The sequence below is a fragment of the Nocardioides sp. genome (genome assembly GCF_041913365.1).
GTDB lineage: Bacteria > Actinomycetota > Actinomycetes > Propionibacteriales > Nocardioidaceae > Nocardioides.
On the sequence record NZ_JAYSFM010000008.1, the window covers coordinates 3,621 to 118,203 of the forward strand.

At 72.8% G+C, this 114,583-nt stretch carries 102 protein-coding genes (1 of these 102 running past the window's edge); 63 read left to right on the plus strand and 39 right to left on the minus strand.

All coding sequences use genetic code 11. The features are described from left to right. Window positions 1-259: 259 nt before the first annotated feature. The 6 genes from ACE3QY_RS16680 to ACE3QY_RS16705 all read right to left on the minus strand — a co-directional run bounded on the left by ACE3QY_RS16680 (window position 260) and on the right by ACE3QY_RS16705 (window position 3,915). Complete coding sequence (locus tag ACE3QY_RS16680) at window positions 260-1,252, minus strand: ketopantoate reductase family protein (RefSeq protein WP_374457167.1); 993 nt, start codon at window positions 1,250-1,252, stop codon at window positions 260-262. A gap of 48 nt (window positions 1,253-1,300) precedes the next feature. Further along, window positions 1,301-1,900, minus strand: coding sequence for a dihydrofolate reductase family protein (locus ACE3QY_RS16685; protein WP_374457168.1), 600 nt, complete (start codon window positions 1,898-1,900; stop codon window positions 1,301-1,303). After that, window positions 1,897-2,475: a TIGR03086 family metal-binding protein gene (locus tag ACE3QY_RS16690; protein WP_374457169.1), complete on the minus strand. Its 579-nt coding sequence runs from the start codon at window positions 2,473-2,475 to the stop codon at window positions 1,897-1,899. Before ACE3QY_RS16690 ends, ACE3QY_RS16685 begins: the two co-directional genes overlap by 4 nt. Continuing rightward, a complete protein-coding gene (locus ACE3QY_RS16695; protein ID WP_374457170.1) occupies window positions 2,475-2,993 on the minus strand; it encodes an SRPBCC family protein in 519 nt (172 codons plus the stop codon). Before ACE3QY_RS16695 ends, ACE3QY_RS16690 begins: the two co-directional genes overlap by 1 nt. Then, complete coding sequence (locus tag ACE3QY_RS16700; protein ID WP_374457171.1) at window positions 2,990-3,355, minus strand: ArsR/SmtB family transcription factor; 366 nt, start codon at window positions 3,353-3,355, stop codon at window positions 2,990-2,992. Before ACE3QY_RS16700 ends, ACE3QY_RS16695 begins: the two co-directional genes overlap by 4 nt. 77 nt (window positions 3,356-3,432) lie before the next feature. Continuing rightward, complete coding sequence (locus tag ACE3QY_RS16705; protein WP_374457172.1) at window positions 3,433-3,915, minus strand: hypothetical protein; 483 nt, start codon at window positions 3,913-3,915, stop codon at window positions 3,433-3,435. Between the two features lie 34 nt (window positions 3,916-3,949). Here ACE3QY_RS16705 and truA point away from each other — a divergent pair, with 34 nt between their 5' ends. Both truA and ACE3QY_RS16715 read left to right on the plus strand, forming a co-directional pair. Further along, window positions 3,950-4,786, plus strand: a complete 837-nt coding sequence (gene truA, locus ACE3QY_RS16710; RefSeq protein ID WP_374457173.1) for a tRNA pseudouridine(38-40) synthase TruA — start codon at window positions 3,950-3,952, stop codon at window positions 4,784-4,786. Next, a complete protein-coding gene (locus ACE3QY_RS16715) occupies window positions 4,779-5,378 on the plus strand; it encodes a class I SAM-dependent methyltransferase (RefSeq protein WP_374457174.1) in 600 nt (199 codons plus the stop codon). The genes truA and ACE3QY_RS16715 overlap by 8 nt, the downstream gene beginning before the upstream one ends. Here the strand turns inward: ACE3QY_RS16715 and ACE3QY_RS16720 are convergent. The 3 genes from ACE3QY_RS16720 to ACE3QY_RS16730 are packed head-to-tail and all read right to left on the minus strand — an operon-like array spanning window position 5,375 to window position 8,357. Continuing rightward, window positions 5,375-6,295: a hypothetical protein gene (locus ACE3QY_RS16720; RefSeq protein ID WP_374457175.1), complete on the minus strand. Its 921-nt coding sequence runs from the start codon at window positions 6,293-6,295 to the stop codon at window positions 5,375-5,377. The two genes, ACE3QY_RS16715 and ACE3QY_RS16720, sit on opposite strands and share 4 nt — an antisense overlap. Before the next feature lie 42 nt (window positions 6,296-6,337). Continuing rightward, a complete protein-coding gene (locus tag ACE3QY_RS16725; RefSeq protein ID WP_374457176.1) occupies window positions 6,338-7,066 on the minus strand; it encodes a sortase domain-bontaining protein in 729 nt (242 codons plus the stop codon). 28 nt (window positions 7,067-7,094) lie between these two features. Continuing rightward, window positions 7,095-8,357 carry a cytochrome P450 gene (locus ACE3QY_RS16730; RefSeq protein WP_374457177.1) on the minus strand — a complete coding sequence of 421 codons (1,263 nt, stop codon included), beginning with the start codon at window positions 8,355-8,357 and terminating at the stop codon, window positions 7,095-7,097. A gap of 125 nt (window positions 8,358-8,482) precedes the next feature. On the opposite strand from ACE3QY_RS16730, the gene mgrA reads away from it, so the two are divergent. The 3 genes from mgrA to ACE3QY_RS16745 are packed head-to-tail and all read left to right on the plus strand — an operon-like array spanning window position 8,483 to window position 11,667. Beyond that, window positions 8,483-9,517, plus strand: a complete 1,035-nt coding sequence (gene mgrA, locus ACE3QY_RS16735; protein ID WP_374457178.1) for an L-glyceraldehyde 3-phosphate reductase — start codon at window positions 8,483-8,485, stop codon at window positions 9,515-9,517. After that, the gene (locus ACE3QY_RS16740) at window positions 9,514-10,878 is read left to right on the plus strand and encodes an FAD-dependent oxidoreductase (protein ID WP_374457179.1); all 1,365 of its coding nucleotides are present in this window, start codon (window positions 9,514-9,516) and stop codon (window positions 10,876-10,878) included. The genes mgrA and ACE3QY_RS16740 overlap by 4 nt, the downstream gene beginning before the upstream one ends. Before the next feature lie 51 nt (window positions 10,879-10,929). Next, window positions 10,930-11,667, plus strand: coding sequence for an N-acetyltransferase (locus tag ACE3QY_RS16745; protein WP_374457180.1), 738 nt, complete (start codon window positions 10,930-10,932; stop codon window positions 11,665-11,667). 3 nt (window positions 11,668-11,670) lie between these two features. Here the strand turns inward: ACE3QY_RS16745 and ACE3QY_RS16750 are convergent, their stop codons facing one another. Next, window positions 11,671-12,930, minus strand: coding sequence for an Nramp family divalent metal transporter (locus tag ACE3QY_RS16750; protein WP_374457181.1), 1,260 nt, complete (start codon window positions 12,928-12,930; stop codon window positions 11,671-11,673). A 96-nt stretch (window positions 12,931-13,026) separates the two neighbouring features. Here ACE3QY_RS16750 and ACE3QY_RS16755 point away from each other — a divergent pair, with 96 nt between their 5' ends. The 7 genes from ACE3QY_RS16755 (at window position 13,027) to ACE3QY_RS16785 (ending at window position 20,927) form a co-directional block, all read left to right on the plus strand. Further along, the gene (locus ACE3QY_RS16755) at window positions 13,027-14,706 is read left to right on the plus strand and encodes an ABC-F family ATP-binding cassette domain-containing protein (protein ID WP_374457182.1); all 1,680 of its coding nucleotides are present in this window, start codon (window positions 13,027-13,029) and stop codon (window positions 14,704-14,706) included. After that, entirely contained in the window at window positions 14,703-15,725 is a 1,023-nt protein-coding gene (locus ACE3QY_RS16760) for a GNAT family N-acetyltransferase (RefSeq protein WP_374457183.1), read from the plus strand. Before ACE3QY_RS16755 ends, ACE3QY_RS16760 begins: the two co-directional genes overlap by 4 nt. A gap of 92 nt (window positions 15,726-15,817) precedes the next feature. Next, the gene (locus ACE3QY_RS16765; RefSeq protein ID WP_374457184.1) at window positions 15,818-16,408 is read left to right on the plus strand and encodes a 2-oxoacid:acceptor oxidoreductase family protein; all 591 of its coding nucleotides are present in this window, start codon (window positions 15,818-15,820) and stop codon (window positions 16,406-16,408) included. Next, window positions 16,392-17,654 (plus strand): pyruvate ferredoxin oxidoreductase, encoded by a 1,263-nt coding sequence (gene porA / locus ACE3QY_RS16770; RefSeq protein ID WP_374457185.1) that lies wholly within the window; start codon window positions 16,392-16,394, stop codon window positions 17,652-17,654. Before ACE3QY_RS16765 ends, porA begins: the two co-directional genes overlap by 17 nt. A gap of 10 nt (window positions 17,655-17,664) precedes the next feature. Further along, window positions 17,665-18,666, plus strand: coding sequence for a thiamine pyrophosphate-dependent enzyme (locus tag ACE3QY_RS16775; protein ID WP_374457186.1), 1,002 nt, complete (start codon window positions 17,665-17,667; stop codon window positions 18,664-18,666). Beyond that, a complete protein-coding gene (locus ACE3QY_RS16780; protein WP_374457187.1) occupies window positions 18,666-20,291 on the plus strand; it encodes an NAD(P)-binding protein in 1,626 nt (541 codons plus the stop codon). Before ACE3QY_RS16775 ends, ACE3QY_RS16780 begins: the two co-directional genes overlap by 1 nt. 27 nt (window positions 20,292-20,318) lie before the next feature. Further along, entirely contained in the window at window positions 20,319-20,927 is a 609-nt protein-coding gene (locus ACE3QY_RS16785) for a hypothetical protein (protein ID WP_374457188.1), read from the plus strand. A 6-nt stretch (window positions 20,928-20,933) separates the two neighbouring features. Here the strand turns inward: ACE3QY_RS16785 and ACE3QY_RS16790 are convergent, their stop codons facing one another. From ACE3QY_RS16790 to ACE3QY_RS16825, 8 genes are all read right to left on the minus strand, one after another. Further along, on the minus strand, window positions 20,934-22,085 hold the full coding sequence (locus ACE3QY_RS16790; protein ID WP_374457189.1) for an acyl-CoA dehydrogenase family protein: 1,152 nt from the start codon (window positions 22,083-22,085) through the stop codon (window positions 20,934-20,936). After that, window positions 22,085-23,224, minus strand: a complete 1,140-nt coding sequence (locus tag ACE3QY_RS16795; protein ID WP_374457190.1) for an acyl-CoA dehydrogenase family protein — start codon at window positions 23,222-23,224, stop codon at window positions 22,085-22,087. The genes ACE3QY_RS16790 and ACE3QY_RS16795 overlap by 1 nt, the downstream gene beginning before the upstream one ends. Before the next feature lie 10 nt (window positions 23,225-23,234). Continuing rightward, a complete protein-coding gene (locus tag ACE3QY_RS16800; protein WP_374457191.1) occupies window positions 23,235-24,386 on the minus strand; it encodes an acyl-CoA dehydrogenase family protein in 1,152 nt (383 codons plus the stop codon). 72 nt (window positions 24,387-24,458) lie between these two features. Then, the gene (locus ACE3QY_RS16805; protein ID WP_374457192.1) at window positions 24,459-25,721 is read right to left on the minus strand and encodes a S1C family serine protease; all 1,263 of its coding nucleotides are present in this window, start codon (window positions 25,719-25,721) and stop codon (window positions 24,459-24,461) included. Window positions 25,722-25,819: 98 nt separating this feature from the next. Further along, window positions 25,820-26,338 (minus strand): GNAT family N-acetyltransferase, encoded by a 519-nt coding sequence (locus ACE3QY_RS16810; protein ID WP_374457193.1) that lies wholly within the window; start codon window positions 26,336-26,338, stop codon window positions 25,820-25,822. Between the two features lie 28 nt (window positions 26,339-26,366). Next, window positions 26,367-26,906 (minus strand): SigE family RNA polymerase sigma factor, encoded by a 540-nt coding sequence (locus ACE3QY_RS16815; RefSeq protein ID WP_374457194.1) that lies wholly within the window; start codon window positions 26,904-26,906, stop codon window positions 26,367-26,369. Between the two features lies 1 nt (window position 26,907). Next, entirely contained in the window at window positions 26,908-27,612 is a 705-nt protein-coding gene (locus ACE3QY_RS16820; protein ID WP_374457195.1) for a hypothetical protein, read from the minus strand. Window positions 27,613-27,718: 106 nt separating this feature from the next. Further along, complete coding sequence (locus tag ACE3QY_RS16825; protein ID WP_374457196.1) at window positions 27,719-30,034, minus strand: helix-turn-helix domain-containing protein; 2,316 nt, start codon at window positions 30,032-30,034, stop codon at window positions 27,719-27,721. A 131-nt stretch (window positions 30,035-30,165) separates the two neighbouring features. Between ACE3QY_RS16825 and pulA the strand changes: the two genes are divergently transcribed. After that, window positions 30,166-35,871, plus strand: a complete 5,706-nt coding sequence (gene pulA, locus ACE3QY_RS16830) for a pullulanase-type alpha-1,6-glucosidase (protein ID WP_374457197.1) — start codon at window positions 30,166-30,168, stop codon at window positions 35,869-35,871. 56 nt (window positions 35,872-35,927) lie between these two features. Here pulA and ACE3QY_RS16835 read toward each other — a convergent pair whose 3' ends face one another. Together ACE3QY_RS16835 and ACE3QY_RS16840 are read right to left on the minus strand one after the other, a co-directional pair. After that, window positions 35,928-37,232, minus strand: coding sequence for a citrate synthase (locus ACE3QY_RS16835; RefSeq protein WP_374457198.1), 1,305 nt, complete (start codon window positions 37,230-37,232; stop codon window positions 35,928-35,930). Between the two features lie 111 nt (window positions 37,233-37,343). Beyond that, on the minus strand, window positions 37,344-38,669 hold the full coding sequence (locus ACE3QY_RS16840) for an NAD(P)/FAD-dependent oxidoreductase (protein ID WP_374457199.1): 1,326 nt from the start codon (window positions 38,667-38,669) through the stop codon (window positions 37,344-37,346). 236 nt (window positions 38,670-38,905) lie between these two features. Here ACE3QY_RS16840 and rplM point away from each other — a divergent pair, with 236 nt between their 5' ends. The 3 genes from rplM (at window position 38,906) to glmM (ending at window position 41,320) form a co-directional block, all read left to right on the plus strand. Further along, window positions 38,906-39,349, plus strand: a complete 444-nt coding sequence (rplM, locus tag ACE3QY_RS16845; protein WP_135838891.1) for a 50S ribosomal protein L13 — start codon at window positions 38,906-38,908, stop codon at window positions 39,347-39,349. Window positions 39,350-39,366: 17 nt separating this feature from the next. Next, window positions 39,367-39,867, plus strand: coding sequence for a 30S ribosomal protein S9 (rpsI, locus tag ACE3QY_RS16850; protein ID WP_310246911.1), 501 nt, complete (start codon window positions 39,367-39,369; stop codon window positions 39,865-39,867). 106 nt (window positions 39,868-39,973) lie between these two features. Then, the gene (gene glmM / locus ACE3QY_RS16855; RefSeq protein ID WP_374457200.1) at window positions 39,974-41,320 is read left to right on the plus strand and encodes a phosphoglucosamine mutase; all 1,347 of its coding nucleotides are present in this window, start codon (window positions 39,974-39,976) and stop codon (window positions 41,318-41,320) included. Between the two features lie 7 nt (window positions 41,321-41,327). On the opposite strand, the gene ACE3QY_RS16860 is transcribed toward glmM, so the two are convergent. After that, window positions 41,328-41,672, minus strand: a complete 345-nt coding sequence (locus ACE3QY_RS16860) for a hypothetical protein (RefSeq protein WP_374457201.1) — start codon at window positions 41,670-41,672, stop codon at window positions 41,328-41,330. Window positions 41,673-41,758: 86 nt separating this feature from the next. On the opposite strand from ACE3QY_RS16860, the gene ACE3QY_RS16865 reads away from it, so the two are divergent. Together ACE3QY_RS16865 and ACE3QY_RS16870 are read left to right on the plus strand one after the other, a co-directional pair. Beyond that, window positions 41,759-42,751 (plus strand): hypothetical protein, encoded by a 993-nt coding sequence (locus ACE3QY_RS16865; RefSeq protein WP_374457202.1) that lies wholly within the window; start codon window positions 41,759-41,761, stop codon window positions 42,749-42,751. 228 nt (window positions 42,752-42,979) lie between these two features. After that, window positions 42,980-43,933 carry a hypothetical protein gene (locus ACE3QY_RS16870; protein WP_374457203.1) on the plus strand — a complete coding sequence of 318 codons (954 nt, stop codon included), beginning with the start codon at window positions 42,980-42,982 and terminating at the stop codon, window positions 43,931-43,933. Window positions 43,934-44,086: 153 nt separating this feature from the next. Here ACE3QY_RS16870 and coaA read toward each other — a convergent pair whose 3' ends face one another. Next, window positions 44,087-45,079, minus strand: coding sequence for a type I pantothenate kinase (gene coaA / locus ACE3QY_RS16875; protein ID WP_374457204.1), 993 nt, complete (start codon window positions 45,077-45,079; stop codon window positions 44,087-44,089). 65 nt (window positions 45,080-45,144) lie between these two features. Here coaA and glmS point away from each other — a divergent pair, with 65 nt between their 5' ends. Genes glmS through tsaD form a run of 9 tightly spaced genes read left to right on the plus strand, consistent with a single transcriptional unit; the run spans window position 45,145 to window position 54,025 of the window. Continuing rightward, a complete protein-coding gene (glmS, locus tag ACE3QY_RS16880) occupies window positions 45,145-46,989 on the plus strand; it encodes a glutamine--fructose-6-phosphate transaminase (isomerizing) (protein ID WP_374457205.1) in 1,845 nt (614 codons plus the stop codon). Between the two features lie 26 nt (window positions 46,990-47,015). Beyond that, window positions 47,016-47,369 carry a holo-ACP synthase gene (locus tag ACE3QY_RS16885; RefSeq protein ID WP_374457206.1) on the plus strand — a complete coding sequence of 118 codons (354 nt, stop codon included), beginning with the start codon at window positions 47,016-47,018 and terminating at the stop codon, window positions 47,367-47,369. 58 nt (window positions 47,370-47,427) lie between these two features. Further along, window positions 47,428-48,765: an NAD(P)H-hydrate dehydratase gene (locus tag ACE3QY_RS16890; protein ID WP_374457207.1), complete on the plus strand. Its 1,338-nt coding sequence runs from the start codon at window positions 47,428-47,430 to the stop codon at window positions 48,763-48,765. 8 nt (window positions 48,766-48,773) lie between these two features. Continuing rightward, window positions 48,774-49,937 (plus strand): alanine racemase, encoded by a 1,164-nt coding sequence (gene alr, locus ACE3QY_RS16895; RefSeq protein ID WP_374457208.1) that lies wholly within the window; start codon window positions 48,774-48,776, stop codon window positions 49,935-49,937. Further along, entirely contained in the window at window positions 49,934-50,998 is a 1,065-nt protein-coding gene (locus ACE3QY_RS16900) for an alpha/beta fold hydrolase (RefSeq protein WP_374457209.1), read from the plus strand. Before alr ends, ACE3QY_RS16900 begins: the two co-directional genes overlap by 4 nt. Beyond that, window positions 50,995-51,885, plus strand: coding sequence for a tRNA (adenosine(37)-N6)-threonylcarbamoyltransferase complex ATPase subunit type 1 TsaE (gene tsaE, locus ACE3QY_RS16905; protein ID WP_374457210.1), 891 nt, complete (start codon window positions 50,995-50,997; stop codon window positions 51,883-51,885). The genes ACE3QY_RS16900 and tsaE overlap by 4 nt, the downstream gene beginning before the upstream one ends. 10 nt (window positions 51,886-51,895) lie before the next feature. Then, a complete protein-coding gene (gene tsaB, locus ACE3QY_RS16910; protein ID WP_374457211.1) occupies window positions 51,896-52,534 on the plus strand; it encodes a tRNA (adenosine(37)-N6)-threonylcarbamoyltransferase complex dimerization subunit type 1 TsaB in 639 nt (212 codons plus the stop codon). Beyond that, the gene (locus ACE3QY_RS16915; RefSeq protein ID WP_374457212.1) at window positions 52,531-52,986 is read left to right on the plus strand and encodes a GNAT family N-acetyltransferase; all 456 of its coding nucleotides are present in this window, start codon (window positions 52,531-52,533) and stop codon (window positions 52,984-52,986) included. The genes tsaB and ACE3QY_RS16915 overlap by 4 nt, the downstream gene beginning before the upstream one ends. After that, window positions 52,979-54,025 carry a tRNA (adenosine(37)-N6)-threonylcarbamoyltransferase complex transferase subunit TsaD gene (tsaD, locus tag ACE3QY_RS16920; protein WP_374457213.1) on the plus strand — a complete coding sequence of 349 codons (1,047 nt, stop codon included), beginning with the start codon at window positions 52,979-52,981 and terminating at the stop codon, window positions 54,023-54,025. The genes ACE3QY_RS16915 and tsaD overlap by 8 nt, the downstream gene beginning before the upstream one ends. A gap of 19 nt (window positions 54,026-54,044) precedes the next feature. On the opposite strand, the gene ACE3QY_RS16925 is transcribed toward tsaD, so the two are convergent. Next, the gene (locus tag ACE3QY_RS16925; RefSeq protein ID WP_374457214.1) at window positions 54,045-55,466 is read right to left on the minus strand and encodes a hypothetical protein; all 1,422 of its coding nucleotides are present in this window, start codon (window positions 55,464-55,466) and stop codon (window positions 54,045-54,047) included. Window positions 55,467-55,470: 4 nt separating this feature from the next. Further along, entirely contained in the window at window positions 55,471-55,884 is a 414-nt protein-coding gene (locus ACE3QY_RS16930) for a hypothetical protein (protein ID WP_374457215.1), read from the minus strand. A 103-nt stretch (window positions 55,885-55,987) separates the two neighbouring features. On the opposite strand from ACE3QY_RS16930, the gene ACE3QY_RS16935 reads away from it, so the two are divergent. Beyond that, window positions 55,988-56,611 carry a hypothetical protein gene (locus ACE3QY_RS16935; protein WP_374457216.1) on the plus strand — a complete coding sequence of 208 codons (624 nt, stop codon included), beginning with the start codon at window positions 55,988-55,990 and terminating at the stop codon, window positions 56,609-56,611. Window positions 56,612-56,627: 16 nt separating this feature from the next. On the opposite strand, the gene ACE3QY_RS16940 is transcribed toward ACE3QY_RS16935, so the two are convergent. Beyond that, entirely contained in the window at window positions 56,628-57,842 is a 1,215-nt protein-coding gene (locus tag ACE3QY_RS16940; protein WP_374457217.1) for a hypothetical protein, read from the minus strand. Beyond that, window positions 57,839-58,396, minus strand: a complete 558-nt coding sequence (locus ACE3QY_RS16945; protein ID WP_374457218.1) for a SigE family RNA polymerase sigma factor — start codon at window positions 58,394-58,396, stop codon at window positions 57,839-57,841. The genes ACE3QY_RS16940 and ACE3QY_RS16945 overlap by 4 nt, the downstream gene beginning before the upstream one ends. A 148-nt stretch (window positions 58,397-58,544) precedes the next feature. Between ACE3QY_RS16945 and ACE3QY_RS16950 the strand changes: the two genes are divergently transcribed. Beyond that, entirely contained in the window at window positions 58,545-59,675 is a 1,131-nt protein-coding gene (locus ACE3QY_RS16950) for an S-(hydroxymethyl)mycothiol dehydrogenase (protein WP_374457219.1), read from the plus strand. Next, entirely contained in the window at window positions 59,672-60,292 is a 621-nt protein-coding gene (locus ACE3QY_RS16955) for an MBL fold metallo-hydrolase (protein ID WP_374457220.1), read from the plus strand. The genes ACE3QY_RS16950 and ACE3QY_RS16955 overlap by 4 nt, the downstream gene beginning before the upstream one ends. Window positions 60,293-60,302: 10 nt before the next feature. On the opposite strand, the gene ACE3QY_RS16960 is transcribed toward ACE3QY_RS16955, so the two are convergent. After that, a complete protein-coding gene (locus ACE3QY_RS16960; protein WP_374457221.1) occupies window positions 60,303-60,941 on the minus strand; it encodes a helix-turn-helix domain-containing protein in 639 nt (212 codons plus the stop codon). 296 nt (window positions 60,942-61,237) lie between these two features. Between ACE3QY_RS16960 and ACE3QY_RS16965 the strand changes: the two genes are divergently transcribed. After that, on the plus strand, window positions 61,238-61,696 hold the full coding sequence (locus ACE3QY_RS16965) for a GNAT family N-acetyltransferase (protein WP_374457222.1): 459 nt from the start codon (window positions 61,238-61,240) through the stop codon (window positions 61,694-61,696). A 35-nt stretch (window positions 61,697-61,731) separates the two neighbouring features. Beyond that, entirely contained in the window at window positions 61,732-63,549 is a 1,818-nt protein-coding gene (locus tag ACE3QY_RS16970) for a glycoside hydrolase family 3 protein (protein ID WP_374457223.1), read from the plus strand. Here the strand turns inward: ACE3QY_RS16970 and ACE3QY_RS16975 are convergent. Beyond that, the gene (locus ACE3QY_RS16975; RefSeq protein WP_374457224.1) at window positions 63,543-64,904 is read right to left on the minus strand and encodes a DUF1963 domain-containing protein; all 1,362 of its coding nucleotides are present in this window, start codon (window positions 64,902-64,904) and stop codon (window positions 63,543-63,545) included. The two genes, ACE3QY_RS16970 and ACE3QY_RS16975, sit on opposite strands and share 7 nt — an antisense overlap. A 35-nt stretch (window positions 64,905-64,939) precedes the next feature. Further along, window positions 64,940-66,130: an SAM-dependent methyltransferase gene (locus tag ACE3QY_RS16980; RefSeq protein WP_374457225.1), complete on the minus strand. Its 1,191-nt coding sequence runs from the start codon at window positions 66,128-66,130 to the stop codon at window positions 64,940-64,942. A 199-nt stretch (window positions 66,131-66,329) separates the two neighbouring features. Between ACE3QY_RS16980 and groES the strand changes: the two genes are divergently transcribed. From groES to ACE3QY_RS16995, 3 genes are all read left to right on the plus strand, one after another. Beyond that, on the plus strand, window positions 66,330-66,623 hold the full coding sequence (groES, locus tag ACE3QY_RS16985) for a co-chaperone GroES (RefSeq protein WP_056906676.1): 294 nt from the start codon (window positions 66,330-66,332) through the stop codon (window positions 66,621-66,623). A 100-nt stretch (window positions 66,624-66,723) separates the two neighbouring features. Further along, complete coding sequence (groL, locus tag ACE3QY_RS16990) at window positions 66,724-68,343, plus strand: chaperonin GroEL (protein ID WP_374457226.1); 1,620 nt, start codon at window positions 66,724-66,726, stop codon at window positions 68,341-68,343. A gap of 121 nt (window positions 68,344-68,464) precedes the next feature. Further along, window positions 68,465-69,184: a family 16 glycosylhydrolase gene (locus ACE3QY_RS16995; RefSeq protein WP_374457227.1), complete on the plus strand. Its 720-nt coding sequence runs from the start codon at window positions 68,465-68,467 to the stop codon at window positions 69,182-69,184. A gap of 2 nt (window positions 69,185-69,186) precedes the next feature. On the opposite strand, the gene ACE3QY_RS17000 is transcribed toward ACE3QY_RS16995, so the two are convergent. Next, on the minus strand, window positions 69,187-70,719 hold the full coding sequence (locus ACE3QY_RS17000; RefSeq protein WP_374457228.1) for a hypothetical protein: 1,533 nt from the start codon (window positions 70,717-70,719) through the stop codon (window positions 69,187-69,189). Window positions 70,720-70,796: 77 nt separating this feature from the next. Here ACE3QY_RS17000 and guaB point away from each other — a divergent pair, with 77 nt between their 5' ends. Together guaB and ACE3QY_RS17010 are read left to right on the plus strand one after the other, a co-directional pair. Continuing rightward, a complete protein-coding gene (guaB, locus tag ACE3QY_RS17005) occupies window positions 70,797-72,299 on the plus strand; it encodes an IMP dehydrogenase (RefSeq protein WP_374457229.1) in 1,503 nt (500 codons plus the stop codon). Window positions 72,300-72,437: 138 nt separating this feature from the next. Beyond that, entirely contained in the window at window positions 72,438-74,435 is a 1,998-nt protein-coding gene (locus ACE3QY_RS17010; protein ID WP_374457230.1) for a pre-peptidase C-terminal domain-containing protein, read from the plus strand. Window positions 74,436-74,519: 84 nt separating this feature from the next. Here ACE3QY_RS17010 and ACE3QY_RS17015 read toward each other — a convergent pair whose 3' ends face one another. Both ACE3QY_RS17015 and ACE3QY_RS17020 read right to left on the minus strand, forming a co-directional pair. Next, window positions 74,520-76,277, minus strand: a complete 1,758-nt coding sequence (locus ACE3QY_RS17015) for a CHAP domain-containing protein (RefSeq protein WP_374457231.1) — start codon at window positions 76,275-76,277, stop codon at window positions 74,520-74,522. Window positions 76,278-76,332: 55 nt separating this feature from the next. Then, window positions 76,333-77,562 (minus strand): GAF domain-containing protein, encoded by a 1,230-nt coding sequence (locus ACE3QY_RS17020; RefSeq protein ID WP_374457232.1) that lies wholly within the window; start codon window positions 77,560-77,562, stop codon window positions 76,333-76,335. 112 nt (window positions 77,563-77,674) lie between these two features. Between ACE3QY_RS17020 and ACE3QY_RS17025 the strand changes: the two genes are divergently transcribed. From ACE3QY_RS17025 to ACE3QY_RS17065, 9 genes are all read left to right on the plus strand, one after another. Continuing rightward, entirely contained in the window at window positions 77,675-79,516 is a 1,842-nt protein-coding gene (locus tag ACE3QY_RS17025; RefSeq protein WP_374457233.1) for an NAD(P)-binding domain-containing protein, read from the plus strand. A gap of 76 nt (window positions 79,517-79,592) precedes the next feature. After that, window positions 79,593-80,516, plus strand: coding sequence for an L-lactate dehydrogenase (locus tag ACE3QY_RS17030; RefSeq protein WP_374457234.1), 924 nt, complete (start codon window positions 79,593-79,595; stop codon window positions 80,514-80,516). A gap of 24 nt (window positions 80,517-80,540) precedes the next feature. Then, on the plus strand, window positions 80,541-81,185 hold the full coding sequence (locus ACE3QY_RS17035) for a TetR/AcrR family transcriptional regulator (protein WP_374457235.1): 645 nt from the start codon (window positions 80,541-80,543) through the stop codon (window positions 81,183-81,185). Between the two features lie 138 nt (window positions 81,186-81,323). Continuing rightward, window positions 81,324-82,433 carry a GuaB3 family IMP dehydrogenase-related protein gene (locus ACE3QY_RS17040; RefSeq protein ID WP_374457236.1) on the plus strand — a complete coding sequence of 370 codons (1,110 nt, stop codon included), beginning with the start codon at window positions 81,324-81,326 and terminating at the stop codon, window positions 82,431-82,433. 12 nt (window positions 82,434-82,445) lie between these two features. Further along, complete coding sequence (locus ACE3QY_RS17045; RefSeq protein ID WP_374457237.1) at window positions 82,446-84,176, plus strand: glycerol-3-phosphate dehydrogenase/oxidase; 1,731 nt, start codon at window positions 82,446-82,448, stop codon at window positions 84,174-84,176. 92 nt (window positions 84,177-84,268) lie between these two features. After that, entirely contained in the window at window positions 84,269-85,897 is a 1,629-nt protein-coding gene (locus tag ACE3QY_RS17050) for a succinic semialdehyde dehydrogenase (protein WP_374457238.1), read from the plus strand. Then, window positions 85,897-87,618: a GMC oxidoreductase gene (locus ACE3QY_RS17055; RefSeq protein ID WP_374457239.1), complete on the plus strand. Its 1,722-nt coding sequence runs from the start codon at window positions 85,897-85,899 to the stop codon at window positions 87,616-87,618. The genes ACE3QY_RS17050 and ACE3QY_RS17055 overlap by 1 nt, the downstream gene beginning before the upstream one ends. 255 nt (window positions 87,619-87,873) lie before the next feature. Continuing rightward, on the plus strand, window positions 87,874-89,451 hold the full coding sequence (gene guaA / locus ACE3QY_RS17060; protein ID WP_374457240.1) for a glutamine-hydrolyzing GMP synthase: 1,578 nt from the start codon (window positions 87,874-87,876) through the stop codon (window positions 89,449-89,451). Window positions 89,452-89,611: 160 nt separating this feature from the next. After that, a complete protein-coding gene (locus ACE3QY_RS17065) occupies window positions 89,612-90,085 on the plus strand; it encodes a DUF6326 family protein (protein ID WP_374457241.1) in 474 nt (157 codons plus the stop codon). Here ACE3QY_RS17065 and ACE3QY_RS17070 read toward each other — a convergent pair. After that, a complete protein-coding gene (locus ACE3QY_RS17070; protein ID WP_374457242.1) occupies window positions 90,057-90,875 on the minus strand; it encodes a MerR family transcriptional regulator in 819 nt (272 codons plus the stop codon). The genes ACE3QY_RS17065 and ACE3QY_RS17070 overlap by 29 nt on opposite strands. 95 nt (window positions 90,876-90,970) lie before the next feature. On the opposite strand from ACE3QY_RS17070, the gene ACE3QY_RS17075 reads away from it, so the two are divergent. Both ACE3QY_RS17075 and ACE3QY_RS17080 read left to right on the plus strand, forming a co-directional pair. Continuing rightward, entirely contained in the window at window positions 90,971-91,954 is a 984-nt protein-coding gene (locus tag ACE3QY_RS17075; RefSeq protein WP_374457243.1) for a magnesium transporter CorA family protein, read from the plus strand. Further along, the gene (locus ACE3QY_RS17080; protein WP_374457244.1) at window positions 91,951-92,277 is read left to right on the plus strand and encodes a hypothetical protein; all 327 of its coding nucleotides are present in this window, start codon (window positions 91,951-91,953) and stop codon (window positions 92,275-92,277) included. Before ACE3QY_RS17075 ends, ACE3QY_RS17080 begins: the two co-directional genes overlap by 4 nt. 6 nt (window positions 92,278-92,283) lie before the next feature. Here the strand turns inward: ACE3QY_RS17080 and ACE3QY_RS17085 are convergent, their stop codons facing one another. Further along, window positions 92,284-92,505 (minus strand): hypothetical protein, encoded by a 222-nt coding sequence (locus tag ACE3QY_RS17085; protein ID WP_374457245.1) that lies wholly within the window; start codon window positions 92,503-92,505, stop codon window positions 92,284-92,286. Between the two features lie 68 nt (window positions 92,506-92,573). Further along, window positions 92,574-93,260, minus strand: coding sequence for a GrpB family protein (locus tag ACE3QY_RS17090; protein WP_374457246.1), 687 nt, complete (start codon window positions 93,258-93,260; stop codon window positions 92,574-92,576). Window positions 93,261-93,356: 96 nt separating this feature from the next. Here ACE3QY_RS17090 and ACE3QY_RS17095 point away from each other — a divergent pair, with 96 nt between their 5' ends. Next, the gene (locus ACE3QY_RS17095) at window positions 93,357-93,752 is read left to right on the plus strand and encodes a DUF1801 domain-containing protein (protein WP_374457247.1); all 396 of its coding nucleotides are present in this window, start codon (window positions 93,357-93,359) and stop codon (window positions 93,750-93,752) included. Between the two features lie 51 nt (window positions 93,753-93,803). Here ACE3QY_RS17095 and ACE3QY_RS17100 read toward each other — a convergent pair whose 3' ends face one another. Further along, window positions 93,804-95,270, minus strand: a complete 1,467-nt coding sequence (locus ACE3QY_RS17100; protein ID WP_374457248.1) for an HNH endonuclease signature motif containing protein — start codon at window positions 95,268-95,270, stop codon at window positions 93,804-93,806. 164 nt (window positions 95,271-95,434) lie between these two features. Beyond that, on the minus strand, window positions 95,435-96,052 hold the full coding sequence (locus ACE3QY_RS17105; RefSeq protein ID WP_374457249.1) for a pyridoxamine 5'-phosphate oxidase family protein: 618 nt from the start codon (window positions 96,050-96,052) through the stop codon (window positions 95,435-95,437). A gap of 66 nt (window positions 96,053-96,118) precedes the next feature. On the opposite strand from ACE3QY_RS17105, the gene ACE3QY_RS17110 reads away from it, so the two are divergent. The 12 genes from ACE3QY_RS17110 to ACE3QY_RS17165 all read left to right on the plus strand — a co-directional run bounded on the left by ACE3QY_RS17110 (window position 96,119) and on the right by ACE3QY_RS17165 (window position 109,744). Further along, entirely contained in the window at window positions 96,119-96,502 is a 384-nt protein-coding gene (locus tag ACE3QY_RS17110) for a VOC family protein (RefSeq protein WP_374457250.1), read from the plus strand. Window positions 96,503-96,593: 91 nt separating this feature from the next. Then, window positions 96,594-98,309, plus strand: a complete 1,716-nt coding sequence (locus ACE3QY_RS17115) for a sodium:solute symporter family protein (protein ID WP_374457251.1) — start codon at window positions 96,594-96,596, stop codon at window positions 98,307-98,309. A 22-nt stretch (window positions 98,310-98,331) separates the two neighbouring features. Next, window positions 98,332-98,646: a hypothetical protein gene (locus ACE3QY_RS17120; protein ID WP_374457252.1), complete on the plus strand. Its 315-nt coding sequence runs from the start codon at window positions 98,332-98,334 to the stop codon at window positions 98,644-98,646. 20 nt (window positions 98,647-98,666) lie between these two features. Further along, complete coding sequence (locus ACE3QY_RS17125; RefSeq protein ID WP_374457253.1) at window positions 98,667-99,926, plus strand: aldolase; 1,260 nt, start codon at window positions 98,667-98,669, stop codon at window positions 99,924-99,926. 4 nt (window positions 99,927-99,930) lie between these two features. Beyond that, window positions 99,931-101,301 carry a factor-independent urate hydroxylase gene (gene pucL / locus ACE3QY_RS17130; protein ID WP_374457254.1) on the plus strand — a complete coding sequence of 457 codons (1,371 nt, stop codon included), beginning with the start codon at window positions 99,931-99,933 and terminating at the stop codon, window positions 101,299-101,301. Next, window positions 101,301-101,621: a hydroxyisourate hydrolase gene (uraH, locus tag ACE3QY_RS17135; RefSeq protein ID WP_374457255.1), complete on the plus strand. Its 321-nt coding sequence runs from the start codon at window positions 101,301-101,303 to the stop codon at window positions 101,619-101,621. The genes pucL and uraH overlap by 1 nt, the downstream gene beginning before the upstream one ends. Then, on the plus strand, window positions 101,611-102,939 hold the full coding sequence (gene allB, locus ACE3QY_RS17140) for an allantoinase AllB (RefSeq protein ID WP_374457256.1): 1,329 nt from the start codon (window positions 101,611-101,613) through the stop codon (window positions 102,937-102,939). The genes uraH and allB overlap by 11 nt, the downstream gene beginning before the upstream one ends. Next, window positions 102,936-103,760 (plus strand): bifunctional allantoicase/(S)-ureidoglycine aminohydrolase, encoded by an 825-nt coding sequence (locus tag ACE3QY_RS17145; protein WP_374457257.1) that lies wholly within the window; start codon window positions 102,936-102,938, stop codon window positions 103,758-103,760. The genes allB and ACE3QY_RS17145 overlap by 4 nt, the downstream gene beginning before the upstream one ends. A gap of 111 nt (window positions 103,761-103,871) precedes the next feature. Then, entirely contained in the window at window positions 103,872-105,275 is a 1,404-nt protein-coding gene (locus ACE3QY_RS17150; RefSeq protein ID WP_374457258.1) for a xanthine dehydrogenase small subunit, read from the plus strand. Then, window positions 105,272-107,563: a xanthine dehydrogenase molybdopterin binding subunit gene (gene xdhB, locus ACE3QY_RS17155; protein WP_374457259.1), complete on the plus strand. Its 2,292-nt coding sequence runs from the start codon at window positions 105,272-105,274 to the stop codon at window positions 107,561-107,563. The genes ACE3QY_RS17150 and xdhB overlap by 4 nt, the downstream gene beginning before the upstream one ends. Window position 107,564: 1 nt before the next feature. Further along, window positions 107,565-108,374 (plus strand): xanthine dehydrogenase accessory protein XdhC, encoded by an 810-nt coding sequence (xdhC, locus tag ACE3QY_RS17160; protein WP_374457260.1) that lies wholly within the window; start codon window positions 107,565-107,567, stop codon window positions 108,372-108,374. Then, window positions 108,371-109,744, plus strand: coding sequence for a guanine deaminase (locus ACE3QY_RS17165; RefSeq protein WP_374457261.1), 1,374 nt, complete (start codon window positions 108,371-108,373; stop codon window positions 109,742-109,744). Before xdhC ends, ACE3QY_RS17165 begins: the two co-directional genes overlap by 4 nt. Here ACE3QY_RS17165 and aceB read toward each other — a convergent pair. Further along, window positions 109,701-111,281 (minus strand): malate synthase A, encoded by a 1,581-nt coding sequence (aceB, locus tag ACE3QY_RS17170; RefSeq protein WP_374457262.1) that lies wholly within the window; start codon window positions 111,279-111,281, stop codon window positions 109,701-109,703. The genes ACE3QY_RS17165 and aceB overlap by 44 nt on opposite strands. 24 nt (window positions 111,282-111,305) lie before the next feature. Between aceB and ACE3QY_RS17175 the strand changes: the two genes are divergently transcribed. Next, window positions 111,306-111,998: a hypothetical protein gene (locus ACE3QY_RS17175; protein WP_374457263.1), complete on the plus strand. Its 693-nt coding sequence runs from the start codon at window positions 111,306-111,308 to the stop codon at window positions 111,996-111,998. After that, window positions 111,995-112,771: a type I methionyl aminopeptidase gene (gene map / locus ACE3QY_RS17180; RefSeq protein ID WP_374457264.1), complete on the plus strand. Its 777-nt coding sequence runs from the start codon at window positions 111,995-111,997 to the stop codon at window positions 112,769-112,771. Before ACE3QY_RS17175 ends, map begins: the two co-directional genes overlap by 4 nt. Here the strand turns inward: map and ACE3QY_RS17185 are convergent, their stop codons facing one another. Beyond that, window positions 112,772-114,583: the 3' portion of an MMPL family transporter gene (locus ACE3QY_RS17185; protein ID WP_374457265.1), read on the minus strand. The gene runs 339 nt beyond the window's last position; only the last 1,812 of its 2,151 coding nucleotides appear in the window; its start codon lies off the right edge, out of view; its stop codon occupies window positions 112,772-112,774.

Consider the following 114,583-nt stretch of genomic DNA (forward strand, 5'->3'; position numbering starts at 1 on the left):
TGGCCCAGGCGGATTCCGGGGCCGCTGAATCCCCCTCGACCACCGCTCACGGGCGTGTCGTACGTCGGCGCGCCGGGGGAGCGGTGGCCCACCTGCATTCGGCGGGCGGGAAACGTAGGTGGACCACCGCCGGCGGGCGTGTCGTACGTGGGCGCGCGGGGGGAGCGGTGGCCCAGGCGGATTCCGGGGCCGCTGAATCCCCCTCGACCACCGCTCACGGGCGCGGCGTACGGCGACACGCGGGCGGGCGGTGGCCCACCTACATTCGGCGGGCGGGAAATGTAGGTGGACCACCGCCGAGCGTGCGGAGGACCTCGGCGGGGTCGAGGCTGCGGGGGGTACCACCGGAGGCGGCCAGGCGGCGGGTGGCGGCGACGACGGCGTCGTTGACGGGGGTGGGTACGCCGTGCAGCCGGCCCTGGAGCACGACCTCGCCGCTGAGGTAGTCGATCTCCGAGTCGCCGGTGCCGCGCTGGATGCTCTGCCAGGTCGACCCGCCGCGCCGCTCGAGGTCGGGCCGCCGCTGGAGGATCGAGCCCCGGCGGGCCGAGTCGTCGTCGGCGGAGACCACCGTCAGGCCGGCCGCCGCCAGCACCGCCTCGCCCTCCGCGAGCGCGCGCTCTGCGAGGGCGTCGGCCTCCGGGCCCTGGGTGAAGGAGGCGTCGATGCCGTTGCCGAGGTTGAGCAGCAGCTTGCGGCGCTTCCAGGCGAGGATGTCGTCGCGCTCCTCGGACTCGATGCCGGACGCGCGCAGGTCGGCGCTGACGGCCGCGGTGGTGTCGTCGGTGCCGCCCGGGATCCGGCCGATGTCGAGGATGGCCGGTGTCGGGTGGCACGCGGACACGACCACGCCGGGCTCGAGGTGCGAGGCCGGCAGCATCACGCAGATGGCGTACGTCCGGGCGAACAGCCGCAGCGCGGCCACCTCGGTGGCGATGCCGTTGGTGGCGCAGACGACCGCGGTGCCGGCCGGTGCGTGGCGGCGGAGGTCGTCGAGCGCGGCACCGGCCTGGTGGGACTTCACCGCCAGCACGACCACGGTGTCGTCGGTCCACTCGACCTCAGCCGCGGTGTCGGTCGCCGCTGCCTCGATCGTGTGGCGGCCGTCGCCGGCGTCGAGGACCAGGCCGTGCTCGCGGATGGCGGCCAGGTGCGCGCCGCGGGCGACCAGCGTGACCTTCGCCCCCGACAGCGCGAGGCGTCCTCCGATGACTCCTCCGACGGCGCCCGCGCCGTAGACGACGTACTCCATGCGCTCGACACTACGAGGAAGGCGACACCTCTCAGGTGGCACGTGTGGTCAGCGGCGCACCTTGAAGCGCAGGTGGAGCACGCGGTCGCCCTGGATGATCACGTGGGGGTCCTCGAGCAGGTGCTGGCCGTCGACGGGGCCGAAGAACGGCTTGCCCGTGCCCAGCACGACCGGCGCGACGTCCATCGCCACCTCGTCGACGAGCCCGAGGGCGAGGGCCTGGCCGCCGACGTCGCCGGCCGCGACCGCGACCGTCCGGTCGCCGGCGAGCTCCCGCGCGGTGGCGATCGCGGCGGTCACGTCGTCGACGAAGTGGTACGACGCCTCGGGGTGCCAGCCCTCCGGCTTGGGGCGGTGGGACACCACGACCACGTGGTCACCCGCAGGCGGCTTGCCCTCCCACCCGTTGGTGATGTCGAACAGGTGCCGGCCGATCACCGTGGACCCGATGCTGTCCCACATCGGGCGGACGTAGTCGTAGGAGGTCTGCGAGATCCGCAGCCCACCCGGTTCGGGGTCGGCCATGTCCTGCGCGGACAGCGGACGGTCGCCGTTGAAGTACCAGTCGAACAACGGGCCGGGGTCGTCGTCGAGCTTGGCGACGTACCCGTCGAGCGACACCACGTTGTGCAGCACCACGGTGCTCATGACGTACGTCCGTCCGCGGGGCGCCACGCGGGGTCGCGCCCGATGAAGGCCATCAGCCGGTCGACCACCGGGGCGTCGTCGGTGACGGGGACCGCCGGGCCGTACTGGCCGGACTCGCGGAGCATCGCCTCGATGGGCTGCATGCCGGCCAGCATCATCGCCGCGTGGTCCTCGTCGAGGCCGGGGTCCTGCCCGCCCGCGCGGGCGAGGTCCCAAGAGTGCATGAAGACGTCGGCGGTGTAGAACTGGTCGACCGCGTCTCCGAGCCGGTGGGTGCCGGCACGCGGATGGGTGAACGACTCCTCGCCGCGCTCCTCGACCAGGGCCTGCACGGCGTCGGCCTGGTGCTGCCACGCCGCCAGCGGGTCGTCGGCGACCGACGGCCCGGCGGGCAGCTCGACGCCGCCGCCGGCGAGGAAGCCGGGAAACCAGTCGACGAGGTGGCCGACCACGTCGCGGGCGGTCCACCCGTCGACCGGGGAGGGGGCCGACCAGTCGGGCGTCTGCGCGACCAGCCGGCCGAAGTCCCCGGCGACCGCCGCGTGGCGGTCGGCCGGGGTCTCCGGGAGCGCCATCAGAGCGCGCCCTCCTCGAGGAGGCGGTCGATGGCGGCGTAGCCGTCGTTCACGCCGACCTCCATGCCGCTGCGGAGCCAGGCGTCGCGGTCCTCGAAGGAGTCGCAGAGGCTCACCGCGTGCAGCCGGGTGCGGCCGTCGCCGAGGTCCTCGAAGGTCAGCGTCTCCAGCGAGACGCCGTCGGGCATGCCGTCCCAGGTGAAGGTCTGGACGATGCGGTCCTCCCGCACGGTGTGGAAGCACCCGTGGAACGACGTCTTGAACTCCTCGCGCCCGTCGCTGCCGCGGGCGGTGTAGCTCCAGCTGCCGCCGTCGCGGGCGTCCCAGTGGGTGATGTCGGCACCGACCCCGTCCGGACCGATCCACTGCGCGTAGAGCTCGGGATCTGTGTGGGCCCGGAACAGCTGCGCCGGGGTGGCGCTGAAGTCACGCCAGACGTGGATGGCGGGGACCTTCTCGTCGGGCTCGATGGCGGCCTCGGAGTAGCGGGTCGTGGCGTCGGACTGCACGGTGGTCATGATGCGGTTCCTTCCTGCGGGTGGGTGGAGCTCGGGTCGTCTGCGTCCTGCATCCGCGCGAGCACGGCGTCGAGGCGCGAGAAGCGCTCCTCGGCCTGTCGGCGGTAGCGCTCGATCCATTTCGTCATCAGGTCGAACACCTCGGCTTCCAGGTGCACGGGCCGGCGCTGCGCCTCCCGGGTCCGGGTCACCAGGCCGGCCTCCTCGAGCACCTTGAGGTGCTTGGAGACGGCCTGGAGGCTGACGTCGTACGGCGCTGCGAGGTCGTTGACCGTGTGGTCGGCCTCCGTCAGCCGCGCCACCATGTCGCGCCGGGTCGGGTCGGCGAGGGCGGCGAAGACGCGGGAGAGCTGGTCGGTCACGGGGCACCTTCTTCAACTGATTGGTTGAATAGAAGGTAGGCCGAGGCGCTCTCGTTGTCAACCCACAGGTTGAATAATCACCAGCGCGGGACGCGCACGGTGCGCGAGACGGCTGTGGCGCACTCGGCCACACCGGGGCTGTAGGACGCGGAGACCTTGACGTAGTAGCGGGCGCCGCGGGGCACCCGGAAGCGCTGCCGGCCGCGGGACGAGGCGTCCGAGGCGAGCAGCTTGTCGGGTCCGCCGCGGCGGTCGAGGAAGAGCTTGATGCGGGCGCGGGCCGCGCATGCGTCGACGGGCGAGGTGACCCGGGCCTGCAGCCGTCGCGCGCCGGCGAGCCACCGCAGGGACACCGCGCGGGCTGCGGTGGGGCAGCCCGTCGGGTTGCCGGACGCGACGGCCGGGCAGCCGTCGACGGCGTCGTCGAGGCCGTCGCCGTCGGTGTCGACGCGCGAGGCAGGCGTGGCAGCGGACGCCTCCTCGGGCCCCGACGGAGCGAGGTCGGCGACGCCGAGCAGGAGCATGGCGGTCAGGGTCGCCACGAGGACTCGGTGCAGCACCCGACCAGACTAGGCGTACGCCTAGGATCGGTGCGTGCGCCTGCGGATCGACTGTGCCTACGACGGCGCCGACTTCTCCGGATGGGCCGCCCAGCCCGGCCTGCGCACGGTCCAGGGCACCCTCGAGTCCGCCCTCGCCACGGCCCTCCGCGTGCCGGAGGCGAGGGTCACCGTGGCCGGTCGCACGGACGCCGGCGTGCACGCCCGCGGCCAGGTCGCACACCTGGACGTCGGTGCCGAGGTCGTGGCGGCCTCGGCCGGGCGCTCGACGGACCCGCCGCTCGACGCCCTCGCCCGCCGGGTCGACGGCATCCTGCCGCCCGACCTGCGCGTACGCCGGGTGCGCGAGGCGCCCGAGGGCTTCGACGCCCGCTTCTCGGCGATCTGGCGGCGCTACGCCTACCGGATCGCCGATGCCCAGGAGCTCGCCGACCCCCTCGTGCGCGGCCACGTGCTGACCTGGGGGCGCCGCCTCGACGTGGACGCGATGAACCAGGCGTCGGCGCCGCTGGTGGGGCTGCGGGACTTCGCCGCGTTCTGCAAGCAGCGCGAGGGCGCCACGACCGTGCGCACCCTGCTCGACCTGGCGTGGCGGCGTGACGATGCCGGCCTGGTAGTCGGCGACGTCCGCGCCGACGCCTTCTGCCACAACATGGTGCGTGCCCTGGTCGGCAGCCTGATCGCGGTCGGCGAGGGCCGGAAGCCGGTCGGGTGGCCCGCGGAGGTGATGGCCGGCCGGCGGCGCGACGCCGGTGTCCGGGTGGTGCACGCCCACGGCCTCACGCTGGAGGAGGTCGGCTACCCCGACGACGCCGAGCTGGCCGCGCAGGCCGACCGAGCCCGAGCCCGACGAGAGGCGATCGATGCCTGAGCACTACTTCTCCGCCGACCCCAGCGTGCCCTTCGAGCGCGAGGCCTTCACCGCCGAGCTGTGGGGGCACGAGCTGTCGTTCGACACCGGGTCGGGTGTCTTCAGCCGTGGCCACCTCGACCACGCCACCGCGGTGCTGTTCAAGGAGCTCGAGCCGCCCGTGCAGGGGCAGTTCCTCGACCTCGGGTGCGGCTACGGCGTCATCGGGCTCGCGATCGCGAAGGCGGTCCCGCTGGCCAACGTCACCGGCGTCGACGTCAACGAGCGCGCGCTGCTGCTGGCCAACGACAACGCCCGCACGGCCGGCCTGGACTCGCGCTTCGTCGCCTGCACGCCCGAGCAGGTGCCGGGCAACCAGGTGTTCGACGAGATCTGGTCCAACCCTCCGATCCGCATCGGCAAGGAGGCGCTGCACGAGCTGCTGCTCACCTGGCTGCCGCGCCTCGCGCCGGGCGGGCGGATGGTGATGGTCGTCGGCAAGAACCTCGGCGCCGACTCGCTCCAGCGCTGGCTCACCGACCAGGGCTGGCCGACCGAGCGGCTCGCCAGCAGCAAGGGCTTCCGGGTGCTGGAGACGCGCCGCGCGGACTAGGGCTTGCCGTCCAGGAACATCTTCAGGCGCACGTGGGTGCGCTCCGGGTCCTGCGGCAGCGCCCCGTTGACCGCGCGGCACACCCACCCGAGGCGCATCGCGATCCGGGCGGCCTCGCGGAGCTCGTCGAGGTCGCGGCCGTAGTGGTCGGCGTACGGTCCCAGGTACGCCGCCAGGTGGGGCTCGAGGTCCTCGGAGTCCTCCTCGTCGTCGACGCCCCACGAGATCACGCCCTCGAGGGTGACGGCGAGGGTGAGGAACGGGTGGGAGACGCACGCGTCGCCCCAGTCGAGCACCTGGTGCACGCCGGCGCCGAGGAAGACCTGTCCGTCGTGGAGGTCGTCGTGCTGCACGGTCTCGCGGATCCCGAAGGCGGCCAGCCGGTCGCACAGGTCCTCGATCGCCACCGGTCCCGGGAGGCGCGGGTCGGCGTCGGGCAGCCCCGCCAGCAGGTCGGCGTACGAGCCGGGGAGGGTGTGCAGGCGGCAGTCGGGCAGCCCGAGGGCGAGCAGCGCGTCGACGTCGTCCTCGCAGGCGATCTGGACCCGGGCGTAGGCCGCGAGCACGTCGAGCCACCGCTCCAGGCTGCGCTCCTCCACGATGACGTCCCGCAGCCGCGGACCGGCGTCGGCGAGCAGCATCCAGCCGGTGCGTGGGTCGCGGGCCAACGGCGGTGGCACCCGACCGTCCGAGCGGCGGGCGACCAGCTCGAGGACGGCCGCCTCGTGGACCATCGCCTCCTCGTTGGCCTTGAACCACACCGGCCCGGCCTCGGTCGGCACCCGCATCACGGTCGACCAGTCGGTGACGTGCGGCTGCTCGACCTCGCCCGTGCGGACGCGGCCGAGCGCGTCGAGCCGGTCGTCGATCCACGTGTGCGCCTCGGCCACGAACGCCGGCTCCCGCCACCTCTCCATGCGGCAGATTCCAGCGGGTCCGGCCGTCCGGGGCAACGGATTTCAGGCCGGCCGGGTCGCGACCAGGACGCCGATCTTGTCGATGCGGTGCTCGGGGTTGTCGAACTCGTCGGCCCAGTAGTTGCCGTTGGCGTGGTCCTCCAGGGTGGCGCAGGTCGACAGCGTGATCATCGGCTGCGTCGCGTCCTCGCCCGGCCGGCCCGGCACCTCGGCCCGCTGCGCCCGGAGGGAGGCGGGCTGCCGGAAGGAGGTCCAGCGGGTGCGCCGGACCTCGTAGACGAAGACCGTGTCGCCGGTGCGCACGAGGATCCGGTCGCCGCGTCGCAGCGACGGCGAGTAGCGCAGGGGAGCGGGGCCGGTGAGGCGGTGCCCGGTGACGATGAAGTTGCCGACCTCACCTGGCCCGGTGCCGCCGCGGGAGCCGCGCGGGGAGGCCATCTCGCCGGCGTTCTGGATCTTCGTGCCGGGGGCGTCGTCGGGCGACCCCGGGTAGCGGACGACCGGGAAGTCGCGCAGCCCGATCGCCGGGACGGTCACGTAGGACCGGCGCGGCTCGGGGCGCTCCGGCTCCGGGCTGGGTGTCTCCGAGTCGGGACTGGCGCTCGGGGTGCTGCTGGGGGTGCTGCTGGGTGTGGGCGACTCGCTCGGCTGCGGGGACGCCGACGTCGTACGCCGCTCGGCGGGCGCTGAACGGCGCGGGTCCTCGACGGTGCAGGCGGTGGTGGCCGCGACCGCCGCCGCGGCGAGGAGGACTCCGACCCGGCCTGCCACCCGATCCACGGTACGCAGCGGCTGGTCGTCACCCGAGCCGGACGGGCAGCTTCTCCACGCCGTGCACGATGGCGAGCTCGGTGAAGCGCAGGTCGGTCGGGTCGCACGCCAGCGACAGGCCGGGGAAGCGGCGCGCGAGGGCGACCAGCGCGGTGCGCAGCTCCATCCGGGCCAGCTCGGCGCCGACACAGCGGTGCATGCCGTGGCCGAACGCGAGGGTGCCGGTCGCGGGGGTGGTCGGGTCGAACCGGTCGGGGTCGGCGCGGTGCGCGGGGTCGCGCTCGGCGCCGGTCAGCGAGACGAGCACGATGTCACCGGGCTGGACGACCTGTCCGCCGATCGTCACCTCGTGGCGCGCGACCCGCGGGAACGCCATCTGGACGGGGCAGACGAAGCGCAGCAGCTCCTCGACGACGCGGTCGACCTCGGCCGGCTCCCCGTGCTGCAGCGTGGCCCACGACTCCGGGTGCTGGAGCAGCACCCACGTGCCCAGGGAGAGCATGCTGGCGCTGGTCTCGTAGCCGCCCAGGAACACCCCGTCGGCCAGGCCGCCGAGCTCGACGTCGTCGAAGTCGGCGCCGTGGTCGGCGACCATCCGGGAGACGAGGCCGTCGGGCAGGTGCGGGTCGCGACGCTCGGCGGCCACGAGGTCGATGAGGAACTGTCGGGTGCCTGCTGCGGTGTCGAAGATGCCCGCACCGGCGTCGCGCAGGTCGAAGCGCGCGGCCCCCCGGGCGCGGAACGCCTGCCGGTCGACGTCGGGCATCCCGAGGAGGTCGCAGATGACGCCGAAGGGGACCTGGAAACCGAACCGCTCGACCAGGTCGACCTCGGGACCGTGGGCCTCCATGTCGTCCAGGGCGGCGGCGACGACGCGGTCGATGTCGTCCTGGAGGTCGGCGAGGCGGCGGCGGGTGAAGTACGGCGTCAGCACTCCACGCAGGCGGCCGTGGTCGGGCTGGTCGGTCATCCCGAGGCCGCCGATGCGCTCAGCCGGCGCCCGGTCCTGCCGTCCGATGATGTCGCGCACGTCGTTGGCGTAGGCCCCGGAGTCGGCGAGCACGGCGCGTGCGACGTCGTACCCCGTGACGAGCCAGACGCGCGTGCCGAGCAGGCCGGCGAACCGCACCACCTCACCCCGCTCCCGGGTCGTCGCGAGACGGGCGACCGGGTCGACGCCGTCGCGCTGCAGCGGGAACCGGATGCTCGCGGGCACCCGGCGGACGTAGGGAACCCGGCGTGCGGTGGACAGCGCGAGCTTGAAGGCGGTGCCTCGCCACGAGGAGGTCATGTGCCAAGTCCACCCTGCGCAGCCGGGCGGCGCCATCGGGATTCACCCCGGACATCGCTCAGGTCCGCCTCGGGGTCACCCCCGACCGCGTCCGTCCGGTTGGCGCACCCGGCAGGATGGGGCCCATGGCCTACGCAGCAGCCCCCGAGAGGTACGACGACGCCACCGGCATGCCCTACCGCTTCACCGGCCGGAGCGGCCTGAAGCTCCCCGCGCTCTCGCTCGGGCTGTGGCAGAACTTCGGCACCGACCGGCCCGAGGAGACCCAGCGGGCGATCCTGCGCCGCGCCTTCGACCGGGGCGTGACCCACTTCGACCTCGCCAACAACTACGGACCCCCCTACGGCCGGGCCGAGGAGAACTTCGGGCGCTACCTGAAGGACGACTTCAAGCCCTACCGCGACGAGCTGGTGATCTCCACCAAGGCCGGATGGGACATGTGGCCGGGTCCGTACGGCCAGGGCGGCGGCTCGCGGAAGTACGTCCTGGCCTCGCTCGACCAGTCGCTCGCGCGGCTGGGACTGGACTACGTCGACATCTTCTACAGCCACCGCTTCGACCCGGAGACGCCGGTCGAGGAGACGATGATGGCGCTCGACACCGCGGTGCGCTCCGGGCGCACCCTCTACGCCGGCATCTCGTCGTACTCCGCGGCGAAGACACGGGAGGCGGCCGCCATCGCCCGCGACCTCGGCACGCCGCTGCTGATCCACCAGCCGTCCTACAACCTGCTCAACCGGTGGGTCGAGGGCGGCCTGCTCGACGAGCTCGAGCAGCAGGGGATGGGCTGCATCGTCTTCAGCGCGCTGGGCCAGGGGCTGCTGACCGACCGCTACCTCGACGGCGTGCCGGCCGACTCGCGGGCCGCACGCGACGGCTCGACGCTGACCGGCCTCACCGACGAGGTGCTCGAGCGGGTGCGGGGCCTCAACGGTCTCGCCGAGCGCCGCGGGCAGAAGCTCGCGCAGCTCGCGCTGCAGTGGGTGCTGCGCGACGAGCGGGTCACCAGCGCGGTGATCGGCGCCTCCAGCGTGGAGCAGCTGGACACGAACCTCGACGCGTTGTCCTTCCCGCCGCTGACCGGCGTCGAGCGCGCCGAGATCGACCGCTACGCCGTCGAGTCGGGGATCAACCTCTGGGCGAAGCAGACCGAGGAATGATCCGCGTCCTCGTCGTGGGCGCCGACGCTGCTGGCATGTCGGCGGCGCACCAGGCGCTCCGCACCGCGAAGAGCACCGGGCGAGAGCTCGCGATCACGGTGCTCGACAAGGGCAGCCACACGTCGTACAGCGCGTGCGGCATTCCGTACTGGATGGCCGGCGAGGTGGACTCCGGTGACGACCTCGTGGCCCGTACGGCCGACGAGCACCGCGCGGCAGGGATCGACCTGCGCACGGGAGTCGAGGTGGTCGCCGCCGACCTCGAGGCGCGCACGGTCACCACGGCCGACGGCGAGGTGCTGGAGTACGACGAGCTCGTCGTGGCCTCCGGCGCCCCGGCCGTCGTCCCCGACTGGGCGCTGCGGGCCGACGGCTCGCCCCACGACGGGGTCGGTGTGGTGAAGACCCTGGACGACGGCGCCGCCTGGCTGGAGCGGTTCGCGGCGGCCGGGGACGGCGCGCACGTGGTGGTGGTGGGGGCCGGCTACATCGGTGTCGAGGTCGCCGAGACCGCGCTGCGCCAGGGCTTCGGGGTCACCGTGATCACCCGCGGGCGCGGCATGTCGATGCTCGAGGACGAGATGTCCGAGCGGGTCAACGCAGCCCTCGTCGAGGCGGGCGCCGAGCTGGTGCTGGGCGCCGAGGTGACCGGGCTCGACCTCGACGGCGACACCGTGACCGGCGTTCACTGGGAGGGAGGCAGTCGCGAGGCCGACCTCGTCGTGGTCGCGATCGGCATCCGTCCCGCGACGGATTTCCTCGCGGGCAGCGGCCTGGACCTGGCCGACAACGGTGCGCTGCGACCCGACCCGCACGGTCGCGTCGCCGACCACGTGTGGGCCGCCGGCGACTGCTGCGAGGTGCGCCGGCGCCTCGACGACCAGTGGGTCTTCCGCCCGCTCGGGACATACGCAACCAAGCACGGGCGCGCGCTCGGCGACAGCCTGGCCGGCGGCTCGCTCTCCTTCGACGGGATGACCGACACGGCCATCACCCGCTTCTCCGTCGGCGAGGTCCACCTCGAGATCGCCCGGACCGGCCTGTCGCGCGCCGACGCCGAGGCCGCCGGCCACGACCCGGTCGCGCTGCTCACCGAGGGCACGACCGCCAGCGGCTACATGCCCGAGGCCGAGCCGATCGCGCTCTGGGTCATGGCCGACCGCACCACGCGCCGGCTCCTCGGCGTGCAGGTGGTCGGCGGGCACGGTGCCGGCAAGCGCGTCGACGCCGCTGCCGCGGTGCTCTGGGCCGGTGGCACGGTCGACGACCTGGCGTGGATGGACCTGTCCTACGCGCCGCCCTTCGCGACCGCGTGGGAGGTGCTGCAGGTGGCGGCGCGGCGGGTGGCCGAGCGGCTCTGAGCCTGAGAAGTCGGTGGCGCCGGCGATGGAGCGCCCACGACAATCGCGCCCATGGACCTCGAGATCTTCCCGCTCGCCGAGCGCCCGGGCCTGATGGACGTCTTCTGGGACATGGAGACGTCGTGGCCGGAGTTCATGAAGCACGACCCGATCGGCAACTCCTACTACGCCTGCCTCGAGGAGTACTTCCTGGAGTGCGTGCTGGTGGCCCTCGACGGGACCGGTCGCATCGTCGCGAAGGCGTTCAGCGCGCCGTTCCAGCTGCCCGACGGCGACCTGCCCGACAACGGCTGGGACTTCGCCCTGCGCAGCGCCCTGCTCACCCGGATCTGGGGCGAGAGCGCGAACGCGATCACGGCCGCGGAGATCGCCATCGAGCCCGCGCTGCAGGGCACGGGCCTCTCGAGCGTCATGCTGGCCGCGCTGCGGGACAACGCCGGGCGGCTCGGCTTCTCCGAGCTGCTCGCGCCGGTGCGGCCCAACGGCAAGACGGACGTCCACGAGCCGATGTCGGCGTACGCCTTCCGCACCCGCGACGACGGCCTGCCGGTCGACCCGTGGCTGCGCGTCCACGTCCGGGCCGGCGGGGTGATCGACCGCGTGGCGTCGCGCTCGATGTGCATCCCGGGCACGGTGGAGGAGTGGCGCGAGTGGACCGGCCTGCCGTTCGACACCACGGGCCCCGTGGAGGTGCCGGGCGCGCTGGCGGCGGTGATGTGCGACGCCGAGCACGGCGTCGCGACGTACGTCGAGCCCAACGTGTGGATCCGGCACGCCACCGGCAGGTGAGGCTCAGGCGCCGGCGATCGCCTTGCGCACCTCGTTGACGCAGAGGGCGAGGAACGCGAGGGCGCAGAGCACCATCAGCACGTTGGAGTGGAGCTTGTTGCGCCACTCCCGCGGGGTGCGGTCGGTGTTGAGCAGCCAGAGCAGCGTGATGGCGAGGAACGGCATGAAGAACGCGCCGAGCACGCCGTAGGCGAGGATCAGCCAGACGGGCTTGCCGAGGAACATCATCACCATCGGCGGGAAGGTCAGCCAGAGGATGTAGGCGCGGTACCACTTGCCGCCCGCGCGGGCGTCGGCGTCGTCGCTGTCGCCGCCGGTCACGTTGGTCATGAAGTCGGCGAACATCAGGCTCACGCCGTTCCAGACGCCGACCAGCGACGACATGGCAGCGGCCCAGAAGCCCAGCAGGAACAGCTTGCCGGCCCACTGGCCGTAGCGGTCCTGGAGCACCACGCCGAGGTCGAGCAGGCCGGCGTCGCCCGACTCGATGGCGACGCTGGTGGAGTAGAGCAGCTCGGCGCCCACGACGAGCGTGGCGAGCACGAAGATGCCCGTCACGACGTAGGCGACGGTGTTGTCGATGCGCATCACGCGCATGTAGCGAGGGGTGTCCCAGCCCTTCTCGCGCAGCCAGTAGCCGTACGCCGCGAGGGTGATCGTGCCGCCGACGCCGCCGGCGAGCGCGAGGGTGTTGACCAGGCCACCGTCGGGGATGCGGGGGGCGAGGCCGGTCAAGAGCTCGCCGAGGTTGGGCAGGGTCAGCAGCGCGGCACCGACCATCGTCACGAACATGACGCCGACGAGTCCGGCCAGGACCTTCTCGAAGACGCTGTAGCGGCCGGTCCACACCAGCAGCAGGCCGAGGAGGCCGGACAGGATGCCCCACCACGTCGTCGAGAGCCCGCCGAGCAGGCCCTGCAGGGCCAGCCCGGTGCCGGCCATGGCCGCCGCGCCGTAGACGAAGCCCCAGACGACGATGTAGGGCGCGAAGTACCAGGTCGTCCACGCGCCGAGCGAGCGCCAGCCCTCGAAGATGGTGTTGCCGGTGGACAGGGAGTAGCGGCCCGCGCCCTCGACGAGCACGATCTTCATGACGCAGCCGACGACCACGCACCACAGCAGGGTGTAGCCGAACTTCTGCCCGGCGATGAGGGTGGCCACCAGGTCGGCGGCCCCGACACCGGTCGCCGCCACGACGAGCCCGGGGCCGATGATGCGCCAGCGGGGGACGGCGGACTGCTCGGTCGAGGTGGTTTCAGCCATGAGCAGCACCCTAACGCCGGTCTAGACCGGCGGGGTCCAGCCGAGTGCCGGTTAACCACGCGACGCCGGGCTGGCCGGCTTGCGACAATCCTCCGCGTGGGACATGTGGACGTGGCAGGTGTGACGTACGAGCTGCCGGACGGGCGGGTGCTGCTCCTCGACGTCAGCTTCCGCGTCGGCGACGGGCAGAAGGTCGCGCTGGTGGGCGCCAACGGAGCCGGCAAGACGACGCTGCTGCGCATCGTCACCGGCGACCTGCAGCCGCACGCGGGCGTGGTGACCCGCTCGGGCGGCCTCGGGGTGATGCGGCAGTTCGTCGGCCACGGCGGTGGTGACGAGACCGTCCACGACCTGCTGCTCAGCGTGGCCCCGCCGCGGGTCCGCAGCGCCGCGACCGCGGTCGACGCCGCCGAGCTCCGGTTGATGGACGTCGACGACGAGGCCACCCAGATGGCGTACGCCACCGCGCTGGGGGAGTACGCCGATGCCGGCGGCTACGACATCGAGGTCACCTGGGACGTGTGCACGACGGCGTCGATGGGGCTGCCGTTCGACCGCGCGCGGCACCGCCTGCTCAGCACGCTGTCGGGAGGCGAGCAGAAGCGGCTGGTGCTGGAGTACCTCCTGCGCGGTCCCGACCAGGTCCTGCTGCTCGACGAGCCCGACAACTACCTCGACGTGCCCGGCAAGATCTGGCTCGAGGAGCGGATCCGCGAGTCGCCCAAGACGATCCTGTTCATCAGCCACGACCGCGAGCTGCTCAACAACACCGCCACCCGGATCGTCACCGTCGAGCTCGGCAGCGCCGGCAACCTGGTGTGGACCCACCCGGGCGGCTTCGCGAGCTACCACGAGGCCCGCAGCGACCGCTTCGAGCGGCTCGAGGAGATGCGGCGCCGCTGGGACGAGGAGCACGCCAAGATCAAGGCGCTGGTCCTCCGGCTCAAGATCAAGTCCGAGTACAACGACGGCATGTCCTCGCAGTACCGCGCCGCCCAGACGCGGCTGAAGAAGTTCGAGGACGCGGGGCCGCCGACCGAGCAACCCCGCGAGCAGCAGGTGAAGATGCGCCTCAAGGGCGGCCGCACCGGCAAGCGAGCGGTGGTCTGCACCGACCTCGAGCTGACCAACCTGATGAGGCCGTTCGACCTCGAGGTCTGGTACGGCGAGCGGGTGGCCGTGCTCGGCTCCAACGGCTCCGGCAAGTCGCACTTCCTGCGGCTGCTGGCCGCCGGCGGCAGCGACCCCGACATCGAGCACCAGCCGGTGGGCGACCCGCCCGCCCCGGTGCTGCACACCGGCAACGCCAAGCTCGGCGCGCGCGTGCGGCCGGGGTGGTTCGTGCAGACGCACGAGCACCCCGAGCTGGTCGGGCGGACCCTGCTCGAGATCCTGCACCGCGGCGACGACCACCGCGACGGCATGGGCCGCGAGGCCGCGAGCCGCGTGCTCGACCGCTACGAGCTCGCGCATGCGGGTGAGCAGCGCTTCGAGTCGCTCAGCGGCGGCCAGCAGGCGCGCTTCCAGATCCTCCTGCTCGAGCTGTCCGGCGCGACGCTGCTGCTGCTCGACGAGCCGACCGACAACCTCGACGTGCAGTCCGCCGAGGCGCTCGAGGCCGGCTTGGAGGCCTTCGAGGGGACGGTGCTCGCGGTGACCCACGACCGGTGGTTCGCCCGCGGGTTCGACCGGTTCCTCGTCTACGGCGCCGACGGCGAGGTCTACGAGTCCGACGGGCCGGTGTGGGACGAGGGCCGGGTGAGCCGCGCGCGATGACGCTCGAGATCCGGCCGCTCGACCCCCACGACGACGCGGCGCTCGACGCCTGGCACCACGTCTACCTCGTCTCCGCGCGCCACGAGCTCGGCGAGGTGGCGACGCCGTGGCAGCTGGAGGAGGTGCGGGCGATGCTGCAGGACACCGGCTCGCGCGCCCGCAGCCTCGGCTGGTCGGCCGTCCTCGACGGCGCGACGGTCGGGGCCGGCTGGATGCGCACGCCCCTGCTGGACAACCTCGAGCTGGCCGAGATCGACGTCCACGTCCTGCCGCCCGCCCGGCGACGCGGCGTCGGCACGGCCCTCGTCTCACGGCTCGAGGCCGAGGCCAGGGCGCGCGGGCGGCGGGTGGTGACCGGGCTCGCGTCCTGGCCGTACGACGCCGGCTCGGCCGGGTCCGGCGCCCCGGGCCCCGAGTTCGCCCGGGCGGTGGGCTTCGACCTCGCGCTGTCGGAGGTGCAGCGGGAGCTCGCGATGCCGGTGCCGGCCGCGGTGCTCGCCCGGCTGGCGGACGAGGCTGCCGGCGCCCACGCGGCGTACACGCTGCGGTCGTGGTCGGGACCGGTGCCCGACGAGCTGCTGGAGGGCTGGGCCCGGCTCACCTCCACGCTCGTGACCGAGGCGCCGATGGGCGACCTCGACATGGAGCAGGAGGCCGTGAGCACCGACGCGGTGCGCGAGCAGGAGGCGCTGCTCGAGCGGCAGGGGCGGACGAAGCTCAACACGGTCGCGCTCGACGCCGACGGGGAGGTGGTGGCGTACTCCGACCTCGCCACCACGATCCACGAGCCCGGCCGCGCCTACCAGTGGGGCACCCTCGTCGCCCCTGCCCACCGCGGCCACCGGCTCGGCGTGGCGGTCAAGGTCGCCAACCTCCGGCTGGTCCAGTCCGAGCGCCCCGACGTGGCCCGGGTGACGACGTACAACGCCGAGGTCAACACCCACATGGTCGGCGTCAACGAGGCGCTGGGCTTCCGGCCCGTCGCGCGGCTCGGGGACTTCCAGAAGAGGCTCGGCTAGCGGCCCTGCGCATGGTCCTCGCAGGTCGGGTCCAACGGCCCTGACCGGCGGGCCGGTGCGCGGCCTAACCTCCGGGAGACGGAGGAGGCACCGTGTTTGCCGTACGCATCCATGGCAGGGGCGGCCAAGGGGCCGTGACCGCCGCCGAGCTGCTCTCGGTGGCGGCCTTCGACGAGGGCCGGCACGCGCAGGCGTTCCCGACGTTCGGCTCCGAGCGGACCGGTGCGCCCGTGGTCGCCTTCTGTCGGATCGACACCCGGCCGATCCGGCTGCGTGAGCCGATCACCCACCCCGACGCGCTGGTCGTCCAGGACCCCACGCTGCTCCACCAGGTCGACCTCTTCGCCGGTCTGGGTGCGGACGGCTACCTGGTGCTCAACACGTCGTCCACGCTCGAGTCCCTCGGCCTGGGCGAGCTCGCCGGGCGCCTCGCGCCCGACCACGTGGTCACCGTGCCGGCCACCGAGATCGCGCGGGAGCACGTGGGACGTCCGGTGCCCAACGTGCCGCTGCTCGGGGCCTTCGCCGCGCTCACCGGGCAGGTCTCGCTGGAGGCCGTCGCCGATGCCGTGCGCGAGCGGTTCCCGGGCCTGCTGGGCGAGGGCAACGTCCGGGCGGCCGAGGCCGCCCACGAGCACGTACGCCGGTCCGTGAGGAGGTCCGCAGATGCTCCGTCAGGTTGAGGGGTCCCAGGCCGTGGCGCGCGCGGTGACGCTGTGCCGCCCGCAGGTCATCGCGGCGTACCCGATCTCCCCGCAGACCCACATCGTGGAGTCGCTGTCCGACCGCGTCCGGACCGGCGAGCTCCTGGGCTGCGAGTACCTCATGGTCGAGTCCGAGTTCGGCGCCATGTCGGCCTGCATCGGCGCGGCGGGTGCCGGCGCCCGGACCTACACGGCGACGTCGAGCCAGGGGCTGCTGTTCATGGCGGAGGCGCTGTTCAACGCCTCCGGTCTCGGCCTGCCGATCGTGATGACGGTCGCCAACCGCGCGATCGGCGCGCCGATCAACATCTGGAACGACCACTCCGACGCCATGGCGATGCGCGACTCCGGCTGGATCCAGCTCTACGCCGACTCCAACCAGGAGGCCGTCGACCTGCACCTCCAGGCCTACCGCCTCGCCGAGTCGCTGTCGGTGCCGGTGATGGTGTGCATGGACGGGTTCGTCCTCACGCACGCCTTCGAGGAGGTGGACCTCCCCGACCAGGAGCAGGTCGACGCGTTCCTGCCCCGCTTCGTCCCCCAGCAGGCCCTGGACCCCGAGGACCCGGTGACGATCGGCGCGATGGTCGGGCCCGAGGCCTTCGCGGAGGTGAAGTACCTGATGCACGTCAAGCAGATGGCCGCCCTCGACGAGGTCCCGGCGATCGCCGACGACTTCCGCACGGCCTTCGGCCGGTCGTCCGGCGGCCTGCTGAAGCCCTACCGCGTGGACGACGCGGAGACCGTCGTCGTCGCCCTCGGCTCGGTGCTCGGCACGATCGAGGAGGTCGTCGACACGATGCGCGAGGAGGGCCACCGCATCGGGGCACTGGGGATCACCTGCTTCCGCCCGTGGCCGGTGGCGGAGGTGCGCGCCGCGCTGGCGGGTGCCCGGCGGGTGGTCGTGGTGGAGAAGGCGTTCGCGGTGGGCGCGGGGGGCATCGTGGGCCAGAACGTCCGCGACGCCACCCGCAGCCTGCCCGTCGAGGTGTACGACGTCGTGGCCGGCCTGGGCGGCCGACCGATCACCCGCGCGTCCCTGCGGGGGCTGCTCGACGACGTGCTCGCGGGGCGCGTCGACGCGGGCCGCCTGCACTTCCTCGACCTGGACCACGAGCTCGTGCAGCGCGAGCTCGAGCGAGCCCGCCACGGCGAGCGGCCGGGTCCCCACGCGGAGAACATGCTGCGCGCCCTCGGCACGGTCGCGTCCGGGGCCTACGAGTAGGAGGGGCGTGATGGCGTTCCAGGAGATCAAGCTCTACCAGACGGGCACCTTCGTCGCGGGCAACCGCCTGCTCGACCCCGAGCAGCGCTCGGTGCAGGCCCGCACCGGCCGCTCCAACTCGATCACGTCGGGCCACCGGGCCTGCCGCGGCTGCGGGGAGGCGCTGGGTGCGCGCTACGTGCTCGACGCCGCGATGCGCGCCACTGCGGGGAAGCTCGTCGCGGTGAACTCCACCGGCTGCCTCGAGGTGTTCTCCACGCCGTACCCCGAGTCGTCGTGGCAGCTGCCCTGGCTGCACTCCCTCTTCGGCAACGGCCCGGCGGTCGCGGCAGGCGTCGCCGCGGCGCTGCGCGCCCAGGGGCGAGAGGACATCCGGGTGGTCGGCCAGGCCGGCGACGGCGGCACGGTCGACATCGGCTTCGGCACGCTGTCGGGGATGTTCGAGCGCAATGACGACGTGCTCTTCGTCTGCTACGACAACGAGGGCTACATGAACACCGGCGTGCAGCGCTCGGGCGCCACGCCACCCGCGGCGACCACGGCCACCACCAAGGCACTCGGCGACCACCCGGGCAACGTCTTCGGGCAGGGCAAGAACGTGCCGTTGATCGCGATGGCCCACGAGATCCCCTACGTCGCCACCGCGACCGTCGCCGAGCTGCGGGACCTGGAGTACAAGGTGGAGAAGGCGATGACCTTCCGCGGCGCGCGCTACCTCCACGTCTTCGTGCCCTGCCCGCTCGGCTGGGGCGCGGACTCGGCGGACACGGTCCGGCTCGCGCGGCTCTCGAAGGAGACCGGTCTCTTCCCCGTCTTCGAGGCGGAGGGCGGGACCGTCACCGAGGTGTCCAGGATCCGCGCCCAGGTCCCCGTCGAGGAGTACCTCCGTCCCCAGCGGCGCTTCGCACACCTCTTCGGCGACCCTCCGCGCCCGGACCTCGTGGCGCGCCTGCAGGCGAGGGCCGACCGCAACATCGCCCGGTTCGGCCTGCTCCCGGAAGGGGACGAGTGATGGACAAGCCGTTCGCGATCACCCTCGACGTCGGCACCAGCCGGGCCAACAAGACCGGCTCGTGGCGCACCGAGCGCGCCGTCTACACCAACCGGATGCCGCCCTGCAACGACTCCTGCCCGGCCGGTGAGAACGTCCAGGCCTGGCTCTACGAGGCCGAGGAGGGCGGTGCCGGCTACGAGCGCGCGTGGCGCCGGATCATGGACGACAACCCGTTCCCGGCCGTCATGGGCCGGGTCTGCTACCACCCGTGCGAGACCGCCTGCAACCGCGGGCAGCTCGACGAAGCGGTCGGGATCAACTCGGTGGAGCGGTTCGTCGGGGACGAGGCCATCCGGCAGGGCTGGACCATCTCCGTCGAGGTGCCCCCGACCGGACGGAAGGTCCTGGTCGTCGGCGCCGGACCGTCGGGCCTGTCGGCGGCCTACCACCTGGCGCGCCGCGGGCACGCCGTCACGATCAAGGAGGCCGGCCCGATGGCCGGCGGGATGATGCGGTTCGGCATCCCGCGCTACCGGCTCTCGCGCGACGTCCTCGACGCCGAGGTGCAGCGCATCCTCGACCTCGGCGTCGTCCTGGAGCTGGACGCCAAGGTCACCGACCTGGAGTCGATCCGACAGGACTACGACGCGGTCTTCCTCGCCGTCGGCGCCCAGCTGGGCAAGCGGGCCTACATCCCCGCAGGGTCGGCGGCGCACGTCCTCGACGCCGTCACGATGCTCCGCGACCTCGAGGCGGGGGAGAAGCCGCTGCTCGGCCGTCGCGTGGCCGTCTACGGCGGCGGCAACACCGCCATGGACGCGGCCCGCACGGCCCGGCGGCTGGGCGCCGCCGAGGCGATCGTGGTCTACCGACGCACCCGCGACCGGATGCCGGCCCACGAGTCGGAGCTGCGCGAGGCCGAGGACGAGGGCGTGCTCTTCAAGTGGTTGTCCACCATCACGCAGGTCGGGTCGGGCACGCTCACCGTGGAGCGGATGGAGCTCGACGAGGCCGGCTTCCCCCAGCCCACCGGCGAGCTCGAGGAGCTGGACGCCGACTCGCTGGTCCTCGCGCTGGGGCAGGAGACGGACCTGGGCCTGCTCGACGGGGTGCCCGGGCTGGTCGTCGAGGACGGGGTGGTCTCGGTCGCGGAGGACCTGATGACCGGTTGCCCCGGTGTCTTCGCCGGCGGCGACATGGTGCCGTACGAGCGGTCGGTCACGGTCGCCGTCGGGCATGGCAAGCGGGCGGCCCGCCACATCGACGCCTGGCTGTGCGCCGAGGCGCCGGAGCCCGGCGTACGTCCGGCGCTGGCGACCTTCGACACCCTCAACACCTGGTACTACTCCGACGCGCCCCGTGCCCACCGGCCCGTGCTGGACCGTGCCCGCCGCGAGTCGACCTTCGACGAGGTGGTGCTCGGCCACGACGAGACGACGGCCCTGATGGAGGCCAGGCGCTGCCTGTCGTGCGGCAACTGCTTCGAGTGCGACAACTGCTACGGCGTGTGCCCCGACAACGCGGTGATCAAGCTCGGCCCCGGGGAGAAGTACCTGATCGACCTCGACTACTGCAAGGGGTGCGGGCTCTGCGTCGCCGAGTGCCCGTCGGGAGCGATCCAGATGTTCCCCGAGGACATCTGAGCGGGTCCCGCCGCCATACTGGCGCGCGTGATCCCGACGCCTCCCGACCCCTGGACCTACGTCGTGACGGACGTCGAGCTCGACGGCCCGTGGCCCGGCATCAACTCCATGCGCTCCTTCGCCTCGGTCGCGGTGGCCGCGGACGGCACCGAGCACGGGCGGTTCGAGGCCGTGCTCGAGCCGCTGCCGGGCACGGCCCCGGACGCGAGGACGATGGAGTGGTTCGCCACCCAGCCCGACGCCTGGGCGGCTGCGACCGCCGACCCCGAGCCCGTCGTGCAGGTGATGGAGCGCTACGTCGCGTGGATCCGCGAGCTGCCGTGGCCGCGCATGTTCGCTGCCTTCCCGCTGGCCCTGGACGGCATCTGGATGGACCACTACCTGCGGCGCTTCACCCCCTACGGCATCCGGCAGGGCCACCACGAGGACGACCGGCTGTTCGTCGGCGGCGGCCTGTGCCTCAGGAGCTACGCAGCGGCCGTCACCGGTGCGTCCGCCGGGCTGGTCGACGTCGACACGCTCCCCAGCGAGTGGTTCGGCGACGTCGAGCACACCCACAAGGCGATCGACGACACCGTGGGCTACGCCCACCTGCTGGTCGAGCTGTTCCGGCGGAGCTCGCAGACTTCTCGCTGACGCCGGTCAGGTGAAGGCGCTGACGCCCGTCTCCGCGCGGCCGATGAGCAGCTTCTGGATCTGGGAGGTGCCTTCGTAGAGCGTCATCACGCGGGCGTCGCGGAGGTACTTCGCCACCGGGAAGTCGTCGACGTAGCCGGCGCCGCCGTGCACCTGGACGGCGTTGTTGGCGGCGCGGACCGCGGCCTCCGAGGCGAAGAGCTTGGCCTTGGAAGCGGCCACGCCGTAGGGCTCGCCGCGGTCGATCAGGTCGGCGCACCGCCAGGCGAGCAGGCGGGCGGCGTCGGCGTCGACCGACATGTCGGCGATCAGGTCCTGCACGAGCTGGAAGGACGCGATGGGCTTGCCGAACTGCGTGCGCTGGGTGGCGTACGCCACCGACGCCTCGAGGCAGCCCTGCACGATCCCGACGCAGCCCGAGGCGACCGCCAGCCGGCCCTTGTCGAGCGTGCCCATCGCGATCTTGAAGCCCTGGCCGACCTCGCCGAGCCGCGCGCCATCCGGGACGCGTACGTCGGTGAGGAACAGCTCGGCGGTCGCCTGGCCGCGCAGCCCCAGCTTGCCGCGGACCTCGCGTGCCTCGAAGCCGGGGCTGTCGGTCGGCACCAGGAACGCCGTCACGCCGCGCGGGCCGTCGTCGCTGGTGCGTGCGAAGACGAGCGCGACGTCGGCCCAGGTGCCGTTGGTGATGAAGAGCTTCTGCCCGGTGACCACCCAGTCCGACCCGTCGCGGGTCGCCCGCGAGGTGAGGTTGCCGGCGTCGGAGCCGGTGCCGGGCTCGGTGAGGCCGAAGCAGCCGAGCTTCGTGGCTGCCGCGAGCTGCGGCAGCCACTCCTGCTTCTGCTCCTCGGTGCCGTGGACGAGGATCGACTTGCCGACCAGCCCGCTGCTGACCGAGACGATGCCGCGCAGCGCGGAGTCGGCGCGGCCGAGTTCCTCCATGGCGAGGGAGTAGGTGACGTAGTCGCCGCCGACGCCGCCGTAGTGCTCCGGGATGGTCAGCCCGAAGAAGCCGAGCTCGGCCATCCTCGGCACGATCGCGAGGTCGACGGACTCGTCGTGGTCCCACTGCATCCGGTGCGGGACGGCCTCGCGCTCGAGGAAGTCGCGCGCCAGCGCCCGGAAGGCCTGCTGGTCCTCGGTGAGCGAGAGGTCCATCAGCCCAGCGCCTCCACCAGGTCGTGGTCGTCGACGCGGGCGGCGAGACGGCCGAGGTGGTGTCCGCCGTTGCCGAGCCACTGCTCGAGGACCTCGAGGTGGGCGGTGCCGACGCCGACGGCGTACTCCGCGGTCATGCCGATGCCGCCGTGCAGCTGGATCGCCTCCTGGCCGATGTGGCGCCCGGTGCGGCTGATCGTGAGGCCGACCCGGTCGGCGGCGTCGGCCACCGCGTCGGGGTCACCGAGGGCGATCGTCATCGTGGCCCAGTCGACCATGCTCTGTGCCATCTCCAGCGAGACGTACATGTCGGCCGCCCGGAAGTTGAGGGCCTGGAAGGTGTTGAGCGTGACGCCGAACTGCTTGCGGCTCTTCAGGTAGTCGGTCGTCGCCCGCACCTGGCTCTGCATCACGCCGAGCGCCTGGTTGGCGCCCATGATGCGGGTCAGGTCGCTGATGGTCGCGATGCTCGCACCGAGGTCGCGGCCGGGCTCGCCCAGCGGGGTCGCGGTCGTGCCCTCGAGGCGGACGGTGGCCGCGCGGGTCAGGTCGGCCGTGACGTAGTCGGTGCGCTCGACGTCGTCGCCAGAGACGAGGAAGACGCCGGTGCCGCCGTCGGGGAGCGCCGCCGTGACCACGAGGTGGTCGGCGCGGGTGCCGCCGACGACGGGGTCGGCCACGCCGTCGAGTGTCCACGCGTCGCCGGCGGCCGAGGCGCGCACGCCCTCGGTGCCGGACGCCCAGCGCGCGCCGGGGGAGGTGTCGGCCGCGGCGAGGACGAGCTCACCGGCACTGAGCCTGCCCAGCAGGTCGGCCTTCTGCGACGCGGTGCCGACCGCGGCCACCAGCCCACCGGCGTGCACGACGCTGGCGAGGTAGGGCTCCGGCGCCAGCACCCGCCCCAGCTCCTGGCACACGATGCCGATCTCGACCGGACCGGCGCCCACGCCGCCGTCGTCCTCGCTGAACGGCAGGCCCAGCACGCCCATCTCGGCCAGCCGGCCCCACAAGGCCTCGTCGAAGCCGGGGTCGGCGGCGACGGTGCGGCGCCGCGCCTCGTGGTCGGCGTACGTCGTCGCGAGCAGGCCGCGGACCGCCTCGCGGAGTGCCTGCTGCTCGTCGTCGTGCGTGAAGTCCATCGTCGGCTCCTCAGAGTCCCAGGATCGTGCGGCTGATGATCTGGCGCTGGATCTCGTTGGACCCGCCGTAGATCGAGGCCTTGCGGAGGTTGAGGTAGGTCGGTGCGGCGCGTCGAGCCCAGCCGGCCTGGGGCGAGTCGTCGCCGGCACGAGCGGCCAGCGAAGCCGGGCCGGCGAGGTCGAGGGCGAGCTCGCTCACCGCCTGCTGGAGCTCGGTGCCACGCAGCTTGAGCACCGACGAGGCCGGGTGCGGGGCGCCGTCGGAGGAGTGCGCGACCACGCGCAGCGCGGTGAGCTCGAGCGCGAGCAGGTCGTTCTCCAGCTCGGCGATGCGTGCGCGGACCAGCGGGTCGTCGAGCAGCGGCCCGGCGTTGGCCTTGAGCGCCGACAGCGCCCGCTTGGTGGCCCCGACCGGAGCCACGCCGACCCGCTCGTTGCCGAGGAGGAACTTGGCGATGGTCCACCCGCCGTTGAGCTCGCCGACCAGCAGGTCGCCGGGCACGCGCACGTCGGTGAACCACACCTCGTTGACCTCGTGGCCGCCGTCGATGAGCTCGATCGGACGCACCTCGACGCCGGGCGTGGTCATGTCGATGAGGAGCAGCGAGATGCCGGCCTGCTTCTTCACCTCCGGGTCGGTGCGCACGAGGGTGAAGATCCAGTCGCCGTGCTGTCCGAGGGTGGTCCACGTCTTCTGCCCGTTGACGACCCAGTCGTCGCCGTCGCGGACCGCGCTGGTCCGCAGGCCGGCGAGGTCGGACCCGGCGTCGGGCTCCGAGAAGCCCTGCGACCACCAGATGTCGAGGTTGGCCGTGGCCGGGAGGAAGCGCTCCTTCTGCTCCTGCGTGCCGAAGTGCGCAAGCACCGGGCCGATCATCGAGGCGTTGAACGCCAACGGGATCGGCACCCCGGCGCGCTGCATCTCCTCGTGCCACAGGTGTCGCTGGAGCTCCGTCCAGTCCTGCCCGCCCCACTCGACCGGCCAGTGCGGGACCGCGAGCCCCTCGGCGTTGAGGGTGCGCTGCGCCTCGACGATCTGGTCCCGGGTGAGGTGCCGCCCATCCAGCACGGTCTCGCGGATCTCCTGGGGGACCTTGGTGGTGAAGAACTCCCGCATCCGGTCACGGAACTCCGCGTCCTCGGGACTGAGCTCGAGCTGCATGTGACTCCTCGGTAGGAAAGGGCCGGCCGCACCATCATGGCGCGGCCGGCCGAATCCGGGCGACGGGGTCGGTCAGCTGGTGCTGCTGGTGGCGTCGCTGTCGAGCACGAGGTCAGCGCTCTGCTCCTCGCCGTTGCTGGTCCAGGTGACGGTCACCGAGTCGCCGGGGCGGTAGGAGCGGATGGTCGCGACGAGCGAGTCGGCGTCGGTGATGCGCTGGTCGTCGATCTTGGTGATGACGCTGCCCGAGGCCAGTCCGGCCTTGTCGGCGGTCGACCCGGAGGTCACCTCCCGCACGACGGCGCCGGCGTCGTCACCCGACTGCGGGTTGCCGACCGTGATGCCGAGGCGGGCGTGGGTGGGCGTCTCGCCCTGGGCCATCTGGTCGACGATCGGCATCACCTCGTCGATCGGGATGGCGAAGCCGAGGCCGATCGAGCCGGACTCGCTCGAGGAGCCGTACGGCGACTGCGACGCGGCGGTGCGGATCGAGGAGTTGATGCCGATCACGGCGCCGGTCATGTCGACCAGCGGGCCGCCGGAGTTGCCGGGGTTGATCGCCGCGTCGGTCTGGATGGCGGGGTACGTCGTGGAGTTGCCCTGGTCGTCGGAGCCGACGTTGACCGGGCGGTTGAGCGCGCTGACGATGCCGCTGGTCACGGTCGCGTCGAGGCCGAACGGGGAGCCGATGGCGACGACGCCCTCGCCCACGCCCAGGTTGGCGGACTTGCCGATGGTCGCGGGCGTGAGGTCCGAGACGTCCTGGGCCTTGATCACGGCGGTGTCGGTGAGCGGGTCGGTCCCGAGGATCTCGGCGTCGGCGCTGGAGCCGTCGTCGAAGGAGACCTTCAGCGAGCCGCCGTCCTCGGCCATCTCGACCACGTGGTTGTTGGTGAGGATGGTGCCGTCGGCGGTCAGGATGATCCCGGATCCGGACGCGCTGCCCTGGCTGCCGGTGACGTCGATCTTCACGACGCTGGGCAGCACCTTCTGGGCCACCGACTCGACCGAGCCGTCCGCGGCGGGTGCCTGCGTCTGGCTGACGGTGGAGGTCGTCGGTCCCTGGGTGCTCGCGCTGCTCGCGGGGTCCTCGTGGGTGGCGTCCCAGAGGGCCGCCCCTCCCAGCCCGGCGCCGCCACCCACGAGGAGGGACGTGGCGACGACCGCCGCCGCGAGGCCCGTACGCCGTCGGCGCGGCGCCGGCCGCTCCTCGGTCCCGGTGCCCCCGCCGGACCCGCCACCGGGCCACGCGGTGGTGGCGTGCTGGTAGGGGTCCGGGCTGCCCGGCTGGGGCGCCTGGCTGCCGCCGTGCTGGGGGAACTGTGCGTCGCTCATGCCTCCGAGCGTGCTCCGCGACCCTGTGGATGCCCTGAGAACCGGCTGGGAAGGTGCAGAGACCTCCCCGGACCTCGGCCGGGGGATGCCGGCGAGGATCACCGGGCCGGCCTCGGGAGGTCGGGGAGCGCCAGCCACTCCGCCCAGGACAGGTCGCGGCCGACGTAGCGGGGCCGGGCGAGCGGCCACGACTCGGCGATCCACCGCGGGACCAGCTCGTCCAGCGCCTGCTCGAGCTCGGTGCCCACGCACTCGTCCACGACCCACCAGGAGATCTCGGCGTCGGCGCCCGGCTTCTCGGGCGGGTCGATGTAGACGCAGCCGAGCAGCGCGGTCTCGTCGGTGTCGAACAGGGCGTAGTTGTAGGACTCGCGCGTCTCCATCTCCGCGGCGTGGCGGGCCAGGTCGGCCCGGTCGGCGTCGTGGGTCATGTCGGCGGGCGGCCACCCCCACGCCTCGCCGTAGATGCTCCACAGCCGGTCGCGGGACCCCATCACGGCGACCATGTCGAGATCGGTGTCGTCGGGGCTGATCGGGCGCAGGTGGTGGCCGAAGGGCACCTCGACGCGCGCCGGGTGGCGGAAGTCGTCGGGCAGCCAGGTCGTGGGGGTGGTCATGGGGTTCCTCTCGAGAACGGATCCGGGGTCAGCCGGCCAGCGCGACGTCGGTGGCGCGGCGGCGGAGCGCGGCGAGGCCGCGGCTGGTGTTGGACTTGACGGTGCCGGTGGAGCAGCCGAGGACCGCGGCGGTCTCGGCAACGCTGAGGCCTTCGTAGAACCGCAGCGCGACCGTGGCCCGCTGCTGGGCCGGCAGGCCGAGGACGAGGCCCCACAGCCCGTCCTCGGCGTGCGGCTCGTCGCGGTGCGTGACGGGCTCGGGCAGCACCTCGGTCGGCCGCTCGTCGCGCCGCCACGGCTGCCGCTGCCAGCTGACGTGCTGACGGGTGATGGTGCGGCGCACGTAGGCGTCGGCCGCCGCCTGCTCGCGCAGGCCCTCCCAGTGGGGGAGGACCCGCACGAGCGAGGCCTGCAGGAGGTCCTCGGCGGTGTGCGGGTCGCCGGCCACCGCCCGGGCCCAGCGCAGCAGCGCGGGTCGTCGCGCGGCGACGTACGACGTGAAGCCGGCATCGCGGTCGCCGTCCGTGCCGGGGACGACCCGCAGGCCCTGGTGGCCCTCGGCGGTCATCTCAGGCCTCGCGCGCGGGGCGCAGCAGGCCGAGCGAGACGACGACCAGCCACACCGGGCCGGTCATGCCCGCCATGTACTGCAGCGGGCTGACGAGGAACAGCGCGGTCACGCCGCCCAGCACCAGGCTGGTGATGCCCAGCCACCGGGCGTACGCGCCCTGCTTGGCTGCCCGCGCCAGGGCCAGCCCGGCGAGTCCGGCGCCACCCCAGAGCCACGGGATCGTGCCGATCCAGTGGTTGAAGAACGCCGCGCTCTCCGGCAGCACCAGCCCGGGGTCCTCGGCCAGCGCGAACGCGAACTCGGTCGTGAGGCCGGCGCCGAGCAGCTGGGCGACGGCGACCAGCCCGAGGCCGGCCGCGGCCACGCCGGGCAGCAGGCTGTCGGGGCCGGTGAGGCGCCGGAGCTGGCGGTGCAGGCCGGCCGCGAAGAGCACGAGCAGGACGCAGGACACCATGGTGGCGGTGTGGAAGACGAGGATCTCGGGCAGCTTGTCGGCGAGGCGGTCGGTGATGGCCGCGGGGTCGCCCGACACGTCGGGGTCGTAGACCGCGTCGACCATCCCGCTGGAGATGCCGCCGACCAGGCCGAGGACGCCGGCGGCGGTGCCGGCCAGCACCCAGCCCCGTCCGGTGGGCCTGGTCGGGGCGCTGCGCTCGGCGCTGCTCCCGGCGCCGGTCGTGGTCGGGTCGTAGGTCGTGCTCATGGCGGCTCCTCGGTCGGGGCGGCACGGTCGTGTGCCGTGGCACCACCCTCGGATCGCACGGGTCCGCACACCACGGACAGGAGCAGGTGTACGGGTGGTGTGCGAGTCAGGCGTCCGCGGGCGTCGCCCGCAGGAGGGCGGCCGCCTCGTCGGCGCGGAACCCGCGGCCGGTGTCGAGGGCGTCGTCGTAGCGGTCCTGCCCGAGGTGGGTGCGCGCGTCGGTCGCGGCGTCCTCGATCGCGTGCGGATCGGGTCGGTAGTAGCCGTAGCCACGGGCGCCGAGGGCCTCGCGGATCGCCTGGGCCGCGCCCAGCAGGAGCGGCACCCGGGCGTGCTGCCCGGCGGCCGCCGCGAGCACCGCGCCCGCGTCGAGCAGGTAGGCGAGGTTGGCCTGGTCGCCGGTCTCGAGCGAGAGCCGGGTGCCCTCCTCGAGGTGGCGTCGCGCCGCCGCGTGGTCGCCGCGGCTCATCTCGACCTGGAAGAGGTTGTAGAGCGCGATGTACGACGTCAGGCGGTCCTCGCGACGCCGGGCCGACCCCAGCCCCGCCTCGACCCACCGGACTGCCTCGTCGGCGTCGCCGCCGAGCAGCGCGACGGTGCCGAGCCAGATGTGGGCCAGCGCCCAGGTCCACTCGACCTCGGCGCCCGCCTCCTCCGCGTGCACGATCGCCTCCTCGAACGACGCGCGGGCGGCGGCCAGGTCACCGACCACCAGCGCGACCAGGCCGTTGCCCGCGACCGCGTTGGACAGCGTCACCAGGTCGTCCCCGGCGTGCTCGTGGGCGCGCGCCCACCACCCGCCGGCGGCCGCGACGTCGTCCATCGCGAAGGCCATCGTCGCCGCCGCCAGCGCCGCACGGCCGTGCGCCTGCGCGGGGAGCCGGTCGCTGTGCTGGAGCACGCCCTCGGCGAAGCGCCGACCGTGGTCGTGGTGCCCGCGGAGCCACCAGTAGAGCCACAGCTCCCACGCCATCCACGCCGGCGTCTCGACGTCGTGCTGGGCCAGCGAGCGCTCGGCCGCCGCGGTGAGGTTGGCGTGCTCGAGGTCGATGCGGCCCAGCGCCTCGACCTGCCCGCCGTACTTGTAGCTCGAGCTGTTCTCCGTGGCCACCGCCAGGTAGTGCTGGGCGTGGGCGCGCGCGGCGTCGTCCCACTCGCCCGACTCGCGCAGCAGGCCGCGGGCGTACTGCGCCACCGGCTCGAGCAGGCGGAGCCGGCCCGAGGGCTCTGCGACGACGAGGGAGTGCTCGACCAGCGACTCGAGGCTGGTCACCACATCGGCGGGTCCGGCGCCGGCGCGCGCGGCCACCGACTCGAGGTCGGCGAGGGTGGTGCCGCCGACGAAGACGCCCATCAGCCGCAGCAGCCGTCGCCCGTCCTCGTCGAGCAGCCCGTTGCTCCAGTCCAGCGTGGCGCGGATCGTGCGCTGGCGGGGCGGCAGGTCGCGCGGACCGGCCTGGAGCGCGGTGTCGAGCCGCTCCAGCAGGGCGGCAGGGTCGAGCAGGCGCGAGCGCGCGGCGGCGAGCTCGAGGGCCAGCGGGAGCCCCGCCAGCCGCTCGCAGGTCGCGGCGACGGCCGCCGCCTCGGCCGGGTCGGCGCCCCACCCGGGGGCGACCCGCTGGGCCCGGTCGAGCAGCAGGCGCGCCGCGGGCGAGGGCGACCCGTCCGGGAGGTCGTGCACCTCGAGCGGCTCGACGGCGTACTCGGTCTCGCCGCGGACCTTCAGTGGCGCCCGGCTGGTGGTGAGCACGGTGAGGTCGGGGAGCGCCTCGACGAGTGCGGCCACCTCGGGCGCTGCGTCCAGGACGTGCTCGGCGTTGTCGAGCACGAGCAGCAGGTGCTGCCCGCGCAGCTGCTCGGCGACGTCGTCCGCCACGGAACGGGCCGGGTCGCGAGGGGCGTCGACCGCGTCCGCGATCGCCGGGAGCACCTGGTCCGCCTCGAGCAGCGGCGCGAGCTCCACGAGGCGTACGCCGTCGGCGTAGCGCCGGCGCACCTCCGCGGCCGCGGCCAGGGCCAGCCGGGTCTTGCCCACGCCCCCGAGCCCGCTGAGGGTCACCAGCCGGCTCGCCCGGAGCAGGTCGGCGACGCGCGCGACGTCGTCGTCGCGGCCGACCAGCGGCGTGGCGGGCGTCGGCAGGTCACGCGGGGCGCGGCTGGGCGCCGGGTCGGACGACGGGCGGGCGGACCGCGCGGGCACCGCGGCCAGCAGCCGCGCCCGCTGGTCCTCGTCGAGGTCGAGCGCGCCGGCGAGCGAGCGCAGCGTGTGGGGGTAGGGCCGGGTGCGGGTGCCGCGCTCGAGCGCGCTGATCGCGTGCGGGCTCAACCCCGCGCGCTCGGCCAGCTCCTCCTGCGAGAGGCCCGCCGACTCGCGGAGGGCGCGCAGCAGCGTCCCGAGCGTGCTCGCCCCGTCGGTCCCCACCGCACCTCCCCTGTCCCGGGCCGGAGTGTAGTGAAGCCGCGTTGAAAGTTCTTGCAGCCATTGCAAGCCTTCTCGCACGGCCCTTACTGTGATCGACGCCACATTCCTCGGCCCACCTCTCGGGAGTCCCTGTGCGCCGCACCCCTCGCCCCGCCCGTCGTCCGCTCCTCGCCCTGACCGGGCTGGTCAGCCTCCTGGCCTCGCTGGCACCCCTCGGCCCCGCGCGCGCCGACCACCGCGAGACCCCACCGGCCAGCGTCACCCTCGTCGGCAGCCTCCAGAGCGAGGTGGGCTGCGCGTCCGACTGGGCGCCCGACTGCCCGCAGTCCGGGCTGGCACGGCAGGACGACGGCACCTGGGCCCTCGTCGCCGACGTCCCCGCGGGGTCGTACGAGCTCAAGGTGACGATCAACGGCTCCTGGGACGAGAACTACGGCGCCGGTGGCACGGCGGGCGGGGCCAACATCCCGCTGGTCCTCCAGCAGCCTGCCCGGCTGCGCTTCTCCTACGACGACACCACCCACCGGGTCGCCGTCGCCCCGGCCGAGCTGCCCTCGCCCCGGCCCACCGCGGCCGACCGGCGGCTGGCCACCACCTCGCTGCGTGCGCCGCTGACGCGCGAGAACTTCTACTTCGTGATGGCCGACCGCTTCGCCAACGGCGACCCGACCAACGACAGCGGCGGCCTCACCGGCGACCGGATGGCCACCGGCCTCGACCCGACCGACAAGGGCTTCTTCCACGGCGGCGACGTCCAGGGCCTCTCCGACCGGCTCGACTACATCGCCGGGCTCGGCACGACCGCCATCTGGCTCACCCCGAGCTTCAAGAACCGTCCCGTCCAGGGCACCGGCGCGGGTGCCAGCGCCGGCTACCACGGTTACTGGGTCACCGACTTCACGCGCATCGACCCGCACTTCGGCACCAACGCCGAGCTCGAGGCGTTCATCGACAAGGCACACCGTCGGGGCATCAAGGTCTTCTTCGACATCATCACCAACCACACCGCCGACGTCATCGGCTACCGGGAGGGTCAGTACACCTACGTCGCCAAGGACGCCGAGCCGTTCCGGGACGCCTCCGGACAGCCCTTCGACGACCGCGACTTCGCCGGCGGCGACACCTTCCCGCAGCTCGACGCGGCGACCTCCTTCCCCTACACCCCGGTCTTCCGCGACGACGCGGACCGCACCGTCAAGGTGCCGGCCTGGCTCAACGACCCGACGAATTACCACAACCGCGGCGACTCGACCTTCGCCGGCGAGTCCTCGACGTACGGCGACTTCTCCGGCCTCGACGACCTCTTCACCGAGCAGCCCGACGTGGTCGACGGGATGACCGACATCTACGAGAGCTGGGTCGACCTCGGCATCGACGGCTTCCGCATCGACACCGCCAAGCACGTCAACCTCGAGTTCTGGCAGCAGTTCGCACCGGCCATCCGCGAGCACGCGGCCTCGATCGGCAACCGCGACTTCTTCGCCTTCGGCGAGGTGTACGACGCCAACCCGGCGTACCTCTCGACGTTCAGCACCGCTGGTCGCCTCGACGCGACGCTCGACTTCGGGTTCCAGGACGTGGGCACCGGCTTCGCCAAGGGCAACGCCACCACGCGGCTGCGCGACTTCTTCGCCGCCGACGACTGGTACACCGACGCCGACTCCAACGCCTACGCCTCGCCGACCTTCCTGGGCAACCACGACATGGGCCGGATCGGCACCTTCCTCAAGGGCACCGACGCGGTGCTCGAGAGAGACCGGCTGGCGCACGCGCTGATGTACCTCACCCGCGGTCAGCCGGTCGTCTACTACGGCGACGAGCAGGGCTTCGTCGGCGACGGCGGCGACAAGGACGCCCGGGAGGACATGTTCCCGAGTCGGGTCGACAGCTACAACGACAACGACCTGATCGGCACCGACGCCACCACCGCCGACGCGAACTACGACACCCGGCACCCGATCTACCGGACGATCCGCGACCTCGCGCGGCTGCGGAAGACCTATCCCGCCCTGGCCGACGGCGCCCAGCTGCACCGCTACGCGTCCAACAGCGCGGGGATCTACGCCTTCAGCCGGATCGATGCGGGGGAGCGGCGTGAGCTCCTCGTCGCCCTCAACAACGCGACCACGGCGAAGACGGTGACCGTCGCGACGGAGGTGCCCCGCAGCTCGTTCACGCGCGTCTGGCCGTCCGGCGGCGCGACCCTGCGCACCGACGAGGAGGCCCGCACCACGATCACCGTGCCGCCCCTGTCGGCGGTGGTGTGGCGCGCGGACCGCCGGATCCCGAGCCGGGGGTCGGCGCCCGCCATCCACCTCGAGAAGCCGTCGGCCGGCGGCACCGTCGGCGGCCGCTCGCCGATCACCGTCGGCGTCCCCGACGGTGGCTTCAACCAGGTCACCGTCGCGTGGCGCCCCGTCGGGGCGACGGAGTGGACCGCGCTCGGCACCGACGACAACGCGCCCTACCGGGTCTTCCACGACGTCAGCGCGCTGCCGAAGGGCACCCTGCTCGAGTACCGCGCGGTGCTCCGCGACACCAGCGGTCACCTGTCGGTCGCGTCGTCGTACGCCACCGTCGGAGACCCGGAGTCGGAGCCGACGCCGGGCGGGGGCGGGGGCGGCGGACCCGTCGACCAGCCGGCCGCGGTGTCGATGCCCGGCAGCCACAACAGCGAGATCGGCTGCCCCGGCGACTGGCAGCCGGGCTGCGCGGAGGCGCAGATGTCGCTGAACGCCGACGACCTGGTCTGGCGCCGGACCGTCCCCCTGCCCGCGGGCAGCTACGCCTACAAGGCGGCGATCAACGGCACGTGGGACGAGAACTACGGCGCCGGCGGAGCGCGCGGAGGCGGCGACATCCCGTTGAACCTGACCGCGGCCCGTGACGTGACCTTCTTCTACGACCACGCCTCGCACTGGATCACCACCGACGCCAACGGGCCGATCGCCACGCTCGCGGGCAGCTTCCAGTCCGAGCTCGGCTGCCCGGCCGACTGGTCGCCGGGCTGCATGCGCAGCTGGCTGAAGGACCTCGACGGCGACGGCACCTACACGTTCGCCACCACGCTGCCGGCCGGGAGCTACGAGACCAAGGTCGCCCACGGCCTCTCGTGGGACGAGAACTACGGCCAGGACGGTGCCCGCGACGGAGCCAACATCCCGTTCGACGTCCCCGCGGGAGGGGTCGAGGTGCTCTTCACTTACGACGTGACCACCCACCGGCTGCAGATCTCGACACGTGCTGCCGGTGCCTCTCCCGACCTCACCAAGGCCAAGGCGCAGTGGCTGCGTCGCGACCTGGTCGCGTGGGACGTGCCCGACCCGGCCTCCCGCCGCTACCGGCTGCACTGGTCCACCGCCGGCGACCTGGCGGTCGACGCCGAGGCGGTCACCGGGGGCTCCTCCGTCCCGCTGACCCACGACCCCGACGGCCTGCCCGCCGACGTGCTCGAGGACTTCCCCCACCTCGCCGGCTACGAGGCCTTCCGGCTCAGCCGGAGTGCGGCCCGGCGCGCGCCGGAGATGCTGACCGGCCAGCTCGCCGTGGCGTCGTACGACACCGGCGGCGCGCTGCACGACGCGACGGGCGTGCAGGTGCCGGGCGTGCTCGACGACGTGTACGCCGACGCCGCCCGCGCCGACCTCGGCGTGACGGGGAGCCGTGGCCGGCCGACGCTCGCGGTCTGGGCCCCCACCGCCCAGTCCGTCGCGGCCCAGGTCGGCGGGCGCCGGGTCCCGATGACGCGGCAGGACGACGGCACGTGGCGGGTCACGGGGCCGGCCTCGTGGAGGGGCGCCGCCTACACCTACGACGTGACGGTCTGGTCGCCGGCGGCCGGAGCGGTCGTCACCAACCGCGTCACGGATCCCTACTCGGTCGCGCTCACCACCAACTCGCGGGCCTCGCTCGTCGTCGACCTCGACGACCCCGCGCTCGCTCCCGCGGGCTGGTCACGCACCCGGCCGCCGGCGATCGCCCAGCCCGAGGACCGCAACGTCTACGAGCTCCACGTGCGCGACTTCTCCATCGCGGACGAGACCGTGCCCGCCGCCGAGCGCGGGACGTACCTCGCCTTCACCCACCCCGAGTCCGCCGGCATGCGGCACCTGCGGCGGCTCGCGGCCGCCGGCCTCAACACGGTGCACCTGCTGCCGGCCTTCGACATCGCCACCATCGAGGAGCGGCGCGCGGCGCAGGCGACGCCCGCCTGCGACCTCGCCTCGCTCCCGCGCGACTCGGAGCAGCAGCAGGCGTGCGTCGACGCGGTGCGCTCGCGCGACGGCTTCAACTGGGGCTACGACCCGCTGCACTACACGACGCCGGAGGGGTCGTACGCCACCGATCCCGAGGGCACCCGGCGCACCGTGGAGTACCGCCGGATGGTGCAGGGCCTCAACGCCGCCGGCCTGCAGGTCGTGATGGACGTGGTCTACAACCACACCGCCGCGTCGGGCCAGGACGACAAGTCGGTGCTCGACAAGGTGGTGCCGGGCTACTACCACCGGCTCTCCGCGACCGGCACGGTCGAGAGCTCCACGTGCTGCTCCAACACTGCGTCCGAGCACCGGATGATGGAGAAGCTGATGATCGACTCCGTGCTCACCTGGGCGCGCGAGTACAAGGTCAACGGCTTCCGCTTCGACCTGATGGGCCACCACTCGCTCGAGAACATGACCCGCCTGCGGGCGGCCCTCGACCGGCTCACCGTCAGGCGCGACGGCGTCGACGGGAGGGGCATCTACCTCTACGGCGAGGGCTGGAACTTCGGCGAGGTCGCCGACGACGCGCGCTTCGTGCAGGCCACGCAGCGCAACCTCGCCGGGTCGGGCATCGGCTCCTTCAGCGACCGGCTGCGCGACGCCGTACGCGGTGGCGGGCCGTTCGACGAGGACCCGCGCGTGCAGGGCTTCGGGTCCGGCCTCTACACCGACCCCAACGGAGCGGAGGTCAACGGCACGACCGAGGAGCAGCTGGCCGACCTGCTGCACGCGCAGGACCTGGTCAAGCTCGGCCTGGCCGGCAACCTGGCCGACTTCTCCTTCCGCGACTCCAGCGGCGAGGTGGTCGTCGGGTCCGACGTCGACTACAACGACCAGCCGGCCGGCTACGCCGCCGACCCGTCGGAGACCGTCACCTACGTCGACGCCCACGACAACGAGACGCTCTACGACTCGCTGGCCTTCAAGCTGCCGCAGGGCACGTCGATGGCCGACCGCGTCCGGATGAACACCGTGTCGCTCTCGACGGTCGCCCTCTCCCAAGGCGTGGTGTTCTGGCACGCCGGCACCGACCTGCTCCGCTCGAAGAGCCTGGACCGCAACTCCTACGACTCCGGCGACTGGTTCAACCGGGTCGACTGGCAGCGCCGCGAGAACACCTTCGGCTCCGGCCTGCCGCTGCGCGGCGACAACGAGGCCAAGTGGTCCTACATGCGGCCCCTGCTGGCCGACCCGGCGCTCGACCCCGATCCCACCGCGATGGACGCGGCCCACGCGCGAGCCCAGGACCTGCTCCGGATCCGGATGTCCTCGCGGCTCTTCCGCCTCGGCTCGCTGGGCGCGATCCAGGACAAGGTGTCGTTCCTCGACGCCGAGCCCGGCGTGATCGCGATGCTCGTCGACGACACCGCCGGCGCTGACGCGGACCCCGACCGCGACGGCATCCTGGTGGTCTTCAACGCCAGCCCGGAGGCCCAGACGGTCGGTGGCACCGGCGGCGGCTGGCAGCTGCACGACGTGCAGGCGTCGGGCACCGACGACGTCGTCAAGGGCAGCACGGTCGCCGCCGACGCGGTGACGGTGCCCGCTCGGACGACGGCGGTCTTCGAGCGCTGACCGACGACGAACGCCCCCGGCCAGCGGCCGGGGGCGTTCGACGTACGACGAAAGGCTTACGCCCAGCGCTCGGAGGCCGGGGTGAAGGTGAGCTCCCGGTCGCCGGTGTAGATCTGCTTCGGGCGGGCGATCTTCTGGTCCTTGTCCTGCACCAGCTCGGCCCACTGCGCCAGCCAGCCCGGCGTGCGGCCGATGGCGAACAGCACGGTGAACATCTCCGGCGGGAACTGGAAGGCCTCGTAGATCAGGCCGGAGTAGAAGTCCACGTTGGGGTAGAGCTTGCGCTTGACGAAGTACTCGTCCTCCAGCGCGATCTTCTCCAGCTCGAGGGCGATGTCGAGGAGCGGGTTGGTGCCGGTGACCTCGAAGACGTCCTCGGCGGACTTCTTGATGATCTTCGCGCGCGGGTCGTAGTTCTTGTAGACCCGGTGGCCGAAGCCCATCAGGCGCTCGTTGCCGTCCTTCACGCCCTTGATGAAGTCGGGGATGTTCTCCGTGGAGCCGATGCGCCGGAGCATCCGCAGGACCGCCTCGTTGGCGCCGCCGTGCAGCGGGCCGTAGAGCGCGCCCACGCCGGCCGAGACGGCCGAGTAGGGGTCGACCTGCGAGGAGCCGACCGAGCGGACCGCGTTGGTCGAGCAGTTCTGCTCGTGGTCGGCGTGGAGGATGAAGAGCACGTCGAGGGCCTTGACCAGGCGCTCGTCGGCCTCGAACTTCGACTCGCTCATCTTGAAGAGCATGGAGAGGAAGTTGGCGGTGTAGCCGAGGTCGTTGTCGGGGTAGACGTAGGGCTTGCCCTGCGCGTGCCGGAACGACCAGGCGCCGAGCGTCGGCATCTTGGCGATCATGCGGACGATCTGCATGTGTCGGTTGTCCGCGTCGCTGATGTTGCGGGCGTCGGGGTAGAACGTCGACAGCGCGCCGACGGAGGCCATCAGCATGCCCATCGGGTGGGCGTCGTAGCGGAAGCCCTGCATGAAGGTCTTCACGTTCTCGTGCACGAACGTGTGGTAGGTGATCTCGTGCACCCACGCGTCGTACTGCTCCTTGGTGGGCAGGTCGCCGTGGATGAGGAGGTAGGCCACCTCGAGGAAGTTGGACTTCTCGGCGAGCTGCTCGATCGGGTACCCGCGGTACTCGAGGATGCCCTTGTCGCCGTCGATGTAGGTCACCGACGAGCGGCACGAGGCGGTGTTGACGAAGCCGGGGTCATAGGTGGCCAGGCCGGGCTCGTCGTCGGTGAGGCGGATCTGCCCCAGGTCCTTGGCGGCGATCGTGTTGTCGGTGATCGCGATGTCGTACGTCTGACCGGTCCGGTTGTCGGTGACAGTCAGGGAATCCTTGGCCGCAACGTCGGTCACGTCGGCTCCTGTTCATACGTCTTTGTACGTCTGTGGGTGTCCCCTCAACTTAGTCCGGCCTCACAGGCGACCGCGAATCAGGTGTCCACCCCTGAGACCCGGACCACGGAATCAGCGGCCCGCCACCCGGTTCGCCACCCGGGCGATGCGGCTGGTGCGAGGCAGCCCTGCGTCCTCGCGCCTGTCCGCCGCCCGGTAGAGCCGGTAGAGGGTGTTCACGCCGGCCCAGCGCAGCGGCTCGGGCTCCCAGCGGCGGACGTGGTGGCCGGTCCACGGCAGCGCCGTCAGGTCGGAGCTCCGACCCAGGACCAGGTCGCGCAGCGTGCGGCCCGCCAGGTTGGTCGCGGTGAGGCCGGACCCGACGTAGCCGCCCGCGTGGCCGAGACCGGTCGCGGCGTCGTACGACACGCTCGCGCTCCAGTCGCGCGGCACGCCCAGCACGCCGCACCAGGCGTGGTCGAGGCCGATCCCGCGCAGCGACGGGAAGAGCGAGGTGAGCGTCGAACGCAGCGACTCGACCGTCCAGCCCTGGGTGCGGCCGTCGACGTCCGTGCGCGACCCGAAGCGGTAGGGCACCCCGCGGCCGCCGAGGGCGATGCGGCCGTCGGCGGTGCGCTGGGCGTAGCAGTAGGCGTGCGCCTCGTCGCCGAGCAGCTCCTGGCCGCTCCACCCGATGTCGTCCCACTGGGCGGCAGTCAGCGGCTCGGTGACCACGATCGCGGAGTTCATCGGCAGCCAGTCGCGGCGGTGGCCCGTGAGTCCGGCGGTGAAGCCCTCGAGGCAGCGCACCACGACGGGGGCGCGGACGGTGCCGTGCTCGGTGACCGCGGCGCCGGGCTCGATGCGGAGGACGCGGGTGCCCTCGTGGAGCCGCACGCCGAGCCCGCGGACGACACCGGCGACCCCGGCCACCAGCTTCGCCGGCTGGACGCGCGCGCAGTCGGGGTCGAGGTGGCCCGAGACCGCGCCGGCGACGCGGATCCGCTCGGCGACCTGCGCCGCGTCGAGCTCGCCCCGCAGCCGCTCCGCCTGCGCCGCCGACCGGGCGACGGTCAGCACGCCGCTGCGCACGATGTCGGCGTCGATGCCCTCGCGCCCGGCGATCGCGATGACCTCGTCGACCGTCGCCCTCAGCGCGGCACGCAGCCGCGCGACGCCGTCCTCGCCCGCCACGCCGGCGTACGTCCTGGCGCTGCCGGCGAGCTCGCTCGACAGCCAGCCGCCGTTGCGGCCCGACGCCCCGAAGCCGGCGAACTCGGCCTCGAGCACCCGGATGTCGAGGGTGGGGTCGGCCTCGTGCAGGTAGTACGCCGTCCAGAGGCCGGTCAGCCCGCCGCCTACGATGGCCACGTCGCACGCGGCGTCGCCGGCCAGCCGGTCGGTGGGGGAGGGCAGGCCCACCTGCTGCCACCAGAAGGACACGCCGCCGTTGCGCACGGGCTCATTGTGGTACTGCGCCGTTTTGACCCCCGCCAGCGCCGCGCCGTAACCTTGCTGGTCGCGACTCCTGCCGCGTCCGCTCCCTCCGGGTGTGGGTGCAGATCCGGACGTCATCCCTTGTCTCCGTGAGCGGAGCCAGGGAGCGAACCGGGCCGTGTTCGTCAGAAGCCGCAGCACGACCAGCCGCCCCTCGCCCGAGGGGCGGGACCAACGAACCAGAACGGGATACCGCCGTGCGCACGTACAGCCCCAAGCCCGCTGACATCCAGCGTGAGTGGCTCGTCATCGACGCCACCGACGTGGTCCTGGGCCGCCTCGCCGTCCAGACCGCCAACCTCCTCCGCGGCAAGCACAAGCCGACCTTCGCTCCTCACATGGACATGGGCGACTTCGTGATCATCGTGAACGCCTCCAAGGTGTCGCTGTCGGGGACCAAGAAGACCACCAAGATGGCCTACCGCCACTCCGGCTACCCGGGCGGCCTCTCGGCCACCCCGTTCGGTGAGCTCCTCGAGAAGGACGCCCGCAAGGCCATCGAGAAGGCCGTGTGGGGCATGCTCCCGAAGAACAAGCTCGGTCGCCAGATGCTGAAGAAGCTCAAGGTCTACGCCGGCCCCGACCACCCGCACGCGGCCCAGAAGGCCACTCCGTTCGAGATCTCCCAGATCTCCCAGTGACGACTGAGGACTCATACATGACTGAGAACACCACCGAGGTCGAGGAGACCTTCGAGACCGACGCCGACGGCGTTGCCTACACGTCCGAGAGCGACGCCTCGGCCGACACCCCCGCCCGCCCGGCCACCATCGCGCCCGCCGGCGCGACCGGCCGCCGCAAGGAGGCCGTCGCCCGCGTCCGCATCGTCCCGGGCACCGGCGAGTGGACCATCAACGGCCGCTCGATGGACAGCTACTTCCCCAACAAGCTGCACCAGCAGATCGCGAACGAGCCGTTCGTGGAGCTGCAGCTCGAGGGTCGCTTCGACGTCATCGCCCGCATCCACGGCGGCGGCATCGCCGGCCAGGCCGGCGCCCTGCGCCTCGGTGTGGCCCGTGCGCTCAACGCCGTCGACGTCGAGGCCAACCGCCCGGCGCTGAAGAAGGCCGGTCTGCTCACCCGCGACGCCCGCGTCGTGGAGCGCAAGAAGGCCGGACTCAAGAAGGCCCGCAAGGCCTCGCAGTTCTCCAAGCGCTGATCTCCAGCCCCACGAGGCCCGCACCGTCTCCGGACGGTGCGGGCCTCGTGCCATGTCCGGCCCTCGGTGCGGTCACCGGCGCCTGCGGCACGTAGGCTCCCGAGCCATGACGCGACTCTTCGGCACCGACGGCGTTCGCGGCCTGGCGAACGCCTCACTCACGGCCGAGCTGGCCCTCGACCTCTCCGTCTGTGCGGCGCACGTCCTCGCCGACCGCGGCGAGTTCGAGGGGCACCGCCCCCTGGCCGTGGTGGGCCGCGACACCCGCATCTCGGGCCAGTTCCTCGAGGCCGCGGTCGTCGCCGGCCTCGCCTCCGCGGGCGTCGACGTGCTCCTGCTGGGCGTGCTGCCGACGCCGGGCGTGGCCTACATGACCGAGCGGCTCGGTGCCGACCTCGGCGTGATGCTCTCCGCCTCGCACAACCCGATGCCCGACAACGGCATCAAGTTCCTCGCCCGCGGCGGGCACAAGCTCGACGACGCGATCGAGATCGCCATCGAGCGCCGCATGGGTGAGCCGTGGGAGCGCCCCACCGGTGGTGACGTCGGCCGGGTGCAGGTCTACGAGTCCGCCGTCGAGGAGTACGCCGCCCACCTCGAGAGCACGATCACCCACCCGCTCGTGGGGCTCAAGGTCGTGCTCGACTGCGCCGAGGGCGCCGCCCACGCGGCCGGCCCGCGCGCCCTCGAGGACGCCGGCGCGACGGTCATCGCGATCCACGCCGACCCCGACGGCCTCAACATCAACGACAACTGCGGCTCGACCCACCTGGAGTCGCTCCAGGCCGCGGTGAAGGAGCACGGCGCCCACGCCGGCTTCGCCCTCGACGGCGACGCCGACCGCTGCCTGGCGGTCGACGCCGACGGCAACGTCGTCGACGGCGACCAGATCCTGGCCATCCTCTCGCTCTCGCTGCTCGAGCAGGGCCGCCTGGCCAAGGACACCGTCGTAGCCACGGTGATGAGCAACCTGGGCTTCGTGCAGGCGATGCGCGCCCACGACGTCGGCGTACGCCAGACGAAGGTGGGCGACCGCTACGTCCTCGAGGCGATGAAGGTCTCCGGCTACTCCCTCGGCGGCGAGCAGTCCGGGCACGTCATCCTCAGCGACCACGCCACCACCGGCGACGGCATCCTCACCACGCTGCACGTCATGGAGCGGATGGCCACCACCGGCAAGTCGCTCGCCGAGCTCGCCGCGGTGATGACCCGCCTGCCCCAGGTCCTCCTCAACGTCTCCGGCGTCGACAAGTCGAGGGCGGACGAGGACGCCGTGCTCGCCGCGGCCGTCGCCGAGGAGGAGGCCGTGCTCGGCGACCGCGGACGGATCCTGCTGCGCCCCTCCGGCACCGAGCCGATCGTGCGCGTCATGGTCGAGGCGCCCACCCACGACGAGGCGCAGGGTGTCGCGTCCCGCCTCGCCGGCGTGGTGAAGAGCCAGCTGGCCCTCTGACGCCCCTTCAGCGGAGGGCCGAGAGCCGCTCGGCGGCCCGGCGCGCGGCATGCGCCCGCTCCGGGACCGAGCACGCGTAGGCCCGGCCGGCCTCCTCCAGCGACGCGATCTCCGCGTCGAGGACGGCGCGCTCGTCGGCGTCGCTCAGCACCCTCCGCTCGGCCTCGGCGGCGCCGACCCCGACCGGCGCGTCCTCGAGCGCGCCCGCGGCGACGTCGGTGGGCACCGCCTCGGCGTTCTCCAGCGCGGCGATCGCGGTGCGCAGGACGGACACGGTCTCGGCGTCGCGCGCCCGGCGGGCGTCGAGCAGCGCCGTGCGCAGCCGGGTGCGCAGCGGGGAGTCGGTGGTCACGGGCACGAGCCTGCCAACTGGCCCCGCGCTCGCGCACCCCGATATCCGCGTGCGGCCGGAGAGCGCCCGCGGCTACGGTCACCGGCGTGGTGGACATCGAGCAGATCAACCCGCGCAACGAGGCCGCGCTGCGGGCCTGGTGGGAGGTCGGCCACGCGGCGACGGCGTACCGCCCGGGCCAGCCGTGGCCGGTCTGGGAGCAGAGCCGGGTCGCCCTGCCCGCGGACAACCCGGAGCGCGGGGTCACCCTCATCGGCGCGATCGACGGCCGGGAGATGGTCGGGGCAGGCCTGCTGACCCGCACGCTGCGCGACAACCTGCACTCGGCGATGGCGTTCGCCTACACCCGCCCCGACCGGGTCCGCGAGGGCATCGGCCGCCGGCTCGTCGAGGAGCTCGAGGTGGTCGCCGCCGGCGACGGGCGGACGACGGTCCAGAGCGAGGCCTACCTCCCGCCCGGCGGCACCGGCGTCCCCGAGGCGTTCGCCACCGCGATGGGGTACGCCGTCGCCAGCCGCGAGTCGATCAAGGAGCTCGCCCTCACCGACTACCTCGCCCGCCGCGACGAGCTCGCCGCCGTGGCACCGGTGCCCGACGGCTACCGGGTCGTCACCTTCGACACCGTCTGTCCCGACGAGCACCTCGAGTCCTTCGGCCGGCTGCTCGGGATGCTCATGTCCGAGGTGCCGCTGGGCGAGCTGGACCTCGAGGCGTCGGAGTGGACCGCCGAGCGGATCCGCGACGCCGAGCAGCGGCAGGTCGCGATCGGCCGGCACGTGCAGACCGCGCTGGCGATCGCGCCCGACGGATCCGTGGCGGGCGTGTCCGACGTACGCGTCGACGACACCGACCCCGCCCACGGCCAGGTCGGGATCACGATCGTCGATCCGGCCCACCGCGGCCGCCGCCTCGGCCTCGCGCTGAAGGTCGCGACCCACGACCTCGCGGTCGCGACGTACCCCGACCTGGTCTCCGTCGACACCTCCAACGCCGAGGTCAACACGTGGATGAATGCCGTCAACGAGGCCCTCGGCTACCGCACCATCGAGACCCTCCTGGAGCTCCAGAAGAAGCTCTGACGGGGACGTCATGAGGGCTGGTCGCCCAGGCGACCACCTGCCATGACGTCGACGGCGTACGTCATGGGCACCGGCAGCGGACGCGACCGCCCGCCACGACGTCCGCGAACGGGCTGGCATCGCCTGGGCGGGCCTCCGATCGTCCACAGGCCGCGGCCGTCGCGGGTCGTCCACAGGGCGTGGCAGCCGGAGCCCCTATGTGTGGCCCGATCCACGGACGCTTCGAGCATGGACGTAAAGACGACGAGGCACAGCCGCGCGCAGCGGCAGCGGATCATCGACGAGCTGGCTGAGGTGGCCGGGCGGCAGGGTGGCGTGATCTCGCGCCGGCAGGCCTATCGCGCCGGTCTCACGCGCGGCGAGCTGCGTGCGCAGGTGCGCGCCAAGCGTTGGCAGCGGGTGTGGACACGATCGATCTGCCTGCACACCGGCGAGGTCTCGCTCGCCGGCCGGCAGTGGGCCGCCGTGTTCGAGGGGGGTGACCGCGCCATGCTCGACGGGGAGTCGTCGCTCATCGCATCGGGTCTGAAGAACTACGAGTCCACGGCCTTGCGCGTGTCCGTGCCGCGCGGGGTAAAGCCGCTGCGGGGGACAGGTCTCGACATCCGTCGGACCCGCAGGTGGTCGGTCGCCGACACGGCCGCTGCTGGCGTCCCCCGGACCCGTGTGCCCGTCGCTGCCGTCCGGGCTGCCATGTGGGCCAAGAGCGACAAACAGGCGTCGTTGCTGCTGACGATGCCGGTGCAGCAGGGCCTCACCACCGCAGAGCTCGTGGGCCGCGCGCTGCTGGCCGTACGTCGCGACGGTCGGCGTGAGCTCATGCATGCCGTCGTGACCGATCTGCTCGGTGGGGTGCGCTCGCTCGGCGAGCTGGAGTTCGCCCGCGAGTGCCGGCGCCGCGGCCTCCCGGAGCCCGATCGCCAAGTCGTCCGACGCGGCAAGGACGGCCGCTACTACCTCGATGTCCACTGGGACGACTTCGAGCTGGTGGTCGAGATCGATGGCATCCACCACAGCTGGGCGACCGCAGTAGTGCCCGACGCGCTCAGGCAGAACGAAGTCGTCCTCGGTGCCGCCAAGGTCCTGCGCCTGCCACTGCTCGGCCTTCGGGTCGCTGCCGACGACTTCTTCGACCAGGTCGAGCGTGGCCTGGTCGCAGGCGGCTGGCGCGCAGCCGCGTAAGGGCTCGGACGTCATGGCGTCGGGTGCTCCGGACGACCGCCTTCCATGACGTCGTACGACAGCGTCATGGGCGCGGGCGCCCCGACAACCACCGCCCATGACGTCCTGCCGACGGGGGTCGTCGCGGGCTCGGGCCGTTGGACCGTCCCAGCCTCAGAGCTTGCGGAGGCGGACGTACTTCACGGAGTGATCGGCGTCCTTGCGGAGGACGAGGGTGGCGCGGGAGCGGGTGGGGGCGACGTTCTGGACCAGGTTGGGCTCGTTGATGGAGTCCCAGATCCGGGTGGCCTGGTCGACGGCCTCGTCGTGGGAGAGGGCGGCGTACTTGCGGAAGTACGACGCGGGGTCGCGGAAGGCGGTCTCGCGCAGCCGCAGGAAGCGGTCGACGTACCACCGCTTGATGTCGGCGAGGGCGGCGTCGACGTACACCGTGAAGTCGAAGAAGTCGCTGACCGCGAGGCCGGTGCGGCCGTCGTCGCGCACCCGCGCCGGCTGCAGGACGTTGAGGCCCTCGACGATGACGATGTCGGGGCGCTTGACGACGACCTTCTCGTCGGGGAGCACGTCGTAGACGAGGTGGGAGTAGATCGGCGCCTCGACCTCGTCTCGACCGGACTTGATGTCGATGACGAACTTGAGCAGCGCCTTGCGGTCGTAGGACTCCGGGAAGCCCTTGCGGTGCAGGATCCCGCGGCGCTCGAGCTCGGCGTTGGGCAGCAGGAAGCCGTCGGTGGTCACCAGCGCGACGTTGGGGTGCTCGGGCCAGTGGGCGAGCATCTGCTGGAGGACGCGGGCGGTGGTCGACTTGCCGACCGCCACGGACCCGGCGAGGCCGATCACGAACGGCGTACGCGGTGGGGTCACGCGGTGCAGGAACTCCTCCTGCTCGCGGTGGAGCCGCGAGTTGGCGGCGACGTAGAGGCTGAGCAGGCGGGAGAGCGGGAGGTAGACCTGCTCGATCTCGCGCAGGTCGAGGGCGTCGCCGAGGCCGCGCAGGCGCACGATCTCCTCGGGGGTCAGGCTGCTCTCGGCGGTGCCGGCGAGCTGCGCCCAGGCGGCCCGCTCGAGCTCGACGTAGGGGGACGCCTCGCTGCCCGAGGACGTGGTCGAGGAGCTGCCGCTGGAGGACGACGGGACCTCGGACATGGGTGCGATTGTGGCACCGCGCCGGGGCACGGCAGTGCAGCGGCCTCCCGATAGACTCCGCGACCATGTGTGGAATCGTCGGATATGTGGGTGCCAAGCCGGCCGAAGGCGTGGTGATCGAGGGCCTGCGACGGCTGGAGTACCGCGGCTACGACTCTGCGGGCATCGCCCTGATCGACGACGGCACGATCGTCAGCGACAAGCGCGCCGGCAAGCTCGCCAACCTCGAGAAGGCGATCGCCGACACGCCGCTGCCGCCCGTCACGACCGGCATCGGCCACACCCGCTGGGCCACCCACGGCGCCCCCACCGACCGCAACGCCCACCCGCACGTGGGCCGCGCCCGCCGGGTCGCGCTGGTCCACAACGGCATCATCGAGAACTTCGCCGAGCTCCGCGCCCGGCTGGAGTCGCAGGGCGTGGAGATGGCCTCCGACACCGACACCGAGGTCGCGGCGCACCTGCTCGAGGAGCAGCTCGAGACCGGCGTCGACCTGACGGTGGCCATGCAGAACGTCTGCCGCGGGCTCGAGGGCGCCTTCACCCTCGTCGCCGTCGACGCGCAGGACCCCGACCGTGTCGTCGCCGCGCGCCGCAACAGCCCGCTGGTCGTGGGCATCGGGGAGGGCGAGAACTTCCTCGGCTCCGACGTGGCCGCCTTCATCGAGCACACCCGCGAGGCGATGGAGCTCGACCAGGACCAGGTCGTCACCATCACCCGCGACGGGGTCAGCGTCTCCGGCTTCGACGGCACCCCGGCCGAGGGCACCCGCTACCACGTCGACTGGGACCTCTCGGCCGCCGAGAAGGACGGCCACGACTGGTTCATGCGCAAGGAGATCTTCGAGCAGCCGCGCGCGGTGGCCGACTCGCTGCTCGGCCGCCGCAGCACCGAGGGGCTCCTGCAGCTCGACGAGATGCGCCTGTCCGACCAGGACCTCCGCGACATCGACAAGATCATCATCATCGCGGCCGGCACGTCGTTCTACGCCGGTATGGTCGCCAAGTACGCCATCGAGCACTGGTGCCGCATCCCCGTCGAGGTCGAGCTCGCCAGCGAGTTCCGCTACCGCGACCCGATCCTCACCTCCTCCACGCTGGTCGTGGCGATCAGCCAGTCCGGCGAGACCGCCGACACCCTGCAGGCCATCCGCCACGCGCGCGTGCAGCGGTCCAAGGTGCTGGCCATCTGCAACACCAACGGCTCGACGATCCCGCGCGAGTCCGACGGCGTCATCTACACCCACGCCGGCCCGGAGATCGGCGTCGCCTCGACCAAGGGCTTCCTCACCCAGCTGGTCGCCTGCTACCTCCTCGCGCTCTACCTCGCCCAGGTCAAGGGCACCCGCTACGGCGACGAGATCGCCGAGGTGATGGACCAGCTCGACCACATGCCGGGCCACATCGAGACGGTGCTCGGCAAGGCGGAGGAGGTCTACGAGCTCGCCCGCGCCCACGTCGACAGCCGCTCGGTGCTCTTCCTCGGCCGCCACGCGGGCTACCCGGTCGCCCTCGAGGGAGCGCTCAAGCTCAAGGAGATCGCCTACCTCCACGCCGAGGGCTTCGCGGCCGGCGAGCTCAAGCACGGCCCGATCGCGCTGGTGGAGGAGGGCCTGCCGATCCTGTGCGTGGTGCCACCCCGCGGCCGCGACCAGCTGCACGACAAGATGCTCAGCGGCATCCAGGAGGTGCGGGCCCGCGGTGCCCGCACGCTCTGCCTGGCCGAGGAGGGCGACACCACCATCGAGCCCTACGCCGACGTGCTGTTCACGCTGCCCAAGGTCCCGGTGCTGCTCCAGCCGCTGGTCGCGGTGGTCCCGCTCCAGCTCTTCGCGTGCGAGCTCGCCTCGCAGCTCGGCCACGACGTGGACCAGCCGCGCAACCTCGCCAAGTCGGTCACGGTCGAGTAGTCCCACCCCAGGGAGAGGAGCCGGTCATGCCGGTCATCGGCGTCGGCATCGACGTGGTCGACATCGACCGCTTCGTGCAGGCCCTCGAGCGCACGCCGTCCCTGCGCGGGCGGCTGTTCACGGAGTCGGAGGCCGCCCGGCAGCCAGCCTCCCTCGCGGCCCGCTTCGCCGCCAAGGAGGCGATGGCCAAGGCCCTCGGCGCGCCGACCGGGATGGCGTGGCACGACGCCGAGATCGTCTCCGAGGAGACCGGCCGGCCGCGCTTCGAGATCCGCGGCACGGTGGCCGCCCGGGCCGAGGCGCTGGGGGTCGCGCACGTCCACGTCTCCCTCTCCCACGACGCGGGCATCGCCTCGGCTGTCGTCGTGCTGGAGGGCTGAGGCCACCGTGCTGCGCGCCCACACCGTCGAGCAGGTACGCCGTGCGGATCAGGCTGCGATGGCGACCGTGCCGGACGGCACGCTGATGCAGCGCGCGGCCGCGGGCCTGGCCGTGGCGGTGGTCGACCTGCTCGGTGGCGCCTACGGGCGGCGGGTGCTGCTGCTCGTCGGCGCGGGCGACAACGGCGGCGACGCCCTGTGGGCCGGTGCCCGGCTGGCTGCCAGGGGCGCCTGCGTGGAGGCGCTGCTGCTCTCCGAGCACGCCCGCGAGGACGGCCTGGCAGCCCTCCGCGCCGCCGGCGGACGGGCGACCCACGACCTCGCCGACCTCGCCGACCCCGACGTCGTCGTGGACGGCATCGTCGGCATCGGCGGCCGGCCGGGGCTGCGGCCCGACGCGGTGGCGGCGCTGGAGCGTTTCGCCGGCGTGCCCGTGGTGGCCGTCGACGTGCCGTCGGGCGTCGACGTGGACACCGGTGAGGTCGACGGGCCGCACGTTCAGGCCGACCTCACCGTCACCTTCGGCACCCACAAGGTCGCCCACCTCGTCGACCCCGCGTCCACTGCCTCGGGTGCCCTGCACCTCGTCGACATCGGCCTCGACCTGCCGGACGCGGCCGTCGAGGCGCTCCAGCCCGCCGACGTGCGCGCCCTGCTGCCGCGGCCCGGCCCGGCGGTCCAGAAGTACACCCGCGGCGTCGTCGGCGTACGTGCCGGCTCGGGCACCTACCCGGGCGCCGCGCTGCTCGCCGTCGCCGGCGCGGGCGCCGGCCTGGTCGGCATGGTGCGCTACGTCGGCCCGGAGGCCGTCGGCGACCGGGTGCGGGCCGCCCACCCCGAGGTCGTGGGGGAGGGCCGCGTGCAGGCGTGGGTCGTGGGACCCGGAGGTGGCGACGACGCCGCCGACATGCTCGCGGCCGCGCGTGCGGACGACGTACCCGTGGTGGTCGACGCCGACGCCCTGCGCCACGTGGAGGGGACCATGCCCGGGTGCGTGCTGACCCCGCACGCCGGCGAGCTGGCCGGCATGCTCGACGTGGCGCGCGGGGAGGTCGAGGCGCGGCCGCTGCAGCACGCCCGCGCCGCGGCCCGACGGTGGGGGTGCGTGGTGCTCCTCAAGGGCCACCACACGCTCGTCGCCGACCCCTCGGGCCGGGTCCGGGTGACGACCACGGGCGTTCCATGGCTGGCCACCGCCGGTGCGGGTGACGTGCTCGCCGGACTCATCGGCTCACTGCTGGCCGCCGGCCTCGAGCCCTTCGACGCCGCGTCGGTCGGGTCGTGGCTCCACGGCGCCGCCGCCACCGAGGCGGCTGACGGCGGGCCGCTCACCGCGAGCCGCGTGGCCGTCCAGATCCCCCGGGTCGTGCGCGAGACGCTGACCGGTTTGGGATGATCGGTCCCATGTCCGATCCCGCGCCGCATCGTGCCGAGATCGTCGTCGACGTCGCTGCCATCCGCCACAACGTGCGGATCCTCAAGGACCTGGTGTCCGTGGACGGGCCGGTCGGGCTGATGACGGTCGTCAAGGCCGACGGCTACGGCCACGGCATGGTCGAGGCGGCGGCCGCCGCCCGCGAGGGCGGTGCGGACTGGCTCGGTGTCGCCACCATCGACGAGGCCCTCGCGCTGCGCGCCGCCGGTGACCGCGGCCCGCTGCTGTGCTGGCTGAGCGCGCCGGGCGACGACTTCGCAGCCGCCGTCGCCGCAGGCGTCGAGGTCACCGCCTACACCGTGGACGAGCTCGACGAGGTCGCTGCGGTGGGCGGGGCGCGCGTCCAGCTCAAGGTCGACACCGGGCTCTCCCGCGGCGGTGCGGCCCGCGCGGACTGGGAGGCGCTGTTCGCCGCCGCGGCCGCCCACGAGGCCGGCGGGCGCGTGCGGGTGACCGGCATCTGGTCGCACTTCGCGGCCAGCGACGAGCCCGCCCACCCCGCCAACGACATGCAGGAGACGGCCTTCCGCGAGGCCCTGCGCCTCGCGGCGGAGGCCGGCCTGGACCCCGAGGTGACGCACCTCGCCAACTCGGCCGCGGCGGTCCTGCGGCCGTCGTCGCACTTCGACCTGGTGCGCTGCGGCATCGCGTCGTACGGCCTGGATCCCGCGCCCGGCGTGAGCCCGAGGCTCGGCCTCCGGCCGGCGATGACCGTCCGCGCGCGGCTGGTGATGAGCAAGGCCGTCCACGCCGGCGACGGCGTCTCCTACGGCCACACCTGGGTGGCCGACCGCGACACGACGGTCGGCGTCGTCCCCGCCGGCTACGGCGAGGGCGTCCCGCGGGCTGCCGGCAACACCGCGTCGGTCCGCGTCGGCGACGACCTGCGACCCATCCGCGGCCGGGTCTGCATGGACCAGTTCGTCGTCGAGCTCCACGGCGAGCTCCCGCCGCCGGGCACCGAGGTCGTCCTCTTCGGGCCGGGCGACGACGGCGAGCCCACCGCGCAGGACTGGGCCGAGGCGGTCGGCACCATCAACTACGAGATCGTCACCCGGATCGGTGGCCGCCTGGCCCGGCGGTACGTCGACAGCGAGGGCACGTCCGACGAGACGGAAGGGACCACCCGTTGAGCATCAAGGGCCGCATCTTCGGCTCCGTCGTGGGCGCAGCCGGCCTGGCTGCGGCCGCCGGCGCGGTCGGTATCGCCCGCCAGAACCGCATCATCGGCAACCGGGCCGCGGGCGAGCACGTCGCCTTCGGCGAGCTGCACAGCGCGCCGCGCGTGGTGGTGGCCGACGACGCGGTGGACCTGCACGTCGAGATCGACGAGCCCGCCGACTTCGGGGGCACGCCCTCGACCGACGACGACCTGACGGTCGTCTTCGTGCACGGCTACTCGCTGAACCTCGACTGCTGGCACTTCCAGCGCGCGGCCTACCGCGGCCAGGTCCGCACCGTCTTCTACGACCAGCGCAGCCACGGTCGCTCCGCCCGGTCCAGCGAGGACCACTGCACGATCGACCAGCTCGGCTCCGACCTGCGGCGCGTCATCGAGGACACCGTCCCGGGGCGCTGCGTCGTGGTCGGGCACTCGATGGGCGGCATGAGCGTCATCTCGCTCGCCGAGCAGCACCCGGAGCTGTTCGGCGACAAGGTCGTCGGTGCGGCACTGATCTCCACCACCGCCGGCGGGCTCGACCCGGGCCGCATCCTGTTCCCGATGCTGCCGCTCGGCCTCGGCGGCCGGTTCGTCGGCCGGGCCGTGCGCACCCTCGACATCGGCCACAAGGTCGTCGACCTCGCCCGCGGCTGGGGCCACGCGGTCGCCGACGTGTTCACGGACCGCTACGCCTTCGGCGACGACGTGCCCGCCAGCATGGTCGAGTTCGTCTACTCGATGCTCAACTCCACCCCGTTCGCCGTGGTCGCGGACTTCTACCCGGCCTTCGCGACGCTCGACAAGTTCGAGCATCTCGAGCCGCTCGGCCGCGTCCCCACCTCGGTCATCTGCGGCACCGAGGACAAGATCACCTCCGTCGGCCACAGCCGCAAGCTGCACAGCCGGATCACGGGCTCGAGCCTGCTGGAGTGCGAGGGCGCCGGGCACATGGTGCTGCTCGAGCGGCACAAGGACGTCACCGCGGAGCTCGACGACCTGCTCTCGCTCGCGCAGGGACGGGCCCCGCTGTGACCCTCGACGTACGCCGGGTCGGTCCCGAGGCGGCCGCCGAGGTGCTGGCCGTGGTGCAGGAGGCCTTCGGCGCCCGCCCGCCGCTCGACCCGCCGGCCGACGCGCTCGGTGAGGACGAGGCCTCCATGGCCCGTCTGCTGGCGGTCCGGGGCGGCCTGGTCGCCACCCTCGACGGCGTGCCCGTCGGCTGCGTCGTGCTGGACGTCCGCGACGACGTGATGGTGCTCCGGCGCTTCGGCGTGGTCCCGTCCGCGCAGGGCCGCGGGGTGGCGACGGCGCTGGTGGAGGCCGCTGTCGACGCCGCGGCCGGCCGGTCGGCGCTGGTCGTGGTCGCCCGCGAGGAGCTGCCGGGCACCGTCGCCTTCTGGGAGCGCCACGACTTCGTCGTCACCGGGCGCACGAGCCCCTACGTCGAGCTCGCGCTGTGGCTCGGGACGACCTTCGACGCCCCCGACGCCGAGACCATGCGTGCGCTGGGCGAGCGCCTGGGCACCAGCCTGGTCGCAGGCGACCTGGTCGTGCTGACCGGCGAGCTGGGGGCCGGCAAGACCACGTTCACCCAGGGGCTGGGGGAGGGCCTGCAGGTGCGGGGTGGGGTCACCTCGCCGACGTTCGTGATCGCCCGCGTCCACCCCTCGCTCGTCGGCGGACCCGACCTGGTGCACGTCGACGCCTACCGGCTCGGCGGCCTCGACGAGCTCGACGACCTCGACCTCGACACCTCGCTCGACTCCGCGGTCACCGTGGTCGAGTGGGGCGCCGGGCTGGCCGAGGGGCTGGCCGACGCGCGCCTCGAGGTCGTGATCGAGCGCACCGTCGGCCACGTGCCGGCCGACGACGACCTCGACCCCCGCCGCGTTTCCCTCCGCTGGATCGTCGGGAAGTAACCTCGTCGCCGTGCTCCTCGCCTTCGACACCGCCACGCCGCTGGTCAGCGTCGCCCTCCACGACGGCGACCGGGTCGTCGTCGAGCACTCCTCCGAACAGCCGATGAAGCACGGCGAGCACCTCGCGCCGCTGATCGCGCGGGCCTTGGAGGACGCCGGCATCGTCCGGCAGGACCTGACCGCGATCGCCGTCGGCGTCGGCCCCGGCCCGTTCACCGGCCTGCGCGTCGGGGTCGTGACCGCCCGGACCCTCGGCTTCGTGCTCGACATCCCGGTCTACGGCGTGTGCTCCCTCGACGCCGTCGCGCTCGAGGCCGTCGGCACCGGAGCCGCCAGTGGCAGCTTCCTGGTGGCGACCGACGCACGACGCAAGGAGGTCTACCTCGCGTCGTACGACGTCGACGGTGCGCGCCTCGAGGGCCCGGTCGTGACCCGGCCCGCCGACGTCGCCACGTCCGCCGAAGTGGCTGGCGCCGGACCCGGCCTCTACCCTGAGGCGTTCCCCCACGCGATCGCCCCCGACCGGCCCAGTGCCGGCTGGATGGCGCACGGCGTCAGCGCCGAGCTGGTGGAGCTGCTCGACCCCGAACCCCTCTACCTCCGGCGCCCCGACGCGGTCGCCGGCGCACCCAGGAAGCCCGTCTCGTGATCCGTCCCGCCACCCTCGCCGACCTCCCGGCCCTCACCGCTCTCGAGCAGGAGCTGTTCGGGATCGACGCGTGGAACGAGGAGCTGGTCCGCCAGGAGATCGAAGGCCCCGGCCGTCGCTTCCTGGTCGCCGAGGACCTGTCGGGCTACGCCGTGACGATGACCGCGGGCGACATCGTCGACCTGCTGCGCATCGCCGTACGCCCGGAGTCGCGGCGCACCGGCATCGCGTCCCGCCTGCTGGAGGAGGCCCTCGTCGACACCGAGGGGGCCTCGCGGATGCTGCTGGAGGTGAGCGTGCGCAACGCCGAGGCGCTCGGGTTCTACGTCGCCCGCCAGTTCAGCGTGATCGACGTCCGCCCGCACTACTACCGCGACGGCTCCGAGGCGCTGGTCATGTGCCGGTGGCTGCCGGGCGCCGCGCGCGCCGAGACCTCGACGGCCCATGACTGACGAGCCGCTCGTCCTCGGGATCGAGACCTCCTGCGACGAGACGGGGGTCGGCATCGTCCGTGGTCACACGCTGCTGGCCGACACGGTCGCCAGCAGCGTCGAGGAGCACGCCCGCTTCGGCGGCGTCGTGCCGGAGGTGGCCAGCCGCGCGCACCTCGAGGCCATGGTGCCCACCATCGAACGGGCCGCCGAGACCGCCGGGATCGCACTGAGCGACGTCGACGCGATCGCGGTCACCAGCGGTCCGGGGCTCGCCGGCGCGCTCCTCGTGGGCGTGGCCAGCGCGAAGGCGCTCGCCCTCGGCTTGGGCAAGCCGATCTACGGCGTCAACCACCTCGCCGCCCACGTCGCCGTCGACCAGCTCGAGCACGGCCCGCTGCCCGAGCCGTGCCTGGCGATGCTCGTCTCCGGCGGGCACTCCAGCCTCCTCGAGGTCACCGACGTGACCGTCGGCGTCGAGCCGATGGGCGCGACCATCGACGACGCGGCGGGGGAGGCCTTCGACAAGGTCGCCCGCCTCCTCGGGCTGCCGTTCCCCGGCGGCCCCCACATCGACAAGGCGGCCCGCAGCGGCAACAGCGTCGCGATCGACTTCCCCCGCGGCCTCACGAGTCGCCGCGACCTCGAGCGGCACCGCTTCGACTTCTCCTTCTCCGGGCTCAAGACGGCCGTCGCGCGGTGGGTGGAGGCCCAGCAGCGCGAGGGGGTCTCGATCGACGTCAACGACGTCGCCGCGTCCTTCCAGGAGGCGGTGTGCGACGTGCTCACCCGCAAGGCCGTCGACGCGGCGTCGAGCCGCGGCATCGAGGACATCCTGATCGGCGGCGGCGTGGCCGCGAACAGCCGGCTGCGGGCCATGGCCGAGGAGCGCGCCGCCGCGCAGGGCATCCGGGTCCGCGTCCCGCGGCCCGGCCTGTGCACCGACAACGGTGCCATGGTGGCCGCGCTGGGCGCCGAGCTGGTCGCGCGCGGACGTACGCCGTCGCTGCTCGACCTGCCGGCCGACTCCTCGCAGCCGATCACCACCGTCGTCGCCTAGCGCGGCGCGGCGGGCCGGTTCAGTCGAGGACGCCGGGGGCGACGTCGTCGTCGCCGAGCCAGTCCTGGTCGTAGACCAGGCTGTCGCGCTCCGCGGCCTGGTCGCGCTCACCCTTGCGTCCGCCGCGACCGCCGGCCGTGCCCTGACCGCCCGCGCGGGCACCGCTGGTGGCGCGGCTGCCGGAGCGGGACCCCGCGGTCGAGCCTGCGGAGCCGCCACGGGCACCGCTGGCGCCGCTGGCGCCGGCACGCCCGCCGGCGGAGCCGCGGCCTGCCGTGCTGCCGGCGGAGGCGCCACGCGCGGGAGCCGAGCCGGCGCTGCGGGACGCCGTGCTGCCGGTGGAGGCGGCGGTTCGGGAGAGCGAACCGGCGCTGCCGGCCCGACCGGTCGAGCCGATCGGCTTGACCGCGCTCGCGCCACGAGTGGGAGAGGTCGGCACGGCGCCCGGGCGTACGGCACCTGCGGCGAGGCCGCCCGCACCACCCGCGGCGCCGAACGCCGCCGCCGAGGTGGCGCCCGCAGATCCGCCCGCGCCGCTCGTGGTCGGCGCGGAGACCTGCGCGCCCGTCGGCTGGTAGGTGGTGCCGTTCTGCGAGGTGCCGGTCACCGTCGTGCTGGGGTGCTCGGTGTGCACGGTCGTCGTGGTGGTCGGCGTGGTCGTCGTGGTGGTGGTCGTCGTGGTCGTGGTGGTCGGCGTCGTGGTGGTGGTCGTCGTGTTGTTGTTGTTGTTCCCGCCGTCGCCGTCGTCGCCGCCGTCCCACTCGGCGACCTGGAAGTCGGTGCGCCCGCCGCCGTTGCCGCCACCACCGGTGGCCGGCGGCGCCTGGGTGCCGGGGAGGTAGGGGCCGCCGGGGCCGGAGGGGACGTTGGGCGGGGGCTCCGTCGGGTCCTTCTGGCCGTGGATCTCCTTCATCGGCGGGATCGCGGCGAGGAAGGCGGCGTCGAGCTCCTTGGTCATGGCCAGGGACTTGGCCTCCTGCTTGTCGTACTGGCCCTGCCACGCACTGCGCTCGTTGGCGCGGGCCTGGGAGGCGTCGGCCTGGGCCTGCAGCTCCTCCGGCGTGGGCTCGACGCCGGTGCCCGGTGGCGCTTGGTAGGGGGCGGGCTTGGTGCCGATGTCGGCGAGCGCGTCGCGCGAGTCGCGCGTGTCGGCGATCTGCTGGCCGACCTGGCGCAGCGCCTCGCCGGCCGCACGGAGCTGGTCGGCCTTGGCCGTCATCGAGGTCGACGACTCCTCCATGCCGGCGCGGAGCGCGGGGCCCGTGAGGGTCTGCTCACCGATGCGCAGCTCGGCCTGTCCGGCCGCCTTCATGAACGCGTCGGCGAGGGTCTGGAGGTCGTCGGCCTTCTTCTTCCAGTCCTGGCCGGCGTTCTTGACCACACCCTCGGTGGCGGTGTCGAGATAGGTGTCGAGACGGAGTCGGTTGGGTCCCTTGGTCACGGCTTCAGTCCTGGCTCTCGGTCGGCAGGGTGCAGGTGTTGCCCGGGTCGAACGTCGGGGCGGCGACGCACTGCGTGGACGCCTCGATCAGGTTCATCGTGGCCGTCGTCTGCTCGGTCGTGCGCTCGATGTCCTTGCCGAAGGCCTCGAACGAGCTAGCCATGCCCCGGATGCCCGCGGCCATCCTCTTCAGCTCCTCGGCGACCGCCTTGTGGGCCATCTCCACGTTGGTGCCGAGGCGGTAGCCGCCGGTGTAGGAGTCGCCGAACGACGTGCTGCTGACGGGCGTGACGGTGTCGGTCTCGATCCCGTCCGCGGCCAGGTCGAAGGACGACATCAGGGACGAGATCGTCTCCGCGTCGATGTTGAGCCCCACCATCGTCTGGGTGAGCAGTTCCCTGTCTTCGAGCGGCAGCATGCTCTGTCCTTTCCCCCGTGTCACAGAACTGAAACCCACTCTAGGCAGTTCATAGGGGAGCAGCAGCATCTTCGGCGCGACCGGCGCCGGATAGGGTCGGGACATGACTTCTCGGGGACCTCGTCATCGCGCGATCGCGTCGGGCCTGGGCATCGCCGCGCTCGTGCTGACCGCCGGGTGCCAGTCCGGCTCCGACGCCGCGAGCGACCCCACCTCCGCCGGCAGCAGCCCGACGGCGTCGGGCTCATCCGTCCCGGAGCCCGAGCCGACCGAGTCCGTCCCGACGTTCGCGGTCGCCGAGAAGAAGGTGATCAAGGTCCCGGGCGCGAGCATGCACCCGCTGGCGACCTACAAGCACCTCGTCGACTACGGCATCGTCCAGGGCTGGAACGACGGGCAGAGCGCCGTCACGTTCGCCCCGGAGGTCAACCGAGCGAAGTCCCTCGAGGCGATGGCGCGCAACTGGATCAAGCGCAACGGCGGCCCGAAGGTCCAGGTGCGCCAGGACGACGCGATCGCGGGCGGGAAGTACAGCGCGTGGCACGTCCTGGACACCACGTCGGACCCCGTCGAGCAGAAGCACACCTTCGGCATCCTCTTCCTCGACTCCGCCTGGCTGATCGAGATCACGATCTACGAGGAGGGCTTCCCGGAGCCGCTGACGGAGGAGGAGGCCGAGGGCGTGATCGCCAGCCTGCTGGCGACGTTCAAGACCGACCTGGACTGAGGCTCCTGCAGGACCGCTAGCTCGGCACTGCCACCGACAGGCCGGACACGCCGGCGCTGGGGATGTCGATGCGCTGCACCGTCCCGTCCAGGCCGAGTCGCATCATGGAGGCGTCCTCGCCGGCCCAGAACCGGACCACGAGCGCGTCGTCAATCTCCCAGGCGACCTGCGTCCAGAACCCGCCGACGGTCCGGCGCGGCAACGCGGCCTCGTAGGTGACGACCTCCTCGCCGGTGGCGGCGTCGAGCACGGTGAGGGTCGGCGAGCCGTTCCCGTCCGCCTCCGGGTCGAAGCCGACGACGTACTGCCCGCCGGGGCTGAACGGGCCGAGCGCGTGGTCGCACGTCTCCCACAGCGTGGTGCCCGTGTCGGCCACGCCCTGGACGACCGCGGAGCAGGTGCGGTCGTCGCCCACGAGGCCGGCCACGACACCGCCCACGGGCGACGCCGAGCGCCCGTCGATCGGCCCGGGCAGTGCCTCGGGAGAGTTCCCGCCGCCGACGAAGGTGGAGACGAGCCCACTGCCGTTGTTCTGGGTGGCGGCGACGTCGACGTCCGACACGAACCCGATCGGTGCGACCTCGTGGTCCTCCGGGCTCGGCGGGAACTCGAGGTAGTCCGAGACAGCGCCGCCCGCGGCGTCGCCCACCTTGACCCGCCACCGCGTGCCGTCGTACTCCGACCACGCGACGCGCGAGCCGTCGGGGCTCACCACGAGCCCCCCGGTCGGGACCGGCCCGTCCTCCACCTCGAGGTCGGACGTGAGGATCTCCAGGGTGTGCCAGGGCACTCCGGGCTCGTCGTTGACGGCGACGCCGATCCAGCCGTCGCCGTAGGGGGTCAGCTCGTCGTAGACCCTCGGCAGGTCGATCGTGCCGTCGGGCGTGATCAGGCTCGGGCCGTCGACGTCCATCAGTGGGACGGTGGTGCTGTCGGTCGTCGCGGCGCTGCGCGCGTCCACGACGACCGTGCCCGACGCGACCGTGGGCGCGGGCGGGCGGGTCGCGGGTGGCACCTCGCTGCGCTGGGCGGGGCCGGCCACCGAGAGGCCGACGGGGATCGCGATGGCGAGCGCGGCGGCCACGGCCGCTCCGGCCGCGGCGCGGCGGTGGAGCTGGATGCGGCCCGCGCGACGGCGTACGTCGGTCACGGTGAGGGGAGCGTGCTGCAGCGGGTCGACCCGGCGGTGCAGGGCGTCGTGGACCCGGTCCTCGAGGGGAGTGTTGTTCATCGTGCCTCGTCTCCGGACTCGTGGGGGTGGAGGGAGTGGGGGGCGCGGGCGCGCAGGCCCGCGAGGGCGCGGCTGGCCTGCGACTTGACCGTCCCGACCGAGATCCCGAGCACGTCGGCGGTCTCGGCCTCGCTGAGCTGCTCGTAGTAGCGCAGCACGATCACCGAGCGCTGCTTGGGCGGCAGGGTCTGGACGAACGACCAGAGCACGCCGCCCAGCCCGTCGTCGTACTCGTCGTGGACGCCGGTGTCGGGCATGGTGTCGGTGGAGTGCTCGCGGCGCTTCCACGCGCGGCGCCACAGCGAGTTGTGCTCGTTGACCATCACCCGGCGGACGTAGCCGTCGAGCGCGCCGTGGTCGCGCACCTTGTCCCAGGACAGGTAGAGCTTGGCGAAGGCGTTCTGCAGGAGGTCCTCGGCGCCGGCGTGGTCGCCGACGAGCAGGTACGCCGTCCGGTACAGGGCGGCCTGGCGCGCGGACATGTACGCGGAGAACTCCGCGTCCTTGCCGGCCCGGCGGTCCTGCGCGCCCATGTCGACGAGTGTCGTGCTCACCCTTCACCCCCGTTCGTCTTTCGTGTGGTGTGTTCGTGTCGAACTGCAGTGAGGACGCAATCGCCGGGGGTGGGGTTGCATCTGTTTGGTGGGGGTTGGAAGGCTCGCCCGGAGGGTTCGTCGGAACCCGTCGACTCAGGAGGCATCGATGCAGCAGGTCAAGGCCGTCGTCGCGCTCGCCAAGGGCGAGCCGGTGCAGCTCACCACCATCAACGTCCCGGACCCCGGGCCGGGCGAGGCGGTCGTGAAGGTGCAGGCCTGCGGGGTCTGCCACACCGACCTGCACTACCGCGAGGGCGGCATCAACGACGACTTCCCCTTCCTGCTCGGCCACGAGGCCGCCGGTGTCGTGGAGGCCGTCGGGCCGGACGTCACCGGCCTCGAGCCGGGCGACTTCGTCGTGCTGAACTGGCGCGCGGTGTGCGGTGACTGCCGGGCGTGCAACCGCGGGGAGCCGTGGTACTGCTTCGCGACCTTCAACGCCACGCAGAAGATGACGCTGGCCGAGGGTGACCTGGCCGGCACCGAGCTGTCGCCGGCGCTGGGCATCGGCGCCTTCGCGGAGAAGACCCTTGTCGCCGCAGGCCAGTGCACGAAGGTCGACCCGTCCGCCCGGGCTGCCGCGGTGGGGCTGCTCGGTTGCGGCGTGATGGCCGGGCTCGGTGCTGCCATCAACACCGGCAGCGTGGGTCGCGGCTCGACCGTCGCCGTCATCGGGTGCGGCGGCGTGGGCGCTGCCGCGATCGCGGGTGCCGCGCTGGCCGGCGCCGCGAAGATCATCGCGGTCGACATCGACGACCGGAAGCTCGAGGCCGCTCGCAAGCTCGGTGCCACGCACACGGTGAACTCGAAGGAGGTCGACGCGGTCGAGGCGATCCGGTCGCTGACGCCGCCCCCGGACGGCACGGGCCACGAGGGTGGTGCCGATGTCGTGATCGACGCGGTCGGACGGCCGGAGACATGGAAGCAGGCCTTCTACGCGCGCGACCTGGCCGGCACGGTCGTGCTGGTCGGCGTGCCCACGCCCGACATGAAGGTGCCGGACATCCCGCTCATCGACGTCTTCGGACGCGGCGGCTCGCTGAAGTCGTCCTGGTACGGCGACTGCCTGCCGTCGCGCGACTTCCCGATGCTCGTCGACCTGTACCAGCAGGGCCGGCTCGACCTCGACGCGTTCGTGACCGAGGAGATCGGCATCGAGGACGTCGAGGCGGCCTTCGAGAAGATGCACGGAGGCCCTGACTCGGAGACGGTGCTCCGCTCGGTGGTGGTCCTGTGAGCGTGCGCGTCGACCACGCCGTCGTCTCGGGCACCTTCAGCCTGGACGGTGAGACCTACGACGTCGACAACAACGTGTGGGTGATCGGCGACGACGAGCAGTGCCTGGTCATCGACGCGCCCCACGACGTCGACGCGATCCTGGAGGTGGTCGGGGATCGGGCCGTGAAGGCGATCGTCTGCACGCACGCCCATGACGACCACGTGCGCGTCGCTCCCGCGCTGCGGGTCGCCACCGGGGCGCCGATCCTGCTGCACCCGGACGACCGGCCGCTGTGGGAGCTCACGCACGGTGGCGACGAGGAGGGGGCCGAGCTCTGGGACGTCGACCTCACCGACGGGCAGTCCCTCACCATCGGTGGTGCCGCGGTGACGGTGATCCACACTCCGGGCCACGCGCCGGGGGCGGTGTGCCTCTACGTCCACGACCTCGGTTGCGTCTTCACCGGCGACACCCTCTTCGAGGGCGGCCCGGGCGCGACCGGGAGGTCCTACAGCGACGCCGACCTCATCAAGGAGTCGATCCGGTCGCGGCTCTTCGACCTTCCGGACGAGACGGTCGTGCACACCGGGCACGGCCCGGACACCACGATCGGGGCCGAGCGGGCCAACGTCTGACAGGCCGTTCTCAGGCGGACATGGTGCCGGGCGGGAGCGGAGCGGTCCGCCGCAGCCGCTCCTCCCGCACCTCGTCGAGGTGGACGGCCTCCGCGACCAGCTGGTGACGCGCCGGGTGGTCGACCGGCGTCCCGCGCACCTCGCGGAAGACCTGCTTCCAGAACGGATGGTGGTAGCGCACCGCGGGGATCCCCCACCTCCTGGACCGTGCCCGCCATCGCATCCCGTCAGCCGTCATCATGGCGTCACGGGGCTCCCACCAGCCGGCGACCTCGAGGTCGACGTGTGCCGGGTAGCGCCGTAGGGCCCGGTCGCGAGCGCCGTCGTCCCGCATCGGCTCGACCAGCTTGCCGGACTCCTCGTGGTGCAGGCCGATGCGGACCTTGGCCAACCGGAGCATCTCCACCAGCACCGCCGTGCGCGGACTCGTACGACGCGTCTCCCACCGGGCCACCTGCGACTGCGAGATCCCCAGGAGCCCCGCCAGCCCGCGCTGCGAGACGTCGAGGATCCGCCGGATGCGGCGCACCAGCCCGGGGATCTCCCCGTCGAACGGGCCCATCAGGTAGTACTCCAGCTCCGCCTCGGTCCAGTCCTTCCTCTCCTGTGGATCGACGTCGGTCTGCGTGATGGTCTGCGTGAACGTCATGCCCTGCTCCCGTCGTGGTCTCGATGTCGTACGTCGATCCCACCCACCACCACCGACAACGGGCAGCGTTCTTCCACAGCCCCGCGGATCCACACCTGCCGGCCGCGCCGCCGCATCCCGTCCCCTCCACCACTGGCACCTGAGTCGCCCAGCGACTCACCTGCCAGTGGGGGCCGGTTGCGGTGGCCTGAACGTCGTCTGGGGACCTGAGTCGCCCAGCGACTCAGGTGCCAGTGCGGCGGTGGGGCCCGGGAAAACGGCGGGCGGGACGGGTAGCGCGGGGCTACGGTCGGGGGATGAGCAGCGAGCCGTTCGTGCCGGAGGACTTCGTGGCGCCGCGGGAGCTGGTGACCGACCGGTTCCGGCTGGAGCCGCTCGGGCCGCAGCACAACGACTCCGACCTCGCCGCGTGGTCGTCGAGCATCGAGCACGTCCGGAGCACGAAGGGCTTCCCCGACGGGAGCTGGCCGCCGGTGGAGGGGATGTCGTCGGAGCGCAACCTGGCCGACCTGATCCGGCACGCGGCCGACTTCGAGGCCGGGAAGGGCTTCACCTTCACCGTGCTCGACCCCGGGAGCGCGGAGGTCATCGGGTGCGTGTACCTCTACCCGACGGACGCACGCGACCACGACGTCGACGTGCAGTCGTGGGTCACCGCGAGCCGCGCTGAGCTCGACGAGCCGCTCGCCGACGCGGTCGCCGACTGGCTGGCGACCGACTGGCCGTGGCAGCGCCCGGACCGGCACGGACGGTGAGACGAGGGCTGAGCAGCGCGTGCCACCATGACCGGATGCGGACGAGGTGGGCGGCAGGCGGGGCTGGCCGGGGTGTCGCCCTGGCGGCGACCCTGGCACTGGTCGCCACGCTCACCGCCTGCGACGGGGGAGGGGACGAGGGCGGCGACGAGCCGTCCGCTGGCAAGGCCGCAGCGAGCGCCACCCCGACCGTCCCGCCCACGCCGTCGGAGCAGCTCGGGCTGACCGAGGGCTGGGGCCCCGACCGGGCCGAGCTCGACGCGGCGACCCGGGCTGTGCAGAAGTTGCGGCTCCCACAGCTCGCCGGGCAGGTCATCGTCGCGGAGTGGACCGGCACGGCGGCGCCGGTCGCCATGGTTCGCGACCTCCACCTCGGCGGGGTCATCGCCTTCGACTCCAACATCGACTCCGCCCGGCAGATCCAGGCCGTCAACACCCGGCTGACCCGCCGGGTCGGGCGGAAGTGGCCGCTGTTCCTCGGTGTCGACCAGGAGGGCGGCGTGGTCGAGCGGCTCCGGGGCGCTGCGACCCGGTTCCCGACCTTCATGAGTGCGGGCGCGGCCGGAGACGTGGCGCTCACGCAGCAGGCCTACGCCGCGAGCGGTGCCGAGCTGCGGGGGCTCGGCTTCACCGTCGACTTCGCACCCGACGCCGACGTCACCTCCGGCCCGGGCGACCCCACGATCGGCTCGCGGGCGGCGTCGTCGTACCCGAGCACCGTGGCCGAGCACGTCGTCGCCGCCGCAACCGGGTTCGCCACGTCGGGGGTGCTCCCGGTGGTGAAGCACTTCCCCGGCCACGGTTCGGTCCCGGCGGACAGCCACCTCACGCTGCCGGTGCAGACCAAGTCGCGCAAGGAGCTCGAGGCGACCGACCTCGTCCCGTTCCGCAGCGCCATCGATGCGGGGCTGCCCGCAGTGATGGTGGGGCACCTCGACGTCCGCGCCGTCGACCCGCGGGTCCCGTCGTCGCTCTCGCGCAAGGTGGTCACGGGGCTGCTGCGCCAGGACCTGGGCTTCGGCGGCCTGGTCGTCACCGACGCCCTCGACATGGCTGGCGTGACCCGGGGTCGCGACACCGGACGTACGGCGGTGCAGGCGCTGCGCGCCGGGTCCGACGTCCTGCTGATGCCCCCGTCGCCGGCGCTCGCCCGCTCGGCCATCGTCCGCGCGGTGCGGACCGGCTCGCTGCCGCGTCGGCGGCTCGAGCAGGCCGCGGCCCGGCAGGTCGCCCTGCTCACGCACCTCGCGGGCGGCACGGGCGCGCAGGTCGGCTCGGCCCGGGGAGCGTCGCGCAGCCTCTCGGCGGCCGCGGTGACCGTGGTCGTGGGGCAGTGCTCCGGCCGGCTCGTCGGCGACCAGGTCCACGCCTACGGCGACCCCGGGGCGGTGTCGGTCTTCGCCGCCGCGGCCGGACGGGCGGGGCTCGGGGTCCTGCTGCGCAAGGCCACGCCGGCCCGGCTCGCCCGCGAGGTGCCGAAGCCGGACCGCCGCAAGGGCGAGAAGCGGAAGGCGTACAAGAAGCGCAAGCGGGCGTGGAAGAAGGCGGAGGCCCGACGCGAGGAGCGGCTCGCCGCGTGGCTCGCGCGCGAGGACGCCCGCCTCGCCGCGGGGACGGCCGTCGGGTTCACCGGCTTCCACGACGCCCCGGTCGACGGGGACGTCGCCGTCGCCACCGACAGCCCGTGGGTCCTCGGTCGGGTCGAGGCGCCCACCCGCATCGCGGCCTACGGCGACACCCCGGCCGCGATGGACGTCCTCGTCGAGGTGCTGCTGGGCCGGGCCCCCGCCCCCGGACGCCTGCCCGTGAAGGTCGCCGGCCTCGAGCGGAGCGGCTGCCCGTCCGGTCAGTAGGCCTCGGCGGTCAGCTCGACGCGGTCGAAGCGTCGCGCGGCCAGGTCCTCCGGCCGGATCCAGAACTGCAGCACGCCCTCGGCGAGGTGGTGGCCGACGGAGGGGTCGTCGGCGACCTCGAGGAGCAGCAGCCACTCGTCCACCCGCTCACTGGCCTCGACCTGGGGGCACGATGGCGGGGCGAGCATGCGCTGCTGCAGGTGCGCGTAGCGGCGCCCGTCGTACATGCTGGCGAGGGAGTGGCGCCTGCCGGCAAGTCGGAGCGCCTCGGGCGGCAGGACGGACATCGGGTCGGGGTGCAGGGCCAGGGTGGCGTCGACCGCGTCCGCAGCGGCACCACGCAACGTGGTCAGCCCCACGAGCCGGTCCTGCGTCAGGGCGTCCCACGCCTCGTCGGCGTCCGCCGCGCCGACCGGCTCGTCCGGTGCGTGCTCGCGCGCGCGTGCCGTCCACGCCGCCACGTCCTGGTGCATCCGTGCGTACGCCTCGTCGCTGGCGCCGGAGCGGCGACCGGCCTGCTCGAGCGCGCGAGCCAGGTGGCCGAAGCTGATGAGGACCGCGCGCCAGTCGTGCGGGAACGCGGCGAACGGACGGTGCGGACCGCCATGGTCGGTGGGGCCGGGCGTCGGGGCCTCAGCCACCGCGCCCGGGATGGTGTTAAGCGCCGCCTCGACGTCGAGCCGCCCCGGCCAGATCCGGGGATCCTCGACCTCGTCAGGCGCGGCCGGAGACGCCGCCAGCACGGGGGTGAAGGTCCACCGGGGCAGCAGACGGGGCCAGTCCGCGTCGTCCTGGGCCCAGGTCCAGACGGCACGGGAGTCGTAGGCCGGGGGCAGCGTCGTCGGCGGCACGGACGGAGCCGCACCGCTGACGTCATCGGCGGTGTAGAGGCAGCGCCACCGCCAGTCGTGGCCCCACGACATCTCCGCGAACACGAACAGCGTCCCCCGGTCGGGGAAGAGGCCGAGCCGTCCCGCTTCGGGGACCTCGTCGCACGCGACCTGGACGAGGAAGGACAGCGCGCGCTCGGTGCCGGTCCGGTCGGTGTACGACGGCCACGCGAGGCCGGCGGGGAGCGTCGGCCGGCCGCCCCAGTAGCTGCGTCCGTCGCGACGCGGCGGCACGTGGCGCTGGAGCAGGACCGCCTGTCCGCCCACGGCGTCGAGCGCGAACCTCGTAGCCGCGGGAGGAGCCGGCGGGGCACCGGCCGTCCCGGTCAGGGGTGCCGCCGTCTCGATGTCGGAGCGTGCCAGCGACGCCGCTGCGCGCCCCTGTCCGGCGAACCGACGCAGCGCGACCGCGAGAGCCGCGAACCCTGCCGCCGTGACGGCGAACTGGAGGAGGTCGGTGCCCATGGGGTCATCCTGAGGGACACGGCCGCCCGCCGTGGTCAGAACGGCTCGACGAGCAGCGCCGTGCCCTGGCCCGCGGCCCGCGTCAGCACGAGCGTGGCCTCGTTGTCGCCCCTGAGGGCGAGCCGCTTGCGCAGCTCTTCGGGCACCACCTGCACGCCGCGCTTCTTGATGGTGAGCCGGCCGATGCCGCGCTCGTGGAGCGCGGCCTTGAGCTGCTTCTCCCGGTAGGGGAGGTGCTCGACCACGCGGTAGCTGCGTGCGAAGGGCGTGCGGAACGACGCGTCGCTGGTGACGTAGGCGATGTGCGGGTCGACCAGCCCGCCGTCGACCCCGGCCGCGACGGCGGTGACCAGGCCGGCCCGGATCACGGCGCCGTCGGGCTCGTAGAGGAACGCCCCCACGGCGCGGACGTCGGCGCCGGGCTCACCGGGCGACGGGGCGTCCTCCTCGGTCAGCGTGGCCAGCCCGCGCTCGCCGATGACCGTGGCGCGCCGGTCGGTGGTGGACAGGTCGGGCGACCAGAGCACGGCCTCCTTGACCTCGCCGCCGTCGCTGACCCACTCGGCCTCGACGCCCGCGGGCACCAGGTCGTGGCCGATGCCGGGGGCCACCTTCACGAGGGAGCGGCGCGACAGCAGGTCGAGCACCCACGGCCACGGCGGGGTCCAGCCCTCGACGTCGAAGACCCGCCCCCGGCCGCCGCGGCGGGCCGGGTCGGCGAAGGCGGCGTCGAAGCCCGAGGGGTCGACGGTGGTGGCGTCGCCCGCCTGGACGGCGCCAGGCAGGGCGAGAGCGGTCAGGTTGGCCTGCGCCATGGCGGCCCGCACGGGGTCCCGCTCGATCCCCGCCGCGATCAGGCCGGCGCGGGCGAAGGCGATCAGGTCGCCACCGATCCCGCAGCCGAGGTCGATCACGCTGCCGCCGGGGACCGCGGCCGCCAGTCGCGCTGCGCGGTGCTCGGCGACGCGCGTCCGGGTGGCCTGCTCGAGCGCGTCCGGGGTGAAGAACATCAGCCGGGCGGCCTCGCCGAGCTTCGCCACCCCCTTCTCCCGCAGCTGCGCCTGGGTCGTCGCGGCGGCCGCCTTCTCGGCGTCGGGCTCGAGACGACGTACGACGCTCGCGACCCGCACCGGGTCGCCGGGGTGGTCGGCCCAGGCCTGCGCGGCGTGGACCAGCAGGCGCCCACCGTCGGTCGTCTGCAGCCACTCCAGCGTCTCGATCTCCACCCCCGCATCCTGTCAGGCGGTCGGGCGTGGGCTGTGCTAGCACTCGGTTGGGGAGAGTGCTAGCGTCTGTTCTGGCACTCTCACCCCGAGAGCGCCAACGCTCGTGAGCCTGGCACGACCCCCGCGACGGCGTGCCGCCCCGGATCGCGAGCCCACGTCCCTGAAGTATCTCTGCAGAGAAAGTGGAGGTTGATCCGAAGTGTCGGTCAACATCAAGCCCCTCGAGGACCGCATCGTCGTCCAGACGCTCGAAGCCGAGCAGACCACCGCCTCCGGCCTGGTCATCCCGGACACCGCCAAGGAGAAGCCCCAGGAGGGCGAGGTCGTGGCGATCGGTCCCGGTCGCGTCGACGACAACGGCAACCGCGTCCCGATCGACGTCGCGGTGGGTGACAAGGTCATCTACAGCAAGTACGGCGGCACCGAGGTCAAGTACGCCGGCCAGGAGTACCTCATCCTGAGCGCGCGCGACGTCCTCGCGGTCGTTTCCTGATCCCCTTCGCCCGGATCGTCATGGTCTGGGGTCGCTCGCGCGACCGCCGGCCATGACGTCCGGGCGAAACCCGTTCACCCGTTCCTAGGAGCACACCCAGATGCCCAAGATCCTGGAGTTCGACGAGAACGCCCGCCGCGCCCTCGAGCGTGGCGTCGACGCCCTCGCCAACGCCGTCAAGGTGACGCTCGGCCCCAAGGGTCGCTACGTCGTCCTCGACAAGAAGTGGGGCGCCCCCACGATCACCAACGACGGTGTGACCGTCGCCCGCGAGGTCGAGCTCGACGACCCGTTCGAGAACCTCGGTGCCCAGCTCACCAAGGAGGTGGCCACCAAGACCAACGACATCGCTGGTGACGGCACCACCACCGCCACGGTGCTGGCCCAGGCCATGGTCCACGAGGGCCTGCGTGCCGTCGCGGCCGGCGCCAACCCGATGGGCCTCAAGCGCGGCATGGACGCGGCGGCCGAGGCTGTCGGCGACGCGCTGCGCGAGGCCGCCCGCGAGGTCGAGTCCCGTGAGGACATGGCCTCCGTGGCCACGATCTCCAGCCGCGACAGCCACATCGGCGACCTGCTCGCCGAGGCCTTCGACAAGGTCGGCAAGGACGGCGTGATCACGGTCGAGGAGTCCAACACCATGGGCACCGAGCTGGAGTTCACCGAGGGCATGCAGTTCGACAAGGGCTACATCTCGGCGTACTTCGTCACCGACCCGGAGTCGATGGAGGCCGTCCTCGACGACGCCTACATCCTGCTCCACCAGGGCAAGATCTCCTCGATCCAGGAGCTGCTCCCGGTGCTGGAGAAGGTCATCGCCACCGGCAAGCCGCTCTTCATCCTCGCCGAGGACGTCGAGGGCGAGGCGCTCTCGACCCTGGTGGTCAACAAGATCCGCGGCACGTTCAACGTCGCCGCGGTGAAGAGCCCCGCCTTCGGTGACCGCCGCAAGGCGATGATGCAGGACATCGCGACCCTGACCGGTGGTCAGGTCGTCGCTCCCGAGGTCGGCCTCAAGCTCGACCAGGTGGGCCTCGAGGTCCTCGGCCAGGCGCGCCGCGTCGTCATCACCAAGGACACGACGACCATCGTCGAGGGCGCGGGCGACGCCACCGCCGTCGAGGGCCGCGTCAACCAGATCAAGGCCGAGATCGAGAACACCGACTCCGACTGGGACCGCGAGAAGCTCCAGGAGCGCCTCGCCAAGCTGGCCGGCGGCGTGTGCGTGATCAAGGTCGGCGCCGCCACCGAGGTGGAGCTGAAGGAGAAGAAGCACCGCATCGAGGACGCCGTCTCCGCGACGCGCGCCGCGATCGAGGAGGGCATCGTGGCCGGTGGCGGCTCCGCGCTCATCCACGCCGTGTCGGTGCTCGACGACAACCTCGGCCTCACCGGCGACGAGGCCGCGGGCGTCCGCGTGGTCCGCAAGGCCGCCGACGAGCCGCTGCGCTGGATCGCCGAGAACGGCGGCGAGAACGGCTACGTCGTGACCGCCAAGGTCCGAGAGCTCGGTGTCGGCAGCGGCTACAACGCCGCGACCGGCGAGTACGGCGACCTGGTGGCCCAGGGCGTCCTCGACCCGGTCAAGGTCACCCGCTCGGCGCTGGTCAACGCGACCTCCATCGCGGCCATGCTGCTCACGACCGAGACCCTGGTCGTGGACAAGCCCGAGGAGGAGGAGCCCGCGGCCGCCGGCCACGGGCACGGCCACGGCCACTGATCCACGGCTGAGGCACACCGCCTGAGACGCACCGCAGGCCCGGCAGAGGAGCTCCTCTGCCGGGCCTGCGGCGTTCTCGAGGTCGTGGTCGCGTCCCGGCGCTCCGCCTAGGGTCGGGGCGATGGACGAGGTCGTGTGGCAGGACGAGTTCGACGGCCCGGAGGGTTCCCCGCCGGACCCGTCCGTGTGGGGCCACGAGCTCGGCGCCGGGGGCTGGGGCAACGACGAGCTGCAGACCTACACCGACTCCCGGGCCAACTCGGCCCTCGACGGTCGCGGCAATCTGGTCCTCACCGCGCGCCGCGAGCCCGACGGCGGATTCACCTCCGCGCGCCTGGTGACCAGCGGCAGGCTCGAGGTGGGGCACGGGCGCGTCGAGGCGCGGATCCAGGTGCCCCACGGCCGGGGCATCTGGCCGGCGTTCTGGATGCTCGGCGGCGACCTCCCCGTCGTGCCGTGGCCGGGCTGCGGCGAGATCGACGTCATGGAGGTCATCGGCCACGAGCCCCACGTCGTGCACGGGACGGTGCACGGCCCGGGCTACGCCGGCGCGTCCGGCATCACCGCGAGCCATGCCCACCCGGGCGGCTCGCTGGCGGAGGGGTTCCACGACTACTCCGTCGACTGGGGCCCGGACCGGATCACCTGGTCCGTCGACGGCACCGCCTACCACCAGGTGACCCGCGACGGCATCGGCGCCGACCGCTGGGTCTTCGACAAGCCGTTCTTCCTCCTGCTCAACCTCGCCGTCGGTGGTGGCTGGCCGGGCCCGCCCGACGACTCGACCGTCTTCCCGCAGCAGATGAGGGTCGCCCACGTCCGGGCGTACGCCGCCGGGTGACCTCAGCGGCCCCAGATCGTCCGGTAGGGGGTGCGGCAGTCGACGTCGATGTGCACCGGGTCCACGGTGTTGAGGTGGTAGATCCGGTAGCGGTCGCACGCGGTGACGACGAACTCGTACTTGCTGATCAGCGAGCGCTCGATCGGCCGGGTGCCGAGCTCGCTCCAGGTGTTGATGTAGGTCGCCTCCACGAACCAGGTCGGCGGGTTGGTGCCGGTGAGCACCGCACGGAGGTCGTCGAGGCCGGGGTCGAGCGTCCGCATCGGGAGCGACCAGAGGTGGGGGTACGGCGAGTCCGCCCGGCTGGACCACTGGATGTCGGCCCGCCCGCCGTAGACCAGCACCCGGTCGCCCGGCCGGGCGGCGGCCGCGATGGCCTCGCCGGTGCGCACCTCGACGGGCACCCGGCCGACGCCCCAGGCCGCGGTCCACGAGACAAGGGACACCACGCTCGAGGCCACCACCAGGACCACGACGGGGGCCGACAGCCGGTAGCGCGAGAGCCGGAGGTGGTCGTGGGCGACGAGCGCGGAGAGGGCGAGCGCGAGCGGCGGGATCAGGACGAAGAGGTAGGGCAGCCAGAAGCTCCCGCTCAGGGCGACCCCGAGGAGGTCGATCCCGACCATCGCGAGGACCGCGACCACGGGCACGGCGTCGTGGCGCACGAGCGTCGGCACGCGGACCAGGAAGCAGACGAGCAGGAGCAGCATCCCGACACCGACGAAGACCGTCACCAGGAGCCCGATCCGGCTCTGGGCTCCCTCCGCGCTCTGCGACGCGATGACACGGCTGGCGTCGGAGCGGAAGGACACCGAGGCGTACCAGAGCGTGTGCAGCCGCGACCCGGAGGCAAGGGTCCACGCCACCACCACCCCCACCGGTAGGACGGCGCCGGCGGCCGCCGCGAGCGCGAATGTCCCGGCCGTGCGCCAGGGGAGCTGCCGGGCGGCGGCGGACCCGACCAGCAGGACCGCCCCGAAGACGATCCCGCCGAAGATGCTCTGCTTGAAGCCCAGCGCGAGGACGGCCAGGCAGCCCGCCCAGAACGCGTCGGCGGTCGTGAGTCGTCGTACGGAACGGAGCGCCAGCCAGCACGACGCCAGCACCAGCGGGATGCCGAAGAGCTCGCCCTTCGCGGCGACCGGGTCGATCTGGGCGTTGCCCACGAGCGCGGCGGTCCCGACGGCGACCCAGGCCGCCAGCCGCCGGAGCGCGACCCGGTCCACGATCCCGGCCCGCAGGCCCATCTCGCGCGCCGCGGCCGCGGCGGCGAGGACCAGCAGGGAGCACGCGACCGCCCCGACGACCCGGTGGGTGTAGGCGCCGCCGACCGTGTCGGTGGCCTGCATCAGCCAGATGATGGGAGGTGGCCGGTCGACCCAGTAGCGGCCGTAGAGCGAGTCGGGCTCGGGGTGCAGGTTCCGTGCGACCAGCAGGAAGCCGGCCTCGTCGGGCCGCAGCGGCCACAGCAGGCCGGGGAAGCGGGCGACGAAGGCGGCCAGCGCGGCCAGCCACACCGCGCGCCCCCACCTCACCGTCGGCTCCCCGCCACGTCCGCCCCCATGCCGAACACCCTCTCAGAGCACCGATCGGCCCCCCGTAGAATGGCGCCGTGGAGATCCCTGAGAAGTTCGCTGCGCTCGGCCTCACCTACGACGACGTGCTGCTGCTGCCGGGGGAGTCCGACCTCGCGCCGAGCGACATCGACACGACCACGCGGCTGACCCGCGAGATCTCGATCCGCGTGCCGCTGATCAGTGCGGCGATGGACACCGTCACCGAGTCGCGGATGGCGATCGCGATGGCCCGCGAGGGCGGCATCGGCGTGCTGCACCGCAACCTCTCGATCGAGGACCAGGCCCGCCAGGTCGACCTGGTCAAGCGCACCCAGACCGGGATCATCTCCAACCCCGTGACGATCGGCCCCGACGCGACGCTGGAGGAGCTCGACCGCCTGTGCGGCGAGTACCGCGTCTCCGGGCTCCCGGTCGTCGACCTCGACAACCACCTCCTCGGCATCATCACCAACCGCGACCTCCGCTTCACCCCGGTCGCGGAGTGGGCCACGACGAAGGTGAACGAGGTGATGACGAGCGAGGGCCTCATCACCGGTGACATCGGCATCTCCCGCGACGAGGCCACCGCGCTGCTCCGCGCCCACAAGCGCGAGCGGCTCCCGCTGGTCGACGGCGAGGGACGCCTCGGCGGCCTCATCACCGTCAAGGACTTCGTGAAGGGCGAGCAGTTCCCCCACGCGTCGTACGACGGCGACGGCCGGCTGCTGGTCGGCGCGGCCATCGGCTACTTCGGCGACGCCTGGGAGCGCGCCACCACGCTGATCGAGGCGGGCGTCGACGTGCTCGTCGCCGACACCGCGCACGGCCACGTCCACCTCCTGCTCGACATGGTGAAGCGGCTCAAGTCCGACCCGGCGACCCGGCACGTCCAGGTGATCGGCGGCAACGTCGCCACCCGTGAGGGCGCCCAGGCGTTCGTCGACGCGGGCGCCGACGCGGTCAAGGTCGGCGTCGGGCCCGGCTCCATCTGCACCACGCGCGTGGTGACCGGTGTCGGCGTGCCGCAGGTGACCGCGGTCTACGAGGCCTCGCTGGCCACCAGGCCCGCTGGCGTGCCGCTGATCGCCGACGGCGGCATGAAGCACTCCGGCGAGATCGCCAAGGCGCTGGTCGCCGGGGCCGACTCGGTGATGGTCGGTTCGATGCTGGCCGGCTGCGAGGAGTCGCCCGGCGACGTGGTCTTCGTCAACGGCAAGCAGTTCAAGTCCTACCGCGGCATGGGCTCCCTCGGCGCGATGAGCAGCCGCGGCAAGAAGTCCTACTCCAAGGACCGCTACTTCCAGGCCGAGGTGGCCAGCGACGACAAGATCGTCCCCGAGGGGATCGAGGGCCAGGTCGCCTACCGCGGCCCGCTGTCCGCCGTCGCCCACCAGCTCGTCGGCGGCCTCAACCAGTCGATGTTCTACGTCGGCGCGCGCACCATCCCCGAGCTCCAGGACAAGGGCCGCTTCGTCCGGATCACCTCGGCCTCGCTCAAGGAGAGCCACCCGCACGGCGTGCAGATGACCGTCGAGGCGCCCAACTACAGCGGCGCCTGAGAGGTTCAACCTTCCGTCTCTTCCGCGACTCGCCAGTAGGTCCTACCTTGACGATTGTCAGGGGATCGGGCCCCGCGACGGTGTGATCCATCGACCACGATGTGCTCGATCCCGATTTCTCTCGGGAGGAGCGCTTCAGTGCGCAGAAACATCCTGGTCGCGTCCGGCTGTGCCGGTCTAATGGCCGTCGTCACCCCAGCCCTGTCCACCGCCGCACCATCCGGTGACGACAGCATCACGCCGTCGCAGCAGACGGCCCTCGACCTGGGCTTCCAGGTCGCGCCCAAGGAGGAGAACGCCGCCTCGCTCACGGCGAAGGTCAACCCCAACCCCTACCTCGCGAACCTGCCGTCGATCACGGACGCCAACTACTTCGCCTGGAACAAGCTCATGCACGCGAAGGCCGAGCAGCGCGCGGCCTCGAAGCGGCTGGCAACCAACCGCCGTGAGGCGCTCGGCTCCGGGCGCACGGGAGTCTCGGCGCGAGCGGTCCTGACGCCGTTCGTCCACGACGAGGAGGAGCCCACCGGCACCGCGGGGTCCAACGACTCGCACCTCGATGCCGAGCCGATCACCCAGTTCGGCACCGGGGCGGCGAAGATGCCGGCGGTCCGGATCCTCGGCAGCCTGGCCGCCCCGCCCGCCAGCACGCCGCGCACCGTCACGACCACCGAGGACCAGGGCGCCATCCCGCTGGCCACGCCGACCGGGATCACCGCCAGCGGCTCCACGGTGACCAACTCGGTGCTGGGCGACGGGCCGCACGGCCCCGCTCCCGCCGGTGACGGCACCAACGACTTCGACTTCTACTCCGTCGACGTCGCCGCGGGGCTCACCCTCACCGCCAACACCGAGGGCAGCGCCACCACCACCGACACCATCCTCGTGGTCTACGCCGCCGACGGCACGCCCGTCGCCGCCGACGACGACAGCGGCACCGGCCTGCTGAGCAGCCTCAGCTACAAGCCCGAGGTCCCCGGCACCTACTACGTCATGGTCGGCGGCTACGCGCTCGACCCGCTGCCGGGTGACCCGTTCGACTCCGGCAGCGGTGCCGGCGGCGCCGACACCGGCAACTACCGCGTCTCGATCGCCAGCGCGAAGCTCGACGCCGACTTCTACTCCGTGCGGCTGCGCCCCGGTGACACCATCGGCTCGACCGGCACGGGCGCCGCGATCGGCCTGACGGTCCGCACGCCGTCCGGCGAGCAGCGGGTCGGCGGCGTCGGCACCGACGCGAGCTTCCTCTACCCGCCGACCTCACCGCTGCCGGGTGGCGGCAACACCGCGATCGCCTACGTCGCCGAGGAGGCCGGCTGGTACTCCGTGCAGGTCACCGGGGGCACCGGCGCCTACGACGTCCTCGTCGAGGGCTACCGGCCGGGCACCCAGGGCGACCGCGGTCGCCGTCAGACCGTGCTGCTCGACTTCGCGCCTGGTCGGGTCAACACCGGCACCTGGGGCGGTCCGGGCCAGCGCGACGTCTCCCCGTTCGCCGCGTTCGTGCCCCAGTGGGGCATCCCGCGCGCCGAGGCCCGCCGGGTCGAGAACCGCATCCTGAACCTGGTGCGGCGCAACATCCAGGCCGAGCTGTCGGGCACCAACCCGGCGGTCAACGTCGACGTGCTCAACGCCCGGACCAACCCGGAGCTGATCGGCCAGGAGAACGTCTCGCGCATCTACATCGCCGGCACGATCGCCGAGACCGGGATCAGCACCATCGGCATCGCGCAGTACATCGACCCGGGCAACTTCGGCCACCAGGACGAGGCCATCGTGCTCCTCGACGTGCTGAGCGCGGCGGCCGGACCGGCGTCCTCGCTGAACACCTACCTGAACGCCACCAGTGACCGGATCGGCTTCGTGTCGGGGGCGGTGGCCAACGTGACCGCCCACGAGATCGGGCACACGATCGGCAACTACCACACCGACAACGCCGACGAGATCCACAACATGATGGACTCCGGCGGCGCCAACTTCGGCCAGAACCTCTACGGCGTCGGCCCGGACAACATCGGTGGCACCGCGGACGACGAGAACATCGAGTTCGTGACCGACACCTACTCGCCCGCCGAGGGCTTCACCGGATTGGAGAACACCGAGAACGTCTCGTCGTGGGCCTACGCGGGCCGCTGACCTGACGCTCACCAGCAACCACGCACGACGCGGTCACCCCCTCGCCGGGGGTGGCCGCGTCGTCGTACGTCGTGGTGCCGGAGGTCAGGGGGTGAAGCCGCCGCGCGTCGGCGAGGTGTCGCCGCTGACCGCCGCCGCCGGCCGGGTGAGCAGGCGGGCCTGCGGTGCCCGCCGGGCGCCGAGCGAGACCACGAAGACGCCACCGTTGCGCCGGGTCACCAGTCCGGGGGACCGGGTCGGGTCGCCGGCGGTCCGCAGGCGCGGAGCCAGGCGGGAGCGCCGGCCCTCGACGGCGGTGCGCAGCCGCAGCGTGCCCCGGCGGTCGACGGCCGCGACCACGAGGCGTCCGGCGACCTCGCCGACGGCGGGGGAGGAGTAGGGCGACCAGTCGCCGTCGAGCGCGGCGGCGCGGCCCCAGCGGCGGCCGCGCAGCGTGCGGACGGTGAGCCGGCCGTCGGCGCCGACCTGGTGCAGGCGGGCGGTGCCGCCGGAGACGGTCAGGGCGGGGGTCGAGGTGGTCGAGGCGGTGGGACCGGCGAGCCGCACGAGGCGGCCCCTCTCCAGCCACCGGGCGTACGTCGCTCCGTTGGCGGTGACGGCCACCAGCCAGGTGCGGCCGGAGCCGTCCGCGCCGAGCACCGGCGCGGTGTGGGTCGCCCACGAGGCGGGTCGGCCGACCCGGTCGGGCCGGCTCCAGCGACGCTGCTCGGTGAACCGGCGGGTGACCAGGGTCCCGCTCGGGGACACCGCCGCCACCACGGGCCGTCCGGTGCGGGAGAGGGTGAGCGCGGGGCTCGAGGTCGGGGCGGCCGCGGCGACCGTGCGGAGGGCGAAGCCGGTGCCGCGCACCGTGCCGGCCAGCACCCTGCCGTCGCGGGTGGTCGCGGCGACCCACGGGCGGCCACGGCGGTCGAGGGTCAGCGCTGCCGCCACGACGGGCGAGAACCCACCGCGCGGACCGACGATGCGGGCGCGGCGACCGGGGTGCGCGACGCGCAGGGTGCCGGCGTCGTCGACGCGGGCGGTCCAGGACTCGCCCAGGCCGTCGGGCACGGACACGACCGGACGGTCCGAGCCGACGAGCGGGGAGGGCGCGACGTCGTCGAGGTGGAGGTAGCGGAAGTCGCCGACCGGGACCGTGCGGGTGCCGTACCCGCCCGGGAGGGAGTGGTTGTACTCCTCGATCGTCACCGTGCCGGCCCCGATCGCGGTGACCCAGGCGACGTGGCCGACGCGCCCGGCGTCGGTCTGCGCGACGGCGCCGATGGCCGGCACGGAGTCGACGCGGTAGCCGAGCGCGCGGGCGGCGTCGTCCCAGTGCTCGGCGTTGCCCCAGTGCTGGCCGCCGAAGGAGTTGCTGAAGCCGGCCATCCGGTTGCGCTCCTGCATGCGCCACGCCACGAAGCTCGTGCAGTTGCGCCACACGAAGCCCCACGGGTCGCCGATCGAGCCGTTGATCGACCACACCCACTTCGCACACGTCGGCTTCGGGCCACGCGGGTCGTAGAGGTGACCGCTGACCGGGTCGAGCACCGGCTCCGGGGGCGGCGGGGTCTCGGCGGCGGGCTCGGGCTTCTCGCCGGCCTTGTCACCTGCCTTGTCACCTGCCTGGCCCCCGGGCTCAGCCGGCTCGGGCGTCGGCGTGGGGGTGGGCGTCGGCTCCTCGATCGGCGCCTGCGGCACGGCCGGGCACTGGCCCTGCCAGGCCCACGGGTAGTCGTCCTCGGCGTGCGCCGCCGGCGCAGCGAGGCTCAGCAGCCCGCCGGCGACACAGACGGACGCGAGCGTGCGCGCGATCGTTCGTTGCGGCCACGTCGCGGGCCGCTTCCCCAGGTTCCCCACGTTTTTACCGTAGGAACGGCGTCAGGACGGCGTGGCGTCTTTGCCAATCTGTAACTCAGATGTTCATCCCGGCGGCCCGCCACCGGCGTACGACCGGGGCGGACGAGCGTGGCAGCGCGCCGATGCGGTCGCCGCGAACCTGCGTGGCCAGGCCGGGCGCCAGCCGGTAGGGGGCGGAGAGGAGCAGGCTGCCCGCGAGCCGGCGCAGCCGCGACATCTCCGCCCGCACCGTCACGGTGCGCCCCGGGTCGTCGAAGAGGTCCTCGGACAGCTGCACCGCCGTCCGTCCCGGGTGGCCCGCCTCGAGGAGCGACAGCAGGATCTCGGCGTGCCGGGGCGAGAGGGTGCGCGACCACGACCCGCTCGGCCCCGAGACGACCACGCGCGGCTCGCCGTCGAGCTCGAGGACCAGCGCGGAGGTCGCGGCGTCGGTGGTCTCGCCGGACTCCAGGCGCAGCAGCCAGCCGCCGTCCAGCGGCTCCGCGGTCGCGTGCCCCAGCGTGGGCAGCCAGACCCGGCCGGCGGCCAGCTGGTCGGGCAGCGCGACCCGCTCGGGGCTGCGGCTGCCGATGGCGGCGGCGAGGTGGCCGGCGTGGTCGATCGCCAGCGCGTCGCCGCTCAGCCCGGCCAGCAGCGGCGCCGCACGGGCGCGGAGCCGGTCGAGCGCCGCCCGGTGCCGGGCCACGATCTCCGCGGACGTCATCTGCGCGGCGAGCTGGACGAGCGCGAGCTCGGCCGGGTGCATGCCGCGGCTCGGTCCGCTCACGTCGAGCACCCCGAGCGTCCGCCCGGTCCACGGGTCGACCAGCGGCGCCGCCGCGCAGCCCCAGCGGGTGTGCGACTCCACGAAGTGCTCCGGCCCCTGCACGTGCACGGCCGTGCCGAGCACCAGGGCGGTGCCGATCGCGTTGGTGCCGACGTTGGCCTCGGTCCACGCCGAGCCGCCCACGAAGCCGAGGTCGTCGGCGAGGCGTCGTACGCCACTGCTGCCGAGGCGCCACAGCACGCGGCCCTCGGCGTCGGCCACGACGACCAGCTGGCCGGCGTCGACGACCGGGGCCAGCGACTCGGCCAGCCGCGGGACCACGTCGGCCAGCCCGCTCGCGGCCCGGCGTCGCTCGAGCTCGGCGCCGTCGATCGGCGGGATCTCGGCGCCCGACCCGGGGTCGAGCCCGGCGGCCGCGACGCGCCGCCAGGAGGCGGCGATCTCGGTGCGGGGGAGCGGCGCCCGGGCGCCACCGGCGAGCGCGGCCTCACGGCTGCGGTGCAGGTCGCGGTCGGTCATGCGATGTCCCTCGGGGTCCTCCGGCCGAGCCGTTGCAACCTCTCGCAACCCTGTCGCCGCCCGATGCCGACGGTGTGTGCTCGGTCACACCAGCGTAGTTGAAGGAGAACCGATGACCCAGACCCTGGATCCCGTGACCGGCACCGACCCGACGACCCCGGACCCGCAGGCACGCGTGGACGCGTGGCTCGCCCGCTTCGAGGCCGCCCTCTCCGCGGGCGACGCGACGGCGGGCGCCGACCTGTTCGCGACGGAGTGCTACTGGCGCGACCTGGTGGCGTTCACCTGGAACATCAAGACCGTCGAGGGACGCGACGGTGTGGCCGACCTCATCGGTGCCGCCGGCGCCCGCTCGGGTACGTCGGGCTTCGCGACGAGCGAGCCGCCCGAGGAGGCGGACGGCGTGGTGACTGCGTGGATCACCTTCGAGACCGGCACCGGTCGCGGCAACGGGCTGCTGCGGCTCACGGAGGAGGACGGCGAGGACCGGGGGTGGACCCTGCTCACGGCCCTCTACGAGCTGAAGGGGCACGAGGAGCCGCGCGGCACGCACCGCCCGATGGGCACCCAGCACGGCGCCTTCAAGGACCGGGTGACGTGGAAGGAGAGGCGCCAGCAGGAGGCCGAGAGCCTCGGCTCGACCACCCAGCCCTACGTCCTGGTGATCGGCGGCGGCCAGGGCGGCATCGCCCTCGGCTCACGCCTGCGCCAGCTCGGCGTGCCGAGCCTGGTGATCGACAAGCACCCGCGCCCCGGCGACCAGTGGCGCAACCGCTACAAGTCGCTCTGCCTGCACGACCCGGTCTGGTACGACCACCTGCCCTACCTGAAGTTCCCCGACAACTGGCCGGTGTTCGCGCCCAAGGACAAGGTCGGCGACTGGCTCGAGTCCTACGTGAAGATCATGGAGGTGCCCTACTGGTCCAGCACGGTGGCGACCAGTGCGACCTGGTCGGAGGACACCCAGGAGTGGACCGTCGAGGTCGAGCGCGAGGGCAAGCCGCTGACGCTGCGCCCCACGCAGCTCGTCTTCGCGACCGGGATGAGCGGCAAGCCGCGGATCCCCGACGTCCCGGGCACGGACGTGTTCAGGGGCGACGTCCACCACTCCTCCGCCCACCCCGGCCCCGACGCGTACGCCGGCAAGAAGGCGGTCGTGATCGGCAGCAACAACTCCTCCTTCGACATCTGCGGCGCGCTCTGGGAGCACGACGCCGACGTGACGATGGTGCAGCGCTCGTCCACGCACATCGTCAAGAGCGACAGCCTGATGGAGATCGGCCTCGGTGATCTGTACTCCGAGCGTGCGGTGGCCGCGGGCGTGACGACGGAGAAGGCCGACCTGATCTTCGCCTCGCTGCCCTACCGGATCCTGCACACCTTCCAGGTCCCGGCCTACGAGGCGATGGCGGAGAAGGACAAGGACTTCTACGAGCGGCTGGAGAGGTCCGGCTTCCGGCACGACTGGGGCGACGACGGGTCCGGCCTGTTCATGAAGTACCTCCGGCGCGGCTCCGGCTACTACATCGACGTCGGCGCCGCCGACCTGGTGGCCAACGGCGACGTCCACCTGGTGCAGGGCCAGATCGACCACCTCACCGAGGACGCCGCCGTCCTCGAGGACGGCACCACGCTCCCGGCCGACGTCGTCGTCTTCGCCACCGGCTACAACTCGATGAACGGCTGGGTCGCCGACCTGATCGACCAGGAGACCGCCGACCGCCTCGGCAAGTGCTGGGGGCTGGGCTCCGAGACGACGAAGGACCCCGGTCCGTGGGAGGGCGAGCAGCGCAACATGTGGAAGCCGACGCAGGTCGACAACCTCTGGATGCACGGCGGCAACCTTCACCAGTCGCGGCACTACTCGCTCTACCTCGCGCTGCAGCTCAAGGCGCGCCACGAGGGGATCGAGACGCCGGTCTACGGCCTGCAGGAGGTGCACCACACCGGGTGAGTCCGGACGGAGCCCGACAGGGAGCCGGCCCCCGACGGCCCCTGTCCTCCGAAGGCGCCGGCTGCCACGATGAGGCGTGACCTCCGCGAAGATCGCCATCGTCGGCGCCGGCGCCGTCGGCTCCACCCTCGCCTACGCCTGCCTGGTGCGCGGCGTCGCCACCACCGTCGCCCTCCACGACGTCGACGCGGCGAAGGTGCGCGCCGAGGAGCTCGACCTCCGCCAGGGCCTGCAGTTCCTGCCCACGGCCCACGTCGAGGGCTCGGCCGACGTGTCGGTGTGCGCGGGCGCGCAGGTGGTCGCGGTGACGGCCGGCGCCAAGCAGCAGCCGGGGCAGACCCGTCTCGACCTCGCGGCCTCGACCACGAGCATGCTCCGCTCCCTGATGCCGGCCCTCGTCGAGGCGGCCCCGGACGCCCGCTTCGTGATGGTGACCAACCCCGTCGACGTGGTGACGTACGCCGCCCAGAAGCTGACCGGCCTCGGCACCGAGCAGCTCTTCGGCTCGGGCACCGTGCTCGACTCGGCGCGGCTGCGCGGGCTGGTCTCGGCTCGCTGCGGCGTCGCGGTGCAGAACGTCCACGCCTACGTCGTCGGCGAGCACGGCGACAGCGAGATCCCGCTCTGGAGCAGCGCGAGCATCGGCGGCGTGCCGGTGACCGACCTGGTGACGGCCGACGAGCGGGACGCGATGGCCGCGGAGGTGGTGGGCGCGGCCTACGAGATCATCAAGGGCAAGGGCGCCACCAACTACGCCATCGGCGTCTCGGGGAGCCGGATCATCGAGGCGGTGCTGCGCGACGAGAAGCGGGTGCTGCCCGTCTCCACGCTGCTCGACGACTACCACGGCATCGGCGACGTCTGCCTCTCCGTCCCCACGGTCGTCGGGTCGGGCGGTGCCGAGCGACGCCTCGAGGTGCCGATGAGCGACGCCGAGCTCGCCGGGCTGCGCGCCAGCGCCGACCGGATCCGCAGCACCGCCCGCGACCTCGGCTTCTGACCCGCTGCCACCTAGGCTCGCGGGGTGGAGGAGAGCGACGCCGCCCCGGCACGCCGCCCGTACGACGCCAGCGGGCGTCGCGCGGCCGCCGAGCGGCGACGGCTCCACGTCGCGGAGGTGGCGGCCCGGCTGTTCGCCGAGCACGGCTGGAACGGCACGACGCTGGCCCTCGTGGCCGAGGAGTCCGGGGTCTCGGTCGAGCTGGTCACCAAGACGTTCGGGGGCAAGGCCGGCCTCTTCATGGCGGCCTTCCGGTCGGCCGGCTTCGGTCGCCGCGGCGGGCTGCAGCAGGCCTTCGCGCAGCTGCGGCTCGAGGACGAGCCCGACCTCGACGTGCGGCTCGACCGGTTCGTCGAGTTCGTCACCGCGACCGTCGTACGCATGGGTCCGCTCGTGGGGGTGCTGGGGCACGGGGCCGAGCAGGACCCGGCCCTCCGTGAGCTCGTGCGCGCCGCGCACCAGGGTCATGCCGTGGTCTGCGCGGAGGTGGCCCACCGGCTCACCGCCGGGCAGGCGGCCCCCGACGCGGTCGACGAGGTCTACCTGCTCACCCGTTCCGAGACCTACTTGACCCTGGCCGAGCAACGCGGCTGGACGCCCGAGCGGTACGCCACCTGGCTGCGCCGGTCGCTGAGGGCGGCCATCGACGGTCCACCTGCCGGACGCTGATCCCGGATCGGGGCGCATGCTCACCCGAATTGGGTACGATGTGACCGGATCCAATTGTGGGGGTTGGATGCCGGGCCCAGAAGGTCCGGTCGGGTGGGGGCCCGGCCGGACCTGCTGCTCGCCGATAGGCTCTCCGCCATGACCGAGATCGAGATCGGCCGCGCCAAGCGCGGCCGTCGGGCGTACTCCTTCGACGACATCGCGATCGTGCCCTCCCGGCGCACCCGCGACCCCGAGGAGGTCAGCACCGCCTGGCAGATCGACGCCTACCGCTTCGACATCCCGGTCGTGGCCGCGCCGATGGACTCGGTCATGTCGCCCTCCACCGCGATCGCGCTCGGCCAGATGGGCGGGCTCGGTGTGCTCAACCTCGAGGGCCTCTGGACGCGCTACGACGACCCGACCGGCCTGCTCGAGGAGGTCGCCGCCCTGACCGGCGCCGAGGCCACCCGCCGGATGCAGCAGATCTACACCGAGCCGATCAAGCCCGAGCTGATCACCGCCCGGCTCAAGGAGATGCGCGCCGCCGGCGTCACCGTCGCCGGCTCCCTGTCGCCGCAGCGCACCAAGGACCATGTCAAGGCCGTGGTCGACGCGGGCGTCGACATGTTCGTCATCCGTGGCACCACGGTGAGCGCCGAGCACGTGAGTAGCCAGTCCGAGCCGCTGAACCTCAAGGAGTTCATCTACGAGCTCGACGTCCCCGTCATCGTCGGCGGCTGCGCGACCTACCAGGCCGCGCTCCACCTGATGCGCACCGGCGCCGCCGGCGTGCTGGTCGGGTTCGGCGGCGGCGCCGCCCACACCACGCGCACCGTCCTCGGCGTCGCGGTCCCGATGGCCAGCGCGGTCGCCGACGTCGCCGCCGCCCGGCGCGACTACCTCGACGAGTCCGGCGGCCGCTACGTCCACGTCATCGCCGACGGCTCGATCGGCAGCTCGGGCGACATCGCCAAGGCGATCGCGTGCGGCGCCGACGCGGTGATGATCGGCTCGCCGCTGGCCCGCGCCACCGAGGCGCCCGGCCGGGGCTTCCACTGGGGCAGCGAGGCCACGCACGCCGACCTGCCGCGCGGCGAGCGTGTGGAGTTCGCGCCCGTGGGCACCCTGCACGAGATCATGTTCGGCCCCTCGAGCGTCGCCGACGGCACGATGAACCTCGTCGGCGCCCTCCGCCGGGCGATGGCGACCACGGGCTACACCGAGGTCAAGGAGTTCCAGCGCATCGAGGTCGTCGTCCAGCACTGACAGACTGGACACATGACGCTTGCCAAGGCCCTCGACGCCGACCAGCGGGCAGACGCCCTCCAGCAGCTCGGCTCGGGTGAGCTCGACGTGCTCGTCGTCGGCGGCGGGATCGTCGGTGCGGGCGCCGCGCTCGACGCGGTGACCCGCGGGCTCAAGGTCGGCCTGGTCGAGCAGCGCGACCTCGCCTCGGGCACGTCCTCCCGCTCCTCCAAGCTGGTCCACGGCGGCCTGCGCTACCTCGAGATGTTCGACTTCGCGCTGGTCAAGGAGGCGCTGGAGGAGCGCGGCCTGCTGCTCACCCGGCTGGCGCCGCACCTGGTCCGCCCGGTGCCGTTCCTCTACCCGCTGCACCACGCGTGGGAGCGCCCCTACGTCGGCGCCGGCGTCGCGCTCTACGACGGCATGGCGATGACCGGCAAGTACGACATGGGCGTGCCGAAGCACAAGCACGTCTTCCGCAAGCAGCTCGCCCGGATGGCGCCGGACATCCGCACCGACGACCTCCACGGCGCGATCCGCTACTACGACTGCCAGGTCGACGACGCCCGCCTCGTGATGACCATCGCGCGGACCGCCGCCAACAACGGCGCGCACGTCGCGACGCGCACCAAGGTGACCGGCTTCCTGCGCGACAGCGACCGCGTCGTCGGGGCCACCGTGCGCGACCTCGAGGACGGGCGCGACCTCGAGATCCGCGCCAAGGTCGTCATCAACGCGGCCGGCGTGTGGACCGACGAGGTGCAGGAGGTCCTCGGCGGGCGTGCCCAGCTCGACGTCGACGCCAGCAAGGGCATCCACCTCGTCGTGCCCAAGGACCGGATCCGCTCCGAGTGCGGCTTCATCACCAAGACCGAGAAGTCCGTGCTCTTCGTGATCCCGTGGGGCCAGTTCTGGATCATCGGGACGACCGACACCCCGTGGGACCTCGACCTGGCGCACCCCGCGGCCAGCAAGGCCGACATCGACTACCTGCTCGGCCACGTCAACCGGCTGCTCAAGGACCCCCTCGACCACCGTGACGTGGTGGGCGTCTACGCCGGCCTGCGGCCGCTGCTGAAGGCGGTGAAGAAGCAGGGGGAGAGCAACGGCGGCGAGACCACCAAGCTCTCCCGCGAGCACACGGTCGCCAGTCCCGTGCCGGGCCTCGTGCTGGTCGCCGGCGGCAAGCTGACGACGTACCGGGTCATGGCGAGGGACGCGGTCGACCACGCGCTGCGCCATGCAGGGGACGGCCCCGACCACGCCCTCCCGTCGATCACCGACCGGGTGCCGCTGATGGGCGCGTGGGGCTTCGAGGCGCGCACCAACCAGCGCGTCGCGCTGAGTCGATCGTCCGGGCTCGACATCGGCGTCATCGACCACCTGCTGGGTCGCTACGGCGGCCTCGTCGACGAGGTGCTGGCGCTCATCCACGAGCGCCCGGAGCTGGGCGAGCCGCTGCCCGGCGCCGAGCACTACCTGCGCGCCGAGGTGCTCTACGCGGTGACCCACGAGGGGGCCCGGCACCTCGACGACGTGCTCGCGCGGCGCACCCGCGTCTCGATCGAGACCTTCGACCGCGGCATCACCGCGGCCCGCCCGGCGGCCGAGCTGATGGCCGAGGCGCTCGGCTGGGACGACGCGCAGCGTGACGACGAGGTCGACCACTACCTGCGGCGCGTCGAGGCAGAGCGGCAGAGCCAGCTGATGCCGACCGACCAGGAGGCCGACGAGGCCCGGGTGAAGGCGCCGGACATCGTCTGACGGCCCGTTGACAAATGGTCGCGAAGTGTCGAATGTTGGGATGAAGTGACCAACCGGTAGCAACGCCGCCGACGGCGACCTACGCTGCGAGGATGAGTGAGCACAGCCACACCTCTCCCGACTCGAGTGGCCCCGTCACCGAAGGCCCCGCCGACCCCGAGCACGACGCCACGGCCACCTACGGCCTCGACCGCTCGTACGTCGCCGCCCTGACGCGACGCGTGGTCAGCTCGACCGGCGAGACCCACGCCGTCGCGTCCCCGATCGGCGGCACCCCGCTCGCGCACGTGCCGCAGTCCAGCAGCGCCGACGTGGCCGAGGCGTTCACCCGGGCCCGGAGGGCGCAGGCGGCCTGGGCCGCGACGTCGGTCGACGACCGGGCCGCGGCGCTGCTCCGCCTGCACGACCTCCTCCTCGACCGCCAGGACGAGCTCATCGACCTCGTCGTCTGGGAGTCCGGCAAGGCGCGCAAGGACGCCTACCTCGAGGTCGCCCACCTCGCGCTGACGGCTCGCTACTACGCCCGCACCGCCCACGAGCACCTCGACACCCGCCGCGTCGGCGGCATGTTCCCGGTGCTCACCCGGGCCGAGGTCAGCCGGGTGCCCAAGGGCGTCGTCGGGATCATCTCGCCCTGGAACTACCCGCTCACCATGGCGTTGTGCGACGGCATCCCGGCCCTGCTCGCCGGCAACGCGGTCGTGGCCAAGCCCGACGCGCAGACGATGCTGACCGCGCTGCTCGCCGCGCAGCTGCTCGACGAGGCCGGCTTCCCGCCGGAGGTGTGGCAGGTGGTCGCCGGTCCCGGGCCGGAGGTCGGCGGCGCGATGATCGCGAAGGCCGACTACATCTGCTTCACCGGCTCGACCGCGACCGGCCGGCTGATCGCGCAGCAGTGCGCCGAGCGGCTGATCGGCTGCTCGCTCGAGCTCGGCGGCAAGAACCCGATGCTGGTCCTGCGCGACGCCGACGTGCACCGCGCGGCGGAGGGTGCCGTACGCGCCGTGTTCTCCAACGCCGGACAGCTCTGCGTCTCGATGGAGCGTCTCTTCGTCGCCGACCAGGTCTACGACCGGTTCGTCGACGCGTTCGTCTCGCGCACGCAGGCGATGACGCTCGGGGCGAGCCACGAGTGGAGCGTCGACATGGGGTCGCTGATCTCGCAGGCGCAGCTCGACACCGTCACCGCCCACGTCGAGGACGCCGTGGCCAAGGGCGCGACCGTGCTCACCGGCGGCCGGCACCGGCCCGACCTCGGCCCGTTCGTCTTCGAGCCCACGATCCTCGAGGGCGTCTCGGCCGACATGGAGTGCTTCGGCAAGGAGACCTTCGGCCCGGTCGTCTCGCTCTACCGCTTCCACAGCGAGGACGAGGCCGTCGAGCGCGCCAACGACGGGCAGTACGGCCTGAACGCCTCGGTCTACACCCGTGACGGCGCGCGCGGCCGAGCCGTCGCCAGGCGCATCAAGTGCGGCACCGTCAACGTGAACGAGGCCTACGGCGCCACCTTCGGCTCGCTCGGCGCCCCGATGGGCGGGATGCGCGAGTCGGGCATGGGCCGGCGGCAGGGCGCAGAGGGCATCCACCGCTACACCGAGTCGCAGTCCGTCGCGACGCAGCGACTGGTGCCGATCGCGCCGATGTTCGGCATGTCGGAGGAGACCAACGCCAAGGTGCTCACCGCCTCGCTGCGGCTGCTCAACAAGTTGGGCCGCGCCTGATGACCGCCCCCGAAGCCAAGCACTACGACGTCCTGGTCATCGGGTCCGGCTTCGGCGGCTCGGTCACCGCGCTGCGCCTGACCGAGAAGGGCTACACGGTCGGCGTGCTCGAGGCGGGCGCGCGGTTCGAGGACGACGACTTCCCGGCGACGTCGTTCGACGCGAAGCGCTTCCTGTTCGCGCCCTCGCTGGGCTTCTACGGCATCCAGCGCATCGACATGGTCAAGGACTGCATGATCCTGGCGGGCGCGGGCGTCGGCGGTGGGTCGCTGGTCTACGCCAACACGCTCTACGAGCCGCTCGACGCCTTCTACCGCGACCCGTCCTGGGCGCACATCACCGACTGGAAGGTCGAGCTCGCGCCCTACTACGACCAGGCCAAGCGGATGCTCGGCGTCGTGGACAACCCCCGCCACACGCCGGCCGACGAGGTGATGAAGCAGGTCGCCGACGACATGGGCGTCGGCGAGACCTTCCACCCGACGCCGGTCGGGGTGTTCTTCGGCGGGCCCGACGCGCAGGGCGGCGAGCGGGTCGAGGACCCGTTCTTCGGCGGCGCCGGCCCGGCGCGCAACGCCTGCCTCAACTGCGGTGAGTGCATGACCGGCTGCCGCCACAACGCCAAGAACACCTTGGTGAAGAACTACCTGCACCTCGCCGAGCAGGCCGGGGCCGTGGTGCACCCGCTGACGACGGTGACGCGCGTACGCCCTCGCGCGGGCGGTGGCTACGAGGTCACCGCCCGGTGGACCAAGGCCAAGCTGTCGCGGCGGACGGCCACCAAGACGTTCACCGCCGACCAGGTGGTCTTCTCCGCTGCCGCGCTCGGCACCCAGAAGCTGCTCCACCAGCTCAAGGGCGAGGGCGACCTTCCCGGCATCAGCGACCGCCTCGGCATGCTGACCCGCACCAACTCCGAGTCGATCCTGGGTGCCCTCGCACCCTCGGGCGACCCGGTCGACTACACCGAGGGTGTCGCGATCACGTCCTCGTGGCATCCCGACGACGTCACCCACATCGAGCCGGTGCGCTACGGCAAGGGCTCCAACGCGATGGCGCTGCTGCAGACGGTGCTCGCCGACGAGACGCCCGGCACGTCACGGGTGCGCACCTGGCTGCGCGAGCTCTGGGCGCAGCGGCGCACGGCCCTCGACCTCTACGACTTCAGGCACTGGTCCGAACGCACCGTGGTCGCGCTGGTGATGCAGACCCTCGACAACTCGATCACCACCAAGGGGGTCAAGGGCCGGTTCGGCTGGCGGATGACCAGCGAGCAGGGCCACGGCCTGCCCAACCCGACGTACATCCCGGTGGCGTACGACGCCGTGCGGCGGATGGCGGACGTCATGGGCGGCACCCCCGGCGGCAACGTGGGCGAGCCCTTCGACCGGCCGCTCACGGCCCACTTCATCGGCGGCTGCACCATCGGCGACACCCCGGAGTCGGGTGTCGTCGACCCGTGGCAGCGGCTCTACGGCCACGAGGGCCTGCACGTGGTCGACGGCTCGGCGATCTCGGCCAACCTCGGTGTCAACCCGTCGCTGACGATCACCGCGCAGGCCGAGCGGGCGATGGCGTTCTGGCCCAACAAGGGCGAGGCCGACCCGCGCCCGGCGCTGGGCTCCGCCTACCGCCAGGTCGTCACGGTGGAGCCGAAGAACCCGGTCGTGCCCGACGCCGCGCCGGGCGCCCTGCGGCTCCCCATCGTGGGCGTCAGCTGACGCCCGAAATACATCCGAAGGGGCCGTAACCACGCCCCACAGGGTTCGTTGGGCCGGGTGAGGGGTCCGGCAGTCATGCTCCCTCCCAAGGGTCGGACTCCTCTTTCTCGGACGCTGTCCTGCAGCGGCTGGGAGCAAAGCACCAGGGCCCGGTCAACCCTCCCTCCCCGACCGGGCCCTGGTGCGTTTCGCAGCCGAAATCCAACCCCTCGGCCGGGCTGATCGATCCGAGCGTTGCGTCGATAGACTCCGCTCGTGACGCAGCCTGCAGAGCACGACCTGGTCCTCGTCGTCGACTTCGGCGCGCAGTACGCCCAGCTGATCGCGCGGCGCGTGCGTGAGGCGCGGGTCTACTCCGAGATCGTCCCGCACACGATGCCGGTGGCGGAGATGCTGGCGCGCAACCCGAAGGCGATCATCCTGTCCGGCGGTCCCTCGAGCGTGTACGCCGAGGGTGCGCCCGGGATCGACGACCACGTGTTCACGGCCGGGGTGCCGGTCTTCGGCATGTGCTACGGCTTCCAGCTGATGGCCAAGGGCCTCGGCGGCGAGGTCGCCCACACCGGCGCGAGGGAGTACGGACGTACGCCCGTGACGGTCTCCGAGCCGGGCACCCTCCTCGAGGGCATCCCGGCCGAGCACCGGGTCTGGATGTCGCACGGCGACTCGGTCGCCAGGGCGCCCGAGGGCTTCACGGTGCTCGCCTCGACCGCTGACACCCCGGTGGCGGCGTTCGAGGACGTCGGCCGCGGGCTCGCCGGCGTCCAGTGGCACCCGGAGGTGCTGCACTCCGAGCACGGCCAGAAGGTGCTGGAGCACTTCCTCCACCACATCGCCGGCGCCCGCCAGACCTGGACGATGCTCAACATCGCCGAGGAGCAGATCGAGCGGGTCCGTGACCAGATCGGCGACGGCGGACTGGCCATCTGCGGGCTCTCGGGCGGCGTCGACTCCGCCGTCGCGGCGGCCATCGTGCAGCGGGCGATCGGCGACCGGCTGCACTGCGTCTTCGTCGACCACGGGCTGCTCCGCGAAGGGGAGGCCGAGCAGGTCGAGCGCGACTTCGTCGCCGCGACCGGGGTCAACCTCCACGTCTACGACGCCCGCGACACCTTCCTCGCCGCGCTCTCCGGGGTCACCGACCCGGAGGAGAAGCGCAAGATCATCGGCCGCGAGTTCATCCGGGCTTTCGAGGCGGCCGAGGTCGAGGTGCTCGGCGAGGCCGCCGACCAGGGCGAGAAGGTCGGCTTCCTGGTGCAGGGCACGCTCTACCCCGACGTCGTCGAGTCGGGCGGCGGTGCCGGCACCTCCAACATCAAGTCCCACCACAACGTCGGCGGCCTGCCCGAGGACCTCGAGTTCGAGCTGGTCGAGCCGCTGCGCACCCTGTTCAAGGACGAGGTGCGCCTCGTCGGCGAGCAGCTCGGCCTGCCCGCCGAGATGGTGTGGCGTCAGCCGTTCCCGGGGCCGGGCCTCGGCATCCGCATCATCGGCGAGGTGACCGCCGACCGGCTCGACATCCTGCGCCGCGCCGACGCGATCGCCCGCCAGGAGCTGACCCGCGCCGGCCTGGACCGCGACATCTGGCAGATGCCGGTCGTCCTGCTCGCCGACGTACGCTCCGTCGGCGTCCAGGGTGACGGTCGGACCTACGGCCACCCCGTCGTGATCCGGCCGGTCACCTCCGAGGACGCGATGACGGCCGACTGGGCGCGCCTTCCCTACGACGTGATGGAGCGGATCTCGACGCGCATCACCAACGAGGTGGCCGAGGTCAACCGGGTCACCCTCGACATCACCTCCAAGCCGCCGGGCACCATCGAGTGGGAGTGAGCCGGGCCCGTGCTCATGGGCGCCTTCGGGCACACCTCGGCCGAAAGGACGAGGCGAGGGTCGTGCCATCGGCCGGTTGATCCGGCCCCGGGGTCGAGGCCTGGAAGCTCGCGCGGCGGGATCGTGGATCTGACCGATCCCCGAGACGACGGAGCCCACGATGAGCACACCCACCAGCACGATCGAAGCCCAGCCGATCCCCGTGCAAGCCAAGCTCGCCGCAGGGTGGACGAGCTTCATGTTCCTCTACGTCTACGTCGACATCCTCGCCTTCTACAAGCCCGGCGTCGTCGACGACATCCTGGTCGGCAAGGTCTGGGAGTTCGACGTCACGCCCACCTGGGCGATCACGGCGCTCTCCCTCCTGGCCGTCCCGATCCTCATGATCACGCTGTCCGTCACGCTCCCCGCCCGGTGGAACCGCGTGGCGAACCTCGCCGTGGCGGCGGTGCAGGGGCCGTTCGCGCTCTTCAACCTGGCGGGCGCGATGGGGGAGTCCTGGCGGTTCTTCTACGTCCTCGGCGTCGTCCTCGAGCTCGCCCTCCTCGCCCTGATCGTGCGCCTCGCGTGGACCTGGCGCCCCACGCCGCAGACCGCTGCCGTTCCTACTCCACGGGTTGCTGGAGCTCGGTGACCCAGGCGTCCGGGTTGTCCTGCGGCTCCTCGAGGTAGACCTCACGGCACCTGCCGACCGAGCGGAGCCCACGGCGCTCGACCTCGGCCTCCAGGGCCTGCCACGTCTCTCCGATGGTGTCCATCGCGCCGTGGTGCACGACGGTGACGGCGCGGTCGACCACGGGCAGCGTGGTCACCTCGACGCCCGCGACTCCCTCGGCCCGGGCGCGTGTGTCCTCGGTGATGGGAACGGCAGCACCGATGCCGGTGCGCTCCCCGCGCCCCTCGTACCACGCGACGTTCGGCCCGGCGGGCTCGATGCCGGCCTCCATCACGCCACCCATCAGGCGGCCGAACATCGGCCCGATGCGTGGTCCGATCTCCTCGACGCTCTCCACCTCGTCGGTGAGCTGGGCGAGCAGCACCGCGGGCAACGGCTTGTCCTCGAACTGCAGGTCTGGCATGGCGATCTCCCTCTCGATGAGCCGGAGCCTCGCCTCGATCCGCCCCAGTCGAGCCCGGTCGGCGGCGATCGCGTCGGACACCTCGGCACGCCGGGCGAGCAGCATCGCGCGCATCTCGTGCGCACCCACCTGCGCGTCCAGCACCGGTCCCATCTGCTCGAGGGTGAACCCGAGGTCCTGGAGGGCCAGCAGCCGGTGCAGCCGTCGGAACTGACCAGCGGTGTAGTGCCGGTAGCCGGTGACGGGGTCGACGGAGGCCGGCGGCAGCAGGCCGAGGGCGTCGTAGTGCCGCAGGCGGCGCACCGACACCCCGGCGAACCGGGCGAACTCTCCGATGGTCAACATGATTTCCCCGTTTCTAGGCCCTGACACGGTGTCAGGGTCAAGGGCAGCGGGCGATTGCCGTCGCGCCGGCCGCGTGCTGGTGCCACTCTGAGCAGATGGACCTGTGGTTCGTGCATCCCGACGGGATCCGATCCTTCGACGCCGCGCAGCTGACGACGCAGCTCGAGCGCACCGACGGCTTCGTCTGGGTCGACGCGCAGGCCGACGACGAGCAGGTCGAGCGGCTCCTCACCGAGGTCGTCCACGCCCATCCGCTCGTGGTGGCGGCGTGCCGGCAGCGCAACCACGTGCCGACCCTGCACGGCTACGCCGATCACGTGTTCGTCGTCCTGCACTCGCCGTTCGCGGGCGACGCCGGGCACGTGCACCTGCTCGAGCTGGACCAGCTCGTCGGCCGCCGCTACCTCGTGACCGTGCACGGGCCGATCAACCCCGTCGTGGATCCCGCCGAGTCGGTGCGCGAGACCGTCGCGGTGCGCGGCCGCATCGAGCGTGGCACCTTCCGACCGACCTCGCCGGCAGAGCTCTCGCACGCCATCGGCTCGGCGGTGGTCCGGTCCCAGCGCGAGGTGGTGAGCAGCGTCGCCGAGAGCCTCCCGGCCCTGGAGCAGCTGGCGATGTCCAGTGACTTCCGGCGTCCCGAGGAGCTGCTCGAACGCCTCTTCCTGATCCGGCACGAGCTCATCACGGTGCGCACGATGAGCGCGCAGTCGCACGAGATCTACGCCCGCATCCGCGGCCTGGACCGGGTGGTGCCGGAGGTGGAGCGGTCGTACGCCGGCGACCTGGCCGAGCAGTTCGACCGGCTGCGCAGCCTCGCCGACGGCGAGAGCCACTTCCTGTTCGGCGTGATCGACCTCTACCAGACCCGGGTCACCACGAAGATGACCGTGGCGATGGAGCGGCTGGCGGTCATCGCCGCCATCACGCTTCCGGTGACCGCGCTGGCAAGCATCTACGGCATGAACGTCATCGTCAACGACTCCACGCACCTGACCCAGCTGGTGCTCGTGCTGCTCGTGATGGCCTCGATCAGCGGCCTGCTGCTGCGCTGGACGAAGAAGCAGGGGTGGTGGTGAGCACCGACGAGCTGCTCCACGCCGAGTTCGAGGCGGCTGCCTCGGCCGTCGCCGCCGCGCGGCCCGAGGTCGACCTCGCGACGGCCCGCGAGCTGATGCGGGAGGCAGCCACGATGCTGGACAACAGCCTCGCCCTCGACTCGCTGTCCGACGCGGACGCCGCGGTCGTCGTACGCCACCTCGCCGCCGACCTGACCGCCGTCGACCCGTCGGCCGCGGTGCTGGCCCGCTCGCTCGCGGTGGCCGAGGACCCGTCGGGTCTCGACGAGCCGGACGTCGTGGCCGAGACCTACCTGGTCTGCGCGGCCGTCCTCGGGCTCTGAGCCCGACTACGAGATCGAGCCGAGCTCGAGCTCATCGATCCGCGCGCGCAGGCTGCTCTCGGCCTGGCGCCACAAGGTCGCGGAGTGGGCGTGCATGTGGTGCACCCCCGTGCCGGGCCGGGCCCGGTCGCGGCAGAGCTCCTGCGCCAGTGCACGCGCGGCGAAGTCGTCAGCGATGCTCCCCAGCACGCTGACCCACGGCGCTCGCTCGACCTGGACCCCCGACATGAGCCGAGGGTCCCCCCGGGCAGGCGTTCTTGCGGCGAACCGGCGGGAATCTGCTCAATTTTGGCGGCTCACAGCAGCCCGGCGGCGCGGAACATGCGCTGGTAGATGTCGTGCACGACGGGCTCCTTGATGGCGTTGTATCGCATCCCGAAGCCCAGCGCCCCGTGGTCGTCGCCCGTCGCGTCGAGGGTGGCCAGCGCGGAGCGCTTCGCGTCGGCGTACGCCGCGCGGTCCTCCGGGTGGGCGACCAGCCAGTCGCGGAACAGCTGGTGCCGGACCATCTCCGGGCAGTCGGGACCGAACACGTGCAGGTGGACCCGCGGCTCCGTCAGCAGCTTGAACAGCCGGTGCTGGTGCCAGTCCGGTTCGGTGAGCCAGTGGACGAGGCCGATCGACTCGAGCGCCGGTGCGTACGCCGCCTCGTCGGCCGGGTCGGCGACGGCCAGGTCGATGTCGATGATCGGCTTGGCCGGGAGTCCCGGGACCGACGTCGAGCCGATGTGCTGGATGGCGAGGAGCCGGTCGCCCAGGGCCGCCGAGATCCGGGCCTCGAGCTCGGCGTAGCGCTGCGGCCAGCTGGGATCGGGCTCGACGATGCGCATGACGTAGCCGGTGGGGTGCGCACCGACGTAGACCACCTCGCCCTCGTCTCGGTGGCGGACGATCTCCTCGGGCGACGGCACGCGCTGATCACACCACAGGACGTCGTGCCCGTGGGTTCCGCCGATCGTGCCGGGCGTGGATGATCTGCTCATGGACGGGCTCTCCCTGGTGCTGGTCGGTGGGCCGTCGGGCGTGGGCAAGAGTCGGCTGGCACAGGCGCTGGCGTGTGATGCACTCGGAGGGGCCGCGTGAACGAGAGGGCACACCCCGGGGTCGATGCGTACATCGCGCAGCTGCCCGAGTGGCAGCAGGCGATCTGCACGGAGCTCCGCGAGCTGATCTGGGCCACCGACCCCGAGATCGAGGAGACGATCAAGCGGACCGTGCAGCCCTACTTCGTCCTCCACGGCAATGTCTGCGCGCTCCTGGCGACCAAGCAGCACATCGACCTGTTCCTCTACGACCCGACGCTCACCGATCCGCACGGGATCATCAACCAGGGCCACGGCAACGCGACCGCTCGAGCCGTCCAGATCCGTGCGGACGACGAGATCGACCGGGAGGCCGTGATCGGCCTCCTGTCAGAGATCGTCGATCACAACCGGCGGGGTGGCTGGCGCAAGCTGTCGGGTCGTCATCGCTGACCACGGCCCTTGGACGTGCCTGTGGCCCCGCCATCGTGGTGACTGGCGGGGTCATGGTCGGGCGGGTGGGTCCGGTGGCTCGTCCGGGTTGATCGGGCTCGTGCCGGTGCGGTCGCGGAGGTAGCGGTGGCCGTGGGGGCTGGTCCACTCGACGACCCCGGGCGCGACCATCCGGTAGGTCCACGCGGAATGCGTCTTCAACCTGTGGTGGAACCGGCACAGGCAGGCCAGGTTGCTGGATGTGGTGGGGCCGGGTTGTGGTCGGCCTTCGGCTTCCGCCTGGTGGTCGTACTCGACGATGTGGTCGACATCGGCCTGTCGGGCTGGGCGGGTGCACCAGGGAAACACGCAGGTGCGGTCCCGCAGGGCGACCTGTTCGCGGATCCGGGCGGGGATCTCGTAGCCCGGCGCGGTCAGCTCGGCGTTGAGGTCGATGACCGGCTTGATGGTCACCTTGGTGTGGGTGCCGGTGCACCAGGCCTTGACCTGGCCGAGCAGGACGAGGCGTTGGCCCTCCTCGATGCGGCCGGTGGGACCGAACACCGTCTGGACGCCGTTCGTTGTGGCTTGGAAGTGGGCGTGGATCACCACCTGGCGTGCCGCGGTTAGGTCGGGTCTCGATACGCCGGCTCGTTCCTCACCGGCTACTCGACCACCTTGAGGATCCTCACCGGCTGCTCGACCACCTATCTGAGGGGCGGCATCGGTGGTGAGGTCGAGGGCGGTTTGGGTGCGGGCGAGGTTGCCGAGGGCCTTGGAGCGGCGGACGTCGAGGGACTCCGTCGAGCCCAATGACTTCTGGGTCTCGGCGTCGCGGGCCACGGCGTGGTTGAGGTCGAGGGCGTCGGCGATGTCGAGCTCGGCCTCGAACCGCATGGTGCCGGCGAAGTGCACGTCCTCGTCACGCAGGGTGGCGTGACGGGGGTCGACGGCGAGGTAGCCGTCCTCGGGATCACTGGCGGGGTCAGCCACTGCGAGGACGTAGCGCTTGATGGTGTCGGCGACGAGTCGGTCGAGCTGGGCGGGACCGATCCGGCCGGCGACCGCGGCCACCTGCGCGTCCACGAACCCAGCGGCTTCGACGGTGAGGGCGGGGACGGTGTGGATGGTGGTCTCCGCGACGGTGCGGGCCTTCCAAGCCGGCACGACACCGGCGTGCACCTGCGCCCACAACCGCGGCAACCGGTGCCGCAGCTCCAACGCCTGGCCGATGAGCTTCTTCGCCGACGTCGACGACATCCCCAGCACGCCGCCGAGCTCGGCGATGCAGAACTCCGCCACCAGCGGAGCACCCTGCCCGGCAATGGGTTCCTCGTGCTCACAGCCCGGAGTGGTGAAGGTGGCGGCGGAGTGGATCGACTCCGGCGGGTGGAGGTCGGCCCAGCGGGCGGCGAGGTCGAGCTGACGGGCCGCGGCCTGGTTCTCCTCGTTGCGGGCGGAACGGATCGAGGCGAGCAGGCTGCTGGCCGAGAGGTCGTCTGCGGCCCTCCCGGTGTTCCGCTCCAGCGTCTCGATCATGTGTTCGACACTACGGCACCCCACCGACAGTCACCCTCGGCCGGATAGACCTCTGTGGATGGGTCTCGATACGCCTTCGCTCGTGCCTCGCTCGGCTACTCGACCACCTTTGGTGGTGTGGGCTCGTTCCGCGCCCGACTACTCGACCACCTGGGTGCAGCGAGTCAGAAGCGGGGGATGGCGGGGGCGACCGGGTGGGTGTCGTCGAGCGCGGGGTCGCCCGCGGGGAGGGTGCCGTCGAACCACTCGTCCTTCTTCCAGTCCGGCACAGGGGGCTGCTCGCCCGCCACGGGGACGAAGACCGACCGTTGCGTCGGGCCGTGGGTGTGGACGTAGCGCCGGCAGTTCGGGAAGACCGCGCTGGCGCGGACGCGTACGACCATCGTCGCGCCAGGGAACTCTGCGACGAGGGGATCCTCCGGGTCGATCGACGCCTTGCCCGTCAGGCGCAGCCGCGACCCGTGGGAGAAGTCGATGAAGAGCAGGCCCACGAGGGGGTTCTCGGTGAGGTTGCCGACGCTGAGGAACATGCCGTTGCCGTCGTACACCGGGAAGGCGATGGTCGAGGCGTCGACCACGCGTACGAACCCGGGGTCGCCGCCCTTGTAGGAGCACTGCGGCTGCCCGTCGGCGTCGGCGGTCGCGAGGAAGAACATGTCCCGCGCCTCGATGAAGTCGCGGAAGCCGGTCAGGTCGTCGCCGGCGACGCTGCCCAGGCGGTCGGCGAGCCGGCGCGTGTCGAAGCGGTCCTGCAGCCGTCGGTGCGAGTCTCGGTAGTCCATGGCACTCACTCTCCTGATCCGAGGATGGCACCGGGCGTGCGGGCGCGGAAGGTCTACGTTGACGACATGACCCGAGCCCTCCACCACCTCGACCTGTGGGTCGACGACGTCGAGACCGCCGAGGGGGAGTGGGGCTGGCTGCTCGCGTGGTGCGGGTGGCAGCGCGAGGAGGGCATGCGGTCGTGGCTGCACACCGACGGGACGTACCTGTTCATGGAGCACTCGCCCGACCAGCACGGCGCCCACGACCGGCTGCTGCCCGGCATCAACCACCTCGCGATGATCGTCCAGACGCGCGAGGAGCTCGACCGGATGCGGGCCGAGTCGACGGAGCACGGGTGGCACGAGATGTACGCCGACCGCTACCCGCACGCCGGCGGCGACGAGCACGTGGCGCTCTACCTGGAGAGCTCCGAAGGGGTCGAGGTGGAGGTCGTGGTCGGCGGGTGACGCCCGCAGGGGTGGTCGCGCGGACCCGGCCCCGGGTCTAGGTTGGCGGGTGGTCCACCTGCATCTCGCCCCGACTCTCGGGAGGTAACGCGTGTCGTCCGACACCCTGATCGACGCATCCTGGCTCGACTACCTGCTGGTGGCGATCTACTTCGCCTTCGTCCTCGGCATCGGTGTGATGGCACGTCGATCGGTCTCGGACTCGATCGACTTCTTCCTCTCCGGGCGCTCCCTGCCGGCCTGGGTCACGGGCCTGGCGTTCATCTCCGCCAACCTCGGCGCCGTCGAGATCATGGGCATGTCGGCCAACGGTGCCGAGATCGGCCTGCCGACGGTGCACTACTTCTGGGTCGGCGCGGTGCCGGCGATGCTCTTCCTCGGCGTCGTGATGATGCCGTTCTACTACGGCTCGAAGGTCCGCTCGGTCCCCGAGTTCATGTTCAAGCGGTTCGGCACCGGTGCCCACCTGGTCAACGCGATCAGCTTCGCCGTCGCTCAGCTCCTCATCGCGGGCGTGAACCTCGCGCTGCTCGCCGGCATCGTGCACGCCCTGCTGGGCTGGCCGATCTGGATCGCCCTCGTCGTCGCCGGCTTCATCGTGCTGTCGTACATCACCCTCGGCGGCCTGAGCGCGGCGATCTACAACGAGGTCCTCCAGTTCTTCGTCATCGTCGCCTCGCTCCTGCCGCTCACGCTGATCGGCCTGCACCGCGTCGGTGGCTGGGACGGCCTCACCGACAAGATCACCGCCGCGGCCGACAAGGCGCCCGCCAGCGCCGAGGTCGCTCCGGCCGCCCAGCAGCTCGAGTCGTGGCCCGGCCAGGCGCTGTCGGGCTTCGACTCCTCGCTGCTCTCGGTGATCGGCATCGTCTTCGGCCTCGGCTTCGTGCTGTCCTTCGGCTACTGGACGACGAACTTCGTCGAGGTGCAGCGCGCCATGGCCTCCGACTCGATCTCCGCGGCCCGCAAGACGCCGATCATCGGCGCCTTCCCGAAGATGTTCATCCCCTTCATCGTGATCATCCCCGGCATGATCTCGGCCGTCCTCGTGCAGGAGATGATCGACCTCAAGGGCGGCGGCAGTCCATCAGGAGGTGCCTCCGGCGACGGGGTGGCGTACAACGACGCGTTGCTGCTGCTGATGCGCGACGTGCTCCCCAACGGCCTGCTCGGCCTGGCGATCGCCGGCCTGCTCGCCGCCTTCATGGCCGGCATGGCGGCCAACATCTCCGCCTTCAACACGGTGTTCTCCTACGACCTGTGGCAGCGCTACATCCGCAAGGACCACACCGACGACTACTACCTCCGCATCGGCCGCCTCGCGACCGTCGCGGCCACCGTCATCGCGATCTTCACCGCCCGGATCGCGATGGGCTACACGAACGTCATGGACTACCTCCAGACGCTCTTCGGCTTCTTCAACGCGCCGCTGTTCGCGACGTTCATCCTCGGCATGTTCTGGAAGCGGATGACCCCGACCGCCGGCTGGGTGGGCCTCGTCGCCGGCACGCTGTCCGCCGTCGCCGTCGACCGCCTCGCGGCGGCCGGGGTGATCGACCTGCCCGGCCAGGGCGCGGCGTTCCTCGCCGCCTCGACGGCCTTCGTGGTCGACATCGTGCTGAGCATCGTGGTCTCGCTGTTCACCGAGCCCAAGCCGGCCTCCGAGCTCAAGGGCCTGGTCTACTCCGAGACTCCCAAGGAGGACCTCGTCGACCCGGACGAGGCCTCGCACCCGTGGTACCGCCGTACGGTCCCACTCGCCGGCGTCGCGCTCGCGATGGTCATCGTCCTCAACATCGCCTTCTGAGCCCGCACCGAGAGGAGCCACCATGTCCAGCGACACCACGTCGGAAGGCACCCGCGCCCACAAGGCGGGCGCCTTCGACATCCGCAACATCATCGGCGCACTGATGGGCGTGTACGGCGTGATCCTGGCGCTCGCCGGGATCTTCGGCGACCCGGAGCTCGAGAAGACCGGCGACATCAACGCCAACCTCTGGACCGGCCTCGCCCTCATCGTGGTCGCCGCCTTCTTCTTCGGCTGGGCCCGGCTCCGGCCGATCGTCGTCCCCGAGGACGTCGACCGACCCGACGACGACCCGACGCGCCCGGCGCCGACGCGGAAGCGCCCCCCGGCCCACTGACGCGGGTCTAGGGTCTCCGCATGGAGAGCCCGGTGCCCGGCCTCGACCTCGACGCGCTCACCGCCGAGCTCGACGAGCAGTTGGGCGCGGCCGACGCCGACCTCGCCCGCCACTACCCGGGCGCGCGCCCCGGCCGCCAGCCGGTGCACACGGTGTACGTCCCGGCGGACCGCTTCCACGCCGGCCTCGCGCGTGACTACGGAGAGACGGGCCTCCGCGCCACCGAGGAGCACCAGGCGGCGCTGCTCGACCTCCTCGGCGGCGACCAGGACCTCCTCGCCCGGGTCCGCGCCAAGCTCGGCAGCGAGCCCGTCGAGGACCTGCGCATCGACCTCGAGGACGGCTACGGCACCCGGGCCGACGAGGACGAGGACCACGACGCCGTCCGCGCCGCGGACCAGCTGCGCGAGGCGATCGCCGACGGCACGGCCCCCGCCGGCACCGGCATCCGCTTCAAGAGCTTCGAGGCGCCCACCCGGCGCCGCGGGGTCCGCACCCTCGCGTTGTTCCTCGAGCGCCTGGCCCGGGACGGCTCGTTGCCGCCCGGCTTCGTCGTGACGCTGCCCAAGGTGACCGCGGTCGAGCAGGTCGAGGCCCTGGTCCACGCCGCCGCGCGGCTCGAGGCGGCGCTCGGGCTGGGGGAGCGGGCGCTGTCGTTCGAGATCCAGGTCGAGACCCCGCAGTCGATCCTCGGCCCGGACGGCACGGCCCTCGTCGCGCGGATGGTCCACGCGTCGGACGGCCGATGCACCGGCCTGCACTACGGCACCTACGACTACAGCGCCTACTGCGGCATCGCGGCCGCGCAGCAGAGCCTCGAGCACCCGGTCGCCGACCACGCGAAGGCGGTCATGCAGGCGGCCGCGGCGGGCACCGGCGTACGCCTCTCCGACGGGTCCACCAACGTGCTCCCGGTCGGCGGCCCCGACGAGGTCCGGGCCGCGTGGGCCAACCACCTGCGGCTCGTGCGGCGCTCGCTGGAGCGCGGCTACTACCAGGGCTGGGACCTGCACCCCGCCCAGCTGCCGACGCGCTTCGCGGCGACCTTCGCGTTCTACCGCGAGGGCTGGGCGGCCGCGGCCGGGCGGCTCCGCACCTACGTCGAGCGCCGGGAGTCCGGCGTGCTGGACGAGCCCGCGACGGCGCGGGCGCTGGCCGACTTCCTGCTACGCGGCCTCGACTGCGGCGCGCTGACGGCGGCGGAGGTCAACGAGGCGACGGGGCTCGACACGCGAGCCCTCGAGGCACTGGCGCACCGCGCCGCCGAGGCTGGAGGCTGAGGACATGGGCATCGTGCTGGGACCGAACCGCTACGGCAAGGCGGAGACGCGGGTGGTGCGCATCGTGCGCGACACCCCGCGCCACGAGATCCGCGACCTCAACGTCACGACGTCGCTCCAGGGCGACTTCGCCGCGGCGCACACCGACGGGGACCAGTCGCAGGTGCTGCCCACCGACACCCAGAAGAACACCGCCTTCGCGTTCGCGAAGAAGTACGGCGTCAGCTCGCCGGAGGACTACGCCCTCACCCTCGGACGGCGGCTGTACGAGGCCACGCCCGCGGCCCATGGCGCGACGGTGCGGGTCGAGGAGTACGCCTGGGACCGGATCCCGGTCGGTAAGGGTGGTCACGACCACGCCTTCGTGCGGCGCGGGGGCGAGGTCCGGACCGCCCTCGTCCACGTGGGCCAGGGGAGCACCAGCGTGACGTCCGGCCTCGACGACCTCGTCGTGCTGAAGTCGACCGGCTCGGAGTTCAAGGGCTTCCTGCGCGACGAGTACACGACGCTGCCCGACGCCGATGACCGCATCCTGGCCACCGCGCTGCGCGCCCAGTGGAGCTACACCGGGTTCGACGGCATCGACTGGAACCGGACCTACGACGCCGTGCGCGCGCGGCTGCTCGCCACCTTCGCGACGACGTACAGCCGGGCGCTGCAGGAGACCCTCTACCTCATGGGCAAGGCCGTCCTCGAGGCGCACGACGAGATCGAGTGCATCGCCTTCAAGGCCCCCAACAAGCACCACTTCCTCGTCGACCTCGAGCCCTTCGGGCTCGACAACCCGGGCGAGGTGTTCATCGCCGCCGACCGCCCGTACGGCCAGATCGAGGCCATGGTCATGCGCGAGGACGACCGGCCGGAGCGCGGGTTCCGTCGCACCGGTCTGCAGTCCTTCCACGAGATGCCGGCGGAGGACGCCCGCGGGCTCCTGCTGACCTTCCTCGACGTGCCGCGGTGGGCCGACGCCGTCGTGGCCGCGCGCCCCTACGCCGACCTCGGCGAGGTCGAGGAGGCGATGGTCGCCGCGTCCGCGACGATCTCCGACGAGGAGCTCGACCGCGCCCTGGCCAGGCACCCGCGGATCGGGGAGCGCGCCGACGCCGAGCAGCACGACGCCGAGCACTCGACGCGCGAGCAGTCCGGGGTCGACCCCGGCGACGCCGACCTGGCGCGCGCCCTCGAGGAGGGCAACCGGGTCTACGAGGAGCGCTTCGGCCACGTCTTCATCGTCCGGGCCGCGGGGCGCAGCGGACCGGAGATCCTCGAGCACCTGCGCCACCGGCTGGAGAACACCGACGAGCTCGAGCGCGCCGCGACGATCGACCAGCTCACCCAGATCGCCGTGCTGCGGATGAAGGAGGCGTTCGCCTGATGGCGTCCCTGAGCACCCACGTCCTCGACACCGCCGGCGGCCGCCCCGCAGCGGGGCTGCGCATCACGCTGGAGTCCGCCGACGGCAGCGTCCTCGCGGAGGGACTGACCGACGACGACGGCCGGATCGGCAGCCTCGCCGCGAACCTGGTGGCCGAGGACCACGTCCTCCGCTTCGACACCGGCGCCTGGTTCGCCGCGCAGGGCACCACCGCGTTCTACCCGGAAGTGGTGGTCACCTTCACCGTCGGCGATGACGAGCACTACCACGTGCCGCTGCTCCTCAACCCCTTCGGCTACTCGACCTACCGTGGCAGCTGAGACCGTCGTCCGCGCCCGCCGCGCGATCGTCGGCGGCGAGGAGCGGGCCGTCGCGGTCGTCGTGGAGGGCGGCCGCATCGCCGCCCTGGAGTCGTACGACGTCCCGGCCGGCGCCGCCGCGGTCGTCGAGCTCGCCGCCGACGAGGTGCTCCTGCCCGGCCTGGTCGACACCCACGTGCACGTCAACGAGCCCGGGCGCACGGAGTGGGAGGGCTTCGCCAGCGCCACCCGTGCCGCGGCCGCCGGCGGGGTCACCACGATCGTCGACATGCCCCTCAACAGCATCCCGCCCACCACCACGCTCGCGGCCCTGGAGCTGAAGCGCGAGGCGGCCGCGGGACAGACGTGGGTCGACGTCGGCTTCTGGGGCGGCGCCGTGCCCGGCAACACCGGCGACCTCGCCGCGCTCCACGCCGACGGCGTCCTCGGCTTCAAGTGCTTCCTGCTCGACTCCGGCGTCGAGGAGTTCCCGCACCTCGCGGCCGACGACTTCGCCGAGGCGATGGCCGAGACCGCACGGCTCGGCGCGCTGATGATCGTGCACGCCGAGGACGGCGAGGCCGTCGGCGAGTGCGCCCACGGGGCGGCGTACTCCGGCTTCCTCGCGAGCCGTCCGGACGCGGCCGAGGAGCGCGCCATCGGCCTGGTCGTCGACACCGCGCGCGCCACCGGCGGCCGCGCCCACGTGGTCCACCTCAGCGCCTCGGGCGCCGTCCCCGCGCTGCGCCAGGCCCGTGCGGCCGGCGTCGATGTGAGCGTCGAGACCTGCCCCCACTACCTCTTCTTCGAGGCCGGGTCGATCGCCGACGGCGCCACCGAGCTCAAGTGCTGCCCGCCGATCCGCGACGCCGGCAACCGCGACGCCCTCTGGTCGGCGCTGTCCGGCGGCGACATCGACATGGTGGTCAGCGATCACTCGCCCTGCACCGCCGCCCTCAAGCGCCAAGACACCGGCGACTTCGCCGACGCGTGGGGCGGCATCGCGTCGCTCCAGCTCGGCCTGCCCGTGGTGTGGACCGCGGCCCGCGAGCGCGGGGTGCCGCTGGTCGACGTGGTGCGCTGGATGTCGACCGCACCTGCGCGCCGGGTCGGGCTCGCCGGCAAGGGGGAGATCGCGGTCGGCGCCGACGCCGACCTCTGCGTCTTCGCGCCCGACGCGTCGTGGACGGTCGACGCGACCCTGCTCCACCACAAGAACCCCGTCTCGCCCTATGCCGGGCGTACGCTCACCGGCACCGTCCGCGCGACCTGGCTGCGCGGGGCGCCGATCGACCTGGCCGCGGCCCCGACGGGCCGGCTGCTGAGGAGGACGCCATGACCTACTGGGTGCCGAAGGGTGGCCTGCCGGGCCAGACCGAGCTGACCACCGGTGAGTCGGGCCGCGCGGTCTTCACCGAGGCCTACGCCGTCCTGCCGCGCGGCACCATGCGCGACATCGTCACCAGCCGGCTGCCGCACTGGGCCGACACCCGGCTCTGGGTGATCGCCCGCCCCCTCTCGGGCTTCGCCGAGACCTTCTCCTGGTACGTCGTCGAGGTGGCGCCGGGCGGCGGGTCGGACCGCCCCGACGACGCCCACGACGCCGAGGCCGTGCTGCTCGTCGTCGGCGGCACGGCGTCCCTCACCCTCGCCGGTGTCGAGCACCGGGTCGGACCGGGCGGCTACGTCTTCGTCCCGCCCGGCACCGCCTGGTCGCTGCACAACCGCGGCGAGGAGCCTGCGACGTTCCACTGGATCCGCAAGGCCTACGAGCGGGTCGACGGTGTCGAGGTGCCCGAGCCGTTCGTGGTGCACGAGGACGACGTGGCCATCGAGCCGATGCCCGACACCGACGGGGCGTGGGGCACGCAACGCTTCGTCGACCCCCTCGACGTACGCCACGACATGCACGTCAACATCGTCACCTTCGAGCCCGGCGGGGCGATCCCGTTCCCGGAGACCCACGTGATGGAGCACGGGCTCTACGTCCTCGAGGGCAAGGCGGTCTACCTGCTCAACAAGGACTGGGTCGAGGTGCAGGCGGGCGACTTCATGTGGCTGCGCGCCTTCTGCCCCCAGGCCTGCTACGCCGGCGGGCCCGGCCGGTTCCGCTACCTGCTCTACAAGGACGTCAACCGGCACCCGCGGCTCCACCTCTGAGTCTCCCCGGACGTGAGCCGGCTCACGTACCATGGACGTGGCAGGTCGTCGTTCGGCATGGACAACCGGCGGCCCGTGACTCCCACAACCATGCGACCCAGGGGGAGGAACGTGCCCGAGCCGCAGATCACCGTCAACGGGCATCCGCGCCCGCTTGCAGGCGTGCCCGCCCACGAGAACCTGCTGGACTTCGTCCGCGGCCTGGGCCTGACCGGTGCCAAGGAGGGCTGCGCGGAGGGGGAGTGCGGCGCCTGCGCCGTGATGGTCGCCCGGCCCGACGGTGACGGCAGCCGGTGGACGCCGGTCAACGCCTGCCTCGTCCCGGCGCTCGCGCTCGACGGCCAGGAGGTGGTCACCGCCGAGGGTCTCGGCAGCCCCGGCGACCTGCACCCCGTGCAGGCCGAGCTCGCGGTCCGCGGCGGGTCGCAGTGCGGCTACTGCACGCCGGGCTTCGTCTGCTCGATGGCCGCCGAGTACTACCGTCCGGACCGGACGGCCGGACCGGACGGCTTCGACGCGCACGCAATCGGCGGCAACCTGTGCCGCTGCACGGGCTACCGGCCCATCCGCGACGCCGCCCGGGCGCTGGGTGAGCCGGCGCCGGGCGACGCCCTCGCGGAGCGGCGCTCGAGCCCCGCGCCCGCGATCGCGGCCACTCGGCTCGCCGGCTTCGCCCGCCCCCGCGACCTCGCCGAGGCGCTCGCGCTCCTGGTCGAGCACCCCGACGCGACCGTCGTCGCCGGGTCCACGGACTGGGGGGTCGAGGCCAACCTCCGCGGCCGCCGGGCGGCGTACGTCGTCGCGGTCGACCGGGTGCCCGAGCTGCGGGTCCTGTCCACGGACGGGGTGGTCGAGATCGGCGCCGCCCTGACGTTGAGCGAGGTCGAGCGCGCCCTCGGCGACACGGTCCCGCTGCTGGCCCAGGTGTGGCCGCAGTTCGCCTCCCGGCTGATCCGCAACAGCGCCACCATCGGCGGCAACCTCGCCACCGCGTCGCCGATCGGCGACCTGGCCCCGGCCCTGCTCGCGCTCGAGGCGACGCTGGTGCTGGCCTCCGCCGAGGGAGACCGCGAGGTCCCGCTGGCCGACTTCTTCACCGGCTACCGGGAGACCCTGCTCCGGCCGGGCGAGCTGGTCCGCAGCGTCCGGGTGCCGACCCCGCTCGCCCCGCTCGCGACGTTCCGCAAGGTCGCCAAGCGCCGCTTCGACGACATCTCCAGCGTCGCGGTCGGCGCGGCCCTCGACGTCGTCGACGGCACCGTCGTCAGGGCCCGCATCGGCCTGGGCGGCGTCGCGGCCACCCCGGTGCGCGCGCTCGCCACCGAGGTGGCGCTCGAGGGCCGGCCGTGGTCGCGGACGACCGTCGAGGAGGCGGCTGAGGTGATGGCGACCGAGGGCACGCCGATCGACGACCAGCGGGCGAGCGCGGCCTACCGCTCGGCGATGCTGGGCAACGCCCTGCGCGCCTGGTGGGCGGAGACCGCGGAGCCGGCCCACGAGGAGGTCGCGCGATGAGCCACCTGTCCCAGCGCCCCGACGACGCGGTCGTGGGCCTGCCACTGCCGCACGAGAGCGCCGACCTCCACGTCACCGGCCACGCGCTCTACACCGACGACCTCGTCCAGCGGACGCCGCGGGTGCTGCACGCGCACCCGGTCTGCTCGCCGCACGCGCACGCCACGGTGACGCGGCTCGACGTGACCCCTGCGCTCGACGTCGACGGGGTCGTCCGCGTCCTCACCGCGGATGACGTGCCGGGCATCAACGACGCCGGGGTCAAGCACGACGAGCCGCTCTTCCCGAGCGAGGTGATGTTCGTCGGGCACGCCGTGTGCTGGGTGCTGGGGGAGACGCTCGAGGCGGCCCGCCTCGGCGCCGAGGCGGTGCAGGTCGACTACGACCCGCTGCCCGCCGTGGTCTCGCTCACCGAGGCGATCGCGGCGGAGAGCTTCCAGGGGGCCCGGCCGGTCGTCGAGCGCGGCGACGTCGACGCGGCGCTGGCCGGCGCCGCGCACGTCTTCGAGGGCACCACGGAGATGGCCGGCCAGGAGCACTTCTACCTCGAGACGCACGCCTCGCTGGCGCTCGTCGACGAGGGCGGACAGGTCTTCGTGCAGAGCAGCACCCAGCACCCCACCGAGACCCAGGAGATCGTCGCCCACGTGCTCGGCGTCGCGTCCCACGCGGTCACCGTGCAGTGCCTGCGGATGGGCGGCGGCTTCGGTGGCAAGGAGATGCAGCCCCACGGCTTCGCGGCGGTCGCCGCCCTCGGGGCCACGATCACCGGACGCCCGGTCCGGCTGCGGCTCGACCGCACCCACGACATGACGATGACCGGCAAGCGGCACGGCTTCCACGCCACCTGGCGGGTCGGCTTCGACGACGACGGCCTGCTGGTCGGCCTCGACACCACCCTCACCTCCGACGGCGGCTGGAGCCTCGACCTCAGCGAGCCGGTGCTCGCCCGCGCGCTGTGCCACGTCGACAACGCCTACTGGATCCCGCACGTGCGCGCCCGCGGCCGCGTCGCCCGCACCCACAAGACCTCGCAGACCGCGTTCCGCGGCTTCGGCGGCCCGCAGGGCATGCTGGTGATCGAGGACGTCCTGGGCCGCTGCGCACCGCTGCTCGGCGTCGACCCGGTCGACCTGCGCCGCCGCAACTTCTACGCCGAGGGCCAGGCCACGCCCTACGGCCAGCCGGTCCGCCACCCGGACCGGGTGGTCGCCGCGTGGGAGCAGGTGCTCGCCTCCGGCGACGTCGTACGCCGTCAGGCGGAGGTCGAGGCGTTCAACGACTCCCACCCCCACCGCAGGCGTGGCCTGGCGCTGACCCCGGTGAAGTTCGGCATCTCCTTCAACTTCACCGCCTTCAACCAGGGCGGCGCGCTGGTGCACGTCTACAAGGACGGCTCGGTGCTGATCAACCACGGCGGCACCGAGATGGGCCAGGGGCTGCACACCAAGATGCTGCAGGTCGCGGCGACCAGCCTCGGCGTCCCGCTCGAGCGGGTCCGGCTGGCGCCCACCCGCACCGACAAGGTGCCCAACACCTCGGCGACGGCGGCCAGCTCGAGCACCGACCTCAACGGCGGCGCGGTCAAGGACGCCTGCGAGCAGATCCTGGCTCGGCTGCGCGAGGTCGACGGCGGCCGCGGGCTGGCGTGGGACGACCTGGTGCGGGAGGCGTACTTCTCCCGCGTGCAGCTGTGGGCCGCCGGCTTCTACCGCACCGAGGGTCTGCACTGGGACCCCGTCGCCATGCAGGGCCACCCCTTCAAGTACTTCGCCTACGGCGTCGCGGCCACCGAGGTCGAGGTCGACGGGTTCACCGGCAGCTACACCACCCGTCGCGTCGACATCGTGCACGACGTCGGCGACAGCCTCTCGCCGCTGGTTGATCTCGGCCAGGTCGAGGGCGGCTTCGTGCAGGGGCTGGGGTGGCTCACCCTGGAGGACCTCCGCTGGGACGAGACCGACGGCCCCGGTCGCGGCCGGCTGACCACCCAGGCCGCCAGCACCTACAAGCTGCCGAGCCTCAGCGAGCTCCCCGACGAGCTCCACGTCGCGTTGCTCGACCAGGCCCACGAGGAGGGCGCGGTCTACGGCTCGAAGGCGGTCGGCGAGCCGCCCCTCATGCTCGCGCTCTCGGTCCGTGAGGCGCTGCGGCAGGCGGCGGCCGCCTTCGGCCCTGCCGGCACGAGCGTCGAGCTGGCGTCGCCGGCCACGCCCGAGGCCGTCTACTGGGCCCTCGACCGGGCCCGCCGCACCGCCCCCGCCCCGACCGAGCTGGCGGAGGTCTGACGTGCACTGGCTGGCGGCGACCCAGATGCTCCGCGACGAGCGGCAGGCCGGGGTGCTCGTCACCGTGGCCGAGGTCCGCGGGCACGCCCCGCGTGACGCCGGCGCCAAGATGGTCGTGGCCGAGGGGCGCACCTGGGGGAGCGTCGGGGGCGGCAACCTCGAGGAGACCGCGGTCGCCCGGGCCCGGGCGATGCTGGCCACCGGTGCCGTGGAGCCCGAGCAGCTCACCCTCGGGCTCACCGACCGGGCCCGCACCGAGCACGGCCGCCAGTGCTGCGGCGGCGAGGTCACCCTGCTGCTCGAGCCGCTGCCCGTCGTCCCGGCGGTCGCCGTCTTCGGGGTCGGCCACGTCGGGCTCGAGCTGGCCCGGATCCTGTCCGGCCACGACCTCGACCTGCACCTCGTCGACTCGCGTGCCGACCAGCTCGCTGCCGAGCGCCTCGCACCCGTCGAGGCGGGGGAGGCCAGGGTGCGCGTGCACCACTCACCGGTCCCCGAGCTCGCCCTCGGGTCGGTCCCGCCGGGCACCCACGTCCTGGTGATGACGCACGACCACGCCGAGGACTTCGCCCTGTGCGACGCGGCCCTGCGCTGCGTCCACCTGGGGTCGGTCGGGCTCATCGGGTCGGCGGCGAAGTGGGCGCGGTTCCGCACCGGCCTGGCCGTGGAGGGCCACGACGAGGCGACCATCGCCCGCATCCGCTGCCCGATCGGGCTGCCCGGCCTCGCCGGCAAGGAGCCGGCCGCCATCGCCGTGTCGGTCGCCGCCGAGCTCGTCGGCCTGTTCGCCGCCGACCGGACGACCGCGTGACGGGAGACGGGGTCCTCTACCGGGCCCGCGCCTTCGACACGCCCGACGACCCGTTCGCCGCGGCGACCGCCGGCCCGGGCTTCCGCCACGACGACGACCTCGGCCTGCTCGTCTCCGGCGACGGCGTGATCGTGGCCCGCGGCCCTTTCGCGACGGTGGCAGCCGCCCACCGCGAGGCGCCCGTCATCGACCTGCGCGCGGGCATCCTCCTGCCCGGCCTGGTCGACACCCACGTGCACTTCCCGCAGGTCCGCGTGATCGGCGCGCTCGGCATGCCGCTGCTGGAGTGGCTCGACCGGTGCGCCCTGCCGGAGGAGCAGCACCTCGCGTCACCGTCGTACGCCGCCACGATCGCGGGTGAGTTCGTCGCCGGGCTGGTCTCCGCCGGGACGACGACGTCGCTGGTCTTCGGCTCCCACTTCGCGCCTGCGGTCGACGCGCTGTTCGCGGAGGCCGAGCGCTACGGGCTGCGGATGACCAGCGGTCTCGTGGTGAGCGACCGGATGCTGCCCGAGCCGCTGCTCACCACGCCGGAGCGCGCCTTCGACGAGGCGGTCGCGCTGGCCTCGCGCTGGCACGGCCGCGACCGGCTCCGCTACGCCGTCACGCCCCGCTTCTCGCTGTCCGCCTCCGACCCCGTGCTGGCCGCGTGCCAGGCGGTGCTGGAGTCGGTCGACGGCGCCTGCTTCACCTCGCACGTCAACGAGAACAACGCCGAGGTGGCCACCGTCGCCGGTCAGTTCCCCGACCGGGCCCACTACGTCGACACCTACGACCACCACGGGCTGCTGGGGTCGTTCTCGGTGCTGGCCCACAACGTGCACCCGACCGACCCCGAGCTCGCCGTGATGGCGGCCCGCGGCACGTCGGTGGCGTACTGCCCGACGAGCAACGCCGCGCTCGGGTCCGGGATGTTCCCGCTCACGCGCCATCTCGCGGCCGGCGTGCGGGTGGCGCTGGGCAGCGACGTCGGCGCCGGCACCGGCTTCTCGATCTTCAAGGAGGGCCTGCAGGCCTACTTCCTCCAGCACCTCATGGGGCCCGCCGGCATGCCGCTCGGCGCGGGGCACCTGCTGCACCTGTCGACCGCGGCCGGTGCCGCGGCGCTCGGCCTCGGCGACACCGTCGGCGACCTGTCGGAGGGCAAGCAGTTCGACGCGATCCTGCTGCGTCCGCCGCCCGGCACGGCCCTCGACATCGGCCTGCGGCACGCGGACACCCCGGAGGCGGCGCTGGGCAAGGTGTTCGCCCTCGCCTCGGACGCCGACGTCGCCGACGTGTGGGTCGGCGGCGAGCAGATCGCGTCGGGCGGCTTCGTGCGGCCGGTCACTCCCCGCGCGCCAGCAGGACGTCGTACGCCCGCAGGGTGAGGAAGTCGGGGTAGTCCTCGCCGAGCGCGCAGTCGACGAACAGCCGCCGGGCGTCCTCGTCCAGGCCCTCCCCGAGCGCGGCGTGCTCCTCCTCGACGACCCGCTCGACGAGCTCCCGGGTGACGACCTCGCCGCTGTCGAGGCGGGCCTGGTTGTGGACCCACTGCCACACCTGCGACCGGGAGATCTCCGCGGTCGCGGCGTCCTCCATCAGGTTGTCGATGCCCGCGGCGCCGTTGCCGGACAGCCAGGCGTGGAGGTACTGCATGCCGATCCGGACATTGCCGCGCAGGCCGGCCTCGGTGCGCTCACCCGGTGTGGCCGAGACCGCGAGCAGGTCCGCCGCCGCCACCGAGACGTCGTCGCGGGCGACGTCGAGCTGGTTGTCCCGGCCGTGGAGCGCCTCGTCGAAGACCTCGGCGCAGAGCGGCACGAGGTCGGGGTGCGCCACCCACGACCCGTCGAAGCCGGCCGTGGCCTCGCGGCTCTTGTCCTCGCGGACCTTGGCGAAGGCGCGCTCGTTGACCTCCGGGTCGCGCCGGCTCGGGATGAAGGCGGCCATCCCGCCGATGGCGAAGGCCCCGCGCCGGTGGCAGGTCCGCACCAGCAGGTCGCTGTAGGCCTTCATCATCGGCGCCGTCATCGTCACCGCGTTGCGGTCGGGGAGCGTGAATCCGGGGCCGGCGTCGCGGAAGTTCTTGATGATGCTGAACAGGTAGTCCCAGCGGCCGGCGTTGAGGCCGGCCGCGTGGTCGCGCAGCTCGAAGAGGATCTCGTCCATCTCGAAGGCGGCGGTGATCGTCTCGATCAGGACGGTGGCGCGCACCGACCCGTGCGGCACCCCGAGCGCCTGCTCGGCGTGGGTGAAGACGTCGTCCCAGAGCCGGGCCTCGAGGTGCGACTCCATCTTGGGCAGGTAGTAGTACGGCCCGCTGCCGCGCTCGAGGAGCGCGCGGGCGTTGTGGAAGAAGTGCAGGCCGAAGTCGACCAGCGCGGCGACCACCGGGCGTCCGTCCCGGGTCAGGTGCGCCTCGTCGAAGTGCCAGCCGCGCGGCCGGGGCAGGACGACGGGGGCGGCCTGCGGGTCGGCGACGGCGTACTCCTTGCCCTCGGGTGAGGTGAAGGTCAGCCGACCGCGTACGGCGTCGAGCAGGGTGAGCTGGCCGCCGACGACGTTGCGCCAGTGCGGCGTGTTGGCGTCCTCGAGGTCGGCCAGCCAGACCCGCGCGCCGGAGTTGAGCGCGTTGATCGCCATCTTGGGCTCGGTCGGCCCGGTGATCTCGACCCGCCGGTCGCGCAGGTCCGCCGGCACCGGCGCGACCGTCCAGTCACCCGCCCGCACGTCCGCGGTCTCGGCGAGGAAGTCGAGGGTGCCGGTGCGGGCGAGGTGCTCCCGGCGGGCACGACGGGCCGCGAGGAGGTCGTCGCGCCGGGCGTGGAAGCGCTCGTCGAGGTCGGCGACGAAGGCGAGCGCGTCCGGTGTGAGGACCTCCTCGGAGCGCGGCACGGACGGGGCAGCGACGTCGAGGCCGGACATGCCGGTCACGATAGCCTCGAGGTGATGTCCAGCGCCCGACTCCTTCCCCTCGCGCTCGCCCTCGTCGCGCCCCTGCTGACGGCGTGCGTGGGCGGTGACCCGACCATCGGGCTGCTCGTCGCCGACCGCTCCGACAGCACGTCGCGGGCGGTCGCCGTGCAGGCGTTCACCGACCGCGTGGAGGCGACCTGCGACGAGTGCCGGGTGACGGTGTACGACGCCGAGGGCGACGCCGAGACGCAGAAGAGCCAGGCCCGCCAGGCCGAGGCCGCCTCGGTCGACGTGCTGGTGGTGGTGCCGGTCGAGCCGGACGGGATGGAGGCGCTGGTCTCCCGCGACCTCCCCGTCGTCTCGCTGGGCGAGCTCGTCCCGGGCTCCGACCGCTTCGTGGGACTGGTGGGCGGCGAGGTCCCGGTCCAGCGCGGCTCGGACCTCGAGGCCGCCCGCGAGGTCCTGATGGGCGAGGAGGAGTCGATGACCTACGTCCCCACGCGCGCCATGACCGAGCAGGCGGCCGACGTCGCCGTCGCCTTCCTCGCCGACACCACGCCGGCCGGCGGGGAGGACGTGGACGGGGTGGAGACCTGGCTCTACGAGGACGTCGAGGTCACCCTCGACACGCTCACCACGGTGCTCGTCGCCGACGGCGCGATCACGCTCGACGACCTCTGCGGCGGCACGACGGCCGGGCGCTGCGTACGGTGGGGCCTGCGATGATCGAGATCCTCACTCCTGCCCAGGTCGACCGGGCCCGCCGCACCGGCGCGCTCGTGGCCGACATCCTCCAGTCGCTGCGCAGCCGCAGCCAGGTCGGCACCAACCTGCTCGACCTCGACCGCTGGACCGCCGAGATGATCAGGGACGCCGGCGCCGAGTCCTGCTACGTCGACTACGCCCCGTCCTTCGGGCGCGGGCCGTTCGGCCACTACGTCTGCACGGCGGTCAACGACGCGGTGCTGCACGGCCGTCCGCGCGACCAGCGGCTCGCCGACGGCGACCTGCTGACCCTGGACCTCGCGGTCCGCCTCGACGGCATCGCCGCTGACTCCGCGATCAGCTTCGTCGTCGGTGAGAGCCGCCCCGCCGAGTCGGTCGAGCTCATCGAGGTCACCCAGCGCGCCCTCGCCGCCGGCATCGCCGCCGCCCGGCCCGGCGCCCGGATCGGCGACCTGTCGCACGCCATCGGCACCGTGCTCTCCGACGCCGGCTACCCGATCAACATGCAGTTCGGCGGCCACGGCATCGGCTCGACGATGCACCAGGACCCGCACGTCTCCAACGACGGGCGACCCGGCCGGGGCTACCAGCTCCGACCGGGCCTCCTGCTCGCGCTGGAGCCGTGGATCATGGCCGACACAGACGAGCTCGTCACCGACGAGGACGGGTGGACCCTGCGCAGCGCGACCGGCTGCCGGACGGCCCACAGCGAGCACACCATCGCCATCACCGAGGACGGCGCGGAGATCCTGACGCTGCCGACCCCGGCCTGATCAGTGCACCGTCTCCAGCGGGGCCTCCGCCTCGGCCTCGGTCAGCGGGGTGTCCGCTGAGTCGAGCTTGCTCGGCCACCAGATCTTGCCGCCGAGGTCGAGGTTGAGTGCGGTCACCAGCACCGACCGGACGATCAAGGTGTCGAGCATGACGCCCAGGGCCACGGCCACGCCGAGCTCGGCCAGGAACACCAGCGGCAGCGAGCCCAGCACCAGGAACGTCGCGGCGAGCACGATGCCGGCCGAGGTGATCACGCCCCCGGTGGAGGCGAGGCCGATCAGCGAGCCCTTGCGGGTGCCGTAGGTCGCGGTCTCCTCCCGGACCCGGGTCATCAGGAAGATGTTGTAGTCGATGCCCAGCGCCACGAGGAACACGAAGGCGAACAACGGGAACCCGGGATCGGACCCGGCGAAGCCGAAGACGTACTCGAAGAGCAGCGCCGAGATGCCGAGCGCGGCACCGAAGGACAGCACCACCGTCGCGATCAGGATCAGCGGTGCGAGCACCGCGCGGAGCAGGCCGATGAGGATCAGCAGCACCACGGCGAGGACCAGCGGCATGATCACCAAGCTGTCGCGCTCGGAGGCGATCTTGGTGTCGAGGTAGAACGCCGCACCGCCTCCGGCGATCGCTTCGGCGTCCGGGACGTCGTGGACCGCCTCGCGGCTTGCCTCGACGATGTCGGCGGCTGCCGTGGAGGAGATGTCGGCGTTGATCGTCGCCTCGAACCAGACCCGGTCCGCGCTGAGGGGCTGGACCTCGCCCGGGGCGCCCAGGCCGTCGACGCCCTCGAGCGCCGCGACGACCGCGTCTGCCTGACCTGCGTTGGTGACGACCTGGAGGGTGTTGGAGTTGTCGGCCAGCCCGTGCTCGGTGAGCAGCTTCTGGCCCTTGATGGAGTCGAACTCCTTCGTGTAGGTGTCCTCGGTCGACAGGCCGGACGCGTCGAGCCGGAAGAGGCCGAGGCAGGCCAGCAGCAGCAGGCCGGTGGTGGTGAGCCACACGCGGCGGGGCCGGTGGCTGATCGCGCGGCCGACGCGGGCCCACAGGCCGTTGGCGGTCGGCTCCACGCTGCGGTAGGCCGGGCGCTTGGGCCAGAAGACCCAGCGGCCGCAGATCACCAGCAGGGCCGGCAGCAGCGTGATCATCACGAGCATGGTCACCGCGACACCGATGGCGAGGACGGGGCCCAGGCCGGCGGTGGAGTTGAGGTCGGCGAACGACAGGCAGAGCATGCCCACCGCGACCGTCGCGGCGCTGGCGAAGATGGCCGGCGCGGCCCGGTGCAGGGCGAACGCCATCGCCTCGTGGCGGTCCTCGTGGCGGCGCAGCTCCTCCCGGTAGCGCGCCACCAGCAGGAGGGCGTAGTCGGTGCCGGCGCCGATCACCAGGATGCTCAGGATCGCCTGGCTCTGCCCGTTGACCGTGAGCCCGGCGTACTTCGCCAGGAGGTAGACCAGGCCGGTGGCGATGAAGTTGGCCGAGACCGCGCACAGGATCGGGAGCAGCCACAGGACCGGGCTGCGGTAGGTGAAGAGCAGGATCACGATCACCACGGCGAGGGTGGCGAAGATCAGGTTGGTGTCGATGCCCTCGAAGGCCTCGGCGGAGTCGGCGGCCTGGCCGCCGTAGCCGGCGAGGTGGACCTCGCCGCCGTCGATCTGCGCGATGTCGCGGATCTCCGCGGCCGCGTCGGGGATGTCGTTCCACCCGTTGGCGCCGAAGTTGAGCACGAAGTAGAGGTAGGCCACCTGGCCGTCGTCCGACACCAGGGTCGGCACGGGCGCGCCCTGGGCCTGGGCGGCCTCGGC

What these genes read in the sequence shown, in the direction of transcription:
- ACE3QY_RS16680 (WP_374457167.1), bottom strand. Translation starts at nt 1,252, where the DNA reads ATGGAGTACGTCGTCTACGGCGCGGGCGCCGTCGGAGGAGTCATCGGA.
- ACE3QY_RS16685 (WP_374457168.1), bottom strand. Translation starts at nt 1,900, where the DNA reads ATGAGCACCGTGGTGCTGCACAACGTGGTGTCGCTCGACGGGTACGTC.
- ACE3QY_RS16690 (WP_374457169.1), bottom strand. Translation starts at nt 2,475, where the DNA reads ATGGCGCTCCCGGAGACCCCGGCCGACCGCCACGCGGCGGTCGCCGGG.
- ACE3QY_RS16695 (WP_374457170.1), bottom strand. Translation starts at nt 2,993, where the DNA reads ATGACCACCGTGCAGTCCGACGCCACGACCCGCTACTCCGAGGCCGCC.
- ACE3QY_RS16715 (WP_374457174.1), top strand. Translation starts at nt 4,779, where the DNA reads ATGCCTGAGCACTACTTCTCCGCCGACCCCAGCGTGCCCTTCGAGCGC.
- ACE3QY_RS16720 (WP_374457175.1), bottom strand. Translation starts at nt 6,295, where the DNA reads ATGGAGAGGTGGCGGGAGCCGGCGTTCGTGGCCGAGGCGCACACGTGG.
- ACE3QY_RS16730 (WP_374457177.1), bottom strand. Translation starts at nt 8,357, where the DNA reads ATGACCTCCTCGTGGCGAGGCACCGCCTTCAAGCTCGCGCTGTCCACC.
- mgrA (WP_374457178.1), top strand. Translation starts at nt 8,483, where the DNA reads ATGGCCTACGCAGCAGCCCCCGAGAGGTACGACGACGCCACCGGCATG.
- ACE3QY_RS16740 (WP_374457179.1), top strand. Translation starts at nt 9,514, where the DNA reads ATGATCCGCGTCCTCGTCGTGGGCGCCGACGCTGCTGGCATGTCGGCG.
- ACE3QY_RS16745 (WP_374457180.1), top strand. Translation starts at nt 10,930, where the DNA reads ATGGACCTCGAGATCTTCCCGCTCGCCGAGCGCCCGGGCCTGATGGAC.
- ACE3QY_RS16750 (WP_374457181.1), bottom strand. Translation starts at nt 12,930, where the DNA reads ATGGCTGAAACCACCTCGACCGAGCAGTCCGCCGTCCCCCGCTGGCGC.
- ACE3QY_RS16760 (WP_374457183.1), top strand. Translation starts at nt 14,703, where the DNA reads ATGACGCTCGAGATCCGGCCGCTCGACCCCCACGACGACGCGGCGCTC.
- porA (WP_374457185.1), top strand. Translation starts at nt 16,392, where the DNA reads ATGCTCCGTCAGGTTGAGGGGTCCCAGGCCGTGGCGCGCGCGGTGACG.
- ACE3QY_RS16775 (WP_374457186.1), top strand. Translation starts at nt 17,665, where the DNA reads ATGGCGTTCCAGGAGATCAAGCTCTACCAGACGGGCACCTTCGTCGCG.
- ACE3QY_RS16780 (WP_374457187.1), top strand. Translation starts at nt 18,666, where the DNA reads ATGGACAAGCCGTTCGCGATCACCCTCGACGTCGGCACCAGCCGGGCC.
- ACE3QY_RS16790 (WP_374457189.1), bottom strand. Translation starts at nt 22,085, where the DNA reads ATGGACCTCTCGCTCACCGAGGACCAGCAGGCCTTCCGGGCGCTGGCG.
- ACE3QY_RS16795 (WP_374457190.1), bottom strand. Translation starts at nt 23,224, where the DNA reads ATGGACTTCACGCACGACGACGAGCAGCAGGCACTCCGCGAGGCGGTC.
- ACE3QY_RS16800 (WP_374457191.1), bottom strand. Translation starts at nt 24,386, where the DNA reads ATGCAGCTCGAGCTCAGTCCCGAGGACGCGGAGTTCCGTGACCGGATG.
- ACE3QY_RS16805 (WP_374457192.1), bottom strand. Translation starts at nt 25,721, where the DNA reads ATGAGCGACGCACAGTTCCCCCAGCACGGCGGCAGCCAGGCGCCCCAG.
- ACE3QY_RS16810 (WP_374457193.1), bottom strand. Translation starts at nt 26,338, where the DNA reads ATGACCACCCCCACGACCTGGCTGCCCGACGACTTCCGCCACCCGGCG.
- ACE3QY_RS16815 (WP_374457194.1), bottom strand. Translation starts at nt 26,906, where the DNA reads ATGACCGCCGAGGGCCACCAGGGCCTGCGGGTCGTCCCCGGCACGGAC.
- ACE3QY_RS16820 (WP_374457195.1), bottom strand. Translation starts at nt 27,612, where the DNA reads ATGAGCACGACCTACGACCCGACCACGACCGGCGCCGGGAGCAGCGCC.
- rpsI (WP_310246911.1), top strand. Translation starts at nt 39,367, where the DNA reads ATGACTGAGAACACCACCGAGGTCGAGGAGACCTTCGAGACCGACGCC.
- glmM (WP_374457200.1), top strand. Translation starts at nt 39,974, where the DNA reads ATGACGCGACTCTTCGGCACCGACGGCGTTCGCGGCCTGGCGAACGCC.
- ACE3QY_RS16870 (WP_374457203.1), top strand. Translation starts at nt 42,980, where the DNA reads ATGGACGTAAAGACGACGAGGCACAGCCGCGCGCAGCGGCAGCGGATC.
- coaA (WP_374457204.1), bottom strand. Translation starts at nt 45,079, where the DNA reads ATGTCCGAGGTCCCGTCGTCCTCCAGCGGCAGCTCCTCGACCACGTCC.
- glmS (WP_374457205.1), top strand. Translation starts at nt 45,145, where the DNA reads ATGTGTGGAATCGTCGGATATGTGGGTGCCAAGCCGGCCGAAGGCGTG.
- ACE3QY_RS16885 (WP_374457206.1), top strand. Translation starts at nt 47,016, where the DNA reads ATGCCGGTCATCGGCGTCGGCATCGACGTGGTCGACATCGACCGCTTC.
- ACE3QY_RS16890 (WP_374457207.1), top strand. Translation starts at nt 47,428, where the DNA reads ATGGCGACCGTGCCGGACGGCACGCTGATGCAGCGCGCGGCCGCGGGC.
- alr (WP_374457208.1), top strand. Translation starts at nt 48,774, where the DNA reads ATGTCCGATCCCGCGCCGCATCGTGCCGAGATCGTCGTCGACGTCGCT.
- tsaD (WP_374457213.1), top strand. Translation starts at nt 52,979, where the DNA reads ATGACTGACGAGCCGCTCGTCCTCGGGATCGAGACCTCCTGCGACGAG.
- ACE3QY_RS16930 (WP_374457215.1), bottom strand. Translation starts at nt 55,884, where the DNA reads ATGCTGCCGCTCGAAGACAGGGAACTGCTCACCCAGACGATGGTGGGG.
- ACE3QY_RS16935 (WP_374457216.1), top strand. Translation starts at nt 55,988, where the DNA reads ATGACTTCTCGGGGACCTCGTCATCGCGCGATCGCGTCGGGCCTGGGC.
- ACE3QY_RS16940 (WP_374457217.1), bottom strand. Translation starts at nt 57,842, where the DNA reads ATGAACAACACTCCCCTCGAGGACCGGGTCCACGACGCCCTGCACCGC.
- ACE3QY_RS16950 (WP_374457219.1), top strand. Translation starts at nt 58,545, where the DNA reads ATGCAGCAGGTCAAGGCCGTCGTCGCGCTCGCCAAGGGCGAGCCGGTG.
- ACE3QY_RS16960 (WP_374457221.1), bottom strand. Translation starts at nt 60,941, where the DNA reads ATGACGTTCACGCAGACCATCACGCAGACCGACGTCGATCCACAGGAG.
- ACE3QY_RS16965 (WP_374457222.1), top strand. Translation starts at nt 61,238, where the DNA reads ATGAGCAGCGAGCCGTTCGTGCCGGAGGACTTCGTGGCGCCGCGGGAG.
- ACE3QY_RS16970 (WP_374457223.1), top strand. Translation starts at nt 61,732, where the DNA reads ATGCGGACGAGGTGGGCGGCAGGCGGGGCTGGCCGGGGTGTCGCCCTG.
- ACE3QY_RS16975 (WP_374457224.1), bottom strand. Translation starts at nt 64,904, where the DNA reads ATGGGCACCGACCTCCTCCAGTTCGCCGTCACGGCGGCAGGGTTCGCG.
- groL (WP_374457226.1), top strand. Translation starts at nt 66,724, where the DNA reads ATGCCCAAGATCCTGGAGTTCGACGAGAACGCCCGCCGCGCCCTCGAG.
- ACE3QY_RS16995 (WP_374457227.1), top strand. Translation starts at nt 68,465, where the DNA reads ATGGACGAGGTCGTGTGGCAGGACGAGTTCGACGGCCCGGAGGGTTCC.
- ACE3QY_RS17020 (WP_374457232.1), bottom strand. Translation starts at nt 77,562, where the DNA reads ATGACCGACCGCGACCTGCACCGCAGCCGTGAGGCCGCGCTCGCCGGT.
- ACE3QY_RS17025 (WP_374457233.1), top strand. Translation starts at nt 77,675, where the DNA reads ATGACCCAGACCCTGGATCCCGTGACCGGCACCGACCCGACGACCCCG.
- ACE3QY_RS17040 (WP_374457236.1), top strand. Translation starts at nt 81,324, where the DNA reads ATGACCGAGATCGAGATCGGCCGCGCCAAGCGCGGCCGTCGGGCGTAC.
- ACE3QY_RS17045 (WP_374457237.1), top strand. Translation starts at nt 82,446, where the DNA reads ATGACGCTTGCCAAGGCCCTCGACGCCGACCAGCGGGCAGACGCCCTC.
- ACE3QY_RS17050 (WP_374457238.1), top strand. Translation starts at nt 84,269, where the DNA reads ATGAGTGAGCACAGCCACACCTCTCCCGACTCGAGTGGCCCCGTCACC.
- ACE3QY_RS17055 (WP_374457239.1), top strand. Translation starts at nt 85,897, where the DNA reads ATGACCGCCCCCGAAGCCAAGCACTACGACGTCCTGGTCATCGGGTCC.
- ACE3QY_RS17065 (WP_374457241.1), top strand. Translation starts at nt 89,612, where the DNA reads ATGAGCACACCCACCAGCACGATCGAAGCCCAGCCGATCCCCGTGCAA.
- ACE3QY_RS17070 (WP_374457242.1), bottom strand. Translation starts at nt 90,875, where the DNA reads ATGTTGACCATCGGAGAGTTCGCCCGGTTCGCCGGGGTGTCGGTGCGC.
- ACE3QY_RS17075 (WP_374457243.1), top strand. Translation starts at nt 90,971, where the DNA reads ATGGACCTGTGGTTCGTGCATCCCGACGGGATCCGATCCTTCGACGCC.
- ACE3QY_RS17085 (WP_374457245.1), bottom strand. Translation starts at nt 92,505, where the DNA reads ATGTCGGGGGTCCAGGTCGAGCGAGCGCCGTGGGTCAGCGTGCTGGGG.
- ACE3QY_RS17090 (WP_374457246.1), bottom strand. Translation starts at nt 93,260, where the DNA reads ATGAGCAGATCATCCACGCCCGGCACGATCGGCGGAACCCACGGGCAC.
- ACE3QY_RS17100 (WP_374457248.1), bottom strand. Translation starts at nt 95,270, where the DNA reads ATGATCGAGACGCTGGAGCGGAACACCGGGAGGGCCGCAGACGACCTC.
- ACE3QY_RS17105 (WP_374457249.1), bottom strand. Translation starts at nt 96,052, where the DNA reads ATGGACTACCGAGACTCGCACCGACGGCTGCAGGACCGCTTCGACACG.
- ACE3QY_RS17110 (WP_374457250.1), top strand. Translation starts at nt 96,119, where the DNA reads ATGACCCGAGCCCTCCACCACCTCGACCTGTGGGTCGACGACGTCGAG.
- ACE3QY_RS17120 (WP_374457252.1), top strand. Translation starts at nt 98,332, where the DNA reads ATGTCCAGCGACACCACGTCGGAAGGCACCCGCGCCCACAAGGCGGGC.
- ACE3QY_RS17125 (WP_374457253.1), top strand. Translation starts at nt 98,667, where the DNA reads ATGGAGAGCCCGGTGCCCGGCCTCGACCTCGACGCGCTCACCGCCGAG.
- pucL (WP_374457254.1), top strand. Translation starts at nt 99,931, where the DNA reads ATGGGCATCGTGCTGGGACCGAACCGCTACGGCAAGGCGGAGACGCGG.
- uraH (WP_374457255.1), top strand. Translation starts at nt 101,301, where the DNA reads ATGGCGTCCCTGAGCACCCACGTCCTCGACACCGCCGGCGGCCGCCCC.
- ACE3QY_RS17145 (WP_374457257.1), top strand. Translation starts at nt 102,936, where the DNA reads ATGACCTACTGGGTGCCGAAGGGTGGCCTGCCGGGCCAGACCGAGCTG.
- xdhB (WP_374457259.1), top strand. Translation starts at nt 105,272, where the DNA reads ATGAGCCACCTGTCCCAGCGCCCCGACGACGCGGTCGTGGGCCTGCCA.
- aceB (WP_374457262.1), bottom strand. Translation starts at nt 111,281, where the DNA reads ATGTCCGGCCTCGACGTCGCTGCCCCGTCCGTGCCGCGCTCCGAGGAG.
- ACE3QY_RS17175 (WP_374457263.1), top strand. Translation starts at nt 111,306, where the DNA reads ATGTCCAGCGCCCGACTCCTTCCCCTCGCGCTCGCCCTCGTCGCGCCC.
- map (WP_374457264.1), top strand. Translation starts at nt 111,995, where the DNA reads ATGATCGAGATCCTCACTCCTGCCCAGGTCGACCGGGCCCGCCGCACC.